This window comes from Pseudomonas sp. PSPC2-3, from assembly GCF_049898265.1.
Taxonomy (GTDB): Bacteria; Pseudomonadota; Gammaproteobacteria; order Pseudomonadales; family Pseudomonadaceae; genus Aquipseudomonas; species Aquipseudomonas veronii.
This window is the reverse complement of sequence record NZ_JAFCXJ010000001.1, coordinates 323,703-434,737: the sequence shown is the minus strand read 5'-3', so window position 1 is coordinate 434,737 and position 111,035 is coordinate 323,703. Positions and strand designations below refer to the sequence as shown.

Below are 111,035 nucleotides of genomic sequence, written 5' to 3'. Positions count from 1 at the left end.
CTGCATATGGCGGTCAACCTGTCGTTTCGCCAGTTCCAGGACAGCCAACTGCTCTCGACCCTCAGCCGGCTGATTGTCGAGCGCGGGGTGGATGCGCAGTGGCTGGAATTCGAGCTGACCGAAACCGCCGTGATGCGCCGCAGTGACCTGGTCAAGCAGACCATGGACGCCCTCGGTCGCCTCGGTGTGCGCTTTTCCCTCGACGACTTCGGCACCGGCTTCTCATCGTTCGTCCACCTCAACAGCCTGCCGATTGCCTTGTTGAAGATCGACAAGAGTTTCGTCGGCGGCATGGAAGAGCGTGAAGAAAACCGCAAGCTGGTCCACGCCATGATCAACCTGGCCCACAACCTCAACCTGGAAGTGGTGGCCGAAGGCGTGGAAACCGCGGAACAACTGGCGCTGTTACGTTTGTTCGGTTGCGACCAGGCCCAGGGTTACCTGATCAGCAAACCGCTGCCATTGCCGGAGTTGGTGGACTACCTGACGTTCGGCAAGGACCAGCAGGCTTTGTTGGGCTAGCTCATCCTTTTCTTGCCAACCCGCCCCCACATTTCAACCGCGCAAGACTTCTAGTCGGTCTGCGCGGCATGGAATGAGCGTTGAGCGTCTGGCTCCTGCCGAATCATGCGCTTCATCTTCGCCTCGAACGCACAGGTCAGGCTGATCGCCGCACAGGCCAGGCCCAGCGCCAGGCCCCACCACACGCCGGTCGGCCCCCAGCCCAGGGTGAAGGCCATCCACCAGGCCGCTGGCGCACCGATCAGCCAATAGCAACCCAGGCCCACCAGGAAGGTGGTCTTGGCGTCCTTGAGCCCACGGATGCAGCCCATGGCGATGGTCTGCACGCCGTCGAACAGCTCGAACCAGGCCGCCACGGCCAGCAGGCTGACGGCGAGCACGATCACCTCGTGGAATGCTGGGTCGTTATGGTCGAGGAACAGCCCGACCAGCGGATCGGAATACAGCCACAGCACCGCGGCAAATCCCAACATCACCGCCGCGCCAAAGCCGATGCCGACACGCCCCGCCATGCGCGCCTGCAGCAGTTGCCCGGCGCCATAGTGCTGGCCGATACGCATGGTCACCGCGTAGGACATTCCCGCCGGCACCATGAACGCCACCGAGACGATTTGCAGCGCGATCTGATGCGCCGCCAATTGCGTACTGCCCATGGTGCCCATGCACAGCGCGGCGAAGGCAAACAACCCGACTTCCACCGCGTAGGTGCCGCCAATCGGCAGGCCCAGCCGCCACAGCTCGCGCAAGTAGTGGGTGTTCAGACGCAACAGGCCTGCGCTCAGCGGGTAGGCCGAGTACGCGCGGTTACTGCGGATGTACGCCATCAGCGCCAGCGCCATGCCATTGGCGACGATGGCCGTGACCAGGCCGATGCCCATCAAGCCGAGTTTCGGCAGGCCGAACATGCCCTCGATCAACGCGTGGTTGAGCAGGTAGTTGACCACTGTGCCGCCGAGACTGATCACCATCACCGGTGTGGCCTTGCCGATCGCGCTGGTGAAGCCGCGCAGGGCCATGAAACTCAGGTAGCCGGGCAGGGCGAACGGCAGGATCGTAAGGAATTGCCCCGCCGCGTCCACGTTGGTCTCGGTCTGGCCAAACATCAGCAGCACCGGCTTGAGGTTCCACAGCAGCAGCGCCGCCGCCAAGGCCATCAGCCAGGCGAGCCACAGCCCGGCCTGGGTCAGGCGGGTGGCGCCGTCGATATCGCCCGCGCCGTGGCGGATGGCGACAAGGGTGCCCACGGCAGCAATCACGCCGATGCAGAAAATCGCCACGAACGAGTAGCTCGCCGCGCCCAGGCCACCGCCGGCCAGGGCCTCGGGGCTCAGGCGGGCCATCATCAGGGTGTCGGTCAGCACCATCAGCATGTGCGCCAACTGTGAGGCAATCAACGGCCCTGACAGCCGCAGAATGGCCCAGAGTTCGGTACGTGCCGGATGTTGCATGATCATCACGCTCAAATTTTCGGAGGAGGGGGAGAACGTCGATTCTCGGCGCTCTCAGCTCATTGCACAAAGGGATAAAAGCGATTGGTCGCATGATTAAAACTCATGCCTGATTGATTCTGGTAGGGTTTCAGCATCGTGCTGTCGGAGCTTTCCTTATGTCTCGTCGTCTTCCTCCGCTTTATGCGCTACGGGCTTTTGAGGCCGCTTCCCGACACAACTCGTTCACCCGTGCGGCGCAGGAGCTGTCCATCACCCAAAGTGCGGTGAGCCGGCATATCCGCACCCTCGAAGAGCATTTCGCCTGCCGCCTGTTCCTGCGCAGCGGGCGCAACCTGCAGCTCACCGAGGCCGCACGCTTGTTGCTGCCCGGGGTGCGCGAGGGCTTTGCCGCGCTGGAACGGGCCTGTCATACCTTGAACGCCGAAGATGACATCTTGCGCATGAAGGCACCCTCGACCCTGACCATGCGCTGGCTGTTGGCGCGGCTCAGCCGTTTCCGGCATTTGCAGCCGGGCAACGAAGTGCAGCTCACCAGCGCGTGGATGAGCGTGGATGAAGTCGACTTCAACCAGGAGCCTTTTGACTGCGCGGTGTTGTTGAGCGACGGGCACTTTCCGGCGGATTGGGAAGCCAGTTACCTGTTCCCGGAACTGTTGATTCCAGTCGGCGCACCCAATTTGTTGAGCGACGGCCCATGGGACGTCAATCGCCTGGCCAGCGCCGAGTTGCTGCACCCCACCCCCGACCGCCGCGACTGGCGTAACTGGTTGGAGCGTATGGGGCTGTCCGCCCAGGTGTCGCTCAAGGGCGGGCAGGTGTTCGATACCCTGGAGCTGGGCATGATCGCCGCCGCCCGGGGTTACGGCGTGTCCATGGGCGATCTGCTGATGGTCGCCGAAGACGTGGCCCAGGGGCGCTTGAGCCTGCCGTGGCCGACCGCCGTCGCCAGTGGGGAAAATTATTACCTGGTGTGGCCGAAAACCCGCCCGGGCGGCGAGCGTCTGCGCCGGCTGGCGGAGTTTCTGCAGGGCGAAGTGCAGGCCATGGTGTTGCCTGTCGTCGAGCGTCTCGATTGAATCGCTTCAGCGTGAGAGAGCAATCGTTTGCGTGATACCCCTGCACTTCGCTCAAGTATTGCCCGGCGCCGCCGAAGTAGGGGTGTTGGAACTATCGTGCACCAACGAATCTCACTAGATAATTTGCCGAGCAACGCTATGAGATCAGGATGATCCAGGCCTCGGCCAGGAGCTGTCATGTCTCAACCTCGTGCTCGGATCGCCTCCCAGCTAGGCCTCGCGTTAGCCGTGATTCTGGCTGTCGTCATCAGCGGCAGTACGGTTTTTGCCTTGCGTTCCCTCGACTCCGCCAACCTCGATACCCGGGAAGAACATCTGGCCAGCGAGGCGCGGCTGCTTGCCGATCAACTCAGTACCTTCCACGGCACCTTGCGCGAGAGCACCCAGCGCTTGAGCGGGCTGTTTGAAAAACGCTTCGGCGCCGGCTTGAGCGTGCAGGCGGATCAGCCGGTCGCCGTGGCCGGCGTGCAGACCCCGAGCCTGTACCTGGGCAAGGCGCTGCTGAACAACAACTTCGGTGACGTCGACGAGTTCAAGCAGATATCCGGCGGCGTGGCCACGGTGTTCGTGCGCAGCGGCGACGACTTTATCCGCATCAGCACGTCCTTGACCAAGCAGGACGGCAGCCGTGCCATCGGCACAGTGCTGGATCGCCAGGGGCCGGCCTACTCGCGGGTGGTCGGTGGGCAGACGTACATCGGCCGCGCCGTGCTGTTCGATCGCTCCTACATGACCCAGTACAGCCCGGTGCGCGACGCCAGCGGCAAAGTCATCGCGGTGCTGTTCATCGGCTTCGACTACACCGATGAGCAGAATGCCCAGTTCGACAACCTCAAGCGCTTCCGCATCGGCCAGACCGGTTCGCTGGCGCTGCTGGATGAACAGAAACACTGGCTGGTACCGCCGGCCGGGGTGCAGGCGCCGGACCAGGCTGTGCCGGTGATGCTGGACCTGGCCAAGGCGCCCGGCAAGGGCCGCTTCTGGAGCGACAAGCAGGAAGATTTCTACAGCGTCTCGGTGCCGTTTGCCGGGGGCCCCTGGTCGGTGGTGGCGAGCATGCCGAAAGCCGAGATCCGCGCGGTCACGTGGTCGGTGGGCATTCGCCTGGTGATCGGCAGCATGCTGGCGATGCTGCTGGCGGTGGGCGCAACGGTGTGGTTGTTGCGCAGCAAACTGGCGCCGTTGAGCGACTTGGTACGCCAGGCCGAAGCCTTGGGCGGCGGTGATTTGAGCGCGCGCCTGAACGTGTCCAGCCATGACGAGATCGGCCAACTGGCGCGCAGCTTCAACCAGATGGGGGAAGCGCTGTCGACCATGGTGTCGCACATCCGCAGGGCCGCCGAAGAGGTCAACGGCCGGGCGCAGGCGTTGTCCGGTTTGTCCGGCGGTGCCTATGAAGGCATGGAGCAGCAGTCCGGCGAAATCACCAGCATGGCCGGCGCGGTGGAGGAATTCAGCGCCACTTCGCTGAACATCGCCGACAACATGGGCAACACCGAACGCCTGGCCCAGGAAAACGCCCAGCAGACCCGCATCGGCCGCAACTCGATGCAGGAGGCGTCGTCGTCCCTGGAACACATCGCCACCGCCCTGAACAGCACGGCCACGGTAATCAACACCTTGGGCCAGCGTTCCCAGGAAATCGGTGGCATCGTTGGCGTGATCACTTCGATCGCCGAACAGACCAACCTGCTGGCGCTCAATGCCGCCATCGAAGCCGCCCGCGCCGGCGAGCAGGGCCGTGGGTTTGCGGTGGTCGCCGACGAAGTGCGCAACCTGGCCTCGCGCACTCGCCAGGCCACCGATGAGATTTCCGGGATGATCCTAAGCATCCAGCAGGAAACCGGTAACGCCATCAGCACCATGGAACAGGGCAATACGCTGATGCAGGAAGGCCTGTCACGCAACGCCGACGTGGCGTCGGCCCTGGCACGCATCGACGAGCAAAGCCGCTCGGCCGGGCAGCAATTCGCCGCGATCACCACCGCCACCCAGGAGCAGAGCAGCACGGCGACGTTGCTGAGCAGCAACCTGCAGAGCATTGCGCTGGCCAACAGCGAGCAACGCGAAGTGGTGTCGAACCTGGCGATTACCGCCAAGGAGCTGGAGACGCTGGCGGCAGGCTTGCGCCAAGAGGTCGATCGGTTTCGTTGAAGGCGCGCCTGGAGCGGCTAGCGCGTCTTGAGCGCGTTAGCCAGGCGCTGCATGGCGGTTTCGATTTCATGGGCGGTCAAGGACGAGTAGCCCAATAACCATCCCTGTTGCGTGGCCGCACCGGCATACAACCGGCTGAGGCCGGACAGTTGCACACCCGCGCTGGCGGCCTGGCGGATGGTTTTTTCTTCCGACCACCCCTCATGCAGCACGCAAGGGATTTGCAGCCCGCCCTGGGGCCGGCATGCCGTGACCACATCGCCGAGGTACTTGCCGATGGCGTCGAGCATGATGGCTTGGCGCCCGGCGTAGAGTTTGCGCATCGCCCGGACATGGGCGTTGTAATGCCCGTCCTCCATGAAGCGCGCCAGCGTCAGTTGCAGGATTTGCGGGGTGTGGCCGTCCATCATGCTGCGCGCATAGGTGAAGGCCTTGACCAGTTCCGGGGGCAGCACCATGTAGCCCATGCGCAGGCCGGGGAACAGGGTCTTGCTGAAGGTGCCGAGGTACAGCGTGCGCTGGTATTTGTCCAGGCCCTGCACGCAGGCCGTGGGTTTGCCTTCGTAGTGGAACTCGCTGTCGTAGTCATCTTCGATGACCCATTTGCCTTTTTCCGCGGCCCAGTTGATCAACTCCAGACGCCGCTCCAGGGTCAGCGTGGCGCCGGTCGGGTATTGATGAGACGGCGTGACATACACGCAATGGGCGCCGCTGCGGTCGGCGTGCAGCAGGTCGGTGCGGATGCCCGCCGCATCGACATCGATGGGCACGACCTTGGCCTCGGCGGTTTCGAAGGCCTTCCTGGCGCCGTAGTAGCCCGGGTTTTCCAGCAGGATCGGTTTGCCGACGTCCACCAGCAGTTGCGCACACAGAAACAGCGCTTGGCGCGTACTGCTCAGCACCAGGACCTGGTCGGGCGAGCACTTCGCCCCACGCTCAAGGTTCAAGTACGTCGCGATGGCTTTGCGTAACGACTCGGCTCCTTGCGGGTCACCGTGCAACAGCACGCTGCTGCGATAGTCCTTCATCACCTGGCGCTGCAGGCGCTCCCACACATCGGTCGGGAACGAGCGGGTTTCGGGCAGGCCCGTGGCGAATGCCTTGATCACCTGTTGATCGTTCACGCCGCCGCTGTCGAGGATCATCCGCCCACGCAGGCTCAAGCCGGCGCCCGGTGCGGCCTGGCTGGTTTTGACGGCCTGTGCCTTGATGCGGCGGCGCGAGGCACCGCGCAATTCGGTGCCGATGGCCTCGCACACGTAACTGCCGGAGCCCTCGCGCCGCACGATAAAACCATCGCGGTGCAACTGCACGTAGGCGTTCTCCACCGTGTCGCGCGCGACCCCCAACGACGTGGCCAACACCCGCGTCGCCGGCAGCTTCAGGCCCGGCGAGAGTGCGCCGTCGAGGATCAAGGCGCGCAGCGCGCGTTGAATGCGCTGGTGCAGGCCCAACCGCTGGAATTGCGCGTCGTTGAGGCGCATCTGCAGGGTTTCCAGCGCGAAGGATTTCGCCATGCGGTCTGCCTCGTCCTGAAGAATTGGCCGGTAATAGCAGGCCAGTCTATCCGTAGACTTTCACCTGTGCCACTGCCTTCACGCCGGCCAATGACCCATCACGCGAGGCTCAACCCCTCGTCTGGCAAGGAGCAAAGTCCCTATGTCTTCGTCAATATCGCCGTCGCCGCTGCGCCCGCGCGACCTGTTGCACCCCATCGTGGCCGGGCTGATTTCAGTCATCGTCAATTATGGCGGTACATTCATTCTGGTGTTCCAGGCGGCCAAGGTGGCCGGGCTCAGCCCCGAGCTGACGGCTTCGTGGGTCTGGTCGGTATCGATCGGCGTGGGGGTGACCGGGCTGTTTCTCAGTTGGGTGAGCCGTGAGCCGATCATCACCGCCTGGTCGACCCCCGCTGCGGCGTTTCTGGTGGTCGCGCTGTCTGCCACGCCTTACGCCGAGGCGGTCGGCGCGTATATGGTTTCAGCCGTGGCGTTTGTGCTGCTGGGGCTGTCCGGCTGTTTCGAAAAAGTCATCCGGCTGATTCCGCCGGGCATCGCGGCGGCCATGCTGGCGGGGATTCTGCTGCAGTTCGGCATCGGCGCGTTTGGTGGCATGAGCCTCGACCCGGTGTTGGTCGGCGTGTTGATCGCCGCTTACGTCGGGCTCAAGCGCTTTACTGCGCGCTACGCGGTCGTCGGCATTCTGCTGCTGGGCTTGGGATTCCTGCTGGTGCAGGGGCGGGTGGACTTGTCGGGCCTGTCCCTGCAACTGGCGGCGCCGGTATTCACCCGGCCCGAGTTTTCACTCAATGCATTGCTCAGTGTGGCGCTGCCGCTGTTTCTGATCACCCTCACGGGCCAGTACATGCCGGGCATGCTGGTGTTGCGCAACGATGGTTTCAAGACCAGCGCCAACCCGATCCTGACGGTGACCGGGTTGGGGTCGCTGCTGATGGCGCCGTTCGGCTCGCACGCGTTCAACGTCGCGGCCATCACGGCGGCCATCTGCACGGGCAAGGAAGCCTCGGAGGACGCGTCCAAGCGCTGGGTCGCCGGGGTTGCCGCTGGGGTGTTCTACATCCTCGTCGGGGTGTTCGGGGTAACGCTGGCCGCCGTATTCATGGCGTTCCCGCCGGCATTCATCACCACGCTGGCCGGCTTGGCCCTGCTGGGCACCATCGGCGCCAGCCTGGCCAACGCGATGGCGGACGTCAGGTCGCGTGAAGCCGCGCTGATCACCTTTCTGGCGTGCGCCGCCAACATCAACCTGCTCGGGATCGGCGGCGCGTTTTGGGGGTTGTTGATCGGGTTGGCTGCGTATGCGTTGCTCAACGGCCGCTTGCCACGTCGCCGTGCGCCGGCTTCCGAGGCGGTGGCGGCGGCCAAGGGAGCGGCCCAATGATGCGCGCCGAACCGCCAGCCAGCGCCACCCTGCATGCGCGTCACGGGCGTTACCCGCAGGCCACCAGCGTGGAGGACTTCCGGCGCAATCTGGCGGCCGTACAGCAACGTATCGCCAGTGCCTGTGGGCGGGTCGGACGCGACCCGGCGGGCGTGCGCTTGTTGCCGGTCAGCAAAACCTTTGACGAGGCGCACCTGCGCCTGGCGTATGCGGCGGGCTGTCGGCTGCTGGGTGAGAACAAGGTGCAGGAAGCCCAGCGCAAATGGCAGGCCATGAGCGATCTGGCCGATCTGCAGTGGTCGGTGATTGGCCACCTGCAAACCAACAAAGCCAAGCAGGTCGCGCGCTTTGCCAGTGAGTTCCAGGCGCTGGACAGCCTGCGAGTGGCCGAGGCGCTGGATCGTCGCCTGCAGATCGAAGGGCGCCAACTGGATGTGTTCGTGCAGGTGAATACCTCCGGGGAAGCCAGCAAATACGGCCTGGAGCCGCACGCCGTCGCGGGTTTTCTGCAGGCCCTGCCAGCGTTCCCGGCCTTGCGCGTTCGCGGGCTGATGACGCTGGCGCTGTTTTCGGCCGATGTGGCCCGCGTGCGCCCGTGCTTTGTGCGGCTGCGCGAACTGCGCGAGCGCCTGCGCGATCACGCCCCGGCGGGCGTCAGCCTGGAGGAATTGTCGATGGGCATGTCCGGGGATTTCGAGATCGCCATCGAGGAAGGCGCGACCGTTGTCCGCGTCGGCCAGGCCATCTTCGGCGCCCGCGCCATGCCGGATGACTACTACTGGCCGAGCGCCGATCAACCGTCAACGACCTGACTTTTTCAGCAAGGACCTGTTCATCATGTACGACTCAACATTGACACTTGAAAGCTTCGACCCGCAGCTGTGTGAGGCGATTCATAACGAGGAGCGCCGTCAGGAAGACCATGTCGAGCTGATCGCTTCCGAAAACTACGCCAGCCCGCTGGTCATGAGCCTCCAGAGCACGGTACTGACCAACAAATACGCCGAGGGCTACCCCGGCAAGCGCTACTACAGCGGCTGCGAATACGTCGATGTGGCCGAGCGCCTGGCCATCGAACGGGTCAAGGCTCTGTTCGACTGCGATTACGCCAACGTGCAGCCCCATGCGGGCGCCCAGGCAAACGCCGCGGTGTTCCTGGCCTTGATCAACCCCGGCGATACGGTGATGGGCATGAACCTGGCCCAGGGTGGGCACCTGACCCACGGCAATCCCTCCAACTTCTCGGGCCGGCATTACCACATCGTGCCTTACGGGCTCGACCCGCAGACGGGCTTGCTCGACTACGACGAGATGGAGCGCATCGCTGTGGAAACGCGGCCGAAGATGCTGATCGGCGGGTTTTCGGCCTACTCGCGGTACAAAGACTGGGCGCGCATGCGGGCGATTGCCGACAAGGTCGGTGCGATTTTCTGGGTCGACATGGCTCACGTCGCCGGCTTGGTCGCCGCTGGCGAGTACCCGGACCCGTTGCCGCACGCTCACGTGGTCACCAGCACCACGCACAAGACCTTGCGTGGCCCGCGAGGCGGGTTGATTTTGTCCAAGGGCCAGGACGCAGCGTTTTACAAAAAACTCGATTCGGCGGTGTTCCCGGGTGTTCAGGGTGGGCCGTTGATGCATCAGATTGCCGCCAAGGCGGTGGCCTTCAAGGAAGCCTTGAGGCCCGAGTTCAAAACCTACCAGGCCCAGGTCGTGGTCAATGCCCGGGCCATGGCGGCCGTGTTGCAGCGGCGCGGTTACAGGATTGTCTCGGGTGGCACCGATAACCACATGATGTTGATCGACCTGTCCGACCGGCCTTACACCGGCAAAGACGCCGATGCGGCCTTGAGCAACGCCGGCATCACCGCCAACAAGAATTCGGTGCCCAACGATCCGCGCTCCCCCTTTGTCACCTCGGGGCTGCGCATCGGCACGCCGGCCGTCACCACCCGCGGTATCGGCGTGTTCGAGTGCGAGCAACTGGCCGCTTGGCTGTGCGATGTCCTGGACGCCCTGCAACGTGGGGAAAGCGATAGCGTTGCGCTGCAGGTGCGTGAACAGGTGATTGCGCTGTGCCGCCGACACCCGGTTTATCGCTGACTTTTCCCTTCTAAACGTTGGCGCTGTCGACCTGACTGGAGGCTGAGGGGCGGTATTGCAGGGCTTCGGCGATGTGGCTGCGGCGGATGCTGTCTGTGTGTTCCAGATCCGCCAGCGTACGGGCGACCTTGAGCAGGCGGTGGGCCGCGCGAAGGGACAGGGTCAGGCGCTCGCAGGCGCTTTCCAGCCAGGCTTCATCCGGCCTCGACAGCGCGCAATGCTGGCGCAACCCCGGTAGGTCGAGGAACGCATTGGCGCAGCCCTGGCGCTGTTGCTGGCGGTCCCGGGCCTGGGCTACCAGTGCCGAGGCGGTGGACGTGTTGTCGCCGGGCTGCGGGGCCGGGTTCAGCGCGGTGATTTCGCGAGCGACGGTCAGGTGCAGGTCGATCCGGTCCAGCAACGGCCCGGAGAGTTTGTTGCGATAGCGCTGGACCTGCTCCGGCGTACAGCGACAGCGCGCGCTGGGGTCGCCCATGTAACCGCAAGGGCAGGGGTTCATTGCGGCGACCAGTTGAAAGCGCGCCGGGAAACTCACGCGGTCGCGGGCGCGGGAGATCACGATATGCCCCGACTCCAGTGGCTCGCGCAAAACCTCGAGCACCTTGCGATCAAACTCCGGCAGCTCATCCAGGAACAGCACCCCATGGTGGGCCAAGGTGATTTCCCCCGGTTGCGGCTTTGACCCTCCACCCACCAGCGCCGGGCCGGAGGCCGAATGGTGCGGCTGGCGAAACGGCCGATGGGGCCAATGACTCAGGGGCGCCAGGCTGACCACTGATTGAATCGCTGCCACTTCCAGCGCTTCGTGCTCACTCAGCGGCGGCAGCAAACCCGGCAGGCGGCTGGCGAGCAAGGTCTTGCCGGTGCCGGGCGGGCCGCTGAACAACAAGTTATGGTAAAATACACCCAATTCAGTATCAACGTATTGGCCAATGACCAGCAGACCGAAAGCCTACAGCTATGTGCGTTTCTCAACCCCAGAACAGGCAAAGGGAGACAGTCGTAGGCGCCAGTACAAGGCTGCTATTGAATATGCAGACAGACACGATTTGGAGCTCGTAAAGGATAGCAACTATGCTTTCTTGGATGCAGGTGTAAGTGCGTATAGGGGAACTAATGTTAATCGGGTTACAAGTAGTCTTGGTCGGTTTTACGACTATGTAAAACAAGGCAAGATTGTTCCTGGCTCTTACTTGCTGGTGGAATCACTTGATCGTCTCAGTCGAGAACAGGTAACGGAAGCGTTACCGCGATTTTTGGACCTTTTAAACAGTGGGATCATTGTTGTTACTTTCGGCGATGGTACTGTTTACCGCAAGTCTGCCGAACCGATGCAATTGGTCATGTCCATATTCCATATGTCTCGTGCTCATTCTGAGTCTTCGGTAAAGGGGAAGAGGGTTTCGGATGCGTGGCAGCAGAAACAGTCGCTGGCGCGATCTGAGGGTCTACCCCTTGGGGCTGCATGCCCCCAATGGTTATCGTTTGATGGTGAGGCTTACAGGGTTGTTCCTGACCGTGCCAGTGTTGTGAAAAGGGTGTTTGACCTGACGGTTCAGGGTTATGGGCAACGGGCGATTGTGAAGTTGTTTAATGGTGAAGGTGTGCCGGTTTTTGGTTCTGAAAATAGGAACAAATCTGGGTTGTGGGGGAATAGCTCAATTGCCAAGATACTGGCAAATAGGTCAGTGCTTGGAGAGTATCAACCAAATATTTGGACGGAAGGCCAACGTCGAACTTCCGGTGAGCCTATTAAGGATTTCTACCCTTCAGTAATCGAAGAAGAATTGTATTACGCCGCTTTGGAGGGACGCAGATCGCGAAATGTATCGAAGGCAACGAAGACGTCTGCTAACTTCAATGTTTGGGCGAAAGTTGCTGTATGTGCATACTGCAAGTCACCAATGCATTTGGTGAACAAAGGGAAGCCGCCGAAGGGACGAAAATATCTTCGTTGTTCTAAGTCAGCAAAGGGGGCGTGCGTTAATCGGTCAGTTCGATTAGATGAAAGTGAAGTCGTTTTCAAAGAAATGCTTGCCAAACTGAATATGGCATCATTAATCAAAGATAACGCACAATCGCTACGTAAGCGTATTAACGAACTTGATGGGCGGCTGGAGTCCGCTAAGATGAGGCTGGCAGAGGTTTCTGTATTATTGCGTGATTACCCTTCAAAAACGCTTGCGGAAACCGCAGCAGATATTGAGAAAGAGGTATCTCGACTGGAACTTGAGCGTGATGGGTGTAAAGCCACTCTTTCAGCTGAACATATCACAGACAAATCCGATTTTTTCAGAAAGCTTGACTTAGAGTCGTATGAGGGACGATTTCTGGCGAACCAACAGGTTCAACGGTTAAAGGTGAAAGTTCGGGTTAAACACGATGATATTCGAGTTCAATACAGTGTAATGATTGGGGAGTTTCCTAAATTTCTATACATGTGGGATCATGGAAGTGATCTGCTATTTGTTCCTTTTTCTGTTGAGCTGTTGCGTGCCGGTATTCGTCAAAATGACATGGGGTCGACAAAGTTCATAGCTAGCCCAGATAATATGCTAAAAGAAGTGTTGTCTGATGAGTTGATGGCGGCATTCAAAGATAATGTGCCTGCTGACATTGGCGTACATAAGTTTAGGTTTAGTGCAGCGGATAATGAAATGGCCAACAAAAAGTTATTACAGGTTTTCGAAAAGAAATTCTGGAACGGAAACAAGGATGAAAGTTAGAAGGTACTTAATGCCTGAATTGATCTTCGCTGCATGGAACCGGGGATGGTACCTTAATTTTAACCCCCTCACCGGGAGCTATGCCCCCCGTTTGATACGGTAGACTGTTGCAATACCCACTTCTGCAAGTTTGGCAATATCTGCCGCAGACATCGTTGGGTGTTTGGTCATCAGCATTTGTACTTTTTCCCACTTTTCCACGTTCTTACTCTTTCCCTTTGGTGTCCAAGCTGGGTCTGCAATACGCTTGTTTTCCAAGCCTTGTCTAATTCGCTCAACACGTTTTTCTTGGTCCAGGCGAGCCATCGTCGCCATAAGGTCCAATAACATGCTGTTGATCACTTCCATTATCTGACCAGTCATGCCCTTGTCTTCAATCAACATGTGAGTTGTGGGTAAGTCTGCAATCACAAGGCGTAAATCCTTTGCTTTGATCTTGCCTTTCAAGATGTCCCAATCTGACTGAGAAAGCCGACTAAGGCGGTCGACACTTTCACATACGATGCATTCGCCTGGTTGGGCTGCATCCAGCAATCGCATCAGTTCTGGTCGATCTAGCTTTGTACCACTGATGTTTTCCGAATAAACGCCTGCAATGGCAAGACCTTTTGCCGCTACGAATGCATCTAAGCTGGCTTTGGCCCTAAGGGCGTCCTGGTCTTTGGTGCTGGCCCGGAGATACAGATGTGCTTTCATTTCTTATCCTTTATGGTTTTATTTGATAGACCTATGATAATTCGATCATATGTCTATCTGCAATAGGTTAATGATATTTAAAGAGCGACAGCTATCCGACTACCAGAGAAGTAGAGTCTTGCGATAGTTGGAATGGGGGCTAGTTGCGTAGAAGCCTTATAGCCGAGGCAATGCCTTCAGCGTTTGTATCCAGCACCTCCAGCGCCCCCACAGCGTTACGGGCCGTATCTGTAGACCCGCGCTCATCCACCCACTTCGCCAGTTCTTCAATGGCCGCACCTATACCATTTTGGTTGATCAGCAGCAGCTCCAATGCATTCGCTATCGATTCATTCTGGTCTGACACGATAATTGTCCTTCGTGGTTATGCTGAAAGTGAAAGGCGCAGGTCGATACTCACTTGGTGGAGCGGGAAGTTAAATGTTTCGCTTCTACTTGTTTATCAAAATCCTGAATCAGCTCGACAAAATCGCAGCGTAAAACAACGCACAGGTCACGGATTTGGATAATGTCGAGTCGTCTAATACCACGCTCAACGTCGCTCATGAACGATTGTGGGCGTCCTAATGCCTTGGAACATTCCCCTTGCGTCAGGCCTGCGAGAGATCGTCGTTGCTTGAGTAACGATAGGAATACGTCGTATTCAGGCCGGTAAATGGCTTTCGGCATAAGGCTGTCCAAAAATGAGCAGCCCACAATCTATAACTGGTTTTCAGATATCTGATTTTCAGATAAAATTACGCTTGTCATGACGTCCACATCAAGTGGGCCGACATAACAAAGGAAGCGGTATGAAGCTCTATATCTCCATATTCATTGCAGTGTTTTCCATGCCACTAGCCAGCATCGTTGGAATCTGCTCACTTGAGTTCGGGTACGTTTCCAGCTTTCGGCAAGCATTGGGCGTTGGCGTTCTAGTGGGCACTGTGATGCTGGTGGTGGCGTTGATCTTGTTTTTGGCAGGGATTCCCTCGACCTTGCGGCGATTACGTGCACAGACCAGCCCTTACTGACTTTCAAGGATGAATGCCAATGAAAAAACCAGAGCTTGATCAGTACCACGCAATCAGCAGACCGAAATCAAAAAGCAGGACTGCCGCAGTGGCGTTGAATGTGCTGCTTCCCGGTGCCGGCTACCTGTACATGGGGCGATGGTTCGCGGGTATTTTCGGCGGGGCGCTAATACTGGCAATTCTAGTGCGCAGCCCTCAAGAACATTTGTTTCTGGTTTGGATAGTTACAAATCTAATTATGGCCATTGACATGTGCCTGTTGAATTCAAATCGCCAGTCCAAAAAAAAGGATTTCCAATGAAGTTTCCATTGATAGTGCTGCTATCCACAATGGCATCTGTTACCCATGCCGCTGGAGTTGATTCCGCTGCATGGGATCAATTCAACACGCGCATGCATGAATTGTTTGACACAACTGGGTGGGAATTTCGGCAGGCTATTGACACCAAGCAGATTACAAAGGACTTACAATCCAATCAGGCAAGGGCACAAATTAAATTTAGCAAGCCTGGAATCTATCACGGACGTATCAGTAACATCATGATGGATGATCAGGGCGCGTTCTTCATTATTGATCAAGGTAAAAATACTGCTGTCACAGTATTCATGTCCGGATATCAGGCTTGGCCATGGAATACATCTGGTGTTAAGCCGAAAATTACAGCCATCCAACCCATCAATGAATTTGCTGCTAATTTCGATGCAGGGCAGGAGCTATACTTTCAATGCCGAAGGGTAGAGTTTGGGCTTGGCATATATCTAAGAAACTGTTTGGTGTTTCCACCTAGCGTTGCGACTTCTAGTTCTGCGCCCGAACTAATCAATGAAATTGATATGGCAGCGAACTTTGACGAACTGATCAAAGCTCGTTCCGCTGAAGGCTGGATACGCCCACCATCAGCAAGAAAGGGAATGGTAGTTGAACTGGAAATCGGCATGACACCAGACGGGACCGTTAGATCAGTAAGTATAGCCAAATCCAGTGGCGATGAACCATTTGATAAGTCTGCAGTAGCAGCAGTCAAAAATATTGGTCGATTGACTGAAATGCAACAAATGAAATCATCGGACGTCAACAGATATCAAGCATTCAGGATGAAGTTTACCCCAGAGGATTTGGCGTTTTAGTTTGGGTTTACTAACGCGGCCAGCCAGGCCCTCTACAAGCCCGTACAAGGCTGGCATCTCGCTTGGCGCTACCCGTCTATCGGCTTTTGATTTGTCGTGCTCTATTCTAGCTACAGGAGCTTTTAGGGGCAAATAAAACATCAGGCGACCATTAGGCTTTCCAGAACTGTTAGTTCTTTGGTCTTTGGTAGGAGCTTTGAAAAACCAAATCTTCGATATGATTCGCCCGTACCGAAATGTTTGTCCCTGATTTTCGCTAGGTAGCTCAAATGGTAGAAGCTAGCTTCAAAAATTTGTTTATCATCGCGTTTCAGAAAGTGCGGTTTGATGAGATGAACAGAACCGCCCGTAAGCCTTACCCAGTGATGTTCAAATAATTTCCACATGCCAGTATGGCCATCGCCTGAAATCGCCCCTAAATTGCGATGCAGTGTTTGGAATCCGAAAAATAAGTGATAGTGTGACTTTTCACTTGTTCCAATTTCTTTTACCCATCCATGTACAATTCGTTTGTGTTCATTCCAAATGCTCGAACCAAGATCGATTTTGACTTTTTTGATGTATTGACTGAGAAGTTTATTTTCTAGCTTATGACCAAAATCAAAACTGTCTGGAAAATGAAGGTCAATTCTTACAATTGTGATTCTAGAGTAATAGCTTTGAAGGTTAAGAACTTGGGCGTAGATTCGATCTAAGATCGCTGAATATAAGCCCTGTCCGTACTTGCTCTTGCAGTTGACTTTCATTCCTTTGTATGTCGGTTTAAAGGTTTTGTTCATCATCATTATTTTGTTTGCCTTCATTCTTGATGGATTGGTGATTAATGTAATGCATGTAAAATATTCCTTTTGGGTGATGTGATGGTCGACTTTGTAGGGTGTCTACAAGATATTAAAAGAGTGCAGGTGTGTGAGTATGCCGTGAGGCCCGGTTTTTGCGCATTGCACGAGGTTTAGCTTTGGACAAAAGAGGTGTAGAGCACAGTGACGGGGTGGCCCGTTTTGATCTAGTATACGGCATGTCAACGCCATGCTAAACATTGAACAGGGATTTTTCTTCCGAGTGATACCTCTTGCTGGCAGGCTGAATTTTTTGCCGGGTTTGGACAATTGGTTTTTTGATTCGCATCATTCGAAGGCCGGCCGATGCTGGGAGTTTTGAGTGATATTTGGTTCATTAAATATCACTGCTAAGCGTTCTTTTATTTTGTTGGCCGGGTCCAATATCCTAGAACGGTATTTCGTCATCGAAACGATCATTGAAGTATTGAATGTTTACATCATATAGCTGGATGTCTTTCTCATTCTCTGCTACTGCTGTGGCTTTTGTGAGGAATATTAGTGTGCCTGCATCAATTTCTGATATTAGTTGGGTTTCAAATGGCTCAATACTAACGGAGATTAATCGACGTTGTTTTCCTAGAAGGCCCAAAAGGTTAATGGAGTTTCCAGATTTGTGTCTGGCAGCGCACGACTCCAACAACTTTACGAAGTCTTGATAGTTTTCAGCAACTGTTTCAAGTGTGGACGCTTTATGTTCCAGTATGAACAACGTATTGAGCAAGTGCTCCACAATTTCCAACGCGATACGAATTTCCATGAATTGAGGTTGCTTTATTTTATGTGCTGCGTCGTTGCCCAAAAAACGTATTGCGTGCAATCTTTTCTTGTCGCCATTAGAGACGTGACCAGCTTTGAAAAGTTGATCAATCCTTTTCTGTAGGTTTGTACCTGAAATTTCAAGATGATTGCAAACAGCCTCAATGCAGGCCCTCAATCCTATGCTGGCTAGTACATTGGCGTTTTGACTAAGGGCTTTTAATGTTTGCTGATAGATTGTGCTTATAAGCTGTGGTAAATGGTATGTTTGTGTAAGCCCATGATGATTTTTGATAACGCTTGGATAGACCACTACAGTAACTGAGTGAATTAGGTTTCCATCGCTGTCTTCTTCAATCTCGTCATAGTCATCTAGCCGATGCTGAAACGAATACGTGTGGCAGCCTAGACAGCGTACAACTCGCCAAGTTTCGACTTCGTTTAACCAGTCATGTCTATTCTTGTCTTCGACTGAAGTAATGACTTCATGCCTTGTATTCTTGCTGCAAGACCTACAGTCATTCCTTACTACTTGAACTTCGTCTTCTTTCACAGCTTATTGGTCCGAGTTGGTGGTGGGATGCACAGATGCTTCCCAAATAGATTAGTGGCCAGACGCTACTATTTTAATGCTTGTTTTGTCCAGCCCTATATTTGCATCATTTGAGCGTCCGATTATTTTTTCAGGTATGCCTTCACGAGAGTGATATCCCCTCAGCATTTTGGTGCGCGGGGTGGAAACCAGGGGGGATGGCATTTACACGCGCACCAGTTATGATGGGGGCATGCGGGCTGGAACCAACAGTGAGAGCTTGCTCCCTACAGCACTTATTGAAGGCGCCAGCATGCTTCCACCGAATCAGATTCATAAAGATTTGACCGTTCGCGGCGAGGCAGTTGAGCGCGTGTACGGAAATTACCAGTCTCGACGCTTCATTGTTAACAGGCGTTATCAGCGGAAGCTTGTGTGGACTTCAGATGAAAAAGTAAAATTCATTGACTCAATTATAAGCGGGTACCCGGTACCGATAATATTGTTGGCTGAACGCACGGGGCCAACCGGAAACCTTTATGAAATTATCGATGGCATGCAACGGTTGAATGCCATTATGGGATTCCTCGAGAATGAGTTTTCAGTTGATGGTGCCTATTTCGACTTGGCTTCAATGGCCACGACAAAACAATTAGTCGACAATCATATAATTGAGCAAAAACTACCTTTGATGCCGCGTGATCTTTGCGTCCAGGTCGCATCTTATACTTTACCACTCTCTATATATGAATTTTCTAATCCTGAAGAAGTGGATGAGGTGTTTCGCCGAATTAACTCTGGTGGCCGAAAGCTCTCAAGACAGGAATTAAGAATAGCTGGTTCTACCGGACACTTCGCCAACGCGGTAAGGGTCGTTGCTTCAAAGGTACGTGGTGACGTGTCAAGTTCGGATGAGCTACCACTTAATGAAATGGCTAAAATAAGTATCACTAACAAGGCCCTTACCTACGGGATCAATGTTGATTCGATATTTTGGATCGGGCAAGGGGTTTTTACGCGTGAGCAAGTTAGGGAGTCACGCGACGAAGAAATTATTGCTGACCTTCTGGCATATATGCTGCTGGACCCCAAGCCATCCTCAAGAACTGAGTTTCTCGATGATTTTTTCGGATTTCGTGATGGTGATAACTCTGTTCAACGATTCAATCAGGTGGAGATTGCAACTCAACAATATACGCCAGAGTCTTTAATTATTGACTTCTCACGTGTTCTTGATCAGATGAAATTGATCTTCATGGCGGGCAACACCAACTTTGGTCAGTTGATGTTTAAGTCGCAGCCGTCAAGGGCGCCTAGGTACTTCCAGATTTTATTTCTGGCTCTGCACGAACTTGTTGTCTGTTCTGGCCAGGAAATCAGTGACATGCAAGGTCTGTTGAAATTATTGCGGCATAGTGGGGACCAGATCACAATTCCGGAAGGTGGCCGCTGGAGTGGGGAAAACCGTCGTGGGTTAGTGAACTCGTTTGTCGGAAAGATAAAAGAAGCATTTTCGCCGTCGGGTACTTACGACCCGGCGTTGGTTCGCTGGATTACTCAACTGCAAAATATACTTCAGCAATCCTATACTGAACAAGTCGCCTACGATTTCAAACAGGGTTTTTTGCGTCTTGACGGTACTAATGCGTTTGATGAGGGGTCTTTTGAAAAAATCCTGAAAACCTTAGTTGCAATCGCAAATATCAAGAAGGGTACCAAAGGTTACGTGATTGTTGGTGTGGCAGACACTGTGAAGGACGCGTCTCGAGTTAAAGAACTCTTTAGCGTGGAGCCATTGTTGTATGAAAGATTTTACATTACTGGAGTCGAACACGAGGCCAATGTAATAGGGAAGTCTCTTGATGATTTTTTCAATCTGCTAGTCGCGAAGATTGCGCAGTCCCCAATGTCCGATGACTTGAAGTCGTATGTCCTTCGGCATATCAAGCCAGTGCGATATTTTGACAAGACAGTAATAGTTCTTGAGGCCACATCTCAAACTGATCCTTCTAGTTACGACAACAAATTCTACGTCCGCAAAGGCACGGATGTTCATGAAATCAAGTCTCCTGGCTATGCCGAGCTCTTCCGACGCTGGATTGCCGGACTCTGATACCACCATCCGCCCCAAACGGAGACACTAGTTTTCTCAAGCCCTCTCTGCTCTGACGTTGGTTTGGTACCACAACGAGCAGGTGAGGGAATGGAATTGAGATTCCCTTTATCTGATCCTGCAACCGCGATAACAAATAGTGAACTGTTTGTGAGCGATCTGGGTGTTTTGTCACACATAATTAACAGGTTATGCGCGCCTGCCGCAGCGATCAGCAATGCGCGTTTGGCGGCGAGTTGGCCCTGGACTTCGCTGAGGTCCGGGTAAGGTTTGTTCAAGTACAGCAAACCGTCAGACTTGAAGGGCTCGATCGGCACATGCCCATTCAGGTGCGCCACCACCTGTAGCAGGTGGTCCACCGCAATCACCTTCAACCCCGATGCCAGGCAGGCCTCTTCGGCATTCGCCCGGGGCACGATCACGCTGCGCCCGGCCTTGCGCGCCGCGAGCGCTGCCGGCAACACACCTTTCACTGCGCGTACCTCGCCCGATAGCGCCAATTCCCCCAGGCATTCCACGTCGTCGAGCATCTGCGTCGGCACCTGCACGCTCGCCGCGAGAATCCCGAGGGCTATCGCCAGGTCAAAACGCCCGCCGTCCTTGGGCAGGTCGGCGGGCGCGAGGTTGAGGGTGATGCGGCGGGACGGGTATTGCAGCGCGGAGTTGAGGATGGCACTGCGCACGCGGTCCTTGCTTTCCTTGACGGCGGTTTCCGGCAAGCCCACCAGGGTGAGCGATGGCAGACCATTGGCCATGTGTACTTCGACGCTGACGGCAGGGGCTTCGACGCCGATCTGGGCGCGACTGTGGACGATGGCGAGGGACATGCTCATTCCTTGAAAGGGCGGACCGCTTCCTGCGGTTTTTCAAGGGTAGACGAGGTGGGGTAGAGCGGGACGCGGGAGGTTTTTACAGAACGTATCCGCAGAGTGACGCAGAACAGGTGGGAGCGCTGGCTTGCGTGCGATAGGGGCGGTCAGGCGTATCAGAGGGACCGAGGTGATTCCATCGCAGGCAAGCCAGCTCCTACATTGGTCGGGGGTTATTCAGAGGCTGCCGGGGTCAACCGTGCTTCCAGCTCCGCCACTTTCGCCTCCAGGCTTTCCAGGCGTGCTCGGGTGCGGGCCAGCACCACCATTTGGCTGTCGAATTCTTCCCGGCTGACCAGGTCGAGCTTGCTGAAGCCGCTTTGCAGCAAGGCCTTGAACTGGCTTTCGATTTCATTGCGGGGCAGCGGGGTCTCGCCACTGAACAGGCGGGAGGCATGGCCGCTCAGGGCGTCGAGGAGGTCTTTGGGCGCGAGCATGGGAAATATTCCGGAAAACTGTTGGCGGGCAGTGTATCACGCAGCGTCTATAGTCATTTCCACGACCTCGGGCGCACGCTTTTCGCGCAGGGTGTCGGGCGGTAGCGCACCGTTTTCGTGCGCAATCACCCCGCCAAAAAGCCCCGCAGGTGGGCATAAGTGAGCAAGGGACTGATTTCAGTGGTTTTTACGGAGCTGGCAAGGTTTCTGCTTAGACGAACATGACCCATGCACTGATGCAGTCGCTGTGACGAATGCAGTGCGCCGACGGATCAGGGGTACAGGTTTCGTCACCAGTGGTTCGCTGGCGTCGCAATGGCAACTGCTCTTGCGACGACGCGTTACAAAGCCAGGCGCTGCGCTTAGACTTGAGACGGGTTTGTTTTCCTGGGGCAAGTCCACCAATTCGGGAGAGAGTTTTCATGAAGCTAGTCACTGCCATCATCAAGCCGTTCAAGTTGGACGATGTACGCGAGTCGTTGTCCGAAATCGGCGTGCAGGGCATTACCGTTACTGAGGTCAAAGGCTTCGGGCGGCAGAAGGGTCACACCGAGCTGTATCGCGGCGCGGAATACGTGGTTGATTTCCTGCCGAAGGTGAAGATTGATGTCGCCATTGACGACAAGGATCTTGATCGGGTTATCGAGGCGATAACCAAGGCCGCCAACACCGGCAAGATCGGTGACGGCAAGATCTTTGTGGTCAATCTGGAACAGGCTATTCGCATCCGTACCGGCGAAACCGATACCGACGCAATCTAAGCCGCCAAACCCAACGCCCCAGGAGAAAACAATATGACTCTGCGTAAATTCGCAGGGCTCGGAGCCCTGTTGTCCATCGTAATGCCAAGCCTGGCCATGGCGGCAGACGAAGTGGCTGCTCCAGTCCTCAATTCCGGCGACACCGCGTGGATGCTTACATCCACCGCGCTGGTGCTGTTTATGACCATTCCCGGCCTGGCGCTGTTCTACGGCGGTATGGTTCGCTCCAAAAACATTCTGTCGGTGATGATGCAGTGCTTCGCCATCACCGGCTTGATCACCATCCTGTGGTTCGTCTACGGCTACAGCATGGCGTTCGATACCACCGGCATGGAAGCGGGTGTGGTCAACTTCAACTCCTTCGTGGGCGGCTTGTCCAAGCTGTTCCTGTCGGGTGTGACCCCGGCCAGCATTACCGGCCCTGCGGCGCTGTTCCCTGAGGCGGTGTTCGTCACCTACCAGATGACCTTCGCCATCATCACCCCGGCGCTGATTGTCGGTGCTTTCGCCGAGCGTATGAAATTCTCCGCGATGCTGATCTTCATGGGCGTCTGGTTCACCCTGGTCTACGCGCCGATTGCCCACATGGTGTGGGGCGGTCCGGGTTCGTTGCTGGGTGACTGGGGCGTGCTGGACTTCGCCGGCGGTACCGTGGTGCATATCAACGCCGGTGTGGCTGGCCTGGTAGCGTGCCTGGTCCTCGGCAAGCGTAAAGGCTTCCCGACCACGCCAATGGCGCCTCACAACCTGGGTTACACCCTGGTGGGTGCAGCCATGCTGTGGGTCGGCTGGTTCGGCTTCAACGCCGGTTCCGCTGCCGCGGCCAACGGCACTGCCGGTATGGCGATGCTGGTGACCCAGGTCGCTACCGCCGCTGCCGCCCTGGGCTGGATGTTCGCCGAGTGGCTCACCCACGGCAAGCCAAGTGCCCTGGGCATCGCCTCGGGTGTGGTAGCGGGCCTTGTGGCCATTACGCCGGCTGCCGGTACCGTGGGCCCGATGGGCGCGCTGATCATCGGCCTGGCGGCGGGTGTGGTGTGCTTCTTCTGCGCCACGACCCTGAAACGCAAACTGGGCTATGACGACTCCCTGGACGCCTTCGGTGTCCACGGTATCGGCGGTATCCTCGGCGCAATCCTGACCGGTGTGTTTGCAGCACCGGCCCTGGGTGGCTTCGGCACCGTGACTGACGTGGCGGCCCAAGTCTGGATTCAGTGCAAAGGCGTCGGCTTCACTGTGATCTACACCGCCATTGTGACCTTCATCATCCTCAAGGTGCTGGATATGGTCATGGGCCTGCGGGTTACCGACGAAGAAGAGGCTGTCGGCCTCGACCTGGCACAACACAACGAACGCGGCTACAACTTGTAAGTAGGCGAAAAAAACATGCCCGGCTTGCCGGGCATTTTTTTGTCTGGTGTTTGTCCGTCATGACACGGGGGGCCGGTTTTTTGCGTCGCGTGTGTGATGGCGCGCGCACGGCGCTTTTCCGGGTGCGAATGTCTTACAGGCATGTAGGCGTATTCGGCACTTTGTTTTTTCCCTGAGCGCGCTAGAATGCGCGCCGATGGGCGGAGAACTGTATGTGGCAACAGACCCTGATTACCCTGCGGGCCAAGCCCCGGGGCTTTCACCTGGTAACCGACGAGTTGCTTGCCGGCTTGCCTGAATTGAAGGCGTGTCGCGTGGGCCTGTTGCATCTGTGGTTGCAGCATACCTCGGCCTCGTTGACCATCAACGAGAATGCCGATCCGGCGGTTCGTCGTGACTTCGAGCGTTTTTTCAACTCGCTGGTGCCGCAAGGCCGAGCCGGGTTCGAACACAACGACGAAGGCCCGGACGATCTGCCGGCGCACTTCAAGGCCAGTCTCCTGGGTTGCCAGCTGAGTTTGCCGGTCAAGGCCGGCCGCTTGGCGATGGGGACCTGGCAAGGTGTTTATCTGGGCGAGCACCGTGATCATGGCGGTGCTCGTAAAGTCCTCGCCACTTTGCACGGTGATGGGGCATAAGCCACTGGTTATCCGGTGGATGTTGATTTTTTTCCGGCGACCTTCGACAGATGGTGAAGCTGGGCTATAACTAATCTGCTTTTCGCAAGTCATGAGGTAGAACATGAGCGACGATGATCTGGAAAACGACGAACTGGAAGTAGGCGACGAAGACGACACCGAAGAAGGTCTTGAGGCGGCAGCGGAAGACGTTGCTGACGACGACGGTGGCGATGACGTTCCTGTTCCGGCTGCCAAAGGCAAAGCCAAGGCCGCTGTTTCGGTCGATGAGCTGCCAAGTGTTGAAGCCAAGAACAAAGAGCGCGACGCGCTGGCCCGTGCGATGGAGGAATTCCTCGCTAAAGGCGGCAAAGTGCAGGAAGTCGAGGCCAACGTGGTGGCAGATCCACCCAAGAAGCCGGATAACAAGTACGGCAGCCGACCTATCTGAGGTCTGCTTCTGGCTTGCTGGAAAAGCCCGCCGTCGCTGCGGGCTTTTTCATGCCTGAAACAAATTCCTACGGCTCACCGCCTGCCAATATAGGGGAAGCAAGCCCCCTCCCACTTACTGCCAGCTTTTGAGCAGCGGAGGCAGTTCCGTCAGGCTGCGAATCTGCGCATCCGGGAGTTTATCCCCTTCCCAGACCTTGCCTGCCGGGTTGAACCACACGGCACGCAGCCCCGCCTGTTGCGCTCCGGCGATGTCGTCACCGGGATGATCGCCGATATGCACCGCCGCGCTGGCGTCCACCCCGCCCCGTTGCAGCGCTTCCTGAAACAACCGTGCATCCGGCTTGGCGATGCCGATGTCTTCGGCGCGCAACGCGAAGTGGAAGTAGTCCGCCAACCCGACGCGCTGTACGTCAGCGTTACCGTTGGTGATCACGCCCAGCAGGAAGTGTTTGCGCAGCGCTTGCAGCATCGGCTCGGCTTCGGGGAATACGGTGAGCTGGTGGCGCGCATGAATGAACGCTTCAAAGCACACATCGGCCATTTCCGTCGCTTCAGGTTGTGGATAACCGGCCTCTTCAAACGCGTGCATCAGTACGCGGTGGCGCAGCATGCTGATGCGGTGCTTGAGTTCGGGATGGCGTTCCAGCACCTGCTGGCGAAGGCTGGCGAAATGTTCCAGGGGCAGTTCGCCGACCTTGGCGGCATGGGTGGCCAGCCATTCGCGCATCGACGCTTCGGCGCTGATGATGACGGGGACGTTGTCCCAGAGGGTGTCGTCGAGGTCGAAGGTGATCAGCTTGATACTCATGAGTCGCCGCCCTTGATGCGTTTGGCCCGTGGATGGGCGCTGTCGTACACCGTTGCCAGGTGTTGGAAGTCCAGGTGGGTGTAGATCTGTGTCGTCTTGATATCAGAGTGGCCGAGCAGTTCCTGCACCGCGCGCAGGTCTTGGGACGACTCCAGCAAATGGCTGGCAAACGAGTGCCGCAGCATGTGCGGATGCAGGTTCTGCCCCAGCTCGCGCTCGCCGGCCGCCTTGACCCGCAGTTGAATCGCCCGCGGCCCCAGGCGCCGGCCCTGCTGGCTGACGAATACGGCGTCGTCCGCCGGGTTGGTCAGTGCGCGCAGGGGCAGCCACAGTTGCAGCGCTTCCCGGGCCTTCCTGCCCACCGGCAGCACGCGGGTCTTGCTGCCTTTGCCGAGCACTTGCACCAGGCCGTCGGCGAGGTCGAGCTGATCGAGGTTCAGCCCGGTCAGTTCCGACAGGCGCAGGCCCGAAGAATAGAACAGCTCCAGGATCGCCTGGTCGCGATGGGCCAGGAAGTCGTCCTCGACGGCGCCATCGAGCAATTGCAGGGCGCGGTCGGTGTCGAGGGTCTTGGGCAGCCGCCGCTCGCCCTTGGGCGGGGCCAGCCCATTGGCCGGGTCGTGGTCGCACAGGCCTTCGCGGTTGAGGTAGTGATACAGGCCGCGCACCGCCGACAGCAGGCGCGCCAGGCTGCGCGAGGATTGGCCCTGCTGGTGCAGGCGCGCGATCAGGCTGCGCAGGCCCTGGATGTCCAAGGCCTTCCAACTGGGGATCTGCTGCTTTTCGCAGTAGGCCAGGACCTTGTTCAAGTCCCGTCGGTAGGCTTCCAGGGTGTGGGGCGACACCTGGCGCTCGCTGCGCAGGTGTGCGCAGTAAGCGTCCAGTTGCCGTTCCATGGTCAGCGCACCGCGCGCAGGGCGGTGGTGAAGCGCGGTAATACGCGGCCCAGCACTTCGGCGATGTAGGTCAGGAACAACGTGCCCACCGAACTTTTGTAGTGCGCAGGATCACGGCTGGCGATGGCCAGTACCCCATGCAGGCCTTGATGGCTGAGGGCGACCACGGCGGTCGAACCGATCTGCTTGCGCTGCTCGGCGCCAAACAAAAAGTCCAGTTCATGCTCGCGCAAGGTGCCGCTGATGGTCTTGCCTTCGGAAAGCAGGCCGCCGATCGCCGTTTGCGCTTCGCCGCCGCTGACCCAGCGCCCGACCGGCATCGGGTTGTCGCTGAACAGGATCAGGCTGACGAAGGGCACCTGGAAGTCCTGGCGCAGGCTGTCTTCCACGGCGATCACCGTTTCTTCCAGGCTGGTGGCGTCCATCAGCGTCAGAATCAGGCGACGGGTCTTGTCGAACAGGCGGTCGTTATCGCGGGCGACGTCCATCAAGTGCGAGAGCCGATGGCGCATTTCGATGTTGCGCTCGCGCAGGATCTTCATCTGCCGCTCCACCAGCGACACGGTGTCGCCACGCTGGTGGGGGATGCGCAGGGCCGGCAGCAGTTCTTCGTGTTCGACGAAGAAGTCCGGGTTAGCCTCAAGGTACGCCGCGACGGCAGCGGCCTCCAGACTTTCGCTCGGGGATGCTTGTGCGGGTACTTGAGGCTTATCGGTCATTTGCTTGGCTCACTCATAGACGGACCTGTCCTTCGTATACGCGCGTGGCCGGCCCGGTCATCATCACCGGGTGGCCGGGGCCTGCCCATTCGATGGACAAACGTCCGCCGGGCAGGTCGATCAGCAGCGGCGAATCCATCCACCCCTGGCTGATCGCGGCCACGGCAGCGGCGCAAGCACCGGTGCCGCAGGCCTGGGTTTCGCCGGCGCCGCGTTCCCATACGCGCAATTGCGCGCGGGAGCGGTCGATCACCTGCAGGAAGCCCACATTGACCCGTGCCGGAAAGCGCGGGTGATGTTCGATCTTCGGCCCCAGCTCGTGCACCGGCGCATTATTGATGTCGTCGACCCGCAGCACCGCATGGGGGTTGCCCATGGACACCGCCGCCAGTTCGACAGCCTGGCCGTCCACATCGACGGTATAACTGGGGGCCTGCTCGGCAGCCTGGAACGGAATATCCGCCGGCACCAGGCGTGGCGCGCCCATGTTGACGCTGATCTGGCCGTCGCTGCGGACATCCAGCTCGATCACGCCGCTCTTGGTCTCGACACGAATCTGCCGCTTGGCGGTCAGGCGCTTGTCCAGCACAAAGCGGGCGAAGCAGCGCGCACCGTTGCCGCACTGTTCCACTTCGGAACCGTCGGAGTTGAAGATCCGGTAACGGAAATCCACCTCCGGGTTGCTCGGCGCCTCAACGATCAGCAACTGGTCGAAGCCGATGCCGGTATGACGGTCGCCCCACTGTTTGGCGTGCTTGGGCAGGATGTGCGCGTGCTGGCTGACCAGGTCAAGGACCATGAAGTCATTGCCCAGCCCGTGCATCTTGGTAAAACGCAGCAGCATGGCTTACTCCGGCAGCAGGCTTTCGCCAGCATACAACTCGGCTACCGTCTCGCGGCGACGCACTTCAAACGCTTGATCACCGTCCACCAGCACCTCGGCGGCACGCCCGCGGGTGTTGTAGTTGGAACTCATGACAAACCCGTAGGCACCGGCCGAATGAATGGCCAGCAGGTCGCCTTCTTCCAGGGCCAACTGACGATCCTTGGCCAGGAAGTCGCCGGTTTCGCAGATCGGGCCGACGACGTCATAGGCGCGCGCTGCGCTGTCGCGAGGCGTTACGGCGGTGACATTCATCCAGGCCTGGTACAGCGCCGGGCGGATCAGGTCGTTCATCGCCGCATCGACGATGGCGAAATCCTTGTATTCGGTGTGCTTGAGGTACTCGACCTGGGTCAGCAGCACGCCGGCATTGGCGACGATGTAGCGGCCCGGCTCGAACATCAGCGTCAGGTCGCGGCCTTCCAGGCGTTCGCGCACGGCCTTGATGTAGTCGCCGATCAGCGGTGGCTCTTCATCGCGGTACTGCACGCCCACGCCGCCACCGAGGTCGATGTGCTGCAGGTAGATGCCGCACTCGCCGAGGCGGTCGGTCAGCGCCAGCAGACGGTCGAGGGCATCCAGGAACGGCGGCAGGGTGGTCAGTTGCGAGCCGATATGGCAGTCGACACCCAGCACTTCCAGGTTCGGCAATTGGGCGGCGCGGATGTACACGTCCTCGGCGTCGGCGATGGCGATGCCGAACTTGTTCTCTTTCAGACCGGTGGAAATGTACGGGTGGGTGCCAGCGTCGACGTCCGGGTTGACGCGCAGGGAAATCGGCGCGCGAACGCCCATCTCGGCGGCGACCACTTGCAGGCGCTCCAGCTCGTCGGTGGATTCGACGTTGAAGCAATGCACGCCGACTTCCAGGGCACGGCGCATGTCTTCGCGGCTCTTGCCGACGCCGGAGAAGACGATTTTGTCAGCCTGGCCGCCAGCCGCCAGGACACGTTCCAGCTCGCCGCGGGAGACGATGTCGAAACCGGCGCCCAGACGCGCCAGGACATTGAGCACGCCCAGGTTGGAGTTGGCCTTGACCGCGTAGCACACCAGGTGCGGCACGCCGTTCAACGGGTCGGTGAAAGAGCGATATTGGGCTTCGATATGCGCGCGCGAGTACACATAGGTCGGGGTGCCAAAGCGCTCGGCAATTGCGGACAGCGCCACGCCTTCCGCGAACAGCTCGCCGTTCCGGTAGTTAAAAGCGTCCATGGGGTTCCCTTAGTAAGTGTCGTGCTTATGCGCTTTGGCAGGCTTTTGCGACGATTGCGCCTGTTCATTCGGGTCTTTGCTGTCATCGGGCAGATACAGCGGGCCTTTTTGACCACAGGCACTAACGAGGCAAGCGACCGCGACGAGCGCAGCAAGGGAAGAGATCAGGCGCTTCATGGCGAAATCCTTGAATATGCATTAATTGCGCCCGAGTATACCGACCACCCGCCAGCTTGCCTATGCGCCGGAATACCCGTCCGGCGGGGGTTTGCCGACATAACTGCGAAGCTGGCTACGCTAGTCAGGGATATTTCTTACCGCCATCGGTAATGAACTCGGTATCCTTTGCAATCGGCGGAGCGCGTCCGTATCGTGCGGCGCTTGAGCAAAACCAGACACTTTTGAGGTTGCCGCAATGAGTTTGACCGAAGCCCGTTTTCACGACCTGGTGGATTCGACCCAGAACGCGCTGGAAGATATTTTCGACGACAGCGGCCTGGATGTGGACCTGGAAAGCTCGGCCGGGGTGCTGACCGTCAAGTTCGAGAACGGCACTCAACTGATCTTCAGTCGCCAGGAACCGCTGCGCCAACTGTGGCTGGCGGCACGTTCCGGTGGTTTTCACTTCGATTACAACGAAGAAGACCGCAATTGGCAGTGCGATACCAGCGATGAGCTGCTCAGCGAAATGCTCGCGCGGCTGGTTCAGGAACAAGCCGGTGTCGAGCTCGGCTTCGATGAGCTGAACCCCGACGAGAATTGATGGTGAGCCAGCCTGCAATCGTGCGTCCGCCCAAGCCGTTGTTCAGTAATGTCAGCCCGGCGGTGCCATCACCTTGTATCAGTTTGTGTCGGCTGGACGAGGCAAAAGTCTGCCTTGGCTGCTTTCGCCATGTGGAAGACATCCGTGAATGGCGCTCCGCCGATGATCAGCGGCGACGCGTGATCGTGGCCCAGGCCGAGCGGCGCAAAGTCGGGCCTTGAGCCCGTCTTGTTTATTTGCGGTGCTGTGGTAGTGTCCGGGTACACCTCAACTCATCGAGGTCCGTGAGAACCCCGCCTTTTCCTGGCGGGGTTTTGCTTTTTTGTGCAGAAAAAAGGAGTCTGCCTGAATCATGACCGCACCTTCCATCATTCTTACCCGTCTCGACGTGCAGCGTCTTGAGCAACTGATCGACCGTGTCGGCGAGAATTCGCCAGGTGTAGAAGCCCTGCAGCACGAACTCGACCGCGCCGAAGAAGTGGTTGGCCACGATGAAGTGCCTGCAAGCGTCGTGACCATGAACTCCAGCGTGCATTGCCGCGAGCAAGGCAGCGGCAAGGACTATCACCTGACCCTGGTCTACCCCAAGGATGCGAATGCCGACGCGGGCAAGATTTCGATCCTGGCGCCGGTGGGCAGCGCGTTGCTCGGCCTGAAAGTGGGCCAGCACATCGACTGGCCGGCACCCGGCGGCAAGACCCTCAAGCTCGAACTGCTCAGTGTTGAAGGCCAGCCCAAAGACGGCGGCGCCTTTTCGCTTTAAATCTGCTTCAGCGCGTCATTGAGCGCCTGTTCCAGCTCGGCTTTGTAACGCAGGTACAGATTGCTCGGGCTTTGTACGTCGCCGAGCAGGCCCGAGAGATCCAGATCAGTGATATAGCAGCGGTAGCGCTCGGTTTCGCGGCGCTGCCCGACGATCTCCCGGGCGACCACTGCAAACAGCTGGTCGCCAAACTCCAGTTCGGAAAACTCCCGCTGATTGCAGTACAGGGTGATCCCCACCTGGCCCGGCGCCGCCTTGCCGATAATCGCCTGCACGTCATAAAACGGCTTGTTGGCCGGGTTTTGCGGGGCCGGCCGAGGCTCGATACCGCGTGCGCGATTGCTGCCCGATGGCAACAGTTGGTAATACAAGGTTTGCACCGCGCCCAGCGGTTCTTGCGGGTCCAGGGGCGACAGCGCGTCCCGGCGATAGATGATCGACTGCAGAAAACGCTGCAACGGCGCCAGCAGGCTCTGTTCATCATGGAACGGCAAGCGTTGCTGCCAGAGCGCGTTGAACTCATCCAGCACATACAGCTCGGCGAAGCCTTCGTTGACCCGGTAAAACACCTGCACGCATTCGGCCATGCCCATCGGCAGCAGCAGCGCCAGGTCGTGGTCTTCCAGGGCCATGGCGTCCAAGTGCAACGGGCTGTAGCTGGCCAGTTCTTCGCTGAGGTAGGCGATCAGCGCGTCCTGGGTCGCCAGTGAGACGTGGGTGGCCTGGCCGGGCATCAGCTCCATCACGTGATAGTGCTGCTGCACCTGCAGCAAGTAGCGATGGTTGCCCTGGCCCAGCAGCAGGTTCTGCGCGGTGTCGAAGATTTCTTCCACGCGCTGGGCAATGAACTGTGCGCGGTTGTGGCAGAAGCAGCGCACCCGCAGGCGTGGCAGGTGGTCCGACGGCAACTGGTTGAGGTAGTCGCGCAGGCAGTCGAGCAGGGCATGGGGACCGTCGTAGCGGCTGACCATCACCTCGTTCCAGCTGTTGAGCGTGACCTGGTCGAGGGTCAGCACCAGGTTTTCGCGCACGCCGGCGTAACTCAGGGAGTCGGTGCGCTCGGTGGTCATCAGGATGTTCAGGTCGCGATGGTGCTTGAGCGGGTCGACGCCGACGTTGATCAGCAACAGCACTTCTTCCGGCACCGCCGAGCGCAGCAGGCGCTCTTCATCGACGCTGGCCAGGGGCAGGGCGATGGTCTGTTGCAGGCTGCCCAGCAGGTTGAACAGTTCGAATTCGGTCATGTCGCTGACGCCTGGGTGCAGCGCCAGGCGCGTGCTGCTGTCGATCACGCCGTTGCGGTGGCACCAGGTGAGCATTTCCAGCAGGTCGCGGCTGCGCTTGATCGGCGCGAAGTGCTCCGATTCCAGGGCGGTGAGGTTGCCGTTGTACAGGCCCCAATGATGCTGGCCCGGTTCCTTGCGGTTGGCCGATTGCACCAGGGTCAGGGTGTCTTCGGCCAGGTCCGGGGCGATGCCGGGGTTGATGAATTCGACCTTGCCGGCCTTGCGTTCAAACGCCGCGTACAAGCGACGGCCAAGCACATTGAGGTCGCGCTTGTTGATCAGGCTGACGGTTTGTTCGGTGCGGGCGAACTGGGTCAGAAAGCGATAGCTGTAGTTCAGCTCATTGACCAGGGCGCGGCGCTCGGAGGCGACCTGGCGTACTTTCCATTGGCTGCGGCTGTCGAGCAGCGCCAGTTGACGCTGGTCCCAACCCCATTCATGGGCCAGGCGTTCCAGCAACAGGCGCTGCCAACCGACGGTGCGCTGGCCGGCGCTGAGCTTGCGGTTGACCTTCAAGTACAGCGCGCGCCGTACCAGTTCCAGGCGTTCCGGCTCGTTGCGCGCGTTGAGGTATTCCTCGATGCGCCGGTAGACCACGACGTAAGGGTCCAGCTCGTCCAGGTCCATCCGGTTGGCGAACACCGCCCGTTTGAAGCGCAGGCTCAGGCACTGCACGTTCGGGTGCTCGCTGGCGTAGACCTCGGTCAGCAGCAGCTTGAGCAGCGACTTGTAGGGCGATTCGATGCCCTTGAACAATTGCCACAGCCCGGCGCCAATGAATTCGCCGGGCGGGATGCGCGCCAGGTGGCCGAGGTCGAGGGTTTCATCGGCGCGGATAAAGCGTTTGGAAATCAGCGTGTGGGTGAACTCGGCGTAGCGCACTTCTTCATACACCGGCACCAGCCACCAGATCGGTGTGCGGCCGGCGAGCCAGATGGCGGTGCGATAGAACTCATCCAGCAACAGATAATGCTGGGTGGTGCCGCAGTCGTCGGAGCTCAGTTGCGTGTCGCGTTCGCCCAAGACAAACCGGCTCGGCTCGATCAGGAAGAAGTGCGCCTCGGCGCCCATGCTCTGGGCCCAGGCTTCCAGTAACTGGCATTTCTTGCGCAGCTCGACCAGTTCGTTGTCGCTCAGGTCGGGGGCGTGGCATACCCACACGTCCATGTCGCTCTGGTCGGCTTGGGCCAGTGTGCCGAGGCTGCCCATCAGGAACAGGCCATGGATCGGCTGCGGCGGGTTGCCGTGGCGCGGTTTGTAGGAGAACGAACGGGTCAGGCGCTGGGCTTCGTTCAGGGCCTGCGCGTCGGGTTCGAAATTCGACAGCCCGGCCGGGGTGCTGCCCGACACGTAACCGGGCAACAGCGGGTGATTGACGTGGAAAAACAGCGGCAGCAGGGTCAATACGCTTTGCTGGCGTGGCGTCAGCCCTTCGAGGGCCCGGGCCATGCGCCCTGCGTTAAGCGCCATGAACCGCGCGCGCAGTTGGGCCAGCACCTTGCGGTCGATGCCTTCGTCCAGGTCGGGGCGGATCTCATGGGTGCGGGTCATGTCGAACTCGGCGGCGCGCAAGGCCCGACATGGGCGGCCGTGTAGGAGTTTACATTCAGAAGCGTAGGAGGTTTAGAGGGGAAACGGTTTTTGGCGTCAGAATTTTATCCGGTTCACGGCAATGCCCTCGGAATCCGCCGCGGCGGACTCCATGGGCAGTATCCGGAATCAGGCAGCTTCTTTGGTTGCGGCGGTGGTCAGGATGGTCAGCAGGGTTTGGGCTTGTTCTGCAGCGTCCCGGCCAAGGCTGGTCAGGTAACCGCCGTCCGGTTGGTCGATCAGTTTTTTCTCGAACAGGCGTTTGGCGGCGGCGATAGCAGTCGGTGCGGCAGTCTGATGGACTTTCAGACCTTCCTGGGAGCTGTCCAGGTTGAAGAGTGCAAGGATTTCCAGTTCGGCAACCAACTCAGGGGTATACGACATAGGGACTCCAGACTTTCTAAGAATTTGTTAGAGGCTAGCAGGCCCTAAGGTGAACGTACTTTGGCGGGCTGTCCAGTGGGAAACTCGCGGCTGTTGATATGGCGCAGTGTTGTGGCGAGGAAGCAGGCTTCCCGGCCACACGGGCGCTCGCTTCAGGCGTTTTCAGGCGGCAACTCGGGCAGTGCGCGCAAGGCGGATTCATACCATTGGGTATCGAAGGCGCGGTCTTCGTCGAGCATCTTGTCGATTTCCACCGCCAGCACATGGGCCATCATGTTCAAAATCACTTCGCGCTCGTAACCCACCAGCGTCAGCTTGTTGAACGTGGCCTTGGCGGCGGGCGGATTGTCGCTTTCGATCTGGTTTTCGATGGCCTGGGTCAGCGTGCTTTCGGTGAACGCTTCTTCGTCGTTGTCGATATCGGTCGGCTCGCTCATGGCAGGCTCCTCAAGAAAAGGGCGCCAGTCTACCCCCATTCAGGCAGGTGATGCTGCTAGCCAGGTTGGTCGGGCGGATCTATAACTCATGCAGCCAACCCCGCACATGGCCTGGAGGCTTTGCGATGCTCAAACTCTACGGATTTTCGGTCAGCAATTACTACAACATGGTCAAGCTGGCGCTCTTGGAGAAAGGCCTGGCATTCGAAGAGGTGCCTTTTTTTGCCGGGCAAACACCCGCCGCCCTGGCGATCAGTCCGCGGGGCAAGGTGCCGGTGCTGGGTGTCAAACAGGGCTTTATCAACGAAACCAGCGTGATCCTCGAATACATCGAGCAAACCCAGGAGGGCCCCTCGCTGCTGCCGGCCGAACCGTTTCAGCGCGCTCAGGTGCTGACATTGTGCCGGGAAATCGAGCTGTACATCGAGCTGCCCGCCCGTGCGTGTTTCGCCGAAGCGTATTTCGGCATGCCGGTGCCGGAGGCGATCAAGGACAAAGCCCGGGCCGAGTTGCTGCTGGGGGTGGGGACGTTAGGTCGGCACGGCAAGTTCGCGCCTTACGTAGCGGGGGAGAGCTTTACGATTGCCGATCTGTATTTCATGTACAGCCTGAACCTCGCCTGCGGCGTGGCCGAGAAGCTGTTCGGCCTGGACCTGTTGGCTGAATTGCCGACGGCCAAGGCATTGCTGGAGCGTTTGCACGCCATGCCTAACGCCCTGAAGGTGGCGGCGGACAGGGAAGCGGCGATGCCGGCGTTCATGGCGATGGTGGCGGCGAAGAAGTGATCAATGTGGGAGGGAGCAAGCCCCCTCCCACATTTTCGACCTAGCGGCTGGCGAGCAGGACCTGACCGCGCACGACGGCGGCCTTGACCTGGGCCGGCGCGGTACCGCCCACGTGGTTGCGCGCATTCACCGAACCTTCCAGGGTCAGCACGGCAAACACGTCCTGCTCGATCTGGTCGCTGAACTGGCGCAGTTCTTCCAGGCTCATTTCCGCCAGGTCCTTGCCGCTTTCCACGCCGTACTTCACGGCATGGCCGACGATTTCGTGGCAGTCGCGGAACGGCAGGCCACGGCGCACAAGGTAGTCCGCCAGGTCGGTCGCGGTGGAGAACCCACGTAGCGCCGCTTCACGCATGATCGCGTGCTTGGGCTTGATCGCCGGGATCATGTCGGCAAAGGCACGCAGCGAATCGCGCAGGGTGTCGGCGGCGTCGAACAGCGGTTCCTTGTCTTCCTGGTTGTCCTTGTTGTAGGCCAGGGGTTGGCCTTTCATCAGGGTCAGCAGGCCCATCAGCGCGCCGAATACGCGGCCGCTCTTGCCACGTACCAGCTCCGGCACGTCGGGGTTTTTCTTTTGCGGCATGATCGAGCTGCCGGTGCAGAAGCGGTCGGGCAGGTCGATGAACTGGAATTGCGCGCTGGTCCACAGCACCAGTTCTTCGGAGAAGCGCGACAGGTGCATCATCGCGATACTGGCGGCGGCGCAGAATTCGATGGCGAAGTCGCGGTCCGACACGCCGTCCAGGGAGTTGCCGCCCACGGCGTCAAAACCCAGCAGTTGTGCGGTGTACTCGCGGTCGATTGGGTAGGTGGTGCCCGCCAGCGCGGCGCTGCCCAACGGCATGCGGTTGGCGCGCTTGCGGCAGTCCACCAGGCGCTCGTAGTCGCGGCTGAGCATTTCGAACCAGGCCAGCAGGTGGTGGCCGAAGGTTACCGGTTGTGCGGTCTGCAGATGGGTGAAGCCGGGCATGATGGTGTCCGATTCACGCTCGGCCTGTTCCAGCAAACCTTTTTGCAGGCGGGTGATTTCGGCCAGGATCAGGTCGATTTCGTCACGCAGCCACAGGCGGATATCGGTGGCCACCTGGTCGTTACGGCTGCGCCCGGTGTGCAGTTTCTTGCCGGTCACGCCGATGCGATCGGTGAGGCGGGCTTCGATGTTCATGTGCACGTCTTCCAGGTCGACGCGCCAGTCGAACGTGCCGGCTTCGATCTCGCCACGGATGGTGGTCAGGCCGTCGATGATGCTGTCGCGCTCGGCGTCGGTCAGCACGCCGACCTTGGCCAGCATCGTGGCGTGGGCGATCGAGCCCATGATGTCGTGGCGGTACAGGCGCTGGTCGAAGGTGACGGAGGCGGTGAAGCGGGCGACGAAGGCGTCGACGGGTTCACTGAAGCGGCCGCCCCAGGACTGGTTGGTCTTGTCGGTGCTCATGGATTCGCTCGTGATCTGCTTAAAAGAGGCGTGAAGGTGTGCCGACGATAATAACAGGGTTGCCCGTGGAGGCGGTGCTACGGGTGGTCGGCATTTTATTTGTGCCAAGCATGGCTAAGTGCCTTGCCGCCGACCGCGTCCGGGAAGAGACTGGGCAGAGGTGCTTATTGAAACGATATTTGACGAATGAGCAATGTCGTCTCGGCGAGCGTCTACAGTTGGACTGAGTAGTGTGTGAATGCACCAAAGTCAGGTGATGCGGTCATAACCCTGACTACCATTAAACAAGGGGGGTATTCGGATTGTGTATCAGCAAACCCTACGACGATGCCCAAGGGCGGCAGGTTTTGGGCGCTATTGAACAGGTCCGGATAAATATGAGTGCCACTCTCAGGGCACTTTTTGCCGCTCGCGCTAGTCTTAGCGTGGATCGCTGTGACGCAAGTCACCGCACCTGTCTACGCTATCCTTGTGCGAGACTCACGCAGGAATCCAGCGCAATATGAATGTCCTGATCGTTGATGACGAACCCCAAGCCCGCGAGCGACTGAGCCGTCTGCTCAGCGAACTCGAGGGTTATACAGTCCTTGAACCGAGCGCCAGCACGGGTGAGGAGGCGTTGACGTTGATCGACAGCCTCAAGCCGGATGTGGTGCTGCTCGACATCCGCATGCCGGGCCTGGATGGCCTGCAAGTCGCCGCCCGCCTGAGCGAGCGCGAATCGCCGCCGGCCGTGGTGTTGTGTGCCGCCGAGGAAGAATTCCCTGCCGAAACCCTGGAAGCCAGCGGTGTCAGCTTCCTGGCCAAGCCGGTGACTGCCGAGGTGTTGCTCAAGGCGTTGAAAAAAGCCGAGCGCCCCAATCGCGTCCAGCTCGCCGCCCTGACCCAGCCCGCCGCCCAGAGCGGTAACGGGCCGCGCAGCCATATCAGCGCGCGCACCCGTAAGGGTATCGAACTGATCCCGCTGAGCCAGGTGATCTACTTCATCGCCGATCACAAGTACGTGACCCTGCGTCACGAGTCTGGCGAAGTGCTGCTCGATGAGCCGCTCAAGGCCCTTGAGGATGAATTCGGCGACCGTTTCGTGCGTATCCACCGCAACGCGCTGGTGGCCCGCGAGCGCATCGAGCGCCTGCAACGCACGCCCCTGGGGCACTTTCAGTTGTTCCTGAAAGGGCTTAACGGCGATGCTTTGATCGTCAGCCGCCGCCATGTCGCCGGCGTGCGCAAGATGATGCAGCAGCTTTAGTCCAAGGGCTGCAGCGCGCTCTATCGTCGTGATCCCGGTGCGCTGTGGCCAGGGAGGCCTCGCACTTGCTGATTCAAATCAAAGCGAATTTGCCTGAGCTGTTATTATCTGCCGTATCTATTCAGTACGGATTGATCCATGTCCTCTCGCGAAATCCGCATCGCCACCCGTAAAAGCGCCCTGGCCTTGTGGCAGGCCGAATACGTCAAAGCACGTCTCGAGCAGGCCCACCCTGGGCTCCAGGTATCCCTGGTGCCCATGGTCAGTCGCGGCGACAAGCTGCTCGACTCGCCGCTGTCGAAGATCGGCGGCAAGGGTCTGTTCGTCAAGGAACTGGAAACCGCGCTGCTGGAAAACGAAGCCGACATCGCCGTGCATTCGATGAAAGACGTGCCCATGGACTTCCCCGAAGGCCTGGGCCTGTTTTGCATCTGCGAGCGCGAAGACCCGCGCGATGCCTTTGTGTCCAATACCTACGCGTCCCTGGATGAGCTGCCGTTGGGCAGCATCGTCGGCACTTCCAGCCTGCGTCGTCAGGCCCAGTTGCTGACGCGTCGCCCGGATTTGCAGATCCGCTTCCTGCGCGGCAACGTCAACACGCGTCTGGCCAAGCTCGATGCCGGTGAATATGACGCGATCATCCTCGCGGCGGCCGGTTTGATCCGGCTCGGCTTCGAAGACCGCATCACCTCGGTCATCAGCGTCGAAGACAGCTTGCCTGCCGGCGGGCAGGGCGCAGTGGGCATCGAATGTCGCACCGCCGACAGTGAAATCCACGCCTTGCTCAAACCGCTCGACCACCACGACACCGACGTCCGTGTCACCGCCGAACGCGCCCTGAACAAACACCTCAATGGTGGCTGCCAGGTGCCGATCGCCTGCTACGCCGTGCTCGAAGGCGAAAACCTGTGGCTGCGTGGCCTGGTGGGCGACCCGGAAGGCGGCAACTTGATCACCGCGCAAGTGCGCGGGCCGCAGCGTGATGCGACGGCGCTGGGGATCCAGGTCGCCGAAGAGCTGCTGGACCAGGGCGCCGGTGCCATCCTGCAAAAAGTCTACGGCGAGGCCGGCCCGCAGTGACCGATTGGCGTGTGCTGCTGACGCGGCCTGCCGAGGAGTCTGCGCTGTTGGCGGCGTCGTTGTCGGATGTCGGGATTTTCAGCAGCAGCCTGCCGTTGCTAGAGATCGAAGCCTTGCCGGTCACGCCTGAGCAGCAGGCGGTCTGGGCTGACCTGGGCCGCTATTGCGCGGTAATTGTGGTCAGCAAGCCGGCGGCGCGCCTTGGCGTGCAACGCCTGGAGCGACACTGGCCGCGGTTGCCGTGGTTCAGCGTGGGTGCCGCCACCGCCCAGGTACTGGCCGATCACGGCCTGGACGTTCATTATCCGCCCAGCGGCGACGACAGCGAGGCCTTGCTGGCCTTGCCCGCCTTGCGCGAGGCCATTGCGCGCACCGATGCGCGGGTGCTGATCCTGCGCGGCGAGGGCGGGCGAGAGCTGCTGGCGGAGCGTTTGCGCGAGCAAGGTGCTAGTGTCGACTATCTGGAGTTGTATCGCCGTTTCCTTCCGGCCTACGACCCGGGTGTACTGATGCAGCGCATCCAGTTGGAACGCTTGAACGGCCTGGTGGTCAGCAGTGGGCAGGGTTTTTTGCACCTGCAGGCCCTGGCCGGTTCGGATTGGCCACAGGTGGCCCGGCTGCCGTTGTTCGTGCCCAGCCCGCGAGTCTATGAGATGGCGCGGGCGGCTGGCGCAGAAAAAGTTGTGGATTGTCGCGGCGCGAGTGCCGCGGCTTTGTTAGTGGCGTTACGGAGCCATTCCGTTCCCACTCTCTGATACGCAAAGGATGGATACGTGAGCGAAACAGCCTTGCCTAAAGATGAAGCTCAGCCCGCGCTCGATGCGCCGGGCCAGACACCGGTCACCGCGCCGCGCCGTGGCAATGGCCTGGCAATCGTCGCCTTGCTGCTGGGTGCTGCGGGCGTTGCCGCCGGCGGGTGGGGGATCTGGCAGGTCCGCACCCTGCAAGCCAGCAACCAGCAACAGCTGAGCCAGGTAAAGAGCCTCGACGACCAGTCCCAGACCCTCAAGCAAAGCCAGCAACAGTTGGCTGCACGCCTGGCGCAACTGCCGGGCGCGGACGAGCTGGAGGAGCGCCGCCGCTTGCTGGCCCAGTTGCAGGGCGACCAGCAGCGTTTGGGCCAGCGCCTGGAAACCGTGCTCGGGGCCAGCCGCAAGGACTGGCGCCTGGCAGAAGCCGAACACTTGATTCGTCTGGCGAGCCTGCGCTTGTCTGCCCTGCAGGACATCAACAGTGCGCAGTCGCTGGTCCAGGGCGCCGACGAGATTCTTCGCGAGCAGAGCGATCCGGGTTCCTACGCCGCGCGCGAGCAATTGGCCAAGAGCCTTGCCGCGTTGCGCAGTACCGAACAACCGGACCGTACCGGGCTCTACCTGCAATTGGCGGCCTTGCGCGATCAAGTCGTGCAACTGGCGGCGATTGCGCCGGAGTACCAGCTTCAGGAGCCGACATCCCATGGGCGTCCGACCACCGATACGGAAAACCGCTTGAGCCAATGGTGGGAGCAGCTCTCGCGTTACTTCCGCATCGACTTCAACCCCGATGACAACATTCGCCCACTGCTCGCCGGCCAAGGCCTGAACCAGGTGCGCCTGGCCCTGAGCCTGGCCCTCGAGCAGGCGCAATGGGCTGCGCTCAATGGCGAGGCGGCGGTGTACAGCCGTTCGCTGGGTGAAGCGCGCAGCGTGTTGCAGGACAACTTCAACCAGGACAACCCGCAGAGCAAAGCGATGCTCGCGCGTATCGCCGAGCTTGAGCCCAAGGCCGTCTCGGTCGTGACTCCGGACCTGGCCGCCAGCCTGGCCGCCGTGCAGGCATACCTTGAACGTCGTCACTTGCCTGCCGAAGAAGCCAAAGCTTCGGCCGGCACGCCGGCGAGCCAGGAGTAGAGCCGATGAAGCGTTTCTATGTGATCCTGGTGCTGGCGATTGCGGTCGCCCTGGCGCTGGCCGTGGGCATTTCGAAACACACCGGCTACGTGTTGATTACCTATCCCCATCTGCTGCATTACGAGTCGAGCCTGTGGGCTACCCTGGTGGCGGTATTTGTCATCGGCCTGGCGATCTACCTGATTCGTGTGCTGTTGAGCCTGTTGAGCACCTCGGGCGGCGTGGTCAACCCATGGTCGCGGCGTAACCGCAGCCGTCGCGTGCAGATCGCGATCGAGCACGGCCAGATGGACCTCGCCGAAGGCCGCTGGGCCAGTGCCGAACGCCACCTGCATCGTGCCGCCGAAGCCGAACGCCAGCCGCTGCTGTATTACCTTGGCGCGGCCCGGGCGGCAAACGAGCAAGGGCGATATGAAGAGTGCGACGGACTGCTGGAGCGCGCCCTCGAGCGACAGCCCCAGGCCGAACTGGCGATTGCCTTGAGCCATGCGCAATTGCAGACGGACCGTGGCGACACCGACGGCGCGCTGACCACCTTGCAGGCCATGCACGAGCGTCATCCGCATAACGCCCAGGTGCTGCGCCAGTTGCAACGCTTGCATCAGCAGCGGGGCGATTGGTCGTCGGTGATTCGTCTGTTGCCTGAGCTGCGCAAGGACAAAGTATTGCCGGCCGGCGAATTGGCCGAGCTGGAGCGCCGCGCCTGGGGTGAAAACCTGAGCCTGGCCGCCCAGCGTGAAGAGCAGGGCGAAGCGGGGTTGCAGGCGCTTGAGCGCGCCTGGCAGCAACTGACGTCCGCCCAGCGCCAGGAGCCGCCGTTGGTGCTGGCCTACGCCGAGCAACTGCGCCAGCTGGGCGCCGATGCCAAGGCCGAAGAGGTGCTGCGCGGCGCGCTCAAGCGTGCGTATGACAGCCACCTGATCCGCCTGTATGGCCTGTTGCGCGGCAGTGACCCGGCCCGTCAGTTGAAGTTTGCCGAAGGCTGGCTCAAGGATCATCCCGGTGATGCCAGCTTGCTGTTGACCCTCGGGCGCCTGTGCCTGCAAAACAGTCTGTGGGGCAAGGCGCGGGACTATCTGGAAAGCAGCCTGCAGGTGCAGCGTAACCCCGAGGCGTGTGCCGAACTGGCACGCCTGCTGGCCCAGTTGGGTGACACCGAGCGCAGCAACCAGCTGTTCCAGGAAGGCCTGGGCCTGCTGGACAACCGTCTGCTCGCCTCACCGTTGCCCGCGCCGGTGCGGGGTTGAAGCAGGAACAGGTACGAGGGTTGGCTCGGATGCATCCGACAGCCAACCCTTGGGTTCTGTGTAAAGACTCGATTTAACTGGGTTCGTAATACATTCCTACGTTGCGTCAGGTTATGTCCTCCAAGCTCTGGCGGGATGTCCCTACGTTTTAACGGAATCGTCTGCTCTAACGCGTATTGAAAGGGGTCAGGCCTTTCCTCTACCGTAACGGCCTATCTCTCGCGGTACGGATAAACAATGTCTTTGGCCCCCTCACGCTCCTTGTTTTTCCTGGCGTTCATGGCCGGTGCGCTGACGTTGGGTGCGTCTTTCTACCTGGAATATGGCGCGCTGCTGCGGCCCTGCTTTCTGTGCCAGGTTCAGCGGCTATTCCTCGCCACCTTTACGTTGATCAACCTGGTCGCGGCTGTTCATAACCCCAAGCGCTACGGCATCTATGGGTACGGGTTGGTGAGCATGGGCTGTGCCGCGCTAGGCGCAATTACCGCAGTGCGCCAGGTGTTGCTGCAGAACACTGCGTCTGATCAGGCTGGCGATTGTTGGCCCAGTTTGCAGTACATGCTCGAAAACCTGTCGTTCTCGCAGGCGCTGCGCTCGATCTTCAACGGTACCGTCGACTGCGTGGAAATCACCTGGACCCTGTTCGATTTGAGCCTCCCGGAGTGGAGTCTGTTGTTTTTCGTGGCGATGTTGATCCTGGGTTTCATGCAGTTTTCACGGCTGATATTCAGCCAACGCTTGCGCCTGTCGACACGCTGAAAAGTGGTCGCAAGTTGTAGGACGGGATTAAACACTTGTATGAACTTTCTCTCCTGCGTACCTTGAAGCCATAGTCATGCGGGCATAATCTGGCCCGCATGCGTTATTGAAACCGTTGTCAGATGCGGCTTTGTCCGGCTGCCGCTTTATCTTTGAAGTATTGCGCGGGCACACAGCGGCAGCGCCCCCTATAGGGAAGAGAGATCATCATGCTGGAAAGTTGTCAGAATGCTCAGGAACGCTGGGGTGGGGTGCACAAGCTGATCGACAGCTGGTTGAAGGCACGCCACGAACTGGTTCGGGCGTTTGATGCTCTCGGCGAGAAGCCCGAAGCATTAGCGATGAATCGCAAGCCGCTGCAGGCGTTTTGCGGTGTCTTGGTGGACTACGTGTCTGCCGGTCATTTCGGCGTCTACGAACAGTTGACCAAGGAGGCGGAAGCCTTCGACGATCAGCGTGGTCTTGAATTGGCCGAGACCCTCTACCCACGCATCGATGTGATCACCGAGAAGCTGCTGGCGTTCAATGACCTGTGTGATGCCGGCAAGTGTGTTGCCGAGAAATTCAAAGAGCTGGGCGGCCTGCTCCATGAGCGTTTCGAGTTGGAGGATTGCCTGATCGAAGTGCTGCACAATGCTCACCGGGATGTGGCTGTCGCCCCGGCCTGACCGTTGCTGATGAGATAAAAAAACGGTGCGTATGACGCGCCGTTTTTTATTGGATCAATGCCGGGTGCCGAGCAATTCGATCTCGAATACCAGAGGCGTGTAAGGCGGGATCAACGTGCCAGCACCGTCGGCGCCATAGGCCTGTGCCGATGGAATCACCAGGCGCCACTTCGCGCCCACCGGCATCTGTTGCAGCGCACTGCTCCAGCCGCTGATCACACTGTCCAGACGAAACCATTGCGCCTGGGTGCTTTGATCGAACACCGTCCCATCGGGCAATCGCCCCACGTATTTCACCTGAACCTCATCACTGGCCAACGGCTTGTTGCCGCTGCCGGGCGTGAGTTCCGTGAGCAGAACGCCATCGGCCAATTCGCGCACGCCGCTCGCGGCTTTTTCCTGGGTCAAAAACTGCTGTTCGGCCGTCAGTGCTTTTTCACTTTGCGGTACCTGAGCATCGGCTTCGTCCTGCGCTTCATGCTGCGCCAGGAGTTGTTCGATGCGCGCGTTATCCAGTGCCAGCGGTTTACCTTGATAGGCTTGCTTGAGACCCTCGATCAACGCCTGGATCTGCAGGTCGGGGACTTCCTGGCGCAGCCGCTCACCGAGGCTGGCGCCCAGGCTGTACGCGAGGTCGTGCGCGTCCGGGGCAGTGGTTTTGGATGACGCTGGCTCGCTTGCATTGGCCACGGAAATCGCCAAACCAAGCGCAAGAAAAAGGTAACGCGACATGGGTCTTCTCCAGCCGAAAGTGCGACGGATTATGCCAGTGTGAGAGGGTAAAAAGTGGCGTGGTTTTTCGTTATATCGATAAGATTTTTCGCACGGTGCAACGCAAGGCAAACGATACTGTCAACATGCCCTAGCGGCGGTAAGAGCAGAGGGCTAGTATGAGCCGCACCCACGTCAGCCAGGAGGTAAACCATGTCGGCCAAACAGAAGCCTGTAAATACCCCGTTGCACTTACTCCAACAACTCTCGGGCAGTCTGCTCGAACATTTGGAAAGCGCGTGTTCCCAAGCCTTGGCTGATGCAGAAAAACTGCTCGCCAAGTTGGAAAAACAACGCGGTAAAGCGCAAGAAAAACTGCATAAGTCCCGCACCAAATTGCAAGACGCCGCCACTGCCGGCAAAGCCAAGGCTCAAGCCAAAGCCAAAGACGCAGTCAAAGAACTTGAGGACCTGCTGGACGCCCTCAAGGATCGCCAAGCCGAAACCCGCACCTACATTTCCCAACTCAAAAAAGATGCTCAAGAAAGCCTGAAACTGGCCCAGGGCGTTGGTCGTGTGAAGGAAGCTGTATCGAAAGTGCTGGGCGCTCGTACACCGGCAAAAGCCGTTGCCGCCAAAGCGCCGGCTAAGGCCGCCGCCAAGCCAGCTGCCAAGACTGTTGCTGCAAAACCAGCTGCCAAGCCAGTTGCCAAGACCGCTGCTGCAAAACCGGCCGCCAAGCCAGCTGCCAAAACGGCTGCTGCAAAACCAGCCGCCAAGCCAGTGGCTAAAGCCGTTGCTGCCAAACCAGCCGCCAAGCCAGCCGCTAAAGCCGCTGCTGTAAAACCGGCTGCCAAGCCAGCTGCCAAAACGGCCGCTGCCAAACCAGCCGCCAAGCCAGTGGCTAAAGCCGCTGCTGCAAAACCCGCTGCCAAACCAGTGGCTAAAGCCGCTGCTGCAAAACCGGCCGCCAAGCCAGTGGCTAAAGCCGCTGCTGCCAAACCAGCTGCCAAGCCAGTGGTTAAAGCCGCTGCTGCCAAACCAGCTGCCAAGCCAGTGGTTAAAGCCGCTGCTGCCAAACCAGCCGCCAAGCCAGTGGTTAAAGCCGCTGCCGCGAAACCAGCGGCCAAGCCAGTGGCTAAAGCTGCTGCTGCAAAACCAGCACCGGCCAAGCCAGCCACCCCGGCAGCATCGGTTGCTACCCCAGCAGCGCCAAGCGCATCGACCAGCACCCCTGCGTCGGTCGCGCCAAGCAACAGCACTCCAACCAGCGCTTCCTAAGTGCCGGTGACTGCGACGCGCAGCTGCTGCAGCGCGTCGTGGTCAAGGTTGGCGGCTCCCTCAGCCGCCAGGCCTTCCAACCATCGTTGACCCATCGCCTCGCCTGTCAGCCATGTCGTTGCCAGCGTTTCCAGGCGCGCCAGCAACTCGCGTTCCGCGTCCAGCTCCAGGGCTTTGACCCGCTCCCGTAACGCCGCCAAGGCCGCATCCTGCTGCGCCACGGCCCGCCATTGCCGGCGTACCTGTCGCAACGGTTCAACCACCTGCGATTGCCAGGGCTCGGCGATATGCCTCAGCGCCAGCGCGCGTTCACGCGTCAGCGCCACGCCCCGCTGTTCCAGCCACGCCCCGCAGAGCAACAGGCACACATTCGCGCCTTGTTCCTGCACACGCAGGCATGCAGCCTCGACGCCCGGGCGGGCGTAAGTCGAGAGGGCAAAGCTCCACAGGTCAGCGCACATATTCACACCCAAGCCAGCGGCCAACGAAGCTGGTAGACTCCGCCGCCATTATGATCCGACTTCAAAGCCTAACATTACAGCGTGGCCCGCAACGTCTTCTCGAAGACGCCGAGCTGACCCTGCACGCCGGTCACAAAGCCGGCCTGATCGGTGCCAACGGCGCCGGCAAATCCACGTTGTTCGCCCTGTTGCTGGGTGAGCTGACCCCGGACTCCGGGGACTGCTTGCTGCCGGCCGACTGGCGCATCGCCCATATGCGCCAGGAGATCGACACCCTGGACCGCATCGCGATCGACTACGTGCTCGATGGCGACCTGCGTCTGCGCCAGGTGCAACACGACCTGGCCGCGGCCGAGAAAGCCCAGGACGGCGCCGCTCAAGCCCGCCTGCACGCGGAACTGGACAGCGCTGACGGCTACACCGCCGACGCCCGTGCGCGCAAGATGCTCGCCGGCCTTGGCTTTACCAACGAACAGATGGACCGCCCGGTCGCCGACTTCTCCGGCGGCTGGCGCATGCGCCTGAACCTGGCCCAGGCACTGATGTGCCCCTCGGACCTGTTGCTGCTCGACGAACCGACCAACCACTTGGACCTCGATGCGATCCTGTGGCTGGAGGATTTCCTCAAGAGCTACCAGGGCACCTTGCTGCTGATTTCCCACGACCGGGATTTCCTCGACGCCGTGGTCGACAACATCGCTCACGTCGAGCAGAAGAAAATCACCCTCTACCGTGGCGGCTACACCGCGTTCGAACGCGCCCGCGCCGAACGCCTGGCCCAGCAACAGCAGGCGTTCGAGAAGCAGCAGGCGCAGCGCGCGCACATGGAAAGCTACATCGCCCGGTTCAAGGCCCAGGCCACCAAGGCCCGCCAGGCCCAGAGCCGGATCAAGGCGCTGGAGCGCATGGAAGAACTGTCGGCGGCCCACGTCGATTCGCCTTTCGATTTCGTGTTCCGCGAGTCGGTGAAGATCTCCAGCCCGTTGCTCGACCTGTCCGATGCCCGCCTGGGCTATGGCGAGAAAACCATCCTCGAGAAGGTCAAGCTGCAACTCACGCCGGGTGCGCGCATTGGCCTGCTCGGGCCGAACGGCGCGGGCAAGTCGACGCTGATCAAGAACCTGTCGGGCGAGCTGCAACCCCTGGCCGGGCGCCTGACCCGTGGCGAGAACCTGGTGGTCGGCTACTTCGCCCAGCATCAGTTGGACTCCCTGGACGCCAAGGCCAGCCCGTTGCTGCACCTGCAGCGCCTGGCGCCGACCGAACGCGAGCAGCCATTGCGCGACTTCCTCGGCGGCTTCGACTTCCGTGGCGCGCGCATCGATGAGCCGGTGCTGAATTTCTCCGGCGGCGAAAAAGCCCGCCTGGCCCTGGCGTTGATCGCCTGGGACCGGCCGAACCTGTTGCTGCTCGACGAGCCGACCAACCACCTCGACCTGGAAATGCGCCTGGCGCTGACCATGGCCTTGCAGGAGTTCAGCGGTGCGGTACTGGTGGTGTCTCACGATCGCCACTTGCTCAAGAGCACCACCGACAACTTCCTGCTGGTGGCCGACGGCAAAGTCGAAGAGTTCGACGGCGACCTCGACGACTACGCGCGCTGGCTGACGGAATACCGCCTGCGCAACGCGCCGACCAGCAACACCCCGGTCAACCCGGACAAAACCGACAAGAAGGCCCAGCGCCAGGCCGCCGCCGCCCTGCGCCAGCAGTTGGCGCCGCACAAGCGCGAAGCCGACAAGCTGGAAGCCGAGTTGGGCAAGGTCCACGAGCGCCTGGCCAAGATCGAAACCAGCCTGGGCGACAGTGCTGTGTACGAAGCCGCGCGCAAGGATGAACTGCGCGATCTGCTGGCCGAGCAGGCCAAGCTCAAGGTCCGTGAAGGGCAGTTGGAGGAAAGCTGGATGGAAGCCCTCGAACTGCTCGAAAGCCTGCAAGCGGAGCTGGAGGCGCTGTCCTGATGGACGCGCTGCAACTGCCGCTGCCGGCGCAATGGGTCGCCCCCGTGTGGATCGGCGTGCAAATCCTGCTGATCCTGCTGACCGGCTACCTGACCCAGCGGTTTGTCGCCAAAGGCCTGACCCGCCTCGGCGAGCACTACCCCTTCCCGCCGCAGCTGTTGATGCCGCTGCGTGGCGGCTTGCGCTGGCTGATCATGGGCAGTGCGCTGATCTTCGTGCTGGAGCGCCTGGGCGTGTCCGCCACGGTGTTGTGGACCGCGTTGTCGGGGTTTGTCGCGGTGGCGGCGGTGGCGTTTTTCGCCATGTGGTCGGTGTTGTCCAACCTGTTGTGCGCGATCCTGATCTTCACCGTCGGGCCGTTCCGCCTCGGTGATGTGGTCGAGCTGGTGGACACCGTCGACAAGCCCGGCGTCAAAGGCCGGGTAGTGGCGATCAACCTGCTTTACACCACGCTGATCGAAGTGGAAGAGGCGGGGACCGGCGGCGTGACGGTGCAGGTGCCCAATAGCCTGTTCTTCCAACGCTCGGTGCGCCGCTGGCGCGACAGTGCTGTCCTCCCGGGCCAGCGCTAGCGTTCACATCTTGCAAAAAACTATAGCCAGCCTTCGGTCGGCAGCGTTAGCTTAAGGCACAACCGCAAACTCGCTGCTGAGGTGTGCAATGGCACTCGACACATGGCTGGCTTTTTTCCTCGCTAGTTGGATCATTTCCCTTTCTCCTGGCGCAGGCGCCATCGCCTCGATGTCCAGTGGCCTGCAATACGGTTTCCTGCGCGGCTACTGGAACGCCATCGGCCTGCAAATCGGCCTGGCGATGCAGATCGCCGTGGTCGCGGGCGGCTTGGGAGCCATTCTGGCGGCGTCGTCCACCGCGTTCTATGCGATCAAATGGTTTGGCGTGGCGTACCTGGTGTACCTGGCCGTCAAGCAATGGCGCGCGTTGCCCATGGACATGACCGATGACGCCGCAGTACGGCCGATCGGCAAGCCGATGGCGATGATGTTCCGTGGCTTTCTGGTCAACGCCAGCAACCCCAAAGCGTTGGTGTTCATGCTCGCGGTGCTGCCGCAGTTCGTGAACCCGCAGGCGCCGCTGCTGATCCAATACCTGATCCTCGGCGCGACGATGATCAGCGTCGATATGATCGTGATGGCGGGCTATACCGGCCTGGCGTCGAAAGTCTTGCGCCTGTTGCGCACGCCCAAGCAGCAAAAACGCATGAACCGCACGTTTGCCGGGTTGTTCGTGGGGGCTGCGGGCTTCCTCGCCAGCTTGCATCGCGCGACGGCTTGAACCCGGACCGGGCTGAATAAACCGGATCGACAATGTGGGAGCGGGCTTGCTCGCGATAGTGGAGTGTCAGTCACCGAGTCAGTCGGCTGACCCACTGCTATCGCGAGCAAGCCCGCTCCCACATTGGTTTTGCGTTTTCTGTGCGCGTTGGGGGCAGCGCAGAATCGTCGGGCGTGGCGTCATTGCTACAGCTCAATCTGCTCTGTTACTCAAAATACAAATCACTTACACCTTGAGTCAAATCTCATAAAGCTCAACAATGTGTTACTTCGTATTTCCCTTTGAGATTCGTTCATGACTGCCCCCTTCCGTTTTCTCGCCTGGCTGCTATTGCCGGCGTTGATGTCGTGCAGCTTCAATCTGTTGGCCGCGCCTGCCGAGGGCGCCACGAAAGCCCTGCATTTGCTGGACTACATCGGCGCGGACTATCCGCCGACGGTAGCGGCGGGCAAGGTCGTCGATGAATCGGAATACCGTGAGCAGGTGGAATTTCTGGGGGTATTGCAGGGCCTGGTGGCTGAGCTGCCGTCCAAGCCCGAGCGCGCGGAATTGGTCAAAGGGGTCGATGAATTGGTCGCGGCCGTGACCGCTCGTCAGGATGGTGCCAGCGTGGCCCGCCAGTCCCGGCAGTTGGGCGCCAAGCTGGCGGCGGCGTATGAAGTCAGCCAGGCCCCGGCGATTACGCCCGACCCGACCCGCGGCGCACCACTGTATGCCCAGCACTGCTCGGTCTGCCACGGCACGGCCGGCGCCGGTGATGGCCCGGCGGGCGTCGGCATGACGCCGCCGCCAGCGAACCTGCAGAACGCGGAGCGCCTGGACCGCCTGAGCCTCTATGCGATCTACAACACGCTGGGCCTGGGTGTCGAAGGCACGGACATGCCGTCCTTCGCCGACCAACTGGACGACCGCCAGCGCTGGGACCTGGCCACCTACATCGCCGGCTTCACGGCCGACCCGGCTGCCGCGAAAAGCGCGCAACCGTTCAACCTCGCCGACCTGGCCCGCCAGACCCCCAATGAAGTGTTGGCCGCCAACGGCCCGGCCGCTGCTGCGACGTTCCGCGCCCAGCGTGCTCAGCCGCCGCAGGTCAAGCGCGGCCCGGCGCAGTTGCTCGACTACACCGCCGCGACCCTCGACAAGAGCCTTGCGGCGTTCCGCAGCGGTGACCATGAGCAAGCCTACGACCTGTCGGTAGCGGCGTATCTGGAAGGGTTCGAGCTGGTGGAAAGTTCCCTGGACAACGTCAACGCCAACGTGCGCAAAGACACCGAGAAGGCCCTGATGGCCTATCGGCAGTCGTTGCAGGACGGCTTGCCGCTCGAACAGGTGCAGCAGCGTCTGGATGCCGCCAAGGGCAAGCTCACCGAATCTGCCGGCTTGTTGGGCGGCGATGGCCTGAGCTGGTCGTTGAGCTTTATCTCAGGCTTGCTGATCCTGCTGCGCGAAGGTCTGGAAGCGATCCTGGTGCTGGCGGCGGTCCTCGCCTTCCTGCGTAACACCGGCCAGGAATCGGCGGTGCGCGGCGTCCACGTCGGCTGGGGCCTGGCCTTGTTGGCCGGCTTGGCCACCTGGGCGTTGGCGGCCTATGTGATTGATGTGAGCGGCGCCCAGCGCGAATTGCTCGAAGGTTGCACGGCGTTGTTTGCCAGTGTGATGGTGCTGTGGCTCGGCGTGTGGATGCATGACCGGCGCCACGCAGCGGCCTGGCAGGACTACATCAAGAGCAGCCTGGTGGGCGGCGGTGGCCGTTTCGGCTTCGCGCTGCTGGCGTTCTTCTCGGTGTACCGCGAGCTGTTCGAAGTGATCCTGTTCTACGAAACCCTGTGGTTGCAAGCCGGCCCGGCCGGGCACAACGCCGTGCTGGGGGGTGGCGCCACGGCGCTGGTGCTGTTGGTGGGCCTGGCGTGGGTGATCCTGCGCGGTTCGGCGAAGCTGCCATTGGCGCTGTTCTTCGGGATCAACGCGGCGCTGCTGTGTGCGTTGTCGGTGGTGTTCGCCGGGCACGGCGTGAAGGCATTGCAGGAAGCCGGCATCTTCGGCACGCGGCCGGTGGCGTTCTTTGACTTCGACTGGCTGGGTATCCACGCCGATGCCTACTCGCTGAGTGCGCAGGTGGTGGCGATCCTGGCGATTATGGTGATGTATGGCCGCAGTCGGATCGCCGACAAGCGCCGGCTGGCGGCATAAGCATGCGCGTGTGGATCGACGCCGATGCTTGCCCGCGCGCGGCCAAGGACCAGGTGGTGAAGTTCGCCCTCAAGCGTCAGTTCGAGGTGGTGCTGGTGGCCGGGCAGAGCCAGATCAAGCCGGCCTTCGCCTGCGTTAAGCTGATCGTGGTGCCCAGCGGCCCGGACGCGGCGGATGACTACCTGGTGGAGCACGCGGTGCCCGGTGAACTGGTGATCTGCAGCGACGTGCCCCTGGCTGACCGCCTGGTGAAGAACGGCGTGACGGCTCTCGACCCGCGCGGCAAGGAATTCAGCCCGCAGAACATGAGTGAGCGGCTGGCGGTGCGTAACCTGTTCACCGATCTGCGCGAGCAAGGCCAGATGGGCGGTGGTCCACCGCCCCATGGGGAAAAGGACAAGCAAGCGTTCGCCAACGCACTCGACCGCCTGCTCACACGCTTGATGCGGGCCGGTTAGTCGTTTTCGTGGGTCAGCTCCAGCACCCGATCCACCAGCTTGTTGATGCCTGACGCGACTTCGCTGATGTTCTTGCCGAGCATATAGGCGGGAGTGCTGACCAGCTTGCGCGCGGTGTCTTCCACGATATCGTCCACCGCGCATGCCTGGTGGTGGGCGCCCATCTTGTCCAGCGCGGCGGCGGTGTCGGCATCGTTGCCGATGGTGCAGGTTACCCCCGGGCCATAGATCTTCGCGGCCAGGGCCGGCGAGATGCAGATCAGTCCCAGCGGCTTGCCCGCTTCGACAAAGGCTTCGGCCAGCGCCAATACCTGCGGGTTGAGGCTGCAACCGGCGCCTGCGCTGGCAAAGTTCGACAGGTTCTTCGCCGCGCCAAACCCGCCAGGCACGATCAGCGCGTCGAAATCCTCGGCGTTGGCTTCACGAATGTCTTTCACGTCGCCCCGGGCAATGCGGGCGGACTCCACCAGCACATTGCGCGACTCGGGCATTTCTTCGCCCGTGAGGTGGTTGATCACGTGCAACTGTGCGATGTCGGGTGCAAAGCATTGGACCTGAGCGCCGCGCTGATCCAGGCGCAGCAGGGTGATCACGCTTTCGTGGATTTCTGCACCGTCGTACACGCCACAGCCGGAAAGGATCACTGCAATCTTTTTGCTCATGGGCATTTCTCCTGATTCATGGCGTTAAATGTCTACTAATTTGTCATCTGTTGCCAATGGGAACTCTCGCCGCAGCCCCTAATCTTGATGCAATAAAAACAGACCGGACTAGCCCATGGACTTCGTGCCTTACGCGGTACCGTTTTTCATCGCCTTGATCGTGGTTGAACTGCTCGTAGACCGTTGGCGCGGCGCGCGCAATTATCGGGTGGCGGATGCCATCAACAGCCTCAGCACTGGCGTGCTGTCCACCACCACCGGGCTGCTGACCAAGGGCGTGGGATTGCTGACCTACGCATTCGCCCTCAAGCACCTGGCGCTGATCGAGCTGTCGGCCGAGAGCGTCTGGACCTGGGTGTTCGCCTTTGTGTTCTACGACTTCTGCTATTACTGGCTGCATCGCTGCGGTCACGAGCGCAATATCCTGTGGGCCGCGCATTCGGTGCATCACCAGAGCGAGGACTACAACCTCACCACCGCCTTGCGCCAGACCAGCACCGGCTTTCTGCTGAGCTGGATCTTCTATCTGCCTCTGGCCGTGCTCGGCGTGCCGCTGGTGGTGTTCATCAGCGTAGCTTCGCTCAACCTGCTGTATCAATTCTGGGTCCACACCCGCCATGTGCCCAAGCTCGGCTGGTTCGAGTGGTTCTTCGTCACCCCGTCCAATCATCGGGCCCACCATGCACAGAACGCTCTCTACATGGATCGCAACTACGGCGGGGTGTTCATTATTTGGGACCGGCTGTTTGGCTCGTTTCAGGAAGAAGACGAAAACGAGCCGGTGATCTTTGGCGTCACCACCCCCTTGGCCAGTTGGAACCCGCTGTGGGCCAACCTGCAGTTCTATGCGCAGTTGTGGAGTGACGCGCGGCGCACGCAAAGCCGTTGGGACAAGCTGCGCATCTGGTTCATGCGTACCGGCTGGCGGCCGGCCGACGTGAAGGCCAACTACCCGTTGACCAAGCCGGACTTGAGCCAGTTCCGCAAATTCGAGGTGCCGCTGGATACGCGGCAACAGGTGTACGTCGCCCTGCAATTCGCGGTGTATGTGGGGTTTGGCAGTTATCTGATGAACGTCGGCGAAGGGCTGCCCACGGCGGCGTTGGTGCTGGGCTGGAGTGCAATGGCGTTGGGTCTGTTCAGCCTGGGCGTCGCCCTGGAGAACCGCCCGTGGGCGTTGAAGGCGGAACTGGTGCGCCTGGGCCTGAATGTGCCGCTGGTATGGCTGGCGCCGCTGGTCGGGCTTTGGCCGGCCAGCCACCTGGGCTGGCCGGGCCTGTTGAGCTACAGCTTGTTGAGCCTGATTGGCCTCTACTGCTGCCGAGGTCGGCTTACTCGACTGGCGTCTTAGGCGGCTCGGCCGGGCTGGTCTCACTCAGTTGTGCGGCCGCCAGTCGGGCCTTGGCGTCGGCACAGGCTTGACGGGCGATGCGCGCGTTCTTGAACCGCCGCCGCAGCCAGAGAACCAGGCCCAGCAGTAACAACGCACCCAGCACCCACAGCTCGTACTTCTTGATGCTGCCCAGCATGCCTTCCAGCACCGCGCCGAAATGGTACGCCGCCGCGCCGAGCGCCGCCGCCCAGACCGCCGCGCCAATGCCGTTGAGTAACAGGTAGCGCAAGGGCGGATAGCCGGACAGGCCAATCGCCACGGGCATCACCGTGCGCAATCCGTAGACAAAGCGGAAGCTCAACACCCAGATATCCGGGTGCTTGCGGATATGTTCCAGGGCTTTGTCGCCCATCAATTGCCAGCGCGGTTTACGTGCCAACAGTTTGCGGCCGTGCTTGCGCCCCATGTAATACCAAAGCTGGTCGCCGGCGTAGCTGCCAAAAAAAGCAACGACCACCACCAGGTTGATATCCATGTACCCACGGAACGCCAGGAAGCCTGCGAGAACGAGTATGGTCTCGCCTTCGAAGAACGTCCCGAGGAAGAGGGCAAAGTAGCCGAAGTCATGCAGAAATTGTTGAAGCATGGTCTGGGTGCTGGCGAAATGAACGCGCAGCCTACGCCTTCGCGATCATTCATGAAAGTATCGAGATGTGTCACGAAGTGAACAATTCCTACAGAAACGCCGAATGCGACTACAGGTCGCATCGTTAAGCACAACTGTCATACCTTCGTCATAATGGCCGCTTATAACTGCAACACTCGCCCGTAAACGCGGGCTCAGGAGTCTGTCGTGAGCTTTACCCCTGCCAATCGCCTGTTTCCCGCGACCCGTCTGCGTCGCAACCGTCGTGATGATTTTTCTCGCCGTCTGGTCCGTGAAAACGTACTGACCACGAATGATCTGATCCTGCCGGTCTTTGTGCTGGACGGGGAAAACCGTCGGGAAGCCGTGGCGTCGATGCCGGGTGTCGAGCGCTTGACCATTGATTTGCTGCTGGAAGAGGCGGCGAACTGGGTCGAGTTGGGGATTCCGGCGCTGGCGCTGTTCCCCGTTACGCCTGCTGAACTCAAGTCCCTCGATGCCGCCGAAGCCTGGAACCCGCAAGGGATCGCCCAGCGCGCCACCCGTGCGTTGCGTGAGCGCTTCCCGGAATTGGGGGTGATCACCGATGTGGCCCTGGACCCGTTCACCACCCACGGGCAGGATGGCATCCTGGATGAAGACGGCTACGTGCAGAACGACATCACCGTCGACGCGCTGGTCAAGCAAGCCTTGTCTCATGCCGCCGCCGGGGCCCAGGTGGTCGCGCCGTCGGACATGATGGACGGCCGCATCCAGGCGATCCGCGAAGCCCTGGAGCTGGCCGGCCACGTCAATGTGCGGATCATGGCCTACTCGGCCAAATACGCCAGTGCCTACTATGGTCCGTTCCGCGATGCGGTGGGCTCGGCCCTGAACCTGGGCAAGGCCAACAAAGCCTCGTACCAGATGGACCCGGCCAACAGCCATGAAGCCCTGCACGAAGTGGCCGCCGACCTGGCCGAAGGCGCCGACATGGTGATGGTCAAGCCCGGGATGCCTTACCTGGACATCCTTTATCGGGTCAAAGAGGAATTCAAGGTGCCGACCTTTGTCTATCAGGTCAGCGGTGAATACGCCATGCACATGGCCGCGATCCAGAATGGTTGGTTGAGTGAAGGGGTGATCCTCGAATCCCTGACAGCCTTTAAACGTGCTGGCGCTGATGGCATTCTGACCTACTTCGCCGCCCGCGCTGCCCAATTGCTTAGAGAGCAACAATAGCCCTCACAGGAACACTCGATGAATACCGAAGGACTCTCAGAAGTTGCCGTAAAAGACGCCCACCCGGTGGTCGAATCCGTCGCCGAGACCCCGCCGGTGCCGGAGCCGGCGCCGCCGGTGGTGGTCGCCGAAGCGCCGGCCCCGGCGCCAGCGCCTGCCGTGGTGACCAACCTGGATGACAGCAGCCTGTACATCCACCGTGAGTTGTCACAACTGCAATTCAACATCCGCGTGCTGGAACAGGCGCTGGATGAGTCCTACCCGTTGCTGGAACGCCTGAAATTCCTGCTGATTTTCTCCAGCAACCTGGACGAGTTCTTCGAGATCCGCGTCGCCGGCCTCAAGAAGCAGATCACCTTCGCCCGTGAACAAGCCGGCGCCGATGGCCTGCAACCGCATCAAGCCCTGGCGCGCATCAGCGAGCTGGTACACGGGCATGTGGATCGCCAATACGCGATCCTCAACGACATCCTGCTGCCGGAACTGGAAAAACATCAGGTCCGCTTCATCCGTCGCCGTCACTGGACCACCAAGATCAAGACCTGGGTGCGTCGCTACTTCCGCGACGAGATCGCGCCGATCATCACGCCGATCGGTCTCGACCCGACTCACCCGTTCCCGTTGCTGGTCAACAAGAGCCTGAACTTCATCGTTGAGCTTGAAGGTATCGACGCCTTCGGTCGCGATTCCGGCCTGGCGATCATCCCGGCACCGCGTCTGCTGCCACGGATCATCAAGGTACCGGAAGAGGTGGGGGGCGCTGGCGATAACTATGTATTCCTGTCGTCGATGATCCACGCGCACGCCGATGACCTGTTCCAGGGCATGAAGGTCAAGGGCTGCTACCAGTTCCGCCTGACCCGTAACGCCGACCTGGCGCTGGACTCCGAAGACGTCGAAGACTTGGCCCGCGCCCTGCGTGGCGAGCTGTTCTCGCGGCGCTACGGCGATGCGGTGCGTCTGGAAGTGGCCGACACCTGCCCGAAACATCTGTCGGACTACCTGCTCAAGCAGTTCAACCTCGGCGAGAGCGAGCTGTACCAGGTCAACGGCCCGGTCAACTTGACGCGTCTGTTCAGCATCACCGGCCTGGACAGCCACCCGGAGCTGCAATACACGCCGTTCACGCCGCAGATCCCGAAACTGCTGCAAAACAGCGAAAACATTTTCAGCGTGGTCAGCAAGCAGGACATCCTGTTGCTGCACCCGTTCGAGTCCTTCACCCCGGTGGTCGACCTGTTGCGCCAGGCCGCCAAGGACCCGCATGTACTCGCCGTGCGCCAGACCCTGTACCGCAGCGGCGCCAACTCGGAGATCGTCGACGCCCTGGTGGACGCTGCGCGTAACGGCAAGGAAGTCACCGCGGTGATCGAACTGCGCGCGCGCTTCGACGAAGAGTCCAACCTGCAACTGGCCAGCCGCCTGCAAGCGGCCGGCGCGGTGGTGATCTACGGTGTGGTCGGGTTCAAGACCCACGCCAAGATGATGCTGATCCTGCGCCGCGAAGCCGGTGAGATCGTGCGTTACGCGCACTTGGGCACCGGCAACTATCACGCCGGTAACGCCAAGCTCTACACCGACTACAGCCTGCTGACCTCCGACGACGCCTTGTGTGAAGACGTCGGCAAGTTGTTCAGCCAGTTGATCGGCATGGGTAAGACGTTGCGCATGAAGAAGCTGCTGCATGCGCCGTTCACCCTGAAGAAGGGCATGCTCGACATGATCGCCCGCGAGACCCAGTTCGCGCTCGACGGCAAACCGGCGCACATCATCGCCAAGTTCAACTCGCTGACCGATCCGAAGATCATCCGCGCGCTGTACAAGGCCAGCCAGTCCGGCGTGCGTATCGACCTGGTGGTACGCGGCATGTGCTGCCTGCGGCCGGGCATCGCCGGGGTCTCGCACAACATCCATGTGCGCTCGATCATCGGGCGCTTCCTGGAGCACACGCGGGTGTTCTACTTCCTCAACGGCGGGGAGGAGCAGATGTACCTCTCCAGCGCCGACTGGATGGAGCGCAACCTCGACAAGCGCGTGGAGACGTGCTTCCCGGTGGAAGGCAAGAAGCTGATCATGCGGGTCAAGAAAGAGCTGGAAAGTTATCTCACCGATAACACCCACAGCTGGAGCCTGCAGTCGGACGGCCGCTACGTGCGCAACACGCCGACCGGCAACCAGAACCCGCGCAGCGCCCAGGCCACCTTGCTGGAGAGGCTGGGTAGCCCGATTCTCGCGGTGAATTAACCGACCTAATGTGGGAGGGGGCTTGCCCCCGATGGCGGCAGTTCAGTCAAAGTACCAAGTGACTGACACACCGCCATCGGGGGCAAGTCGAATCGTCGCACCGCCCCTCCCACATGTATTTTCGGTGTTCTTTAGCGCACGTTCAGGCTGAAGCCCACCCGCGTCAGCCACTCCGCTTCCTGGGCGAAGTCCGCCTGGGTCAGCTGGTTTTCCTCCAGCCAGCCTTCCGGGAACACCACGTCGAGGCTGTCGCCGCTGGCGCGCAGGGTCACCTGGGGCATTTCCTGGGTGCCACGGATGTGGTGGAACAGGATCGCAAAGCGCAGCAGCACGCACAGGCGGATCAGCTTGATGCCTTCGTCACCGAATTCGGCGAACTTGTCCTTGGGGATATTGCGGCGATGGCCGCGTACCAGCAGCGCGAGCATCTGCTGGTCTTCCCGGGAGAAACCGGCCAGGTCGGAGTGCTCGATCAGGTAGGCGCCGTGCTTGTGGTAATGGTAGTGGGCGATATCCAGGCCCACTTCATGCACCTTGGCCGCCCAGCCCAGCAGTTCGCGCCATACACCGTCTTCCAGGTCCCAGTCCGCGGCCACCTGGTCGAAGGCATGCAGGGCTTTGCGTTCCACGCGGGCCGCTTGTTCCAGATCGGCGTGATAGCGCTCCATCAACGAGCTGAGGGTGCGCTCACGCACGTCCTCATGGTGATGACGGCCGAGCAGGTCGTAAAGCACACCTTCGCGCAGGGCGCCGTCGCAGTGGTCCATGCGTTGCAGTTCGAGGGCGTCGAAGATCGCTTCGAGAATCGCCAGGCCCGCCGGGAAAATCGTGCGGCGGTCGGGCTTGATGCCATCGAAGTCGATTTTTTCGGCATCTCCCAGCTTGAACAGCTTGCGCTTGAGCCACGCCAGGCCTTCGGCGTTGACCTCGCCGGTGCCATGGCCGCCGGCTTTCAAGGCCAGGCCGATGGCACGGATGGTGCCGGACGAGCCGATCGCTTCATCCCACGACAGGCGATGCAGGGCGTGCTCGATGCTCATGATCTCCAGCCGCGCCGCCGTGTAGGCCTGGGCATAACGCGCCGGGGTGATCTTGCCGTCCTTGAAATAACGCTGGGTATAGCTGACGCAGCCCATCTGCAGGCTTTCGCGCAGCAGCGGCTCGAAGCGCTGGCCGATGATGAATTCGGTACTGCCGCCGCCGATGTCCGCCACCAGGCGCTTGCCGGGGGTGTCGGCCAGGGTGTGGGACACGCCGAGGTAGATCAGGCGCGCTTCTTCGCGTCCGGAGATGACTTCCACCGGGTGCCCGAGGATCTCCTCGGCGCGGCGGATGAATTCGCCCCGGTTACGGGCTTCGCGCAACGCGTTGGTGCCGACGATTCGCACAGCACCCGGGGGCATGCCGTTGATCAACTGGGCAAACCGCTTGAGGCAATCGAGCCCGCGCTGCATGGATTCTTCATTGAGCTGGCGCGCGTCGTCGATTCCGGCAGCCAGTTGGACTTTTTCGCCTAGCCGCTCAAGGATGCGGATTTCGCCGTTCTGGGCCTTGGCCACGACCATATGAAAGCTGTTGGAGCCCAGGTCGATGGCGGCGATCAGGGACAGATTCTTGGCTTGGGATTGCGGCATGGTTAGAGGGTCTCGGTCGATAACCTGACCATCGTGCCACGATCGACCGCTGGAGCCAACGCGTAGCGCTCCGGTAATTTTCCTAAGGGTGTCTGCGAGGAATTCTTGTGGGAAATGTAGGGTGGGTTTCTAAATATCCAATGAATGGGGTTTTAGTTTTGTAGGAGTTTTTAACTAGTTGTTGTTGTAAAGCTTTTTATGATTTTCCCTACAGAGTGCTTGTTGATGTTCCTTTGGTTTTTTTGTTTAGGACTACCTCGCGGTCGGGTAAAGGCGACTCTTTGTTTTTACGGCTCCCACACTAACTGATGTGTTATCTGATTCTTTAATGAAGTGCCAAAGCGACAGACTGTCATCCGGCAATATTGCCTGGGTGTTATTTATTTATAGTCGTGCAGGTCCGGAGAAATAAGCCGTTTGGCGCTGGACTTGCCGAGAGATAAATAAAGAACGCCTGATAACTTTCAGTGACAGGTCGAATATGAAAAAAATTGTTGGATTGACTCTCGGTCTCGCTTGCCTGGCTGCGGCCATCAGTGCTAACGCATCCACCAGTGCCGAACTGGTCGTCAGGGGCACGATCAAACCCGCTGCCTGCAACCTCAGCATGACTGGCGGCGGCATTATCAATTACGGCGATATTCCTTCGGGCCAACTCTCCCAGACGGCGTTCAACCCGCTTCGGGAAATGACCACGCCCCTGTCCGTCAATTGCGGCACCGGCAGCGCTCCGTTCGGGCTGACATTCACCGACCTGCAGGCCGGCAGCAGGGTAACGGGCATCCTCAGTGCCCTTGGCGCAGGCTATACCGAGGTGCATAACTTCGGCTTGGGTTCGGTCGCTGGCAAAAATACCGGTGGCTATGCGGTTACGCTCAGGGACCTCAGGTCGCCGAGCAAAACGCTGACGGCTATTACACGTGTCGGCGAAGGCGCGGCCTGGCAGAGCAGTGATGGCAAAGTCGCGAAATCGCCTAACCAATCTTCGTGGCGCAGTGGCACTTCGCTCATTCCGGCCGAACTCTCTCAACTGACCGGGACTATTGCAGTACGGGCCGTGATCAACAAAGGCCAAGACTTGAACCTGGCTCGCGACGTTACTCTTGATGGTCGCGCAACGCTTACTTTGGTTTACCTCTAAGCGGCTGAAATACAGCCGATCAAAGAACGCACGCGTTCTGATCGGCTGTTTTCATGTGGGTGCTTGGCTATCAATTGCCAACTTCATGGTCTGCGGGGAACACTGAGTGCGTAGTCTTTCAGTAATAAATAATCTGCTGTTGTTGTGTGCAAGTGTGTGCCTGTGTTTTACCGGCATGGTATTGGCGGACGGAATGTTGCCGGAAACCTCGGTTGTGGTTCTTTATGAGGAACAAGGCGAGGCCACGATAAATATCAAGAACACCGATTCGGGGCCGGCGCTGCTTCATTCAGTCGTACTGAACGTGCCCGAAGACGTAGAGCCCCTATTGATTGTCACGCCGCCTATTGCGCGTGTGGAACCCGGTGAAACCCAGTTGGTGCGTTTCATCAGCACCTTGGAAGCACCGCTGAAGACCCAGCGCTTGAAGCGTGTGTCCTTCGAGGGTATTCCGCAGGCGCGTGCCGCAGGGGGTGCGACCATCGGTATCACCCTTCGGCAGAATCTGCCGCTGATCCTGCACCCCAAAGGCTTGCCTCAACATCACACGCCCTGGGAGCTGCTGAAGTGGCGGCGGGCAGGAGAGAGGCTCGCTGTTCACAACGACAGTGCTTATGTGGTGCGCCTGGCGCCGGAGGTGCAGTTGCTGCCCCAACGGGTTCTGGCGACGTTGCCGCGTGCTTACATTTTGCCGGGGGAGGCGTTGACGGCGAAGGTTGACGGAACATTGGACGGCTTGGCCGAAGTCGAGATCCAGCCCGCCACGGTCTATGGGTTTTCGGTGGACAGCTACCGCGCCCCGATCAGTACCGATGGGGGTTGAGCGGCTTATGAAAAACCTGTCGAGTAATACGCCTGCGGTTTCCATCCGGTCTCGCCGCCCCACGCTGCTCATCGGGTTTGCGACCCTGTGGAGCTTGCCCGGCCTGGCTCCAGCTCTGGAGTTGGGCGAGGGTTTCGACCTCGCGGCACTGACCACCCACGGTATTGACCCGAAGGTCTCCGACTACTTCCGCAGTGCGGCGCGTTTTCGCGAAGGCGTCCAGGTGGTGGGGCTGCGGGTCAACGGGAACCCGCTCGGGTCAGTCGATGCGCGGTTCGACGCACAGGGGCAATTGTGTTTCACCCCGGGCTTGCTCGAGAAAGCCGGGTTGGTGCAGCCCCGCGCCGTTGTCCGCAAAGGCGTGTCACCGGACCAGGCCTGCCATGACTTTCTGGGCGCCTTCCCGACGACGATGGTTCGGCTCCGGCCCGGCATCGATGAGGTGGCACTGGTGGTGCCGACCCAGTCATTGCGTGAACCCCAGTGGGAGGCCGGGGACTTTGCCCAGGGTGGCGCAGCGGCGATGTTCAACTATGACGTGCTGGGTTTCGACAACCGTTCGCGCAGTGAGTCCAGCCGGTTCGTGTCGGCCTACACCGAAGCAGGCTTCAACCTGGGCGACTGGATTGTCCGCAGCCGCCAATTCTATGTGTCCGACAATGGCGACGCGCGCACCGAACACCTGTACGCCTTCGCCCAGCGGGATCTGGCCGCGCTGCGATCGACGTTCCAGGTGGGCCAGCTCTCCAGCAACAATCCGCTGTTTGGCGGCATCCAGTTGTCCGGTGTGCAGTTTTCCCCCGATGGCCAGTCGCGGGTGCCGGCGGGCGGCAATAATGCGGTGGTCGAGGGGCTGGCCCAGAGTCAGTCGCGGATTGAAGTGCGCCAGTCTGGCGTGCTGATCCATAGCACGCTGGTGCCCGAAGGCCCCTTCCGGCTGACCGGGTTGCCTTTGCTCAATGGCACCAGCGACCTCGAAGTCAGCGTGATCGATGTACGCGGCGCCAAGCGCAGTTTCGTGGTGCCGGCGGCTTCGTTCGCGGGGGCAGCCCCGGCGGTGCCTGGCTATTATTTTTCGCTCGGCAAGGTGCGCGAAAACAACGACGCGCAGGCGCCGTCGCCGGTGGTCGCCATGGGCAGCGGCACCTGGGGCCTGGGGCGTGATTCGTCGGCGGGGTTTGGCTTATTGAGCACCGATGAATACTGGTCGGCAGGCGGCACCCTGAGCAGCGTCTTTTTCCAACGGGTTGCGGTTGGCGCTCGCCACAATGTGTCCCGAGACGGCCGTAACGCGGTGTCGGGTTCGCGTAGCAGCGTGTCCGCGAGCAGCCCGGTCTACGCCAATATAGACGTCAACTTCAGCGCCACCACCCAGACCCGGGGGTATCGCGAGGTGCTTGAAGCGGGCCGCTCGTTCAAGGCCGACGAGTTGGGTTCGCGCTTCAAGAACCAGTACACGGCGGGCATGAGCTGGGCCGATCCAACCTTGGGCGTGTTCTCCCTGGGTTATTCGCGCAGCGCGCAATTTGACCGGCAAACGGCCGAGCACGTATTTGCTTCGTGGAACAAGTCGTTCAGTCACGTCGATGTCGCTTTGATCGCCGACTCGCAGGTGGGCGGCACGCGGCCACGGCGTGACGCCAGCGTTGCCGCCGGCCGGCGCGATAGCACGGTGGACAATGATCTGTCGGTACGGTTGCAGATCAGCGTGCCGCTGGGCGGTGATCGTCGTGTGAACAGCTACGTCAGCCGGCGTGGTCACCAGTCCCGCGCTGGCACGGCACTCAGCGAACGGGTCAATGACTATGTGAATTACGAGGTGGGTGTCGAGCGCGACCTCAGCGCCCGCGAACAAGCGGTTCGCGGCCATGTGGACCTGCTGCCGCGCTACACCCGCGTCGGCCTGGGCGTCAGCCGAGATGCCCAGGGCACCGGTTATACGGGGCAACTGCAAGGCGGCATCGTCGCGCACGAAAACGGCCTGACCTTCTCGCCCTATCCCGTGCAGGACACGTTCGGCATCGTCTCCGTGGGGGATATCGGCTCCGCGAAAGTCGAAACCCCCCAGGGGCCGGTGTGGACCGACTTCACCGGGCAGGCCGTGATTGCCGGCTTGCCCGCGTATGCCAACAGCCGCGTCGAAGTGCAGACGCAGTCGTTGCCCAGGCGGGTTGACCTGAAGAACGGCACCCAGGTGCTCGCCGCCGGTCGCGGGTCCTTCAATACCGTCGCGTTCGATGTGGTGACAGTGCGCCGCGTGTTGCTCACCGCCAGCGATCAGCACGGTCAGCCGTTGCCCCAGGGCGCGTCGGTGTTCGGCCAGGATGGCCGCTTCCTCACCAGCGTGGTGGGCGAAGGCATGATTTTCCTGAATGACGTCAATGAGTCGCAAAGCCTGCGGGTTTCGTTGCCGGACTCTTCCACCTGCCAACTGAGCCTTGACCCCGGAACCCAGCCTGACCATGACAAGTTCTATGAGACCACGACGGCGGTGTGCCATGGCCGCTAAGTGGAGAAGCGCGGGCGTCGTCCTGTTCTGCGCGCTGTTGATGGCCCAGGGCGTGCGCGCTGAAAACTGCCGGTTGTCCGTGAGCCAGCCGCGCCTCGACTATGGCGTCATTCGCAGGGAGGCCGTTGTCCAAAGTACCTCCGTGGTCCTCGGCACCCGCACGCTGCACCTGAACGTCGTGTGTACGCAGCCTTCGATGATAGCGTTGCGCTTCATCGGTGCGGTGGATGGGCAAGGTTTCCGGTTTGACCGCCAGGGGCGTATGCGCCTGAGTCTCAAGCATGCCCAGGTCGATGGGCGCGCCGTCGAGTGGGGGGTGGCGCACTTGCCCGGTGAAACCGTCAGCGGGGCGTTGTTGCCGGGCCAGGTCCTGGTGGCACGCGCAGCAGGTCAAGCGCTGGTCGGCCAGCGCCTGACGGCCCAGGTCGATGTCGATATCGACCTGCCTTCCGATGCCCTGCAGGTCCGCGATGAAACGCGGCTGGAGGGGCGGGGCACCTTCGAGCTGGTCAGCCCGGCTGCCCCACCGAGCCGATGAAGTTGGCCAGTTCGGGGGTGCGGGGGTTGGCGAACAGCGCCTGGGGCGGGCCCACTTCATGCACCTTGCCCTGGTGCATGAACACCAGTTTGTCCCCGACTTCGCGGGCGAAACGCATTTCGTGGGTCACCATGATCAGGGTCATGCCGTCCTTGGCCAGTTGGCGCACCACGCTAAGCACTTCATTGACCAGTTCCGGGTCCAGCGCCGAGGTGATCTCGTCGCACAGCAGTACTTTGGGCGACATGGCCAGGGCGCGGGCTATCGCGACGCGTTGTTGCTGGCCACCGGACAGGCGATCAGGGAAGGCGTCGAACTTCTCGCCCAGGCCGACCCGTTCCAGCATCTGCCGCGCCAACTGGGCGGCCTTGGCCTTGGGCACTTTCTGTACCACCTGCGGCGCGAGCATGACGTTTTCGCCCACCGTCAGGTGCGGGAACAGGTTGAACTGCTGGAACACCATGCCGACTTTCTGCCGCAGGCTGCGCAGGTCGGCGCGGGCGGCGTCGAGGTATTCGCCGTCGACTTCGATCACGCCGTCGTTGATCGACTCCAGGCCATTGAGGGTGCGCAGCAAGGTCGATTTGCCCGAGCCGCTGCGGCCGATGATCGCGACGACCTGGCCTTCTTCAACGGTCAAGTCGATGCCCTTGAGCACATGGTGATCGCCGTAATACTTATGCAGGGCGGAAATTCTAAGCAGAGGCATGCAGTCTCCTTTCCAGGTAGCGCGCACTGAGGGACAAGGGGTAGCAGAGCAGGAAGTAACCGAGGGCCACCAGGCCGTAGACCATAAAGGGCTCGAACGTGGCGTTGGCGAGCATGCCGCCGGTCTTGGTCAGTTCGGTGAAGCCGATGATCGAGGTCACCGCGGTGCCTTTGACCACTTGCACCGAGAACCCCACGGTAGGCGCCACGGCAATCCGCAGGGCCTGGGGCAGGATCACGTAGCGCAGCTGTTCCAGCGGGCTCAGGGCCAGGCTGGCCGAGGCTTCCCACTGCCCGTGGGCGATGGAGTCGACGCAGCCGCGCCAGATCTCGGCGAGGTAGGCGCTGGTAAACAAGGTCAAGGCAATCGCCGCCGCCAGCCAGGGCGAGATATCCACCCCGAGCAGGGCGACGCCGAAAAACACCAGGAACAGCTGCATCAACAGCGGCGTGCCCTGGAACAGTTCGATATAGGTGCGGGCGACATTGCGCGGGAAGGCTTTGCGGCTGATACGCATCGTCATCACCAGCAGGCCGATCAGGCCACCGCCCACAAACGCCACCAGCGACAGCAACAGTGTCCATTGCAGGCCGACGAGCAGGTTGCGCACGATGTCCCAGAAGGAAAAATCACTCATCGGCTGTTCCTCATCACAAACCGGCGGCCGATCCAGTTGAGCAACTGGCGAATCATCAACGCCATGCACAGGTACACCAGGGTGGTCAGGGCATAGGTCTCAAAGGCGCGGAAGTTGCGCGACTGGATGAAGTTGGCGGCAAAACTCAGCTCTTCGGTGGCGATCTGCGAACACACCGCCGAGCCGAGCATCACAATGATGATCTGGCTGCTCAGGGCCGGCCACACCTTGCCCAGCGCCGGCAGCAGCACCACGTGGCGGAACGCCTCGAAGCGCGTCATCGCCAGGGCGGCGGCAGCCTCCAGCTGACCACTGGGAATCGCCTGGATGCCGGCGCGGATGATCTCGGTGGAATAGGCGCCCAGGTTGATCACCATCGCCAATACCGCCGCTTGCCACTCGGTGATTTTCAGCCCCAGGGAGGGCAGGCCGAAGAAGATGAAAAACAACTGCACCAGAAATGGCGTGTTGCGGATCAACTCGACATACACCCCGAAGAACCAGGCGAACGGCTGGATTTTCCACGCCCGCACCACTGCGCCGACGGTGCCCAGGGCCACCCCCAGGATTGCGCCGATCGCCGTCAGTTCAAGGGTGAACAGGGCGCCGCGCAACAGCAGGTCGGTATTGGCCAGCACCGGCACAAAGTCGAATTGATAGGCCATGAATCAGCTCCGTCGCGGGCTTCAGAGATCAGCAGGCAGAGGTTCTTTCAGCCACTGCATTGCATTCTTTTCCAGGCTGCCGTCAGCCTTGGCCGCCACCAGGATCTGGTTGACCTTCTCCAGCAGCGCCGGCTCGTTCTTGTTCACGCCCACGTACACCGGCGAATCCTTGAGCTTCACTTTCAGCGCTGGCACGCGTTTCGGGCTGCGCTCGCTGATCGCAACCATCACCACGTTGCCGCTGGCGATCAGGTCGACCTGGCCGGCCAGGTAGGCGGCGATGGTCGAATTGTTGTCTTCGAAGCGCTTGATCGTGGCTTCCTTGGGCGCGACGGCCGTCAGCTCGATGTCTTCGATGGCGCCGCGGGTCACGCTGATGGTCTTGCCCTTGAGGTCGTCGGTGCTGCTGATGGCGGCGTCAGGCGGGCCGAACACGGCCAGGTAGAACGGCGCGTAGGCCTTGGAGAAGTCGATGACCTTTTCCCGCTCGGGGTTCTTGCCCAGGCTGGAAATCACCAGGTCGACCTTGCCGGTCGTGAGGAACGGGATGCGGTTGGTGCTGTTGACCGGGGTCAGCTCCAGTTTGACCTTGAGCTGGTCGGCCAGCAGCTTGGCGGTGTCGATGTCCAGGCCGCGTGGTTTCATGTCGGGGCCGACCGAGCCGAACGGCGGGAAGTCCTGGGGCACGGCGACCTTCAAGGTGCCGCGGGCAACGATATCGTCCAGACCGTTGGCCTGGGCGGGTGCCTGGCTCAGCATCAGGCTGGCAAACAGGGCGGTGAGCAGGGCGCTGTAGCGCTTGGTCATGGGAACTCTCCGAGAAGGGCGAAGGGGCATTCTGTTTTTGCCCAGTGCACAGCCCATGCCATCCCGGCTCGGTTCGTCTGCAAGGCCGGGATTTGTTGAGCTTCGGTGGTCTTACTGGTCTGAACAGTGAGCGTGGCTTTCGCACCTTTTTCGAGCGCCGCCCAAAGCGCGCGAGCCCCTTTGGGGCGTGGCTTGCCGCCGGGCACGAATAGCTTTACAACTAGCCGCTCAGTTGTCTGGAACCTTGAGTTTTTTATGAATTCCATCGCCCAAGCGGTACCGGAAGCGGCCTTGCAGGCCATCCGCAAACTGATCAAGGAGCAAGGCTTCGGGCCGGGCGACGCACTGCCGTCCCAGCGCGACCTGGCGCTGCAGTTGGGCGTGAGCCGGGCGTCATTGCGCGAAGCGTTGTCGTCCCTGAGTGCCTTGGGGGTGGTCAGCGTGCAGCCGGGCAAAGGCGTGTTCGTGCAAGAGGCACAGGAGCCGCCGGGGTTTGCGTGGCCCTTCGCGGCCCAGGCGACGCCGCTGGATATCTTCCAGTTGCGCTATGCCCTGGAAGGGTTTGCGGCAGGGTTGGCGGCCGTCACGCTGAGCATTGATGAACTGGATAGCCTGGAAGAGAATGTCGAAGCCATGCGCAAGGTGCTCAAGGCCGGCGACTTCGAAGCGGCCGCGCGGCTGGACTTCGAATTCCACCAGCGCATCCTCCTCGCCAGCGGCAACCAGGCGATGGTCAGCATCCTGAGTGCCAGCGCCGAGGTGTTCCTGGAGAGCCAGAAGTTACCGTTCATCCGGCCGGAGCGGGCCATGGAAACCTGGCAGGAGCACCGCAGAGTCTTGCGCGCCCTGGCCCGGCGCGCGAGCGCGGCGGCGCAGAAAACCATGCAGGAACATGTACGTAATGCGGCGTTGCGCACCGGGATTGCTTTCGTGACTCCCGTAGCGCCGTGAGCGAGGCGATACCCAAACTCATGCGCCACCATAGCAAGACTCAATCAGAGGCGGCTTCCTGAACGAGGGAAGGGCAGCTATGATGGGCCACGTTTTTTTTGCTTACAATCCGGAGACATCCATGAGCAACGATCTTATCAAGCACGTCACCGACGCGACCTTTGAGGCCGAAGTACTCAAGGCTGCTGGCCCGGTGCTGGTTGACTACTGGGCTGAATGGTGTGGCCCTTGCAAAATGATCGCTCCGGTTCTGGACGACATTGCAACCGAGTACGACGGCAGATTGACCATTGCCAAGCTGAACATCGACGAAAACCAGGAAACCCCGGCCAAGCATGGCGTGCGTGGTATTCCGACCCTGATGCTGTTCAAGGACGGCGAAGTCGCAGCGACCAAAGTGGGCGCGCTGTCGAAGTCCCAACTGGCTGCATTCATCGACGTGAACCTCTAAGCGTCGTCAAAAAGGCCCCGCAAATTGCGGGGCTTTTTCGTGAAACAGGGCTAGACGCTCCGAAACTCAGGTGGTACATTCGGCCCCGCACTGGTTTCTCCACTGCCCCCTGCAAGCCGTCGCCGACGCATTCCTTTTCGATTAGTACGCGATCCTGTCGCCTTCTCTGCGGCGCGGCCTCATTAAGCCAAAAGCTTAATTTCCCCCCTCCATAAATGATTACGTCATTCCTATATGAATCTGACTGAACTCAAGCAAAAGCCGATTACCGAACTGCTCGAATTGGCCGAACAGATGGGCATAGAAAATATGGCCCGTTCGCGCAAGCAGGACGTGATTTTCTCCTTGCTCAAAAAGCACGCGAAAAGCGGCGAGGAAATCTCCGGTGATGGCGTGCTGGAGATTCTCCAGGACGGCTTCGGCTTCCTCCGCTCTGCAGACGCTTCCTATCTCGCCGGCCCAGACGATATCTACGTCTCGCCGAGCCAGATCCGCCGCTTCAACTTGCGCACCGGTGACACCATCGTTGGCAAGATCCGTCCTCCGAAGGAAGGCGAGCGTTATTTCGCCCTGCTCAAGGTCGACACGATCAACTTCGATCGTCCAGAGAACGCGAAAAACAAGATTCTCTTCGAGAACCTGACCCCGCTGTTCCCGACCGTGCGAATGAAGATGGAAGCCGGCAACGGTTCCACCGAAGACTTGACCGGTCGTGTGATCGACCTGTGCGCCCCGATCGGCAAGGGCCAGCGCGGCCTGATCGTCGCACCGCCGAAAGCCGGTAAGACCATCATGCTGCAGAACATTGCAGCGAACATCGCACGTAACAACCCTGAAGTTCACCTGATCGTGCTGCTGATCGATGAACGTCCGGAAGAAGTGACCGAAATGCAGCGCACCGTGCGCGGCGAAGTGGTTGCCTCGACGTTCGATGAGCCGCCAACCCGCCACGTGCAGGTTGCCGAAATGGTGATCGAGAAGGCCAAGCGCCTGGTCGAACACAAGAAAGACGTGGTGATCCTGCTCGACTCCATCACCCGTCTGGCCCGTGCCTACAACACCGTGATCCCGAGCTCCGGCAAGGTATTGACCGGTGGTGTCGATGCCCACGCCCTGGAGAAACCGAAACGTTTCTTCGGCGCCGCGCGGAATATCGAAGAAGGCGGCTCGCTGACCATCATCGCCACCGCGCTGGTTGAAACCGGCTCGAAGATGGATGAAGTGATCTACGAAGAGTTCAAGGGTACCGGCAACATGGAACTGCCCCTGGACCGTCGTATCGCTGAAAAGCGTGTGTTCCCGGCGATCAACATCAACCGCTCCGGCACCCGCCGTGAAGAGTTGCTGACAGCCGACGACGAACTGCAGCGCATGTGGATTCTGCGCAAGCTGCTGCACCCGATGGATGAAGTCGCGGCCATCGAGTTCCTGATCGACAAGCTGAAAACCACCAAGACCAACGACGAGTTCTTCCTGTCGATGAAGCGTAAGTAATACGACGTTTCAGGTCCCAAAAAATGGCGTCCTTCGGGGCGCCATTTTTTTTGTATCTAGAAAGGGAGGTTTGAGCGCTTAAAGTGTCAGTTAAGAAACAAAAAGGATGAGCGAGGCTACGCTCGTTCCCATTCGTTTCTGGCTGACTCTGGATTTATGACCATTCTTGCTTACCGAAGAGACATTGATGGCTTGCGTGCTGTCGCTGTCCTCGCAGTCGTGCTGTTCCACTTTGGCGTTCCGGGTGTTACTGGCGGCTTTGTGGGGGTCGATGTTTTTTTTGTGATTTCCGGCTTCCTGATTACCTCGATCATCTGGCGCGAACGCCAGGCCGGGCGTTTCAGTTTCGTGGACTTCTGGGCGCGCCGTGCCCGGCGTATCTTGCCGGCGTTGTTCGTGATGATGGCCGCGACACTGGCCGTGGGCTGGTTTTTGCTGGCGCCCAAGGACTATGAAGAGCTGGGGCGGTCGGCGCACTACCAGGTGATCTTCACCTCTAACCTGCTGTTTTCACGCCAGCACGGTTATTTCGATGCCGCCTCCGACATCAAGCCCTTGCTGCACACCTGGTCGCTGGCAGTGGAGGAGCAGTTCTACATCCTGTTCCCGCTGCTGCTGGCCCTGCTTTCAAGCCGTTTGAAACACTGGCGCCTGGCGTTGTTCGCGGTGCTGCTGGTGTCGTTTGGCATGAGTGTCTGGGCGGTTTCCCATCAGCCGCAGAAAGCCTTCTACCTGCTGCATATGCGTGCCTGGGAATTGCTGGCCGGCGCCATGCTGGCGGTCATGCCGAAGGTTGAGTGGCGCGCCTCGCCGCCCCTGGCGCAAGCGGTCAGCCTGGCTTCCCTGGCATTGATCCTGGCCGCCATATTCGGTTTCGACCGGCATACACCGTTCCCTGGCGCGGCCGCTTTGCTGCCGGTGCTGGGCGTGGTCGGGTTGATCTGGGCCAATGGGCAGCAAGCCACCTGGGTCGGGCGGCTACTGAGTTCGCGGCTGATGGTGGGCCTGGGGCTTATTTCTTATTCCTGGTACCTGTGGCATTGGCCGGTGTTCGTGTACGCCAACTACGCAGCGGTTGATGGCTTGAGCGTGGCTGAATTGGCCGGGTTGATGCTGCTGAGCCTGGTGCTGGGTTATTTGTCCTGGCGCTTCGTGGAGACGCCGTTCCGGGAAAAGCGCCTGCTGGCCGGGCGCAAGGCGATCCTGGCTGGCGCCGCGGCCGGCATTTTGTGCCTCGGCCTTACTGGCCTGGCATTGCGGGAAGCCGATGGCGTGCCGTGGCGCCTGTCCGAACAGGCATTGCGTTATGCCCAGGCGAAGAAGTGGAGCCCGGAGCTGACGGCCTGCCTGGCGGACAAGAACACCCCGGATGAGCGGCTGTTCTGCCATTTCGGCCCACAAAGCCACTCGGTGTCCGCGCTGGTCTGGGGCGACAGCCACGCCACCGCATTGATTCCGGCGCTGAAGGATGCGGCCAAACGGCACGATATCAGTCTGGTCCAGGCCAGTTTCGCCGGTTGCGTACCGTTGGACGGTCTGGAGAACATCACCCAGTGCGCGCATTTCAACCAGCGCGTCGAGCAGGCCCTGGCCGAACAGTCGTTCAGCGATGTGGTGCTGGCGGCGCGCTGGAGCCTGTACCTCTATGGGCAGATATCGGGCGACAAGGAACATGCGCTCAAAGACCCGGGCACCGGCAAGTACGTGCGTGCCGTGGCCGAGCAGCGTTTCGAACAGGGCCTGCGTGAACGCATCCTGGGGCTGCGTGCCGCCGGGCACCATGTGTGGCTGATCAAGGAAGCACCGCTGCAGGAAATCATCGTGCCGTACCGCCTCAGTCGCCTGGCCATGATGCACCGGCCGGTGGACGGCGAAGGGCTCCCCGTGGCGGAGCACGAGAAGCGCCAGGCCTTTATCACTCGACTGTTTGACGAGCTGGCCGCCGCCGACAGTGGTGTCTCCGTGCTGGACCCCGCGCCCCTGCTGTGCGGCGCCGACGGCCTGTGCCGGGTCGAGCTCGACGGCCGCGCGCTGTACACCGACGATAACCACCTCTCCGACGTCGGCGCGCGACATGTCCAGGCGTTCCTGGAACCGCTGTTCCGTTCGCTGCAATCACGGGGGCTGACGGCCAATTAAGCTGCCAGCCGTCCTCAGAGCAGGTAGGATGTACGCCTATTTTACGGGTGGCATGGTTAATGAAATTCAAGGATCTTCGGGATTTCGTGCAGCAACTTGAGCAGCGCGGAGAGTTGAAACGCATCCACGTGCCGGTTTCGCCGGTGCTGGAAATGACTGAGATTTGCGACCGTACCCTGCGCAACAAGGGCCCGGCGCTGCTGTTCGAGAACCCGACCGGTTTTGATATCCCGGTGCTCGGCAACCTGTTCGGCACCCCCGATCGCGTGGCCTTTGGCATGGGCGCCGAGTCGGTCAGCGAATTGCGCGAGATCGGCAAGTTGCTGGCGTTCCTCAAGGAGCCCGAGCCACCCAAGGGCTTGAAGGACGCCTGGTCGAAGCTGCCGATCTTCCGCAAGATCATTGCCATGGCGCCCAAGGTGGTCAAGGACGCGGTGTGCCAGGAAGTGGTCATCGAAGGCGATGACGTCGACCTGGGCATGCTGCCGGTGCAGACCTGCTGGCCCGGCGATGTCGGCCCGCTGATCACCTGGGGCCTGACCGTCACCAAGGGCCCGAACAAGGATCGCCAGAACCTCGGCATCTACCGTCAGCAAGTGATCGGCCGCAACAAGGTGATCATGCGTTGGCTGAGCCACCGCGGCGGCGCGCTGGACTTCCGTGAATGGTGCGAAAAGCACCCCGGCAAGCCGTTCCCGGTCTCCGTGGCCCTGGGCGCCGACCCGGCCACCATCCTCGGCGCCGTGACCCCGGTGCCGGACAGCCTGTCCGAATACGCCTTCGCCGGCCTGCTGCGCGGCAACCGCACCGAGCTGGTGAAGTGCCGTGGCAACGACCTGCAAGTGCCGGCCACCGCGGAAATCATCCTCGAAGGCGTGATCCACCCCGGCGAAATGGCCGACGAAGGCCCCTACGGCGACCACACCGGCTACTACAACGAAGTCGACAGCTTCCCGGTGTTCACCGTCGAGCGCATCACTCATCGGATCAAGCCGATCTACCACAGTACCTACACCGGCCGTCCGCCGGATGAGCCGGCGATTCTCGGTGTGGCGCTGAACGAAGTGTTCGTGCCGATCCTGCAGAAGCAGTTCCCGGAAATCACCGACTTCTACCTGCCGCCGGAAGGCTGTTCGTACCGCATGGCCATCGTGACCATGAAGAAGTCGTACCCAGGCCATGCCAAGCGGGTCATGCTCGGCGTGTGGTCGTTTTTGCGACAGTTCATGTACACCAAGTTCGTTATCGTCACCGACGACGACATCAACGCCCGCGACTGGAACGACGTGATCTGGGCCATCACCACGCGCATGGACCCCAAGCGCGACACGGTGATGATCGACAACACGCCGATCGACTACCTCGACTTCGCCTCGCCGGTCTCGGGCCTGGGCTCGAAGATGGGCCTGGATGCCACGCACAAATGGCCGGGTGAGACCACCCGCGAGTGGGGCAGGGTGATCGTCAAGGACGAAGCCGTGACGGCGCGTGTCGATGCGATCTGGAAAGAGTTGGGAATAGATTGATGCGTGTGACCCTGCAACCTTCCGGCGCCGTATTGGAGCTGGTCCCCGGTGAGCGAATCCTCGAAGGTGCGCGCCGCCTGGGCTACGAATGCCCGCAAGCCTGTCGCAATGGCGTGTGCCACGTGTGCGCGGCGCTGTTGGTGGACGGCCGGGTGCGGCAGTCCGGTGAAATACGCGACCACGGGGAGTTCTACACCTGCATCGCCGAGCCGCTGGAGGATTGTGTGGTGTTGTGGGATGGCGTGCTGGCGCCGGGAGAGTTGCCGTTGCGCAAGTTGTCGTGCCAAGTGAGTGAATGCGTGCAAGTCGGTGGCGATGTATGGCGCGTGCGCTTGCTCGCCCCGGCCGGCAAGGCCGTGCGTTACCACGCCGGGCAATACCTGATGATTGAACGGGATAACGGCGAGAAGTCGGCGTTTTCCCTGGCTTCGGCGCCCCACGCCGGACGCGAACTGGAACTGCACGTGCTGGCCCGCGAGGACAGCGCGCGCAATCTGATCGAGCAATTGCAGCGCAACCGGATGGCCCGCATTGAGCTGCCGTTTGGCGATACCCACCTGGCCGAGCTGCCCGATGGGCCGTTGGTGCTGATCGCTGCGGGCACCGGCATGGCGCAGATGCACAGCCTGATCGAGCACTGCCGCGCCACCGGCTTCAAACACCCGGTGCATCTGTATTGGGGCGTGCGGCGTCCGGAAGATTTCTACGAGATCGAGCATTGGGATCAATGGCTGCAGCTGCCCAACCTGTTCTTGCACAAAGTGGTCAGTGACCTGTGCGGCTGGGAAGGACGCTGTGGGCTGTTGCATGAAGCGGTGTGCGAAGACATCCACGACCTCAAAGGCGTGCATGTCTACGCCAGCGGTTCACCGGCGATGATCTACGGCACATTGGATGCGCTGGTGGCTGCGGGCATGGATGCACACCAGATGCGCGCCGACGTATTCGCCTACGCCCCGCGGCCCTGAAACCTGCGCCGGCTCTGGTGGAGGAGCTGGCGTCGCTGTCAGAAACGCACGCCGGTCGTGATCATCGCCGCATTGAACCCCAGCAGCACCAACTCCGCCGCCACCGGCCCGTAATGGGTGCCCACGGACGGTATGATCACCGGCGCCACGCCGAAACGGTTCAACGGGATTTTGTCGCGGTACTTGCCGCGATAGCCCTGGATTGCCCCGCCGGTCAGTTTCAGATACACCGGATAGTCGGTCATGTCATAGCGTTTGCCCGCGTAGACGTAGTACGAGCGTTGGCTGAACGAGTTGCGGAACGTCGCCGCCCCATACACCAAACCTGACGCTTCATTGCGCTCCAGGCCAAGTAAATCCTGGTTGTTGTTGTGGTCCGGGTCGGGGGAGAAGTGCCGGGTGTAGACGCTGGTCTGCGCATACCAGAAGCCCTTGTCATGGTCGACGGGCGGGGTTTCGACAGCGAGAGCGGTGGTGGCCTGGGCCAGGAGCAGCAGGCCCGGCAATCGTAATTTTTTCATAGGTGCGACCTCGAGTAATCGGTGTGAGGGGTGACCGACTGAGTCGTGCCAGCTGCGCTATTTTGACGGTCAAGCGCTTTGCCGGGCTGAACCGGAGCTGAAAATACTGGGATTGCTTCTGGAGAATGCGGTGGTCGTTCAGCCTATTGTACTTTTTTGCCGTATGGTCACAGCAGCGCGTTTTATTACGGTAGAGTTGCTAACAATTGGTAACACATAGGAGGCGAGCCACTTTTCGCCATGACCGCCATCGAATCCGATCTTTTGCAATTGGCTTACCCTCCGCGGCTCGATCTGGGACCGCAACTCACGCACGAACAGTTGATGAACTCGATGCAGGCCACCATGGCCCGGCATAAGGGCGGGCCGGTCTGGCTATTCGCTTACGGTTCGCTGATCTGGCGGCCGGAATGTTCATCGACCGAGCGGGTTCGGGCGCGGGTCCATGGCTATCACCGTGGTTTGTACCTGTGGTCCCACGAGCATCGGGGTACGCCGGAGTTGCCCGGGTTGGTGTTCGGCCTGGATCGTGGCGGCTCGTGCAGCGGGTTTGCCTACCGCCTGCCGGAAGATCAGTTAGAAGCCTCGCTGTACGCCTTGTGGCAGCGCGAAATGCCTTACCCCTCCTATCGGCCGCACTGGCTCAGTTGCCGTCTGGAAGATGGCAGTCGGGTGCAGGCATTGGGGTTTGTATTGGAGCGGCACCTGCCGAGCTACGCTGGCAATCTGCCCGACATCGTGCTCAGCCACGTGCTGCAAAGCGCTTGCGGGCGTTACGGCACGACGCGCGATTATGTCGAGCAGACCGTCAACGCCCTGCGCAGCCACGCCATGCCAGACAAAAACCTGGAGGCGCGGCTCAAGCGTTGTGCCAAGGATTGCTCAGGCGATTAACGCGCCAAACGCAGGAAATATGAGCAAATGCATGTTCTCTACGAACATGTCGCGAATAGACAGGTGATGGTCGAGGACACCGCCCCTCCCACATTCAAGCGCATTTCACCTCGGCAGGCGGGTTTGCACGACCACCTTACCCACCGCCTTGCGCTGCCCCAGGTCATTGATCGCCTGGGCCGCCTGTTCCAGCGGATACACCTGCGACACCAGCGGTTTCAACTTGCCCTCGGCATACCAACCAAACAGCTGCTGGAAGTTCGCCGCATTGTCCTGCGGCTGGCGCTGGGCGAACGCGCCCCAGAACACTCCGACCACGGCCGCGCCCTTGAGTAGCGCCAGGTTCACCGGCAGCTCCGGAATGCGCCCGCTGGCAAAACCCACCACCAACAGGCGGCCGTTCCAGGCGATGGCGCGGATGGCCTGGTCAAACAAGTCGCCGCCCACCGGGTCGTAGATCACGTCGGCGCCGTTCCCGTCGGTCAGACGCTTGACCTCATCTTTCAGGCTGGCTTCGCTGTAGTTGATCAGCTCATCGGCGCCGGCAGCCTTGGCCACCGCCAGTTTGTCGGCGCTGCTGGCGGCGGCGATGACCCGGGCGCCCATGGCCTTGCCGATTTCCACGGCAGCCAGGCCCACGCCGCCGGAGGCGCCGAGGACCAGCAAGGTTTCGCCGGGTTGCAGGTTGGCCCGTTGCTTCAGCGCATGCATCGAGGTGCCGTAGGTCATGCTGAACGCGGCGGCGGTGTTGAAGCCCATGCTGGGCGGGATCGGCAGCACGTTATAGCCGGGCACCGCGACCTGCTCGGCAAAACTGCCCCAGCCGGTCAGGGCCATCACGCGGTCTCCAACCTTCAGGTGGCTGACCTTTTCCCCCACTTCACTGACCACGCCCGCCGCTTCGCCACCCGGCGAGAACGGGAACGGCGGCTTGAATTGGTACTTGCCCTCGATGATCAGCGTGTCCGGGAAGTTGACCCCGGCGGCATGCACGTCCAACAGGATTTCGTTCTTCTTGATCGCCGGGCTGGCGATGTCTTCCAGCACCAGGGTTTCGGCGGGGCCGAAGGCTTTGCACAGCACAGCTTTCATCGGACTATTCCTTTTGGTGTCGTGGCCGATAAGTGTAGGAGGGTATGCCCGTGGGTCAACGAGCATGCCCGGGCCTGATAAGTCGCCATAAGCTTGTGCTCTGCCTTGCTAGCGTTATGCTACTGGGCTACCGAATGTGAGGAATGAACTGTGAAAGCGTGGATTCTGTTGATGCTGGCCCTGACCTTGCCAATGGCAGCCCAGGCGCAAGAGGCGAAAGAAGGCGAGGCGCCGAAGGTCAGCTATATCAGCCTGGCCCCGCCGTTCGTGGGCAACTATGGCTTGGACGGTACGTCCAAGCTCAAGGTGTACAAGGCCGATATCGCTCTGCGTGTGACCGGCACCGACGCGGCCGCCGCCATCAAAGCCAACGATGCGTTGATTCGTAATCAACTGGTGGCGCTGTTCACCCAGCAAACCAACGAGACCATGAGCACGGTTGAGGGCAAGGAAAAACTGCGTCAGGAAGCCCTGAAGCAGACCCAGCAAGTGATGAACGACGAAACCGGCAAGCCGGTGGTGGAAGACCTGTTGTTCAACAACCTGATCATCCAATAGTCACGGCGCGACGATCGCGAGCAAGCCCGCTCCCACAAGGGAATGCGTTCCACCTGTGAGAGCAGGCTTGCCTGCGATAGCGGCCGGGCAGGCACCTCAAGACGCCAGGCTCTTGCGGAACCGCGCCAGCGCCACCAAAAAGAACAGCAAGCCAATTCCCGCCAGCGCCAGCATGTCCGGCCACACCACGCTCATGCCCGCATCGCGGAACAGGATCGCCGCGCTCAGGCTCACAAAGTGCGTCGACGGCGAGGCCTGCATCACCCACTGCAACCATTCGGGCATGCTGTCCAGCGGCGTGCTGCCGCCGGAGAGCAACAGCATCGGGATGATCACTGGGATTGCCAGCAAGCCGAACTGCGGCGTCGAGCGGGCGAGGGTGGCGAGGAAGATCCCCAGGGCGGTGCTGGCAAACAGGTACAGCGCGGTCACGAACAGAAACAGGCTCAGCGACCCGGCCAGCGGCACGCCGAGCATGCCCTTGACCACCACTTCCAGTGACACCCAGGTACACAGCACCACCACCAGCAGGTTGCTCCAGATTTTCGCCAGCATGATTTCCAGCGCCGTCAGCGGCAGCACCAGCAAATGGTCGAGGGTGCCATGTTCGCGCTCGCGCAGCAGCGCGGTGCCGGTGAGCACAATGGCGAGGATGGTGATGTTGTTGACGATCTGGATGACTGCGAGGAACCAGCCGCCCTCCAGGTTGGTATTGAACAGCGCCCGCGTTGTCAGCAGCGCCGGCGCTTTGCTGGCGGAGTCGGCCTGGCCGCTGTAGGTCAGCAGCTCGCGTTGGAAAATCCGTGAGATGTAGCCGGCGCCCATGAACGCCTGGCTCATCGCCGTGGCATCGACGTTCACCTGCACATCGGGCTCGCGACCGGCCAGCAGGTCGGCCTGGAAATTCGCCGGTACGTTGATCACGAACGTGTACTGGCCGCTGTCCATGACCTTATCCAACTGGTCATACGCCAACGGCACGGGTGACTGGAACTCGGGCGGCTGCAACGCCTCGGCCATCTGCCGCGAGATCGCGCTGTGGTCCTCGTCGACAAACGCCACGCTGGCGTTGTGTACGCCAATCACCGAGCCGGCCGCGGGCATGTAGATCGCGACCGTGAAGGCGTAGAACAGAAACAGCAGCAGCACGCTGTCGTGGCGCAGGCTGGTCAGTTCCTTGATCCCCAGGCGCAGGATGTGCGCGAACTTATGCATCAAGCCTCCTGCTTCTTCAGCATGATCAGGCTAAGCCCGGTAAACCCGAGGAAAAACCCGAACAGCGCCAGGCACTGCGGCCACAGTTGCCGCAGGTCGAGGGCCTTGGTGAACGTGCCCACCGCAATATCGAGAAAGTGCCCCGCCGGAAACAGCGTGCCCATCACCGCCGCCGCGCCTTCCAGGGACGAGCGCGGCACGATCAGCCCGGAGAACTGAATGGTCGGCAGGCTGGTGATGATCATGGTGCCGAGGATCGCGGCGATCTGGGTGCGGGTGAACGCGGAAATCAGCAGGCCCATGCTGGTGGTGGCGAGCACGTACAGCAGGCCGCCGAACGCCAGGGTCAGGCCGCTGCCCTTGAACGGCACGCCGAACAGCCAGCGGTTCATCGCGACCAGCACCGCCAGGTTGATCAGGCTCACGGCCAGGTACGGCGTCTGTTTGCCCAGCAGGAATTCCAGGCGGGTCAGGGGCGTGGCGTAGAAGTTGGTGATCGAACCCAGCTCCTTTTCGCGCACGATGCCCAGGGCGGTAAGCATCGCCGGGATGAAGGCGAGGATCAGTGCCATCACGCCTGGGCCGATGGCGTTCACACTGACCACATCCTGATTGTAGCGAAAGCGGGTTTCGAGCTTGGCCGCGCCTTGGCTGTTCTGCGGCTGGCTGCTCAGCTCGGCCAGTTGCTGCAGGTTGGCCTGGTGGACCGCTTCTACATAGTTCCGGCTGGTTTCCGCGCGAAACGGCATGCCGCCGTCGAGCCAGGCCGCCACGCTGGGTTGGCGGCCGGCGTAGAGGTCACGACCAAAACCGGGCGGGATTTCCAGGGCCAGTTTGATTTCCGAACGTTGCAGGCGCCGGTGCAGTTCGTTGGCATCCTGGATCGGCGTTTGTTCGGCGAAATAGCGTGAGCCGCGAAATGCCTCCAGGTAGGCGCGGCTTTGCGGGGTCTGGTCCTGGTCGTAGACGGCGAAGGCGAGGTTTTCCACGTCCAGGGAAATGCCGTAGCCGAAGATCACCATCATGAACATCGCCCCGAGCAGGGCGAAGGCCATACGCACCTTGTCGCGCAGCAGTTCCTTGCCTTCACGGCTGGCCACGGCCAGCAGGCGCGACAGGCTGAAGCCGCGCTTGCTCACCGGCGGCGTGCTGGTTTCGCTGACGGTGGCGGTGGGCGCGGTAGGTTCGGCCTCGCCCTGGGCTTGCTCCAGGCACGTGACGAACGCGGCTTCGAGGGTGTCGCCGTGGAATTGCTGCTGCAGCGCGTCGGGCGTGTCGCAGGCGAGCACCTTGCCGGCGTGCATCAGGGAGATGCGGTCGCAACGCTGGGCTTCGTTCATGAAGTGGGTGGACAGAAAGATCGTCACCCCTTGTTCGCGCGACAGTTCGATCAGCAGCCGCCAGAAGTCATCCCGCGCCGCCGGGTCGACGCCCGAGGTCGGCTCATCGAGGATCAGCACTTCAGGACGATGCAGCACCGCCACGGCCAACGACAAGCGCTGACGCAAGCCGAGGGGCAGTTCGCCCGACGGCTGCTCGGCCACCTCGCTGAGGTCGAAACGCTGGATCAGCTCGTCGATCCGCTTGCCGCTGTCGACCTTGGGCAAATCGAACAACTGCGCGTGCAGCACCAGGTTCTGAAGCACGCTGAGTTCGCCATACAGCGAAAAGCTCTGCGACATGAAACCCACACGCTTGCGGGTGGCCAGGTCCTTGGCGTTCACCGGGTTGCCCAGCAACGTGGCACTGCCCTCGGTGGCCGGCATCAGGCCGGTGAGGACTTTCATGGTGGTGGTCTTGCCGCAGCCGTTGGAGCCGAGAAAACCGAAGATCTCGCCCCGGCCGATGGCGAAGCTGACTTTATCGACGGCGGTGAAGTCGCCAAAGCGCAGGGTCAGGTCGTGGGCTTCGATGGCGATATCGGTGTTGTTGCCTGCGCGCGGCGGGATGACCAGCGGCTGGTTGTCATGGGCGCTGTCGCCCTGGAAGTGGGTGAAGGCTTCGTCCAGTTTGCCGCTGGGGGTCACTGCCGCCAGCTCACTGCTCAAACCGTCGGCGATCAGTTTGCCGCGGTCGAGCATCAGGCAATGTTCAAACTGCTCGGCCTCTTCCATGTAGGCCGTGGCCACCAGCAGCGTCAGTTGCGGGCGCTCGCTGCGCACGGTTTCGACCAGCTCCCAGAAGCGCCGACGGGACAGCGGGTCGACCCCGGTGGTGGGCTCGTCGAGGATCAGCAGGTCCGGGTCGTGGATCAGCGCGCAGCACAGGCCGAGTTTCTGCTTCATCCCGCCGGAGAGTTTGCCGGCCGGCCGTTCGGCGAAGCGCTCGAGGTCGGTGGCCAGCAGCAGGTTGTGCATGCGCTGGTCGCAATCGGCTTTGGACAGGCCGAACAGCGTCGCAAAGAAGCGGATGTTTTCGCGGATGGACAGTTCGGGGTACAGGTTGCCGCCCAGGCCTTGAGGCATGAAGGCGATGCGCGGGTACAGGCTGTTGCGGTGGCGGCGGTTGGCGATGGAGCCGCCGAGCACCTCCAGTTGGCCGTCCTGGAGTTTTTTAACCCCGGCGATCAAGCCCAGCAGGCTCGACTTGCCGGCGCCATCCGGGCCGATCAGCCCGCAGCGCGTGCCGGCGGGCAAGCTGAAGGCGATATCGACCAGCGCCTGTTGTTTGCCGTAGCGGTGCTGGATGCCGGTGGCGTGCAGCGCCAGATCGGTCATTGCAGGTTGGCCGGCCATGGGATGTCAGCCGTGCGAATGTAGCCGGCGCCGGGCATGCCCGGTTTGGCCTGCGGCACGGCGCTGGGTTGGGTCAGGCGCAATTTGACGCGGAATACCAGTTTCTGGCGTTCATCGCGGGTCTCCACCTCTTTGGGGGTGAACTGCGATTTGGCCGCGACGAAGCTGATTTTGGCCGGCAGCGATTGGCCGGGGAGCGCGTCGAGGAGGATGCGCGCATCGCTGCCGACGGTCAGGGCGCCGGTCACCGAGGCGGGCAGGTAGAGGTTCATGTACTGATCCTCGGGGTCGATCAGCAGCAATACGCGCCCGCCGGCGCCGAGCACTTCGCCCGGCTCGGCCAGGCGCAGTTGGATAATGCCGTCGATGGGCGCGCGCAGGCTGCTGTCGTCGATTTCGCTGGTGAGCTGCGCCACCTGGGCCTGGGCGGCGCCGATGGCGGCCTTGGCCGAATTGACCTGGGCCTGGGCGGCGACCACGGCCGCATTCCCGGTGTTCTGGCGGGCCTGCTGTTGGTCGATCAGTTGGCCACTGGCGAAGCCGCGTTTGTACAGCTCCTGGGTCCGCTGGAGTTCCTGGTGGGCGAGCAGTTGTTCGCTCTGACGCAATTGCACATTGGCCTCGGCGGCGGCGAGGTTTTCCCTGGCCCGCAGCACTTCAGCTTCGGCCTGGGCGCGCTGGGCTTCCAGGGTGCGGGTGTCCATGCGCGCGAGCAGTTGGCCCTTGAGTACCTTGTCGCCTTCATCCACCCGCACTTCTTCCAGACGCCCGGGGATCTTGGCGGCGATCTGCACTTCGGTGGATTCCAGGCGGCCATTACCCATGCTCAAGCCTTCGGGCAGGCGGTCCTGGGTGGATTTCCAGTAACCGAAACCGCCAGCGGCGAGCAGCAACACAATCAGGAGGGTGGCAAACAGCTGGGAGGTGCGGTGGTTCGTGGACATAGATGCTTCCTGCGGTGTTAGCGTCCTAGTCTGACGGGTTCGGCCCGAGGGCGCTTGATGCGGGTCAAATGAAGCGCAAGCCTAACCCGGTTGCGCTGCAGATGCATGCGTCGGGCGCGTGACTGCAAGGTTCTGCGGTTCAGCCCAGCGCGAGGACCGCCGACCATTGCTCGGCGGTCACCGGCATCACTGACAGACGGCTGCCTTTTTGCACCAGGGGCAGTTCGGCCAGGGCGATTTGCTGCTTCAGATAGCCCAGGCCGAGCACCTTGGGAAACGTCTGGACGTGGGCCACGTCGATCGCGCTCCACGGGTTTTTGTCCGGGCTGGCCTTGGCGTCGAAATAGTGGCTGGAAGGTTCCAGCGCGGTGGGGTCGGGATACGCCGCCACGACGATTTTGCCGATGCCGGCAATGCCAGGCTCGGGGCAGCTGGAGTGGTAGAAGAAAAACTCATCGCCCACCGCCATCGCACGCAGAAAGTTGCGCGCCTGATAGTTGCGAACCCCGTCCCATCGCGCTTCGCCGAGGTGTTCCAGGCCGGTGATGGAGAGTTCGTCGGGCTCGGATTTCATCAGCCAGTAGGCCATTGGGGGGCTCCTGAAAAAGGCGTTGGACAGGTTGTGGGGCAATTGCATGACAAACCGACGGTCGGTTGGCGTCAAGGTTTGCGTGTTGGTTCACGTTAACGCAGAATGCCGGGATTTTAAGCTTGACGCAGCTGCAACGGACTACTTTGGAACGTTGTTGTCATCGTGTACGAGGTGCCTGAAGGGGGGCAATCGATGCAACGCAAACCGGATTTACTATGGATACTGGTTATTTTGTTTGGTCTGGGCGTCGTGACCACCGGGTATGCACAAAGCTTATGGTCGAACAAGACCGATGCGCCCGTTGAACTGACCCAGCAGCCGCTACAACCGTTCAAGCGTTAACCCTTCTTCAGGGCGTCGCGGGTTCCAGCGACGCCTGTGCGATATACCACTGCTTATCGGTGACGGTGCCCGCCAACGGCACATCCCAACTCGCCTGCACCAGCCGTTCGACTTTCTGGCATTCATGGGCCAGGCCCAGCAGTGTCGGCTTGCGCCAGTGCTGGCGGCGCGCCAGGTAAGCCAGGCTGCGGTCATAAAAACCGCCACCCATGCCCAGCCGTCCCCCCGCGTCATCGAACCCCACCAACGGCAATAGCACCAGGTCCAGCGCCAAGACCTTGCGCTGGTGGCGGACATTCACCCGTGGTTCAAGAATGCGAAAGCGATTGGGCTGCAACGTCTCCCCGGGGCGAACGCGCTGGAACACCATCTTGGTCCGTGGCCAGGCGCTGAGCACCGGCAGGTAAGTGGCCTTGCCCCGCCGCTGAGCCGCACGCAGCAGCAAGCGCGGATCGATTTCACCGTCCGTCGGCAGATACAGGGAAATATGCTTGGCCCGGCGAAACAGCGGGTGCTGTGCCAGTTGCCGATACACGCCTTGGGCGGCTTTTCGCTGCTCGCTTGGCGTGAGTGCGCGGCGGGCGTTGCGCAACATGCGTCGAAGTTGCGGACGGGAAAGCGGCGCAGGTTCGGTCATGGTTTTTCGGCTCATAAAACAATGCCAGTCCTGGGACTGGCATTGAGTTTGGGATTCAGGCTCCCCGACAGAACCGCTGTCGACTAAGCCCTTGAACCCGAAAGTTCAAGGTGGAAGAAGCAGTAGGCTTTAAGGCTTTCCGTCTAGCGGACATGCACACCAGCCAAACGTGCAACTTCCAGGGTAGTGCGAATCGGCTCCGGGACATCGCCGACTGGCAAGCACGCCAGGGAGTGGGGCGAGTATACCTTAAACAGATGCGGCAATCAGCCCTTGGATGTGTCGGAATCGTTGGACAGTGCCAGGTCCACACGCTCCAGCAGGTCACGTACCTGCTCGCGCGTCGAGCCGCTGGCCTGCACGTCCGGGCGCTCCTGCTTATGCAGCAGATCGTGGGTGATATTCAACGCGGCCATCACGGCGATGCGGTCGGCGCCGATCACTTTGCCGCTGCTGCGGATTTCACGCATCTTGCCGTCCAGGTAGCGGGCGGCGCTCACCAGGTTGCTGCGCTCTTCCTGGGGGCAGATGATCGAATATTCTTTGTCGAGAATCTGCACGGTGACGCTATTGCTTGAACTCATGAGTCTTGCTCCAGGGCCTTCAGGCGCGAAATCATCGACTCGACCTTACGCCGGGCGATTTCGTTTTTTTCAATGAGGTGAGCGCGTTCCTCGCGCCAGGTCTTTTCCTGAGCTAATAGGAGTCCGTTTTGCCTCTTTAGTTGCTCGACCCGATCAATTAGCAATTCGAGTCTGGCCATCAGCGCTTGCAGGTCGGTGTCTTCCATTGGGTTCCACTGGATTTGTCTGATGAATGGCAACTGCAGGATAAACGATCTGACGCCCTTGATAGTCTGGTGCGTCTGCCGGTGCTAGGATACAGCGCTTCATTCTAGACATTGCGCCGTCTGGCGCCTAGCTCACCATGCCCATTCAGAACTCCCCGTACGACGCTTTTACCAAACTGCTGAGCTCCAGCGGTCATCCTTGCTCGCCCGCCGAACTGCACGGCGTGTTGCTGGGCCGCAGTTGCACCGGTGTTGGCTTTGACGCCGACAACTGGCTGGCCGATGTGGCTGAACTGCTGGAAACCGAGCCCTCCGAGAACGTGCGTAACGCGCTGATCGGCTTGCAGGAAATGGTCAAGGGCGAGCTGACCGGTGATGACGTCACCGTGGTCCTGCTGCTGCCGACCGACGATGCACCGCTCACCGAACGTGCTGCCGCGCTGGGCCAATGGTGCCAGGGCTTCCTCCATGGCTTTGGCGTGAATGCCGGCGGCCTGGAGCTGAGCACCGACGCCAAGGAAGTGCTGCAGGACCTGGCGGCCATCTCCCAGGTGCAAGATGCCCTGGAAGAATCCGAAGACGGCGAAGGCGACTACATGGAAGTCATGGAATACCTGCGCGTCGCGCCGCTGCTGCTGTTCACCGAGACCAAGAAGTCCGCTGAACCGGCCACCCCCAAGCCGTCGCTGCACTGAGAAAGGAAGCCCGTCTGCCCATGATCCATATCCCGAAAGCGGAATACACCCGTCGCCGCAAGGCGCTCATGGCGCAGATGGAACCCAACAGTATCGCGATCCTGCCGGCCGCCGCGGTGGCCATCCGCAATCGCGATGTCGAACATGTCTACCGCCAGGACAGCGATTTCCAGTACCTGAGCGGCTTCCCCGAGCCCGAAGCGGTGATCGTGCTGATGCCCGGTCGCCCGCACGGCGAGTACGTGCTGTTCTGTCGCGAACGCAATGCCGAGCGCGAACTGTGGGACGGCTTGCGTGCCGGTACCGAAGGCGCGATCCGTGATTTCGGCGCCGACGATGCCTTCCCCATCACCGATATCCACGACATCCTGCCCGGCCTGATCGAAGGCCGCGACCGGGTGTATTCGGCGATGGGCAGCAATGCCGAGTTCGACCGGCACCTGATGGAGTGGATCAACATCATCCGCTCCAAAGCGCACCTGGGCGCCCAGCCGCCGAACGAATTCGTTGCCCTGGATCATCTGCTCCACGATATGCGTCTGTATAAATCGGCGGCGGAAGTGAAGGTGATGCGCGAAGCTGCGCGGATTTCCTGCGCCGCCCACGTGCGGGCCATGCAGGCCAGCCGCGCCGGCTTGCGCGAGTTCAGCCTCGAAGCCGAGCTGGATTACGAGTTCCGCAAAGGCGGCGCGAAGATGCCGGCCTATGGCTCCATCGTCGCCGCCGGGCGCAACAGTTGCATCCTGCATTACCAGCAGAATGACGCGCTGCTCAAGGACGGCGACCTGGTGCTGATCGACGCCGGTTGCGAGATCGACTGCTACGCCAGCGACATCACCCGCACCTGGCCGGTCAACGGCAAGTTTTCGCCCGAGCAACAGGCGATCTATGAAGTCGTGCTGGCCGCCCAGGAAGCCGCCTTCGCCGAGATTGCACCGAACAAGCATTGGAACCAGGCCCATGAGGCCACCGTGCAGGTCATCACTGCCGGGCTGGTGAGGCTGGGGTTGCTGCAAGGGGACGTTGACGAACTGATCGCCGGCGAAGCCTACAAACCGTTCTACATGCACCGCGCCGGCCATTGGCTGGGGATGGATGTGCATGATGTCGGCGAGTACAAAGTGGGTGGTGAATGGCGTGTGCTGGAGGTCGGCATGACGTTGACCGTGGAGCCGGGGATCTATATTTCGCCGGACAACCAGAGCGTGGCAAAGAAATGGCGTGGCATCGGCGTACGCATCGAGGACGACGTGGTAGTGACCAAGCAAGGCTGTGACATTCTGACCGGCGGCGTGCCCAAGACCGTCGCCGACATCGAAGCGTTGATGGCGGCCGCCCGATGAGCCGGGTCAACCTGGCCATTATCGGCGGCGGCCTGGTGGGCGCGAGCCTGGCGTTGGCGCTGCAGGACGGGGCCAAGGCGCGGGGCTGGAAGATCCTGCTGATCGAACCCTTCGCACCGGGCGACAGCTACCAGCCGAGCTACGACGCACGTTCTTCGGCGCTGTCCTATGGCGCGCGGCAGATCTATCAGCGTCTGGGTCTGTGGCAGGCCATCTCCCGCCGCGCCGAGCCGATCAAGCAGATCCATGTGTCGGACCGCGGGCGCTTCTCCACCGCGCGCTTATCCGCCATGGAAGAGGGCGTGCCGGCCCTCGGCTACGTGGTGGAAAACGCCTGGCTCGGCCAATGCCTGTGGCAAGGCCTGGATAAGGACGTGGTCAGCTGGCGTTGCCCGGCCGAAGTCACGCGCATGGAGCCGCTGCCCGATGGCTATCGCCTGACCCTCAACGACGAAACCGTGCTGGAGTGCGACCTGGCGGTGCTGGCCGACGGCGGTCGCTCCGGCCTGCGCGAGCAACTGGGGATCGGCGTGAAATCCCGCCCGTACAACCAGAGCGCGCTGATCGCCAATATCACCCCGAGCGAAGCCCACAACGGCGAAGCCTTCGAGCGCTTCACCGATGAAGGCCCGATGGCCCTGCTGCCGCTGCCGGACAACCGCTGCGCGCTGGTCTGGACCCGTGCCGGCATGGACGCCCAGCGCCTGGCCAACCTGGATGAGCGCAGTTTCCTCAGTGAATTGCAGGGCGTGTTCGGCTACCGCCTGGGCACCTTGAAGCAGGTCGGTGCGCGGCATCTGTACCCGCTGACCCTGGTGGAAGCCGAAGAACAAGTGCGCTCGCACCTGGCGATCCTCGGCAATGCCGCCCACAGCCTGCACCCGATTGCCGGGCAGGGCTTCAACCTGTCCCTGCGCGATGCGAATGCCTTGGCCGAGGCCTTGCTGGCCGGGCCGGCGGTGCCGGGTGACCTGGCGACCTTGCAGGCATATCGCGAGCGGCAGCGCATGGATCAAACGCTGACCGTGGGTTTCTCCGATCAGGTCACGCGCCTGTTCGGCAGCGCCCAGCCGCTGGTCGCACTGGGGCGCAACATGGGCCTGCTGGGCCTGGACCTGCTGCCGCCGGCGAAACGCTGGTTCGCCCGTCAAGCCATGGGCCTGGGCACGCGTCCCGATGCGTAGCCGCGACTACATCGTTCGGGACGGGATGAGATTAACCCTTTACGTGCGGCGCAAGCCGCCAGCGAGACAGGCTTAAAGCATGGATATGCGCGCAGATGTGCTGATTGTCGGGGCCGGAATGGTCGGGAGCGCCCTGGCGCTGGCGTTGCAGGGCAGTGGCCTGCAGGTGCTGCTGCTCGACGGCAGCCCGCTGAGCGTCAAGCCGTTCGAGCCTGACGCGGCTTTCGAGCCGCGGGTGAGCGCCTTGTCGGCCGCCAGCCAGCGCATCCTTGAGCGCCTTGGCGTGTGGGATGGCATCCTCGCACGGCGCGCCAGCCCGTATGGCGAGATGCAGGTGTGGGACGGCAGCGGCACCGGGCAGATCCATTTTTCGGCGGCCAGCGTGCATGCCGAAGTGCTCGGGCATATCGTCGAAAACCGCGTGGTCCAGGATGCCTTGCTCGATCGCCTGCACGACTGCGACTTGGGCCTGCTGGCCAACGCGCGCCTGGAACAGATGCGCCGCTCCGGCGATGACTGGCTGCTGACCCTGGCCGACGGCCGCACGCTGCGCGCGCCGCTGGTGGTCGCCGCCGATGGCGCCAACTCCGCGGTGCGCCGTCTGACCGGCACCGCGACCCGCGAGTGGGATTACTTGCACAACGCTATCGTCACCAGCGTGCGCAGCAGCCAACCGCATCGGCGCACCGCCTGGCAACGCTTTACCGACACCGGCCCGCTGGCGTTTTTGCCGCTGGTGCGGGATGGGCAGGAGGACTGGTGTTCGATCGTCTGGTCGACCACGCCGGCTGAGTCCGCGCGCCTGATGGCGTTGGATGAGGAAAACTTCTGCCGTGAGCTGGAGCGTGCCTTCGAAGGGCGCCTGGGCACGGTGCTCAGCGCCGACCCGCGTGTGTGTGTGCCCCTGCGCCAGCGCCACGCCAAACGTTATGTGGCCGAAGGCCTGGCGTTGATCGGCGATGCGGCCCACGTGATCCATCCGTTGGCGGGGCAGGGGGTGAACCTCGGTTTTCTCGATGCGGCGGTGCTGGCCGAGGTGCTGCTATCGGCGAGCGAACGCGGCGAGCGCCTGGCGGATGTGAAAGTGCTGAGCCGTTACGAGCGTCGGCGCATGCCGCACAACCTGGCGCTGATGGCGGCGATGGAAGGTTTCGAGCGCTTGTTCCAGGCCGACCAACTGCCGTTGCGTTGGCTGCGCAATGCCGGCTTGAAGGTGGTCGACCAGATGCCGGAAGCCAAGGCGATCTTCGTGCGCCAGGCCCTTGGCTTGAGCGGGGATCTGCCGGAACTGGCCAGGCCCTGACACACCCTGCAGCCCGGGCCTGCCCGCGATGAGGCGATACGTCGCACTGCCGAACGCGGCTTTGCAACATCTCGTAACGCCTCACTCGAGTGAGTGATTGAGATGCTAAATGTGAGTCCTTATCATTTGTACTCTTTTGTTCACGAGAGACCGCACCCATGTCGGCACCCAAGCGCCTCCTGACTGCCCTGGCACTCACCCTCATCGGCAGCACCACCGTGCAGGCGGCCGACGAAGTCGTGGTCTACTCCTCGCGCATCGACGAACTGATCAAGCCGGTGTTCGACGCCTACACCCAGAAAACCGGGGTGCAGGTGAAGTTCATCACCGACAAGGAAGCCCCGCTGATGCAGCGCATCAAGGCCGAGGGCGAGAACGCCACCGCCGACCTGCTGCTCACCGTCGACGCCGGCAACCTCTGGCAGGCCGAGCAGATGGGCATCCTGCAACCGTTCACCTCCAAGGTGATCGACGCCAATATTCCGCTGCAATACCGCTCGTCCGCCCACGCCTGGACCGGTTTGAGCCTGCGTGCGCGGACCCTCGCCTATTCCACCGACCGGGTGAAGCCGGGCGAGCTGACCACCTACGAAGCCCTGGCCGACAAACAATGGGAAGGCCGCCTGTGCCTGCGCACGGCGAAAAAGGTCTACAACCAGTCGCTGACCGCCACCCTGATCGAAACCCATGGCGCGGCCAAGACCGAAGAAATCGTCAAGGGCTGGGTGAATAACCTGTCCACCGATGTGTTCTCCGACGACATCGCCGTGCTCGAAGCGATCAACGCCGGGCAGTGCGACGTGGGCATCGTCAACACCTACTACTACGGCCGCCTGCACAAGCAGAAGCCGAACCTGGCGGTGAAGCTGTTCTGGCCGAACCAGGGCGACCGTGGCGTGCATGTGAACCTGTCCGGCATCGGCCTGACCAAATACGCGCCGCACCCGGAAGCAGCCAAGGCGCTGGTGGAGTGGATGACCACGCCTGAGGCGCAGAAGATCTTTGCCGACGTGAATCAGGAGTTCCCAGCCAACCCGACGGTGGCGCCGTCGGCTGAAGTGGCCAGTTGGGGCAAGTTCGTGGCGGACACCTTGCCGGTGGAAGTGGCGGGCAAGCGCCAGGCCGAGGCGATTCGCCTGATGGATCGGGCCGGCTGGAACTGAATGTGTAGGTGGGAGGGGGCTTGCTCCCTCCCACACTGTTTTGTGTCTGTCTGTAGATCATCCATTCCCAGGGAATTTGCTCTTGGCCCACCCCGCCCAACGCCGCTGGTACCTGCCGGTCTTCAGCGTCGCCGCCCTGGTGTTGCTGCCGCTGAGCGTGCTGTTGCTGTCCTGGCAAAGCATCGACGCGCAGATCTGGTCCCATCTGTGGGAAACCCAGATGCCGCGCCTGCTGGGCAATACCTTGACCCTGGTGCTCGGCGTCGGCGTCGGCGTGACCTTGCTGGGTGTGAGCCTGGCATGGCTGACCAGCCTCTGCGAATTTCCCGGGCGGCGCTGGCTCGACTGGGCGCTGATGCTGCCGTTCGCGATCCCGGCGTATGTGCTGGCGTTTGTGTTTGTCGGCCTGCTGGACTTCTCGGGGCCGGTGCAAACCCTGCTGCGTGACGCGTTCGGCAGCGACGTGCGCCTGCCCCGCGTGCGTTCCACCGGTGGGGTGGTCATTGTGTTGGTGCTGGTGTTCTATCCCTACGTCTACCTGCTGGCGCGCACGGCGTTCCTGGCCCAGGGCAAGGGCTTGATGGAAGCGGCGCGCGTGCTGGGGCAATCGCCCTGGCAAGCCTTCTGGCGCGTGGCCCTGCCCATGGCGCGGCCGGCGATTGGCGCCGGCGTGGCCCTGGCGCTGATGGAGACCCTGGCGGATTTCGGTGCGGTCTCGGTGTTCAACTTCGATACCTTCACCACCGCGATCTACAAGACCTGGTACGGCTTTTTCAGCCTGTCCAGCGCGGCCCAGCTGGCCAGCCTGTTGCTGCTGGTGGTGATGCTGGTGCTCTACGGCGAGCGTCGTGCCCGCGGTGCCAGTCGGCCGAGCAATGAGCGGCCGCGCGGCAAGGCGCTGTATCACCTGCGCGGCTGGAAGGCGGCGGCGGCCAGTGGTTGGTGCGGCCTGGTGTTTGCCTGTGCCTTTGTCATTCCGATGCTGCAACTGCTCGCCTGGTTCTGGCAGCGCGGCCGTTTCGATCTGGACGAGCGCTATACCGGCCTGATCGTCCACACCCTGTACCTGGGCGGTATCGCGGCGCTGGTCACGGTCAGCGTGGCCCTGATACTGGCCTTCGCCAACCGCCTGGCGCCGACCCGGGCAATTCGTTCCGGCATCAGCCTGGCCAGTGTCGGGTATGCGTTGCCGGGCTCGGTACTGGCGGTGTCGATCATGTTGGCGTTCAGCTACCTGGACCGTGAGCTGGTGGTGCCGTTGTCGGGCTGGCTCGGTGGCGCGGGCAAGCCCTTGTTGCTGGGCAGCTTGGCGGCATTGGTGCTGGCGTATCTGGTGCGTTTCCTGGCGGTGGCTTACGGGCCGCTGGAAAACAGCCTGGCGCGTATCCGTCCATCGTTGCCCGAAGCGGCGCGCAGTCTTGGGGTGAGCGGTCCACGACTGTTTTGCAAAGTGTATCTTCCGCTGTTGCTGCCGGGCACCCTGAGCGCAGCGTTGCTGGTGTTCGTCGATGTACTCAAGGAAATGCCGGCGACCCTGCTGATGCGCCCGTTTGGCTGGGACACCCTGGCGGTGCGGATCTTTGAGATGACCAGTGAAGGGGAGTGGGCGCGGGCGTCATTGCCGGCCTTGACCTTGGTGCTGGTGGGCCTGTTGCCGGTGGTCGGGCTGATACGACGTTCCGCTCGGCAAATCGGTTAGGTGCCAGTCCTACGGCTTGAGGCTACAATGCGCGGCATTCGGTACGCTCCGTGTTTCGGACCGGCTCGTCGGATGTGGCTGCAGGCCCTTTGATTCAAGGGGTTAAGCCCATCCTGCAGCCCTGCGTACCTTCGCCAAGCCCGGAAGGAGAAACCCATGGGACAGCGCACGCCTTTGTATGACCTGCATCTCGCCCTCGGCGCGAAAATGGTCGATTTTGGCGGTTGGGATATGCCTCTGCACTATGGCTCGCAAGTTGAAGAACACCATCAGGTGCGACGCGACTGCGGGGTGTTCGATGTATCTCATATGACCGTGATCGATGTCACCGGCCCCCAGGCCAAGGAATGGCTCCAGTACCTGCTGGCCAATGACGTCGACCGTTTGCACGGCTGCGGCCGTGCGTTGTACAGCGCCATGCTCAACGAGCACGGCGGGGTGGTGGACGACATGATCGTCTACCGTACCGAAGCCGGTTATCGGCTGGTGGTCAACGCCGCCACCCGTGACCAGGACATGGCCTGGATGCAGGCGCAGTTGGGCTCTTACCCGGTGCAACTGCACGAGCGCTCCGAACTGGCCATGCTCGCTATCCAAGGCCCCCACGCCCGGCAGAAAATCGCCGAACTGGTGACCCAGTCGCGTGGCACCCTGATCCACCAGCTCAAGCCCTTCGAAGGTCAGGCCGATGGCGACTGGTTTATCGCCCGCACCGGCTACACCGGCGAAGACGGCCTGGAAATTGTCCTGCCGGCCGATCAGGCCCCGGGTTTTTTCAACGACCTGGTGGGCGCGGGGATTTCCCCCATCGGCCTCGGCGCCCGCGACACCCTGCGCCTGGAAGCCGGCATGAACCTGTATGGCCAGGATATCCACCAGGACGTTTCGCCCCTGGCGGCCAACATGGCCTGGAGCATTGCCTGGGAACCGGCCGCGCGCCGTTTCATCGGCCGCGCCGCGCTGGAAGCCGAACTGGCGGCCGGGGTGCAGACCAAATTGGTCGGTTTGGTACTGGAAGAACGTGGGGTTTTACGCGCTCACCAGGTGGTTCGTATCGCCAATGTTGGCGAAGGGGAGATCACCAGTGGTAGTTTCTCTCCTACGCTGAGTAAATCCATTGCTTTGGCGCGTGTACCGACGGCGACTGCCGATCGGGCCGAAGTGGAGATCCGCGGCAAGTGGTATCCGGTTCGAGTGGTCAAACCGACCTTCGTGCGCCATGGTAAAACCTTGATCTAACTATTCCGGCAGGCCAGTGGCCGCTGACATTTCTTCTTGAGGACATAGACTATGAGCGATATCCCTGCCGGCCTGCGTTATGCCGAAAGTCACGAATGGGCCCGTTTGGAAGCTGACGGCACTGTGACCGTCGGCATCTCCGACCATGCCCAGGAAGCCTTGGGTGATGTGGTGTTTGTTGAGTTGGCCGAAATCGGCAAAGCGTTTGCGGTGGGGGACGCGGCGGGTGTCGTGGAGTCGGTTAAAGCGGCTTCGGACATCTACTCGCCAGTTGCTGGCGAAGTGATTGCTGTTAACGAGGAACTGAGCGGCAGCCCTGAGTTGTTGAACAGCGACCCTTACGGCGCCTGGATCTTCAAGCTCAAGCCCAGCAACCCGGCCGACCTGGAAAAACTGCTCGATGCCGCCGGCTACAAAGCCGCCATCGGCGAGTGATCCCGCTGCAGGAGCCGGTCATCCGGCTCCTGCAACAGCCTTTCAGCGCTTCAGCACGGCCTTCACCGCCGCTACCGAGCGTTCCACATCTGCCTCTGTCATTGCTGTGAACATCGGCAACGACACGATCAAACGCCCAACACGTTCTGCTACAGGGAACATGCCTTCCTTGAACCCGCGTGCCCGATACAGGCTCAACAGGTGGATTGGCGGGTAGTGATAGCCAATGCCGACGCCGTGGGCCTGCATCTGCTCCATGAATGTGGCGCGGGCCGGCAGCCCGTCCTGGCGCTCCGGCAGGACCAGTTGGAACAGGTGCCAGTTGCTGTTTTCGAAATCCGCCGGTGGCAGTTGCGCACCGTATTGCTCTTCAAAATCACTGCCGAAGCACTTGAAGTAGTGCCGCGCCAGGTTCTGGCGATGGGCGGTGATCTCCTGGATATGGGCAAATTGCCCCAGGCCGATGGCGGCGGCGATGTCGGTCATGTTGAACTTGCCGCCCAGCACATCCACGTCCAGGCCGTCGAAGCCGGTGCGGGTCACGCCCTGCAAGCGGTACTTCTCTGCCAGGCGTGCTTCGTCGGCGTTGTTCAGCACCAGGCAGCCGCCCTCGGAAGAGGTGATGTTCTTGTTTGCCTGGAAGCTGAACGACACGAAGTCGCCGGTGGCGCCGATCCGTTCACCGTCCCAGCTCGAACCCAGGGCCTGGGCGGCATCTTCAACGATACGCAGGTTGTACTTGTTGGCCAGTGCGTAAAGCATCGGCATATCCAGCGGCAGGCCGGCCAGGTACACCGGGATGATCGCCTTGGTGCGCGGGGTGATGGCTGCTTCGACCTGGGCCAGGTCGATATTGCGGGTTACCGGGTCGATATCGGCAAACACCGGCGTGGCGCCGACTTCCAGAATCACGTTGGCCGTGGCAACCCAGGAGATCGGCGTGGTGATGACTTCATCGCCCGGCCCGATACCGGCGATGCGCAAGGCAATCTCCATGGTGCAGGTGCCCGAGTTGAAGGTGCGTACCGGTCGCCCGCCAAAGTATTCCGACAGTTGCGCTTCGAATGCCTGCACTTTCGGCCCGCTGGTGATCCAGCCTGAACGCAGTACATCACCGACCGCCGAGATGGTGGCTTCATCAATGGTAGGTTTGGAAAATGGCAGAAAGGGCTGTTGGCTCATGACGACGAAGGCATCCGTTTCAGATAGACGATGAGAGAAGGCATATCAGTACCGGCATGGTTGCACGGCGTGACTGAATATAGCCTGTCTTCTGTGAACGAAACGTCACCCAAACGGTGAAAAATGCCGCGTCGAGCGCGGCATTTTTTGCTGCGAGTCAGAAGGAAACGCGCGCTTCCAGAAACATATTCTGCTCTTTGAGCTTGCCTTTGAGCTGCTCATCCCGTGCGTTCACGCGGTTGGCGAAGGTGTTGTAGCCGGTTTCCACATCGCCCATGGCGGTGTAACGGTAACCCGCGCCGAGGGTGAGTTGTTCGCTGACCTTGGCCTCCAGCCCCATGCCGACGCTGTAGGCGAAATTGTGCTGGCGGTGGCTGGCAAAGCGCCGGGTCTCGTTGGTCTGGTAGCCCTCGGCGTCGATCCGCGCCACCCCCACGCCGGCCATACCGTAAAACGACAGCCAATCATTGAGTGGGATGTCCTTGTAGCCATTGAGCATCAAGCGCTGGCTGTGGACCTGTTGGCTGTTGACGTTGGCATTGAAGGGCGCCCAGTAGGATTTGAAGGTCGAATGCTTCGGCATGGTGTATTCCCCTTCCAGGCGCCAGCCATCGGCAAACGCATAACCTACGGCGAAAGAGGCGACGATTGACTTGCTGCTGTCGGGCGCCTCCACCCGTTCGGTGACGCGTGGGCTGGTCAGCAGGGCGCTGGAGAGGTTCTGACGGGCGTGGTTGAGCTTCAACGATCCGTACCCGTTTTCTGCATGGGCATGGGGGGTAAAGAACACAGAGAACAGCAGCGCGTAGGCGAGTTTTTGCATGGAAGGGATTCGCTCGATGGAAAAGGAATCCTTAGCTTGTTGCCTGGCTCTTGAGGGCTCGACAGGACTTCTCTGCCCGCGGCTGGAAAAAATAGACTATCTGCGTAGTGCCCGGGGGCGATGACTGTAGGAAATGATCAAAAAAAATGCCGCTGGGAAGCGGCATTCTTTATGGGGCGAGGATTACTCGGTGACAGCGTTTTTCGCGAGGATGGCGTTGGCCAATTCCATGTCCGTGGCCTGGAGGCCAGGGTTATCGGCGCGGACTTTCTGCATGGCGGCTTCCAGGTACGGGCCGCGGATGCCGCCGTCGCTGGCAACGAAGCTGCCTGCGTCGTCTTGGGCGGCAACCACCAGCTTGTGGTCCTTGAAGGTCAGGTACGTCGAGCCGGTCGTGGCGCCCGATGAGATGACATTACGCCAGAAGCTATCGGCCATGGCTGAGCCGACAGGTAGGGAAAGCACAGCGAGGGTGGCGACAGCATATTTGAGACGCATGGCGGGTGACTCCGGGTGGGTTATCTGTACTCTATGATTGTAGTTAGCCCAATCGAGTTCCATCACTGACTAAACAGTTTCAACCTGCAAAACCGTCCCCTCCTGTGCAACCACGCATACATGAGCGCCTACGGGGGTGTCCGGGCCGGTCACGATCCACACGCCATCACCGACTTTTATCTTGCCGCGACCATCCACAATTGCCTGATGCACGACAAACGTATGGCCGATCAATTCTGAACCGCGCTCGTTGAGCCCCGGTTGGTCGCTGGCCTTGGCGCTGCTGCGCTGGCGTTTCCACCAGTACACCGCCGTCAATATCGACAACACGGCGAACAGCAGTAGTTGCCATTCCAACCCGAGCGGCGGTACCAGGAACTTGATCACGCCCACGGCGGCCGCGGCGATCCCCATCCACAACAGGTAGCCGCCGGCGCCGAACACTTCAAGAATCAGCAGCACCGTGCCCAGTGCCAGCCAATCCCAAAACGAAAGATGCTGCAGGAAATCCCACATGGCGATGGCCTCAGCCTTTCTTGTTGTCGAAAGTCGCTTTGACGATTTCGCCGATACCGCCGACAGCGCCGATCACCTGGCTGGCTTCCAGCGGCATGAGGATCACCTTGCTGTTGTTGGCCGAAGCCAGTTTGCCCAGCGCGTCGATGTATTTCTGGGCGACGAAGTAGTTGATGGCCTGCACGTTACCGGTGGCGATCGCTTCGGACACTACCTGGGTGGCGCGGGCCTCTGCCTCGGCTTGACGTTCGCGGGCTTCGGACTCCAGGAACGCGGCTTGGCGTCCGCCTTCGGCTTCGAGGATCTGCGCCTGCTTCTTGCCTTCGGCGGTCAGGATCGCCGATGCCCGCAGGCCCTCGGCTTCGAGGATCTGTGCGCGCTTGATCCGCTCGGCTTTCATCTGGCCCGACATGGCGGCCATCAGGTCGGCGGGTGGGCTGATGTCCTTGATCTCGATCCGGGTGATCTTGATGCCCCACGGCGCCGTGGCCTCGTCGACGGTGCGCAGCAGTTTTTCGTTGATGCCGTCACGTTGGCTGAGCATCGCATCCAGTTCCATAGAACCGAGTACGGTACGGATGTTGGTCTGCAACAGGTTGCGGATGGCGTGTTCGAGGTTGTTCACCTCATAGGCGGCCTGGGCGGTGTTGACCACCTGGAAGAAGCACACGGCGTCGATCTGCACGGTGGCGTTGTCGGCGGTGATCACTTCCTGGGGCGGGATATCCAGCACGCTTTCCATCACGTTGATCTTGCGACCGATGCGGTCCATGACTGGGATGATGATGTTGAGGCCGGGCTTGAGCGTATTGGTGTAGCGGCCGAAGCGCTCGACCGTCCACTGATAGCCCTGGGGCACCACTTTGAAGCCCATGAACAGGATGGCGATGGCCAATCCCACGAAAAGAAGCAGTACGGTTCCGATCTGCATAGCGATTCCCTATCTGAAGATGTCAGTGAAACGACGTTCGGCCGATTGTAACGGGGTTGTCTGCGATAAGAAGGGTTTCACCGCCCGACAGCCAACGGATTTGTTTCTGAATCCCCAGGCGTGGTGCGCAGGATTTCCGCCAGGCTGGTCAACCCGGCTTCGACCTTGTGCATGCCGGCCATTCGCAGGCTGCACATCCCTTGCTGGAGCGCCGCCCGGCGCAAGGCCTGCACGTCGGTGCCGGGGGTGATCAGCGACTTGAGCGCGTCGTCCAGCACCATGATTTCGTAGACCCCGGCGCGCCCGCGATAACCGCTGTCACGGCACTCCGCGCACCCGATGGCTTCAGTGTCGTTGCTGCTGGTTGTGCGTTTGCAGCGTGGGCACAAGAGCCGCACCAAGCGCTGCGCCATCACTCCCAGTAGTGTGGCCTTGATCAAATAATAAGCAATGCCCAGTTCCTGCAATCGGCTGATCGCACTCGGCGCATCGTTGGTGTGCAGGGTCGACAGCACCAGATGCCCGGTCAGCGCGGCCTGGATCGCCATCTCGGCGGTTTCCTGGTCGCGGATCTCGCCGATCATGATGATGTCCGGGTCCTGGCGCAGCAGTGCGCGAATGCCGCTGGCGAAGCTCAGGTCGATATTGTGCTGCACCTGCATCTGGTTGAATGCCGGCTCGACCATCTCGATCGGGTCTTCCACCGTACACAGGTTGACCTCGCGGCTCGCCAGGCGCTTGAGGGTGGTGTAGAGGGTGCTGGTCTTGCCGGAGCCGGTAGGGCCGGTGACCAGGATGATGCCGTGGCTCTGGCGGGTCAGGCTGTGCCAGCGTTGCTGGTCCTGGGCCGACAGGCCAAGCTGGTCGAAGTCCTTGAGCAGGACCTGGGGGTCGAAAATCCGCATCACCAGTTTCTCGCCGAACGCCGTGGGCAAGGTTGAAAGGCGCAATTCCACTTCCGCGCCCGCCGGGCTTTTGGTCTTGACCCGCCCGTCCTGCGGTTTGCGTTTTTCTGCCACGTTCATCCGGCCCAGGCTTTTCAGGCGGCTGACCACCGCCATCGTGACCTGGGGCGGAAACTGGTAGACGTCATGCAGCAGCCCGTCGATGCGAAAACGCACGCGGCCCTGCTCGCGACACGGCTCGATATGGATATCGCTGGCCCGCTGGCCGAACGCGTACTGCAACAGCCAGTCGACGATATTGACGATATGCGCGTCGTTGGCGTCCGGCGCCTGGTCGCCGGCGCCGAGGTTGAGCAACTCGAAATGTGCCGGCGCGGGCGTTGTTTGATCGGCGCCGCTGACGGACTTCGCCAGGCGATAAAACTCGCCGATGCAGCGCTGGATGGCCTGTGGGTTGGCGACCACGCGTTTGATCGAACGCTTGAGCACCTGCGCCAGCCCGGCTTCCCAGGCAGTGACGTAAGGCTCGGCACTGGCGACCGTGACGCTCTGCGCATCCACGGCCACCGCAAGAATGCCGTGGCGCTGGGCGAAGGCGTGGGACATCAGCGGCACCACCGTCGCCACATCGATCTTCAGCGGGTCGATACGCAGGTAAGGCTGCCCGCTGTGCCGCGCCAGCCATTGCGTCAGGGTTTCCAGGCAAGGCCCCTGGGCCGCGATGCATTCCAGGGGATGCTGAGTGTGGCTGGCCGGCAGCGTCGACAAGCGCCGAGCCACATCGAGGGTGATCACGCCCTGCTCGACCAGGGCCGGTAACAACGGGGGCAATTCCAATCGCTGATCAACAGGCATTGAGGTTTTCCTGGGGCGCCGGGTGTATACCCAGGCTAGTCAGCCCCTGACCCGCTGCCTTGCGCGTGTATTGCAGGCTTTTACTGGGCGCCGGCCGCCAGCGCCTGAGGCCGCACGGAATCAGCCGACCACATCTCCAGCGAGCACACGCTGATCAGGTTTCGAATCTTTTCACCGATCACCTGGGCTCGGTGCCAGCTCACGCCATCCATCACGATATCCACGGTCAGCACATCGTCCTGGCGATTCACACTGACCTGGCGCGGCGTCAGGAACTGCAGCGCGAAATAGTTGAGCACCCGGCACAGCACATCGGGTTCGGCCTCGGCGACGATCTGGTAATGGGCCTGGCAATGGGCACTGTCGACGGCCCACGCATCGACGCGGGTAACAGGGCAGGTGGTTTCGACGGCGTGCATGCGGACTCTCCAGATTCGATTGGAGAAATTCTTACATTCGCGAAAGGAGATTTCTTATCTAAGATGAGCATGATTCGTCGATAGATGCACAAATCAATTCAAGACAACCCGTATTAAAGGTATTTCTATGCGCAGCGAGCTGGACGTCTACGACCGCCGTATCCTGGCCCTGCTGCAGGAGGATGCCTCGCTCTCCAGCGCGCAGATCGCCGAGCAGGTCGGCCTGTCTCAATCGCCATGCTGGCGGCGTATCCAACGGCTGAAGGACGAGGGCGTGATCCGCAGCCAGGTCACGCTGCTGGACCGCAAGAAGATCGGCCTCAATACGCAGATTTTTGCCGAGGTCAAACTCAATGCCCACGGGCGTTCCAACTTCACCGAGTTCACCGAGGCGATCCGCGGTTTTCCGGAAGTGTTGGAGTGTTATGTGTTGATGGGGGCGGTGGATTTTCTGCTGCGCATTGTCACGTCGGACATCGAGGCTTACGAGCGGTTTTTCTTCGAGAAGTTGTCGATGGTGCCGGGGATTCAGGAGGTCAATTCGATCGTGGCGTTGTCGGAGATCAAGTCCACCACTAGCCTGCCAGTATTGGGCTGACAGGGCTGGCCTCATCGGGGGCAAGCCCCCTCCCACATTGGAGTGGGAAGTGGCTTACTCCCGATGGCGATATTACAGACGCAGCAGGGTCTTCCAGGCACGGTTCTGATACACCGCGATCGCCTGATGCATGCGCGCATCCAGCGATTCATCGGTGATCGGCTGGTTGGCCAGTTGCGCCAGCTTGTTCAGCTCACCGTACAGGCGGTCGAGTTCCGCAATGTCCACCACCTGGCGTGCGTGGTGCAGCCAGGCCTGGATGCGCTCGATGCGCGGCAGTTGCTCGGCGAGGTCTTCCGGTTGCTGCTGATAGCGCGGCAGTTGCAGGGCGACGGCGTCTTCGGCCAGCAGGCGTGGCAACCAGTTGGTGATTTGCGCGGCGCCCTGACGGTTACCGCGCACGTTGCGGTCGGCGGTCCAGGTGCGGTTCAGCAGCCAGCGGGAGGTGTTCAGCGAGAACAGGCCCCAGCGCACGTCGGTCAATTCTTCGGCGAATTGCTCCGGCGCGGCTTTGCGAATGTCTTCATCGTCGTCACCGGCCTGGACCAGCGGGCGCCAGTCTTCCAGCAGGGCATCGAGTGCGCTGCGCAGTTCGCTGGTGGATTGACGCGGCGCGGCCTGGCCGAGGCTGCCGAGCAGGGCGCGCAGTTCGCCGAGGTTGTCGACCCAGTCCTGCAACAGGCGCCAGTGGCCATTGAAACGGTATTGCTCGGCCAGGCGCTGGCTGCTGCCCAGCAGGTGCCACATGATCGCGGCGAAGGCGTCGTCCAGTGGCATTTCGGCGTGCAGTTGCGGCGCCGGCAGGCTCAGGGAGTAGCTGCTGGCGTCATACAGGCGATAGCCGCGTTCGGCCTTGCTGATGTCGCATGGCATCAGTGCCAGGGTGGCGGCCAGTTCGGCGGCCAGTTCCAGCAGGGCGGCCGGTTCGCCTTCGCGCAGTTCCAGTTCCAGTTCGCAGATTTCTTCTTTCTGCTTGCCGGCCACTACATGGCCCAGGTCCAGTGCGGCTTCGATCACCACTTTGGCTTTGCCCCGGCCCCAGGCGATTTCGGCGCGTTCGCGCACGAAGTCGGTGGTGAAGATCGGCTTGAGGGTCTTTTTGTCCAGCTCGGCGAGTTCCTCGGGCCAGCATTCGCCGTCGAGTTTCTTCACGTCGAGCTTGGCTTTGGGCAATTCCCAGTTGTATTCGTTACGTTCCGACAAGCCGGCGACGCTTTGGCCACGGGTCTTGAGGGTCTGGATAATGTCGTCACCGTCCTTGCGCAAACGCAGGGCGACTTTGGCCTTGGCCAGGTCGCGCTCGGGGGTGTCGAAGTACTGGTTCATCAACTCACGGCGTTCCCAGCCACTTTTGTTGCGTTTTTTCAGTAGCGGGTGCTCACGCAGCGCGGCGAGTGTTTCGCGGCTGACGCGGAGCTTGATTTCGGTTTCTTTCTGCATGGCCGGAAAATCCAGGATCGGGAGCGCAGCCGGGAAAAAGAGTGGCTGCCAAGGTCGTGCAGTGTACAGGACTGAGCCCGGCAACGCGCCGCAACGGTTTATTGTGTCGTGCAGATGCCTCTATAGTGAGGTTCATCCGGGAAGTAGGGAGACCGCGCATGCCGTTACCGTCCATGAAAGAGCAATTCGCCGCCTTGATTGCCACACCGTCGGTCAGTTGCACCCAAACGTCTCTCGACCAGAGCAACCGCCCGGTGATCGACCTGCTCGCCAGCTGGCTGGGCGATCTGGGCTTCGCCATCGACATCCAGCCCGTCAGCCCCGGCAAGTTCAACCTGCTCGCCAGTTTCGGCACGGGCCCCGGCGGCCTGGTGTTGGCCGGCCATAGCGATACCGTGCCGTATGACGCCGCGCTGTGGAAGACCGACCCGCTCAAGCTGACGGAAGTCGACGGTCGCTGGGTAGGATTGGGCAGCTGCGACATGAAGGGTTTTTTCGCGCTGGCCATCGAAGCGGTGTTGCCGCTGCTCGACCAACCGTTCAAGCAGCCGTTGCTGATCCTTGCCACCTGCGATGAAGAAAGCTCGATGTCCGGCGCCCGTGCATTGGCGGCGGCCGGGCGTCCGTTGGGGCGTGCGGCGGTGATCGGCGAGCCGACCGGCCTCAAGCCGATCCGCCTGCACAAAGGTGTGATGATGGAGCGCATCGACATCCTCGGCCGCAGCGGTCATTCGTCGGACCCGCGCCTGGGCCACAGCGCGCTGGAAGCCATGCACGACGCCATCGGCGAACTGCGCGGCCTGCGCCTGGCCTGGCAGCGCGAGTACCGCAACCCGCAGTTCAGCGTGCCGCAACCGACCCTGAATTTCGGTTGCATCCACGGCGGCGATAACCCCAACCGCATCTGCGGCCAGTGTTCCCTGGAGTTCGACCTGCGGCCCTTGCCCGGCATGGACCCGCAGGTGCTGCGCGCGGCGATCCGGCAGAAACTCGAACCAGTGGCCGAGCGCCATAAGGTGAAGATCGACTATGCGCCGCTGTTCGCCGAAGTGCCGCCGTTCGAGCAGGCCGAAGACGCAGAGCTGGTGCGGGTCGCCGAACAATTGACCGGTCATCGCGCCGAAGCAGTAGCGTTCGGCACCGAAGCGCCTTATCTTCAGCGCCTTGGTTGTGAAACCCTGGTGCTTGGCCCTGGCGATATTGCCTGCGCCCACCAGCCGGGCGAGTACCTCGAAATGTCACGCTTGACGCCTACAGTGCGTCTATTGCGGGAACTGATCGAACATTACTGCCTGACACCTGCATAAATTAATCCCTGCCCATGCGTACATAAGGAGAGCGAGCGTGTTGCCAAGCCTGTTCCGACGATAACCATCAGCCTGCTGTGCGTTTTCACGACTCATCCTTTTTCGGCTGCTTTTTATTACAGGCCCAGGTTCCATGCCCGACTACGTCAATTGGCTTCGTCACGCTTCGCCCTACATCAACGCCCACCGCGACTGCACCTTTGTGGTCATGCTGCCCGGCGACGGTGTGGATCATCCGAACTTCGGCAATATCGTCCACGACCTGGTGCTGCTCCACAGCCTGGGAGTGCGACTGGTGCTGGTCCACGGTTCGCGCCCACAGATTGAAGCGCGCCTTGAAGCGCGCGGGCTCAACCCGGTTTACCACAACGGCCTGCGCATCACCGATGCCGCCACGCTGGAGTGTGTGATCGATGCGGTCGGCCATCTGCGCATCGCCATTGAAGCGCGCCTGTCGATGGACATGGCCTCGTCGCCGATGCAGGGCTCGCGCTTGCGCGTGGCCAGCGGCAACCTGGTGACGGCGCGCCCGATCGGCGTGCTCGAAGGCGTGGACTTCCACCACACCGGCGAAGTGCGTCGGGTCGACCGCAAAGGCATCAATCGCCTGCTGGACGAGCGCTCCATCGTGCTGCTGTCGCCCCTGGGGTATTCGCCCACCGGCGAGATCTTCAACCTGGCCTGCGAAGACGTCGCCACCCGCGCCGCCATCGACCTGGCCGCCGATAAGTTGCTGCTGTTCGGTGCCGATCCTGGCCTGATCGATGAAAATGGCCGCCTGGTGCGTGAACTGCGCCCGCAACAAGTGCCGGCGCACCTGCAACGCCTGGGCAGCAACTACCAGGCTGAATTGCTCGATGCGGCTGCCGAAGCTTGCCGGGGCGGGGTAGGCCGCAGCCATATCGTCAGCTATGTCGAAGACGGTGCGCTGCTCACCGAACTGTTCACCCGTGATGGCGGCGGTACGCTGGTGGCCCAGGAACAATTCGAGCTGGTGCGCGAGGCGGCGATCGAAGACGTCGGCGGCTTGCTCGACCTGATCAGCCCGCTGGAAGAGCAGGGCATCCTGGTACGCCGTTCGCGGGAAGTGCTGGAGCGCGAGATCGAGCAGTTCAGCGTGGTCGAACGCGAAGGCATGATCATCGCCTGCGCGGCGCTGTATCAGATCGCCGATTCGGACGCGGGGGAGCTTGCGTGCCTGGCAGTCAACCCGGAGTACCGCCACGGCAGGCGCGGCGATGAACTGCTCGAGCGCATCGAGGCTCGCGCCCGGGCGCAGGGGTTGAAGACCCTGTTCGTGCTCACCACGCGCACGGCGCACTGGTTCCGCGAGCGCGGCTTTGTGCCCAGCAGCGTGGATCGCCTGCCTTCGGCGCGGGCATCGCTGTACAACTATCAGCGTAACTCGAAGATTTTCGAGAAGGCCCTGTAATACCCCGCCCTCCCAGCCTCTGAGCTGGTTTGCCTGCGATGCAGGCCTCGGTCGTTGCGTTAACCCGAGGTGATGCGTTCGCCGCCAAACCAGCTCGTCACTTCGAAAATCGGTACGTCCCACGGGCGAAGGGCGTAGCGATGACGTGGTCGATCAAACCCCGGGGTGCGTCATCGTGCCACCCGTGCCCCCTACTAAAGTTTAAGGATTCTTGATTTTGAGCCGATACGATCAAGGCGTAGAGGGATAAATTGCGCGAAGCTTTCGCTGCCAGACGGCTCGATCGGCGGCTCTCAGGCCGGCATGAAATATTAGTGATACAAAAACTGTAACAAATTGACGGGAAGATGGGCGTTTGGCCATGATGGCGTCGCCTTTTTGATCCTGGGTGACGTATATGACGGTGCGTTCAGCTAAAAAGATCTAAAAAGCGATCAAGAAATGCCTTTTAGGAATTAGCTTGTGCAAAGGTTCGTCTATGCTGACGCGTCTTGCTTTATGCAGAGACTTATTCCAAAAGCATATGAAAAAGAATGAAATAATTCTTTTTGGGTGTATGAAAAATTCATTACCCTGCAGGGACCAAACAAACTGCGATTAGACGAAGGTAGTAGACACACAAGGTTACGATTGACTTGGTAGTCACTATCTGGCGCTAATCGCGCATCTGTGGATCTCGGGCGTTAGACCCAGGACCAAAGAAATACAAAAATTAGAAATGAGAGGAGCGGTACATGAAGAAGTCCACATTGGCGTTGGCTATAGCGTTGGCGGCAATCGCCCAGCAAGCTGCAGCAGCCGGTTTCATTGAAGACAGTAAGGCCAGTGTCAGCTCGCGTACCTTGTATTTCGATAACGATCAGCGTGATGGCGGTGCTGATCAACGCGAAACAGCCACCGGCCTGAAGTTCGATTACAAGTCCGGCTTCACTCAAGGTGTCGTTGGTTTTGGTATCGACGCCCAGGCATTGGTAGGTATTCACCTGGATGGTGGTCGGGGCCATCACCCAAACAACAACTCCTTCGTTCCAAGTGACTCCGATGGGTCTGCCGTAAGCAACTGGAGCAGTGCGAGTGCTAACGCCAAGGCCCGCTTCTCCAAGACTGAAGCACACCTGGGTGGTGCGCTGTCGCCGAACCTTCCAATCCTGATCGCCAGCGACGGCCGTTTGTTGCCGCAAACCTTTGAAGGCGGCACTGTCACTTCCAAAGAAATCGACAATGTGACCTTCAACGCCGGTCAACTCGAACATGCCACTGGTCGTGCTTCAAGCAACAGCACTGGCCTGGCCGTCAACGGCGGTACCGAGGAAAGCAATAAGTTCCGTTTTGGTGGCGCTGATTGGAAGGTCACCAAAGACTTGACCCTGCAGTACTACTACGCAAACCTCGAAGACTACTATAAGCAGCACTTCCTGGGCCTGTTGCACGTATACCCGATCAGCGAAGGTCAGTCCTTCAAGACCGACCTGCGCTACTTCGACAGCAGTTCTGATGGCAAGAACGGTCAGGCCGGCTATCGCTTCAACAACAACGGTGGTTACGCGAAGAACGCAGGCGAGGTTGATAACAAGACCTGGAGCGCCATGTTCACCTACACCCTGGGTGGCAGCGCCGTTATGCTCGGTCACCAGCGTGTCAACGATGACGGTGGTTTCGTCTGGCTGAACCAGGGTAGCGTTGTGGATGGTAATGGTCGTAACGAAGGTGCCGGCGGGTCGAGCTTCTACCTGTTCACCGACAGCATGATCAACTCCTTCGTCCGCGCGGGTGAAAACACCACCTTCGGTCAGTACTCTTACGACTTCGCTGCACTGGGTGTTCCAGGTCTGCGAACCTCGATTGCCTACTTGCACGGCGACAACATCAAAGCCGTGGGCGGTGGCAGTGATCAGTCCGAGTGGGAACGCGATATGCGTATCGACTACACCATTCAGGCCGGCGCGCTCAAAGGTTTTGGCACCACTCTGCGGCACGGTGCGTACCGTGGCAGCGGCACTGGTATCCAGGACCAGGATCAGACACGCCTGATCTTCAACTACACCTACAGCTTCTTGTAAGGCTGGATAAGGAAAACCTCGCGTTACCGCGAGGTTTTTCTCACGTTCAATCAAGTCGGGCTCAACCCCCGCAAGCCCTTCCTGACCCCCTCTTTTTTACAGCGTCTCAAGGCCTTCTCGAACCTTGAAACGAATGTTGACTCTCGCCTGTTCCAAGGTCCAGTGAACACATTTTTAATATTCCTATATCGTCTAGATAAATCGATATTTATTCTTTTTAAATAATCCGTAATCCATGCACAGTGGGCTCCATAAGCACTCATCAGGAGCCACACCATGAGCCTAAGACTGGGCGACATCGCCCCCGACTTCGAACAGGATTCCAGCGCCGGCAAGATTCGTTTCCACGAGTGGCTGGGCGACAGCTGGGGTGTGCTGTTTTCCCACCCGGCGGACTTCACGCCGGTATGCACCACCGAGCTGGGCTTCACCGCCAAGCTCAAGGACGAATTCGCCAAGCGTGGCGTCAAGGCCATCGCCCTGTCGGTAGACCCGGTGGACTCGCACCTCAAGTGGATCGAAGACATCAACGAAACCCAGAACACGCTCGTCAACTTCCCGATCTTGGCCGACGCCGACCGCAAGGTCTCGGACCTCTACGACCTGATCCATCCGAACGCCAGTGACACCCTCACCGTGCGTTCCTTGTTCGTGATCGACCCGCACAAGAAAATCCGCCTGACGATCACCTACCCAGCCAGCACCGGGCGCAACTTCCACGAAATCCTGCGGGTCATCGACTCGTTGCAACTGACCGACAACTACAAAGTCGCCACGCCCGCCAACTGGCAGGACGGCGATGAAGTGGTGATCGTGCCGTCGCTCAAGGACGAGGAAGAAATCAAGAAACGCTTTCCCAAAGGGTATCGGGCGGTGAAGCCGTATCTGCGGCTGACACCGCAACCCAATCGCTGAATTACCTGTAGGAGCGAGCTTGCTCGCGAAGCATGCGCGGTTACTGCGGACATCCAGAAAGCCTGCGTCATCGTTGACGGTTTTCGCGAGCAGGCTCGCTCCTACAGATAGACGCTGTGTACTCACATGGCAGGGGTTTTGAGGCCGTTTCGACGGCCTTTTTTTTCGCCTGGCGATTGATGGATGGTTTATTCTTTTAAGGAATAAACAAATGAAAAAATAAGATTTATGGATATATAAATCTGCTGATATGGTCTGTTCCATCTTGGCGCCATCGCCACACAGCGAACCGCCGACACTTGCTAAAGGAATTTCCTACATGCTGGTCGTAACACTTGGAGGCAGTCCCAGTCAGCGTTCCCGCTCCGGGGTCTTGCTGGATAAAACCCGTCAGTGGCTGCAACAGCAGGGCGTGGAAGTGGTGAGTTATCAGATACGGGACTTCCCGGCCGAAGACTTGCTGCATGCGCGCTTCGACAGCCCCAAAGTCATCGACTTGTTGCAACAAGTGGCCAATGCCGACGGCCTGGTGATCGCCACGCCGGTGTACAAGGCCTCGTTCTCGGGCGCGCTGAAAACCGTGCTCGACCTGCTGCCCGAACGCGCCCTGGCCCACAAGGTGGTATTGCCCATCGCCACCGGCGGCAGCATCGCCCACATGCTGGCGGTGGACTACGCATTGAAGCCGGTGCTGTCGGCGCTCAAAGCCCAGGAATTGCTCCACGGGATCTTTGCCGAAGACAGCCAGATCGCTTACGGCGAGGGCAGTGCCCTGGCGCAACTGGTGCCGGTCCTCGAACAACGCTTGAGCGAGGCTCTGGAAACTTTCTACGCCGCCATGGCCCGTCGCCCGAAACCGCTGGACCCGCATGTGTTGAATGAACGTTTGTTGAGTGCTCGCTGGAGCATTTAAGCCTTACCGATTCACGAAGTACTCACCTTACTCAGCCGCCAACGGCCAAGCAGGTGCAGCCAACCCCCCAATCGCATTTTTGGAGAGAGCGCCATGCTCACTGTCATCTTGCGTCGTGGTCTGGTCGCACTGTTTGCTGCGGCTGTGTCCTTCGGCGCCATTGTTCAAGCCCACGCTGCCGAAACTCTGCGGATCGGCTATCAGAAATACGGCACCCTGGTGCTGCTCAAGGCCAAGGGCACCCTGGAAAAGCGCCTGGCCGCCGACGGTGTGCAGGTGCAGTGGACCGAGTTCCCGGGCGGCCCGCAATTGCTCGAAGGCCTGAATGTCGGCTCGATCGACTTCGGCGTCACTGGCGAAACCCCGCCGGTATTCGCCCAGGCCGCCGGTGCCGATCTGCTCTACGTGGCCTACGAACCGCCGGCGCCGACCAGTGAAGCGATCCTGGTGCCGAAAGACTCGCCGATCAAATCGGTGGCCGAGCTCAAGGGCAAGAAAGTCGTGCTCAACAAGGGCTCCAACGTTCACTACCTGCTGGTGCGGGCCCTGGAAGATGCCGGCCTGAAATACACCGATGTGCAGACCGTGTTCCTGCCGCCCGCCGATGCGCGTGCCGCGTTCGAGCGTGGCAGCGTAGACGCCTGGGTCATCTGGGACCCGTACCAGGCCGCCGCCGAGAAACAACTGCAAGCCCGCACCTTGCGTGACGGCAGCGGGATTGCCGACAACCACCAGTTCTACCTGGCCACCAGGCCCTACGCCGAAAAACACCCCGAAGTGATCAAGGCGCTGGTGGAAGAAGTGCGCGCGGTGGGCGAGTGGTCCAAGGCCAACCCGCAGCAAGTCACCGAACAGGTCGCGCCGCTGCTCGGCCTGCCGGCTGACATCACCCTGACCTCGGTGAAACGCCAGGGCTATGGCGCGTTGTTCCTGACCCCGGCGGTGGTCGCCGCGCAGCAGAAGATTGCCGACAGCTTCTACCAACTCAAATTGATCCCCAAACCCTTGAGCATCAAGGACGTGATCTGGACGCCACCTGCCGCCGTGGCCAACGCGCCGTAATCCGACTTCTTCAGGAGACAACTCCATGAGCCTCACTATTTTCTGGTTCCTGCCTACCCACGGCGACGGTCATTACCTTGGCACCGCCGAAGGCGCTCGCGCCGTCGACCACGGTTATCTGCAGCAAGTGGCCCAGGCGGCCGACCGCCTTGGCTTCGGCGGGGTGCTGATCCCCACCGGGCGTTCCTGCGAAGACTCGTGGCTGGTGGCCGCTTCGCTGATCCCGGTGACCCAGCGTCTGAAGTTCCTGGTCGCGCTGCGCCCCGGGATCATTTCGCCGACGGTGGCCGCGCGTCAGGCCGCGACCCTCGATCGCCTGTCCGGCGGCCGTGCGCTGTTCAACCTGGTGACCGGCGGTGACCCGGAAGAATTGGCCGGCGACGGTCTGTTCCTCAGCCACGAAGAACGCTACCAGGCCTCGGTGGAGTTCACCCGCATCTGGCGTCGTGTGCTGGAAGGCGAAACCGTGGATTACGACGGCGAACACATCAGCGTCAAAGGCGCCAAACTGCTTTACCCGCCGATCCAGCAACCGCGTCCGCCGCTGTACTTCGGCGGCTCTTCCGAAGCCGCGCAGGACCTGGCGGCCGAACAGGTGGACATGGTGCTGACCTGGGGCGAGCCACCGGCCGCGGTTGCGGAAAAAATCGAACAGGTGCGGGCCAAGGCCGCGAAACTCGGGCGCACGGTGCGCTTCGGTATTCGTCTGCATGTGATCGTGCGCGAAACCAACGATGAAGCCTGGAAAGCCGCCGACAAACTGATCTCGCACCTGGACGACGACACCATCGCCCGCGCCCAGGCCTCGCTGGCGCGCTTTGATTCGGTCGGCCAGCAGCGCATGGCGGCCTTGCATGGCGGCAGCCGCGACAACCTCGAAGTCAGCCCCAACCTGTGGGCCGGCGTCGGCCTGGTGCGCGGCGGGGCCGGCACCGCGCTGGTGGGCGATGGCCCGACGGTTGCGGCGCGGG

Annotated in this window: 107 protein-coding genes, 1 other RNA gene and 4 pseudogenes (2 of these 112 cut by a window edge); 65 read left to right on the top strand and 47 right to left on the bottom strand. The window is 60.9% G+C overall.

Going from position 1 to position 111,035, the window contains the following annotated elements:
• Positions 1–522 carry the 3' portion of a putative bifunctional diguanylate cyclase/phosphodiesterase gene (locus ACP7E3_RS02065; protein ID WP_017846030.1) on the top strand. Its footprint begins 1,143 nt before the window's first position, so 522 of the gene's 1,665 nt are visible here — the last part of the coding sequence; its start codon lies beyond the left edge, outside the window; it ends in the stop codon at positions 520–522.
• Between the two features lie 50 nt (positions 523–572).
• Here the strand turns inward: ACP7E3_RS02065 and ACP7E3_RS02060 are convergent, their stop codons facing one another.
• Positions 573–1,976: a NorM family multidrug efflux MATE transporter gene (locus ACP7E3_RS02060; RefSeq protein WP_017846029.1), complete on the bottom strand. Its 1,404-nt coding sequence runs from the start codon at positions 1,974–1,976 to the stop codon at positions 573–575.
• A 152-nt stretch (positions 1,977–2,128) separates the two neighbouring features.
• Between ACP7E3_RS02060 and ACP7E3_RS02055 the strand changes: the two genes are divergently transcribed.
• The 3 genes and pseudogenes from ACP7E3_RS02055 to ACP7E3_RS02045 all read left to right on the top strand — a co-directional run bounded on the left by ACP7E3_RS02055 (position 2,129) and on the right by ACP7E3_RS02045 (position 5,203).
• Positions 2,129–3,049, top strand: a complete 921-nt coding sequence (locus ACP7E3_RS02055; protein ID WP_026139908.1) for a LysR substrate-binding domain-containing protein — start codon at positions 2,129–2,131, stop codon at positions 3,047–3,049.
• A 177-nt stretch (positions 3,050–3,226) separates the two neighbouring features.
• Positions 3,227–4,300 (top strand): annotated as a pseudogene (locus ACP7E3_RS02050) (Cache 3/Cache 2 fusion domain-containing protein); the annotation flags it as partial.
• Between the two features lie 42 nt (positions 4,301–4,342).
• Positions 4,343–5,203 carry a methyl-accepting chemotaxis protein gene (locus tag ACP7E3_RS02045; protein WP_370737543.1) on the top strand — a complete coding sequence of 287 codons (861 nt, stop codon included), beginning with the start codon at positions 4,343–4,345 and terminating at the stop codon, positions 5,201–5,203.
• Between the two features lie 17 nt (positions 5,204–5,220).
• Here the strand turns inward: ACP7E3_RS02045 and ACP7E3_RS02040 are convergent, their stop codons facing one another.
• Entirely contained in the window at positions 5,221–6,720 is a 1,500-nt protein-coding gene (locus ACP7E3_RS02040; RefSeq protein ID WP_426122139.1) for a PLP-dependent aminotransferase family protein, read from the bottom strand.
• 142 nt (positions 6,721–6,862) lie between these two features.
• Between ACP7E3_RS02040 and ACP7E3_RS02035 the strand changes: the two genes are divergently transcribed.
• From ACP7E3_RS02035 to glyA, 3 genes are read left to right on the top strand one after another with little or no spacing between them, the layout of a single operon-like run.
• On the top strand, positions 6,863–8,104 hold the full coding sequence (locus ACP7E3_RS02035; protein ID WP_046381659.1) for a benzoate/H(+) symporter BenE family transporter: 1,242 nt from the start codon (positions 6,863–6,865) through the stop codon (positions 8,102–8,104).
• Complete coding sequence (locus tag ACP7E3_RS02030) at positions 8,101–8,916, top strand: YggS family pyridoxal phosphate-dependent enzyme (protein WP_426122138.1); 816 nt, start codon at positions 8,101–8,103, stop codon at positions 8,914–8,916. Before ACP7E3_RS02035 ends, ACP7E3_RS02030 begins: the two co-directional genes overlap by 4 nt.
• 25 nt (positions 8,917–8,941) lie before the next feature.
• Positions 8,942–10,207, top strand: a complete 1,266-nt coding sequence (gene glyA, locus ACP7E3_RS02025; RefSeq protein WP_426122137.1) for a serine hydroxymethyltransferase — start codon at positions 8,942–8,944, stop codon at positions 10,205–10,207.
• Between the two features lie 10 nt (positions 10,208–10,217).
• Here the strand turns inward: glyA and ACP7E3_RS02020 are convergent.
• A pseudogene (locus tag ACP7E3_RS02020) lies at positions 10,218–11,102 on the bottom strand (YifB family Mg chelatase-like AAA ATPase); the annotation flags it as partial.
• Between the two features lie 37 nt (positions 11,103–11,139).
• Here ACP7E3_RS02020 and ACP7E3_RS02015 point away from each other — a divergent pair.
• Positions 11,140–12,933, top strand: a complete 1,794-nt coding sequence (locus ACP7E3_RS02015) for a recombinase family protein (RefSeq protein ID WP_426122136.1) — start codon at positions 11,140–11,142, stop codon at positions 12,931–12,933.
• 78 nt (positions 12,934–13,011) lie between these two features.
• Here ACP7E3_RS02015 and ACP7E3_RS02010 read toward each other — a convergent pair whose 3' ends face one another.
• The 3 genes from ACP7E3_RS02010 to ACP7E3_RS02000 all read right to left on the bottom strand — a co-directional run bounded on the left by ACP7E3_RS02010 (position 13,012) and on the right by ACP7E3_RS02000 (position 14,298).
• Positions 13,012–13,629, bottom strand: coding sequence for a recombinase family protein (locus tag ACP7E3_RS02010; RefSeq protein WP_426122135.1), 618 nt, complete (start codon positions 13,627–13,629; stop codon positions 13,012–13,014).
• Positions 13,630–13,768: 139 nt separating this feature from the next.
• Entirely contained in the window at positions 13,769–13,975 is a 207-nt protein-coding gene (locus ACP7E3_RS02005; protein WP_078834453.1) for a hypothetical protein, read from the bottom strand.
• Between the two features lie 50 nt (positions 13,976–14,025).
• Positions 14,026–14,298, bottom strand: a complete 273-nt coding sequence (locus ACP7E3_RS02000) for a helix-turn-helix domain-containing protein (protein WP_426122134.1) — start codon at positions 14,296–14,298, stop codon at positions 14,026–14,028.
• 122 nt (positions 14,299–14,420) lie between these two features.
• Between ACP7E3_RS02000 and ACP7E3_RS01995 the strand changes: the two genes are divergently transcribed.
• From ACP7E3_RS01995 to ACP7E3_RS01985, 3 genes and pseudogenes are all read left to right on the top strand, one after another.
• Positions 14,421–14,642 (top strand): hypothetical protein, encoded by a 222-nt coding sequence (locus tag ACP7E3_RS01995; protein WP_078834455.1) that lies wholly within the window; start codon positions 14,421–14,423, stop codon positions 14,640–14,642.
• Between the two features lie 19 nt (positions 14,643–14,661).
• Positions 14,662–14,943, top strand: a complete 282-nt coding sequence (locus ACP7E3_RS01990) for a hypothetical protein (protein WP_078834456.1) — start codon at positions 14,662–14,664, stop codon at positions 14,941–14,943.
• 530 nt (positions 14,944–15,473) lie between these two features.
• Positions 15,474–15,770: pseudogene (locus tag ACP7E3_RS01985) on the top strand (energy transducer TonB); the annotation flags it as partial.
• A gap of 140 nt (positions 15,771–15,910) precedes the next feature.
• Here ACP7E3_RS01985 and ACP7E3_RS01980 read toward each other — a convergent pair.
• Together ACP7E3_RS01980 and ACP7E3_RS01975 are read right to left on the bottom strand one after the other, a co-directional pair.
• A complete protein-coding gene (locus tag ACP7E3_RS01980) occupies positions 15,911–16,555 on the bottom strand; it encodes a YagK/YfjJ domain-containing protein (RefSeq protein ID WP_426122133.1) in 645 nt (214 codons plus the stop codon).
• Positions 16,556–16,997: 442 nt separating this feature from the next.
• On the bottom strand, positions 16,998–17,921 hold the full coding sequence (locus ACP7E3_RS01975; RefSeq protein ID WP_426122132.1) for a DUF4145 domain-containing protein: 924 nt from the start codon (positions 17,919–17,921) through the stop codon (positions 16,998–17,000).
• Positions 17,922–18,153: 232 nt separating this feature from the next.
• Between ACP7E3_RS01975 and ACP7E3_RS01970 the strand changes: the two genes are divergently transcribed.
• Positions 18,154–20,013, top strand: a complete 1,860-nt coding sequence (locus ACP7E3_RS01970) for a GmrSD restriction endonuclease domain-containing protein (protein WP_426122131.1) — start codon at positions 18,154–18,156, stop codon at positions 20,011–20,013.
• A 179-nt stretch (positions 20,014–20,192) separates the two neighbouring features.
• On the opposite strand, the pseudogene ACP7E3_RS01965 reads toward ACP7E3_RS01970, so the two are convergent.
• Together ACP7E3_RS01965 and ACP7E3_RS01960 are read right to left on the bottom strand one after the other, a co-directional pair.
• Positions 20,193–20,840, bottom strand: a pseudogene (locus ACP7E3_RS01965) (magnesium chelatase domain-containing protein); the annotation flags it as partial.
• A gap of 215 nt (positions 20,841–21,055) precedes the next feature.
• Positions 21,056–21,319 carry an accessory factor UbiK family protein gene (locus tag ACP7E3_RS01960; RefSeq protein ID WP_017845178.1) on the bottom strand — a complete coding sequence of 88 codons (264 nt, stop codon included), beginning with the start codon at positions 21,317–21,319 and terminating at the stop codon, positions 21,056–21,058.
• Between the two features lie 422 nt (positions 21,320–21,741).
• Between ACP7E3_RS01960 and glnK the strand changes: the two genes are divergently transcribed.
• The 4 genes from glnK (at position 21,742) to sutA (ending at position 24,519) form a co-directional block, all read left to right on the top strand.
• The gene (gene glnK / locus ACP7E3_RS01955) at positions 21,742–22,080 is read left to right on the top strand and encodes a P-II family nitrogen regulator (protein WP_002555808.1); all 339 of its coding nucleotides are present in this window, start codon (positions 21,742–21,744) and stop codon (positions 22,078–22,080) included.
• Positions 22,081–22,113: 33 nt separating this feature from the next.
• Entirely contained in the window at positions 22,114–23,451 is a 1,338-nt protein-coding gene (locus tag ACP7E3_RS01950) for an ammonium transporter (RefSeq protein ID WP_057004005.1), read from the top strand.
• Between the two features lie 212 nt (positions 23,452–23,663).
• The gene (locus ACP7E3_RS01945; protein ID WP_017845176.1) at positions 23,664–24,089 is read left to right on the top strand and encodes a secondary thiamine-phosphate synthase enzyme YjbQ; all 426 of its coding nucleotides are present in this window, start codon (positions 23,664–23,666) and stop codon (positions 24,087–24,089) included.
• Between the two features lie 103 nt (positions 24,090–24,192).
• Positions 24,193–24,519 carry a transcriptional regulator SutA gene (gene sutA, locus ACP7E3_RS01940; RefSeq protein WP_017845175.1) on the top strand — a complete coding sequence of 109 codons (327 nt, stop codon included), beginning with the start codon at positions 24,193–24,195 and terminating at the stop codon, positions 24,517–24,519.
• A 114-nt stretch (positions 24,520–24,633) separates the two neighbouring features.
• Here the strand turns inward: sutA and ACP7E3_RS01935 are convergent, their stop codons facing one another.
• The 6 genes from ACP7E3_RS01935 to lptM are packed head-to-tail and all read right to left on the bottom strand — an operon-like array spanning position 24,634 to position 29,216.
• The gene (locus ACP7E3_RS01935) at positions 24,634–25,329 is read right to left on the bottom strand and encodes an HAD family hydrolase (protein ID WP_102617843.1); all 696 of its coding nucleotides are present in this window, start codon (positions 25,327–25,329) and stop codon (positions 24,634–24,636) included.
• A complete protein-coding gene (xerC, locus tag ACP7E3_RS01930) occupies positions 25,326–26,225 on the bottom strand; it encodes a tyrosine recombinase XerC (RefSeq protein ID WP_046381665.1) in 900 nt (299 codons plus the stop codon). The genes ACP7E3_RS01935 and xerC overlap by 4 nt, the downstream gene beginning before the upstream one ends.
• Before the next feature lie 2 nt (positions 26,226–26,227).
• Entirely contained in the window at positions 26,228–26,944 is a 717-nt protein-coding gene (locus ACP7E3_RS01925) for a DUF484 family protein (protein WP_017845172.1), read from the bottom strand.
• A 13-nt stretch (positions 26,945–26,957) separates the two neighbouring features.
• A complete protein-coding gene (gene dapF, locus ACP7E3_RS01920; protein WP_108524818.1) occupies positions 26,958–27,788 on the bottom strand; it encodes a diaminopimelate epimerase in 831 nt (276 codons plus the stop codon).
• 3 nt (positions 27,789–27,791) lie between these two features.
• Positions 27,792–29,039, bottom strand: a complete 1,248-nt coding sequence (gene lysA / locus ACP7E3_RS01915) for a diaminopimelate decarboxylase (protein ID WP_017845170.1) — start codon at positions 29,037–29,039, stop codon at positions 27,792–27,794.
• A 9-nt stretch (positions 29,040–29,048) separates the two neighbouring features.
• Entirely contained in the window at positions 29,049–29,216 is a 168-nt protein-coding gene (gene lptM, locus ACP7E3_RS01910; protein ID WP_017845169.1) for an LPS translocon maturation chaperone LptM, read from the bottom strand.
• A 238-nt stretch (positions 29,217–29,454) separates the two neighbouring features.
• On the opposite strand from lptM, the gene cyaY reads away from it, so the two are divergent.
• The 3 genes from cyaY (at position 29,455) to rnk (ending at position 30,565) form a co-directional block, all read left to right on the top strand.
• A complete protein-coding gene (gene cyaY / locus ACP7E3_RS01905; RefSeq protein ID WP_017845168.1) occupies positions 29,455–29,802 on the top strand; it encodes an iron donor protein CyaY in 348 nt (115 codons plus the stop codon).
• Positions 29,803–29,804: 2 nt separating this feature from the next.
• Entirely contained in the window at positions 29,805–30,023 is a 219-nt protein-coding gene (locus ACP7E3_RS01900) for a DUF1289 domain-containing protein (RefSeq protein WP_026139803.1), read from the top strand.
• Positions 30,024–30,154: 131 nt separating this feature from the next.
• Positions 30,155–30,565 carry a nucleoside diphosphate kinase regulator gene (rnk, locus tag ACP7E3_RS01895; RefSeq protein WP_017845167.1) on the top strand — a complete coding sequence of 137 codons (411 nt, stop codon included), beginning with the start codon at positions 30,155–30,157 and terminating at the stop codon, positions 30,563–30,565.
• Here rnk and ACP7E3_RS01890 read toward each other — a convergent pair.
• The 3 genes from ACP7E3_RS01890 to ACP7E3_RS01880 all read right to left on the bottom strand — a co-directional run bounded on the left by ACP7E3_RS01890 (position 30,562) and on the right by ACP7E3_RS01880 (position 34,262).
• Positions 30,562–33,402: a class I adenylate cyclase gene (locus ACP7E3_RS01890; protein ID WP_079445051.1), complete on the bottom strand. Its 2,841-nt coding sequence runs from the start codon at positions 33,400–33,402 to the stop codon at positions 30,562–30,564. The two genes, rnk and ACP7E3_RS01890, sit on opposite strands and share 4 nt — an antisense overlap.
• A 168-nt stretch (positions 33,403–33,570) precedes the next feature.
• On the bottom strand, positions 33,571–33,825 hold the full coding sequence (locus tag ACP7E3_RS01885) for a TIGR02647 family protein (protein WP_017845165.1): 255 nt from the start codon (positions 33,823–33,825) through the stop codon (positions 33,571–33,573).
• Between the two features lie 152 nt (positions 33,826–33,977).
• Positions 33,978–34,262, bottom strand: coding sequence for a hypothetical protein (locus ACP7E3_RS01880; RefSeq protein WP_108524820.1), 285 nt, complete (start codon positions 34,260–34,262; stop codon positions 33,978–33,980).
• A 125-nt stretch (positions 34,263–34,387) separates the two neighbouring features.
• On the opposite strand from ACP7E3_RS01880, the gene ACP7E3_RS01875 reads away from it, so the two are divergent.
• The gene (locus tag ACP7E3_RS01875) at positions 34,388–35,047 is read left to right on the top strand and encodes a glutathione S-transferase family protein (protein ID WP_046381668.1); all 660 of its coding nucleotides are present in this window, start codon (positions 34,388–34,390) and stop codon (positions 35,045–35,047) included.
• A 40-nt stretch (positions 35,048–35,087) separates the two neighbouring features.
• Here the strand turns inward: ACP7E3_RS01875 and argH are convergent, their stop codons facing one another.
• Positions 35,088–36,482 carry an argininosuccinate lyase gene (argH, locus tag ACP7E3_RS01870; RefSeq protein WP_046381669.1) on the bottom strand — a complete coding sequence of 465 codons (1,395 nt, stop codon included), beginning with the start codon at positions 36,480–36,482 and terminating at the stop codon, positions 35,088–35,090.
• Between the two features lie 502 nt (positions 36,483–36,984).
• On the opposite strand from argH, the gene ACP7E3_RS01865 reads away from it, so the two are divergent.
• From ACP7E3_RS01865 to ACP7E3_RS01835, 7 genes are all read left to right on the top strand, one after another.
• Positions 36,985–37,731, top strand: a complete 747-nt coding sequence (locus tag ACP7E3_RS01865) for a LytR/AlgR family response regulator transcription factor (RefSeq protein WP_046381670.1) — start codon at positions 36,985–36,987, stop codon at positions 37,729–37,731.
• 138 nt (positions 37,732–37,869) lie between these two features.
• Positions 37,870–38,811 (top strand): hydroxymethylbilane synthase, encoded by a 942-nt coding sequence (gene hemC / locus ACP7E3_RS01860; protein ID WP_017845160.1) that lies wholly within the window; start codon positions 37,870–37,872, stop codon positions 38,809–38,811.
• The gene (locus tag ACP7E3_RS01855; protein ID WP_046488891.1) at positions 38,808–39,566 is read left to right on the top strand and encodes a uroporphyrinogen-III synthase; all 759 of its coding nucleotides are present in this window, start codon (positions 38,808–38,810) and stop codon (positions 39,564–39,566) included. The genes hemC and ACP7E3_RS01855 overlap by 4 nt, the downstream gene beginning before the upstream one ends.
• Positions 39,567–39,584: 18 nt before the next feature.
• On the top strand, positions 39,585–40,700 hold the full coding sequence (locus tag ACP7E3_RS01850; RefSeq protein WP_046381672.1) for a uroporphyrinogen-III C-methyltransferase: 1,116 nt from the start codon (positions 39,585–39,587) through the stop codon (positions 40,698–40,700).
• A gap of 5 nt (positions 40,701–40,705) precedes the next feature.
• Positions 40,706–41,947 (top strand): heme biosynthesis protein HemY, encoded by a 1,242-nt coding sequence (locus ACP7E3_RS01845; protein WP_017845157.1) that lies wholly within the window; start codon positions 40,706–40,708, stop codon positions 41,945–41,947.
• 237 nt (positions 41,948–42,184) lie between these two features.
• Positions 42,185–42,706 (top strand): disulfide bond formation protein B, encoded by a 522-nt coding sequence (locus tag ACP7E3_RS01840; RefSeq protein WP_046381673.1) that lies wholly within the window; start codon positions 42,185–42,187, stop codon positions 42,704–42,706.
• A gap of 209 nt (positions 42,707–42,915) precedes the next feature.
• Positions 42,916–43,374, top strand: a complete 459-nt coding sequence (locus ACP7E3_RS01835; protein ID WP_017845155.1) for an Rsd/AlgQ family anti-sigma factor — start codon at positions 42,916–42,918, stop codon at positions 43,372–43,374.
• A gap of 54 nt (positions 43,375–43,428) precedes the next feature.
• Here the strand turns inward: ACP7E3_RS01835 and ACP7E3_RS01830 are convergent, their stop codons facing one another.
• Positions 43,429–44,106 (bottom strand): FKBP-type peptidyl-prolyl cis-trans isomerase, encoded by a 678-nt coding sequence (locus tag ACP7E3_RS01830; protein WP_046381674.1) that lies wholly within the window; start codon positions 44,104–44,106, stop codon positions 43,429–43,431.
• A 192-nt stretch (positions 44,107–44,298) separates the two neighbouring features.
• Between ACP7E3_RS01830 and ACP7E3_RS01825 the strand changes: the two genes are divergently transcribed.
• Entirely contained in the window at positions 44,299–45,366 is a 1,068-nt protein-coding gene (locus tag ACP7E3_RS01825) for an AlgP family protein (protein WP_169863658.1), read from the top strand.
• Here the strand turns inward: ACP7E3_RS01825 and ACP7E3_RS01820 are convergent.
• Positions 45,363–45,827, bottom strand: a complete 465-nt coding sequence (locus ACP7E3_RS01820; protein WP_108524824.1) for a TIGR02444 family protein — start codon at positions 45,825–45,827, stop codon at positions 45,363–45,365. The genes ACP7E3_RS01825 and ACP7E3_RS01820 overlap by 4 nt on opposite strands.
• A gap of 50 nt (positions 45,828–45,877) precedes the next feature.
• On the opposite strand from ACP7E3_RS01820, the gene ACP7E3_RS01815 reads away from it, so the two are divergent.
• The 5 genes from ACP7E3_RS01815 to ACP7E3_RS01795 all read left to right on the top strand — a co-directional run bounded on the left by ACP7E3_RS01815 (position 45,878) and on the right by ACP7E3_RS01795 (position 51,729).
• Positions 45,878–47,788, top strand: coding sequence for an ATP-binding cassette domain-containing protein (locus ACP7E3_RS01815; protein ID WP_017845151.1), 1,911 nt, complete (start codon positions 45,878–45,880; stop codon positions 47,786–47,788).
• On the top strand, positions 47,788–48,360 hold the full coding sequence (locus ACP7E3_RS01810) for a mechanosensitive ion channel family protein (protein WP_108524826.1): 573 nt from the start codon (positions 47,788–47,790) through the stop codon (positions 48,358–48,360). Before ACP7E3_RS01815 ends, ACP7E3_RS01810 begins: the two co-directional genes overlap by 1 nt.
• Before the next feature lie 88 nt (positions 48,361–48,448).
• Positions 48,449–49,081 (top strand): LysE family transporter, encoded by a 633-nt coding sequence (locus ACP7E3_RS01805; protein ID WP_026139801.1) that lies wholly within the window; start codon positions 48,449–48,451, stop codon positions 49,079–49,081.
• Positions 49,082–49,375: 294 nt separating this feature from the next.
• Complete coding sequence (locus tag ACP7E3_RS01800; protein WP_046381677.1) at positions 49,376–51,271, top strand: FTR1 family protein; 1,896 nt, start codon at positions 49,376–49,378, stop codon at positions 51,269–51,271.
• Between the two features lie 2 nt (positions 51,272–51,273).
• Positions 51,274–51,729 (top strand): YaiI/YqxD family protein, encoded by a 456-nt coding sequence (locus ACP7E3_RS01795; RefSeq protein ID WP_017845147.1) that lies wholly within the window; start codon positions 51,274–51,276, stop codon positions 51,727–51,729.
• Here the strand turns inward: ACP7E3_RS01795 and elbB are convergent.
• A complete protein-coding gene (elbB, locus tag ACP7E3_RS01790) occupies positions 51,726–52,391 on the bottom strand; it encodes an isoprenoid biosynthesis glyoxalase ElbB (protein WP_079444912.1) in 666 nt (221 codons plus the stop codon). The two genes, ACP7E3_RS01795 and elbB, sit on opposite strands and share 4 nt — an antisense overlap.
• 115 nt (positions 52,392–52,506) lie before the next feature.
• On the opposite strand from elbB, the gene ACP7E3_RS01785 reads away from it, so the two are divergent.
• Positions 52,507–53,742 (top strand): sterol desaturase family protein, encoded by a 1,236-nt coding sequence (locus ACP7E3_RS01785; RefSeq protein WP_046381679.1) that lies wholly within the window; start codon positions 52,507–52,509, stop codon positions 53,740–53,742.
• Here ACP7E3_RS01785 and ACP7E3_RS01780 read toward each other — a convergent pair.
• Positions 53,723–54,370, bottom strand: a complete 648-nt coding sequence (locus ACP7E3_RS01780; protein ID WP_017845144.1) for a DedA family protein — start codon at positions 54,368–54,370, stop codon at positions 53,723–53,725. The two genes, ACP7E3_RS01785 and ACP7E3_RS01780, sit on opposite strands and share 20 nt — an antisense overlap.
• A gap of 207 nt (positions 54,371–54,577) precedes the next feature.
• On the opposite strand from ACP7E3_RS01780, the gene hemB reads away from it, so the two are divergent.
• Both hemB and ppk1 read left to right on the top strand, forming a co-directional pair.
• Positions 54,578–55,591: a porphobilinogen synthase gene (gene hemB, locus ACP7E3_RS01775; protein WP_057003998.1), complete on the top strand. Its 1,014-nt coding sequence runs from the start codon at positions 54,578–54,580 to the stop codon at positions 55,589–55,591.
• Positions 55,592–55,609: 18 nt separating this feature from the next.
• The gene (ppk1, locus tag ACP7E3_RS01770; protein WP_046381681.1) at positions 55,610–57,835 is read left to right on the top strand and encodes a polyphosphate kinase 1; all 2,226 of its coding nucleotides are present in this window, start codon (positions 55,610–55,612) and stop codon (positions 57,833–57,835) included.
• A gap of 131 nt (positions 57,836–57,966) precedes the next feature.
• Here ppk1 and ppx read toward each other — a convergent pair whose 3' ends face one another.
• Entirely contained in the window at positions 57,967–59,469 is a 1,503-nt protein-coding gene (ppx, locus tag ACP7E3_RS01765; RefSeq protein WP_017845141.1) for an exopolyphosphatase, read from the bottom strand.
• Positions 59,470–59,950: 481 nt separating this feature from the next.
• On the opposite strand from ppx, the gene ACP7E3_RS01760 reads away from it, so the two are divergent.
• From ACP7E3_RS01760 to ACP7E3_RS01745, 4 genes are all read left to right on the top strand, one after another.
• A complete protein-coding gene (locus ACP7E3_RS01760; RefSeq protein WP_046381682.1) occupies positions 59,951–60,610 on the top strand; it encodes a DUF1120 domain-containing protein in 660 nt (219 codons plus the stop codon).
• 106 nt (positions 60,611–60,716) lie between these two features.
• Positions 60,717–61,433 (top strand): fimbria/pilus chaperone family protein, encoded by a 717-nt coding sequence (locus ACP7E3_RS01755; protein ID WP_206614658.1) that lies wholly within the window; start codon positions 60,717–60,719, stop codon positions 61,431–61,433.
• Positions 61,434–61,440: 7 nt separating this feature from the next.
• On the top strand, positions 61,441–63,942 hold the full coding sequence (locus ACP7E3_RS01750; protein ID WP_206614657.1) for a fimbria/pilus outer membrane usher protein: 2,502 nt from the start codon (positions 61,441–61,443) through the stop codon (positions 63,940–63,942).
• On the top strand, positions 63,932–64,480 hold the full coding sequence (locus ACP7E3_RS01745) for a hypothetical protein (RefSeq protein ID WP_128192380.1): 549 nt from the start codon (positions 63,932–63,934) through the stop codon (positions 64,478–64,480). Before ACP7E3_RS01750 ends, ACP7E3_RS01745 begins: the two co-directional genes overlap by 11 nt.
• Here ACP7E3_RS01745 and ACP7E3_RS01740 read toward each other — a convergent pair.
• Genes ACP7E3_RS01740 through ACP7E3_RS01725 form a run of 4 tightly spaced genes read right to left on the bottom strand, consistent with a single transcriptional unit; the run spans position 64,452 to position 67,298 of the window.
• Positions 64,452–65,189 (bottom strand): amino acid ABC transporter ATP-binding protein, encoded by a 738-nt coding sequence (locus ACP7E3_RS01740; protein ID WP_017845136.1) that lies wholly within the window; start codon positions 65,187–65,189, stop codon positions 64,452–64,454. The genes ACP7E3_RS01745 and ACP7E3_RS01740 overlap by 29 nt on opposite strands.
• Entirely contained in the window at positions 65,176–65,826 is a 651-nt protein-coding gene (locus ACP7E3_RS01735; protein WP_046381686.1) for an amino acid ABC transporter permease, read from the bottom strand. Before ACP7E3_RS01735 ends, ACP7E3_RS01740 begins: the two co-directional genes overlap by 14 nt.
• Complete coding sequence (locus ACP7E3_RS01730; protein WP_046381687.1) at positions 65,823–66,491, bottom strand: amino acid ABC transporter permease; 669 nt, start codon at positions 66,489–66,491, stop codon at positions 65,823–65,825. Before ACP7E3_RS01730 ends, ACP7E3_RS01735 begins: the two co-directional genes overlap by 4 nt.
• A 21-nt stretch (positions 66,492–66,512) precedes the next feature.
• Complete coding sequence (locus tag ACP7E3_RS01725; protein ID WP_046381688.1) at positions 66,513–67,298, bottom strand: transporter substrate-binding domain-containing protein; 786 nt, start codon at positions 67,296–67,298, stop codon at positions 66,513–66,515.
• A gap of 255 nt (positions 67,299–67,553) precedes the next feature.
• On the opposite strand from ACP7E3_RS01725, the gene ACP7E3_RS01720 reads away from it, so the two are divergent.
• The 6 genes from ACP7E3_RS01720 to ACP7E3_RS01695 all read left to right on the top strand — a co-directional run bounded on the left by ACP7E3_RS01720 (position 67,554) and on the right by ACP7E3_RS01695 (position 74,827).
• On the top strand, positions 67,554–68,249 hold the full coding sequence (locus ACP7E3_RS01720) for a FadR/GntR family transcriptional regulator (RefSeq protein ID WP_079444908.1): 696 nt from the start codon (positions 67,554–67,556) through the stop codon (positions 68,247–68,249).
• 121 nt (positions 68,250–68,370) lie between these two features.
• The gene (gene trxA / locus ACP7E3_RS01715) at positions 68,371–68,700 is read left to right on the top strand and encodes a thioredoxin TrxA (protein ID WP_057003995.1); all 330 of its coding nucleotides are present in this window, start codon (positions 68,371–68,373) and stop codon (positions 68,698–68,700) included.
• A gap of 234 nt (positions 68,701–68,934) precedes the next feature.
• The gene (gene rho, locus ACP7E3_RS01710) at positions 68,935–70,194 is read left to right on the top strand and encodes a transcription termination factor Rho (RefSeq protein ID WP_017845130.1); all 1,260 of its coding nucleotides are present in this window, start codon (positions 68,935–68,937) and stop codon (positions 70,192–70,194) included.
• Positions 70,195–70,350: 156 nt separating this feature from the next.
• Entirely contained in the window at positions 70,351–72,333 is a 1,983-nt protein-coding gene (locus ACP7E3_RS01705; protein WP_426122130.1) for an acyltransferase family protein, read from the top strand.
• A gap of 59 nt (positions 72,334–72,392) precedes the next feature.
• Complete coding sequence (gene ubiD / locus ACP7E3_RS01700) at positions 72,393–73,859, top strand: 4-hydroxy-3-polyprenylbenzoate decarboxylase (protein WP_046381692.1); 1,467 nt, start codon at positions 72,393–72,395, stop codon at positions 73,857–73,859.
• Positions 73,859–74,827, top strand: coding sequence for a CDP-6-deoxy-delta-3,4-glucoseen reductase (locus tag ACP7E3_RS01695; protein WP_017845123.1), 969 nt, complete (start codon positions 73,859–73,861; stop codon positions 74,825–74,827). Before ubiD ends, ACP7E3_RS01695 begins: the two co-directional genes overlap by 1 nt.
• Before the next feature lie 38 nt (positions 74,828–74,865).
• Here the strand turns inward: ACP7E3_RS01695 and ACP7E3_RS01690 are convergent, their stop codons facing one another.
• Entirely contained in the window at positions 74,866–75,348 is a 483-nt protein-coding gene (locus tag ACP7E3_RS01690; RefSeq protein WP_128192378.1) for a sn-glycerol-3-phosphate transporter, read from the bottom strand.
• A 240-nt stretch (positions 75,349–75,588) separates the two neighbouring features.
• Between ACP7E3_RS01690 and ACP7E3_RS01685 the strand changes: the two genes are divergently transcribed.
• Positions 75,589–76,242 carry a gamma-glutamylcyclotransferase gene (locus ACP7E3_RS01685; protein ID WP_017845121.1) on the top strand — a complete coding sequence of 218 codons (654 nt, stop codon included), beginning with the start codon at positions 75,589–75,591 and terminating at the stop codon, positions 76,240–76,242.
• Positions 76,243–76,347: 105 nt separating this feature from the next.
• Here the strand turns inward: ACP7E3_RS01685 and ACP7E3_RS01680 are convergent, their stop codons facing one another.
• Positions 76,348–77,334, bottom strand: a complete 987-nt coding sequence (locus tag ACP7E3_RS01680) for an NADPH:quinone oxidoreductase family protein (protein ID WP_017845120.1) — start codon at positions 77,332–77,334, stop codon at positions 76,348–76,350.
• A gap of 150 nt (positions 77,335–77,484) precedes the next feature.
• Here ACP7E3_RS01680 and ACP7E3_RS01675 point away from each other — a divergent pair, with 150 nt between their 5' ends.
• Positions 77,485–77,892 (top strand): flagellar basal body-associated protein FliL, encoded by a 408-nt coding sequence (locus ACP7E3_RS01675; protein WP_017845119.1) that lies wholly within the window; start codon positions 77,485–77,487, stop codon positions 77,890–77,892.
• Positions 77,893–77,988: 96 nt separating this feature from the next.
• Here the strand turns inward: ACP7E3_RS01675 and ACP7E3_RS01670 are convergent, their stop codons facing one another.
• The 4 genes from ACP7E3_RS01670 to ACP7E3_RS01655 all read right to left on the bottom strand — a co-directional run bounded on the left by ACP7E3_RS01670 (position 77,989) and on the right by ACP7E3_RS01655 (position 83,375).
• Positions 77,989–79,107 (bottom strand): ABC transporter permease, encoded by a 1,119-nt coding sequence (locus tag ACP7E3_RS01670; protein WP_057003992.1) that lies wholly within the window; start codon positions 79,105–79,107, stop codon positions 77,989–77,991.
• Positions 79,107–81,824: a ribosome-associated ATPase/putative transporter RbbA gene (gene rbbA / locus ACP7E3_RS01665; protein ID WP_057004028.1), complete on the bottom strand. Its 2,718-nt coding sequence runs from the start codon at positions 81,822–81,824 to the stop codon at positions 79,107–79,109. Before rbbA ends, ACP7E3_RS01670 begins: the two co-directional genes overlap by 1 nt.
• Positions 81,821–82,786, bottom strand: a complete 966-nt coding sequence (locus ACP7E3_RS01660) for an HlyD family secretion protein (RefSeq protein ID WP_046381694.1) — start codon at positions 82,784–82,786, stop codon at positions 81,821–81,823. Before ACP7E3_RS01660 ends, rbbA begins: the two co-directional genes overlap by 4 nt.
• A gap of 139 nt (positions 82,787–82,925) precedes the next feature.
• Positions 82,926–83,375, bottom strand: coding sequence for an EVE domain-containing protein (locus tag ACP7E3_RS01655; protein WP_057003990.1), 450 nt, complete (start codon positions 83,373–83,375; stop codon positions 82,926–82,928).
• Between the two features lie 195 nt (positions 83,376–83,570).
• Between ACP7E3_RS01655 and ACP7E3_RS01650 the strand changes: the two genes are divergently transcribed.
• A complete protein-coding gene (locus ACP7E3_RS01650) occupies positions 83,571–83,720 on the top strand; it encodes a hypothetical protein (protein ID WP_090234720.1) in 150 nt (49 codons plus the stop codon).
• 7 nt (positions 83,721–83,727) lie between these two features.
• On the opposite strand, the gene ACP7E3_RS01645 is transcribed toward ACP7E3_RS01650, so the two are convergent.
• From ACP7E3_RS01645 to ACP7E3_RS01630, 4 genes are all read right to left on the bottom strand, one after another.
• The gene (locus tag ACP7E3_RS01645; RefSeq protein ID WP_426122332.1) at positions 83,728–84,357 is read right to left on the bottom strand and encodes a 5-formyltetrahydrofolate cyclo-ligase; all 630 of its coding nucleotides are present in this window, start codon (positions 84,355–84,357) and stop codon (positions 83,728–83,730) included.
• 57 nt (positions 84,358–84,414) lie between these two features.
• Positions 84,415–84,593, bottom strand: a non-coding RNA gene (gene ssrS / locus ACP7E3_RS01640) — 6S RNA.
• 30 nt (positions 84,594–84,623) lie between these two features.
• The gene (locus ACP7E3_RS01635; RefSeq protein WP_017845112.1) at positions 84,624–84,941 is read right to left on the bottom strand and encodes a cell division protein ZapA; all 318 of its coding nucleotides are present in this window, start codon (positions 84,939–84,941) and stop codon (positions 84,624–84,626) included.
• The gene (locus ACP7E3_RS01630; protein WP_017845111.1) at positions 84,938–85,147 is read right to left on the bottom strand and encodes a TIGR02449 family protein; all 210 of its coding nucleotides are present in this window, start codon (positions 85,145–85,147) and stop codon (positions 84,938–84,940) included. The genes ACP7E3_RS01635 and ACP7E3_RS01630 overlap by 4 nt, the downstream gene beginning before the upstream one ends.
• 137 nt (positions 85,148–85,284) lie before the next feature.
• Between ACP7E3_RS01630 and ACP7E3_RS01625 the strand changes: the two genes are divergently transcribed.
• The 8 genes from ACP7E3_RS01625 (at position 85,285) to gcvH (ending at position 94,208) form a co-directional block, all read left to right on the top strand.
• Entirely contained in the window at positions 85,285–85,842 is a 558-nt protein-coding gene (locus tag ACP7E3_RS01625; RefSeq protein ID WP_017845110.1) for a YecA family protein, read from the top strand.
• Positions 85,843–85,862: 20 nt separating this feature from the next.
• On the top strand, positions 85,863–87,185 hold the full coding sequence (gene pepP, locus ACP7E3_RS01620) for a Xaa-Pro aminopeptidase (protein WP_046381697.1): 1,323 nt from the start codon (positions 85,863–85,865) through the stop codon (positions 87,183–87,185).
• A complete protein-coding gene (ubiH, locus tag ACP7E3_RS01615; RefSeq protein WP_046381698.1) occupies positions 87,182–88,369 on the top strand; it encodes a 2-octaprenyl-6-methoxyphenyl hydroxylase in 1,188 nt (395 codons plus the stop codon). Before pepP ends, ubiH begins: the two co-directional genes overlap by 4 nt.
• Before the next feature lie 85 nt (positions 88,370–88,454).
• Positions 88,455–89,672, top strand: a complete 1,218-nt coding sequence (locus tag ACP7E3_RS01610) for a 2-octaprenyl-3-methyl-6-methoxy-1,4-benzoquinol hydroxylase (RefSeq protein WP_169881739.1) — start codon at positions 88,455–88,457, stop codon at positions 89,670–89,672.
• A gap of 158 nt (positions 89,673–89,830) precedes the next feature.
• Entirely contained in the window at positions 89,831–90,835 is a 1,005-nt protein-coding gene (locus tag ACP7E3_RS01605; RefSeq protein WP_426122129.1) for an extracellular solute-binding protein, read from the top strand.
• A gap of 82 nt (positions 90,836–90,917) precedes the next feature.
• Entirely contained in the window at positions 90,918–92,534 is a 1,617-nt protein-coding gene (locus tag ACP7E3_RS01600) for an ABC transporter permease (RefSeq protein WP_426122128.1), read from the top strand.
• 156 nt (positions 92,535–92,690) lie between these two features.
• Positions 92,691–93,773: a glycine cleavage system aminomethyltransferase GcvT gene (gcvT, locus tag ACP7E3_RS01595; RefSeq protein ID WP_079444901.1), complete on the top strand. Its 1,083-nt coding sequence runs from the start codon at positions 92,691–92,693 to the stop codon at positions 93,771–93,773.
• A 51-nt stretch (positions 93,774–93,824) separates the two neighbouring features.
• Complete coding sequence (gcvH, locus tag ACP7E3_RS01590) at positions 93,825–94,208, top strand: glycine cleavage system protein GcvH (protein WP_046381702.1); 384 nt, start codon at positions 93,825–93,827, stop codon at positions 94,206–94,208.
• Positions 94,209–94,250: 42 nt separating this feature from the next.
• Here the strand turns inward: gcvH and ACP7E3_RS01585 are convergent, their stop codons facing one another.
• From ACP7E3_RS01585 to ACP7E3_RS01555, 7 genes are all read right to left on the bottom strand, one after another.
• On the bottom strand, positions 94,251–95,390 hold the full coding sequence (locus ACP7E3_RS01585) for a DegT/DnrJ/EryC1/StrS family aminotransferase (RefSeq protein WP_017845102.1): 1,140 nt from the start codon (positions 95,388–95,390) through the stop codon (positions 94,251–94,253).
• A 157-nt stretch (positions 95,391–95,547) separates the two neighbouring features.
• Positions 95,548–96,213, bottom strand: coding sequence for an outer membrane protein (locus ACP7E3_RS01580; RefSeq protein ID WP_046381703.1), 666 nt, complete (start codon positions 96,211–96,213; stop codon positions 95,548–95,550).
• A gap of 183 nt (positions 96,214–96,396) precedes the next feature.
• Positions 96,397–96,711 (bottom strand): DUF2388 domain-containing protein, encoded by a 315-nt coding sequence (locus tag ACP7E3_RS01575; protein WP_003176799.1) that lies wholly within the window; start codon positions 96,709–96,711, stop codon positions 96,397–96,399.
• Between the two features lie 69 nt (positions 96,712–96,780).
• Positions 96,781–97,227, bottom strand: a complete 447-nt coding sequence (locus tag ACP7E3_RS01570) for an NfeD family protein (RefSeq protein WP_017845100.1) — start codon at positions 97,225–97,227, stop codon at positions 96,781–96,783.
• A gap of 10 nt (positions 97,228–97,237) precedes the next feature.
• The gene (locus ACP7E3_RS01565) at positions 97,238–98,158 is read right to left on the bottom strand and encodes an SPFH domain-containing protein (protein WP_046381704.1); all 921 of its coding nucleotides are present in this window, start codon (positions 98,156–98,158) and stop codon (positions 97,238–97,240) included.
• 77 nt (positions 98,159–98,235) lie between these two features.
• A complete protein-coding gene (locus tag ACP7E3_RS01560; RefSeq protein ID WP_201021632.1) occupies positions 98,236–99,918 on the bottom strand; it encodes a GspE/PulE family protein in 1,683 nt (560 codons plus the stop codon).
• 80 nt (positions 99,919–99,998) lie between these two features.
• Complete coding sequence (locus ACP7E3_RS01555; RefSeq protein WP_017845097.1) at positions 99,999–100,337, bottom strand: hypothetical protein; 339 nt, start codon at positions 100,335–100,337, stop codon at positions 99,999–100,001.
• Positions 100,338–100,464: 127 nt separating this feature from the next.
• Here ACP7E3_RS01555 and ACP7E3_RS01550 point away from each other — a divergent pair, with 127 nt between their 5' ends.
• Positions 100,465–100,935: an Lrp/AsnC family transcriptional regulator gene (locus ACP7E3_RS01550; RefSeq protein WP_046381706.1), complete on the top strand. Its 471-nt coding sequence runs from the start codon at positions 100,465–100,467 to the stop codon at positions 100,933–100,935.
• 72 nt (positions 100,936–101,007) lie between these two features.
• Here ACP7E3_RS01550 and ACP7E3_RS01545 read toward each other — a convergent pair whose 3' ends face one another.
• On the bottom strand, positions 101,008–102,375 hold the full coding sequence (locus ACP7E3_RS01545; protein ID WP_017845095.1) for an inorganic triphosphatase: 1,368 nt from the start codon (positions 102,373–102,375) through the stop codon (positions 101,008–101,010).
• Between the two features lie 158 nt (positions 102,376–102,533).
• On the opposite strand from ACP7E3_RS01545, the gene argE reads away from it, so the two are divergent.
• The 7 genes from argE to ssuD all read left to right on the top strand — a co-directional run.
• Complete coding sequence (argE, locus tag ACP7E3_RS01540; protein ID WP_426122127.1) at positions 102,534–103,682, top strand: acetylornithine deacetylase; 1,149 nt, start codon at positions 102,534–102,536, stop codon at positions 103,680–103,682.
• Between the two features lie 133 nt (positions 103,683–103,815).
• Positions 103,816–105,114, top strand: a complete 1,299-nt coding sequence (gene argA / locus ACP7E3_RS01535) for an amino-acid N-acetyltransferase (protein WP_017845093.1) — start codon at positions 103,816–103,818, stop codon at positions 105,112–105,114.
• Positions 105,115–105,848: 734 nt separating this feature from the next.
• Positions 105,849–107,174: an OprD family porin gene (locus ACP7E3_RS01530; protein WP_046381709.1), complete on the top strand. Its 1,326-nt coding sequence runs from the start codon at positions 105,849–105,851 to the stop codon at positions 107,172–107,174.
• A gap of 276 nt (positions 107,175–107,450) precedes the next feature.
• Positions 107,451–108,089, top strand: coding sequence for a peroxiredoxin (locus ACP7E3_RS01525; RefSeq protein WP_017845091.1), 639 nt, complete (start codon positions 107,451–107,453; stop codon positions 108,087–108,089).
• Between the two features lie 319 nt (positions 108,090–108,408).
• A complete protein-coding gene (ssuE, locus tag ACP7E3_RS01520; protein ID WP_426122126.1) occupies positions 108,409–109,002 on the top strand; it encodes an NADPH-dependent FMN reductase in 594 nt (197 codons plus the stop codon).
• A 93-nt stretch (positions 109,003–109,095) separates the two neighbouring features.
• Positions 109,096–110,064 (top strand): sulfonate ABC transporter substrate-binding protein, encoded by a 969-nt coding sequence (locus tag ACP7E3_RS01515; protein WP_046381711.1) that lies wholly within the window; start codon positions 109,096–109,098, stop codon positions 110,062–110,064.
• 25 nt (positions 110,065–110,089) lie between these two features.
• Positions 110,090–111,035: the 5' portion of an FMNH2-dependent alkanesulfonate monooxygenase gene (gene ssuD / locus ACP7E3_RS01510; RefSeq protein WP_057003983.1), read on the top strand. It continues 203 nt past the right edge of the window; 946 of the gene's 1,149 nt are visible here — the first part of the coding sequence; the start codon lies at positions 110,090–110,092; its stop codon lies off the right edge, out of view.

Excerpts from the sequence above, each read along its gene's own strand:
- ACP7E3_RS01810 (WP_108524826.1), top strand. The coding sequence starts at position 47,788 with ATGGACGCGCTGCAACTGCCGCTGCCGGCGCAATGGGTCGCCCCCGTG.
- ACP7E3_RS01840 (WP_046381673.1), top strand. The coding sequence starts at position 42,185 with ATGTCTTTGGCCCCCTCACGCTCCTTGTTTTTCCTGGCGTTCATGGCC.
- ACP7E3_RS01735 (WP_046381686.1), bottom strand. The coding sequence starts at position 65,826 with ATGAGTGATTTTTCCTTCTGGGACATCGTGCGCAACCTGCTCGTCGGC.
- ACP7E3_RS01655 (WP_057003990.1), bottom strand. The coding sequence starts at position 83,375 with ATGGCCTACTGGCTGATGAAATCCGAGCCCGACGAACTCTCCATCACC.
- argE (WP_426122127.1), top strand. The coding sequence starts at position 102,534 with ATGCCGTTACCGTCCATGAAAGAGCAATTCGCCGCCTTGATTGCCACA.
- ACP7E3_RS01670 (WP_057003992.1), bottom strand. The coding sequence starts at position 79,107 with ATGCATAAGTTCGCGCACATCCTGCGCCTGGGGATCAAGGAACTGACC.
- ACP7E3_RS02045 (WP_370737543.1), top strand. The coding sequence starts at position 4,343 with ATGGGGGAAGCGCTGTCGACCATGGTGTCGCACATCCGCAGGGCCGCC.
- rho (WP_017845130.1), top strand. The coding sequence starts at position 68,935 with ATGAATCTGACTGAACTCAAGCAAAAGCCGATTACCGAACTGCTCGAA.
- hemC (WP_017845160.1), top strand. The coding sequence starts at position 37,870 with ATGTCCTCTCGCGAAATCCGCATCGCCACCCGTAAAAGCGCCCTGGCC.
- ACP7E3_RS01685 (WP_017845121.1), top strand. The coding sequence starts at position 75,589 with ATGACCGCCATCGAATCCGATCTTTTGCAATTGGCTTACCCTCCGCGG.
- gcvT (WP_079444901.1), top strand. The coding sequence starts at position 92,691 with ATGGGACAGCGCACGCCTTTGTATGACCTGCATCTCGCCCTCGGCGCG.
- rnk (WP_017845167.1), top strand. The coding sequence starts at position 30,155 with ATGACCGCACCTTCCATCATTCTTACCCGTCTCGACGTGCAGCGTCTT.
- ACP7E3_RS02015 (WP_426122136.1), top strand. The coding sequence starts at position 11,140 with ATGACCAGCAGACCGAAAGCCTACAGCTATGTGCGTTTCTCAACCCCA.
- ACP7E3_RS01705 (WP_426122130.1), top strand. The coding sequence starts at position 70,351 with ATGACCATTCTTGCTTACCGAAGAGACATTGATGGCTTGCGTGCTGTC.
- ACP7E3_RS01835 (WP_017845155.1), top strand. The coding sequence starts at position 42,916 with ATGCTGGAAAGTTGTCAGAATGCTCAGGAACGCTGGGGTGGGGTGCAC.
- ACP7E3_RS01525 (WP_017845091.1), top strand. The coding sequence starts at position 107,451 with ATGAGCCTAAGACTGGGCGACATCGCCCCCGACTTCGAACAGGATTCC.
- ACP7E3_RS01740 (WP_017845136.1), bottom strand. The coding sequence starts at position 65,189 with ATGCCTCTGCTTAGAATTTCCGCCCTGCATAAGTATTACGGCGATCAC.
- ACP7E3_RS01550 (WP_046381706.1), top strand. The coding sequence starts at position 100,465 with ATGCGCAGCGAGCTGGACGTCTACGACCGCCGTATCCTGGCCCTGCTG.
- xerC (WP_046381665.1), bottom strand. The coding sequence starts at position 26,225 with ATGGAACGGCAACTGGACGCTTACTGCGCACACCTGCGCAGCGAGCGC.
- ACP7E3_RS01630 (WP_017845111.1), bottom strand. The coding sequence starts at position 85,147 with ATGGAAGACACCGACCTGCAAGCGCTGATGGCCAGACTCGAATTGCTA.
- ACP7E3_RS01815 (WP_017845151.1), top strand. The coding sequence starts at position 45,878 with ATGATCCGACTTCAAAGCCTAACATTACAGCGTGGCCCGCAACGTCTT.
- ACP7E3_RS01800 (WP_046381677.1), top strand. The coding sequence starts at position 49,376 with ATGACTGCCCCCTTCCGTTTTCTCGCCTGGCTGCTATTGCCGGCGTTG.
- ACP7E3_RS01805 (WP_026139801.1), top strand. The coding sequence starts at position 48,449 with ATGGCACTCGACACATGGCTGGCTTTTTTCCTCGCTAGTTGGATCATT.
- ACP7E3_RS02040 (WP_426122139.1), bottom strand. The coding sequence starts at position 6,720 with ATGGCGAAATCCTTCGCGCTGGAAACCCTGCAGATGCGCCTCAACGAC.
- pepP (WP_046381697.1), top strand. The coding sequence starts at position 85,863 with ATGATCCATATCCCGAAAGCGGAATACACCCGTCGCCGCAAGGCGCTC.
- ACP7E3_RS01970 (WP_426122131.1), top strand. The coding sequence starts at position 18,154 with ATGCGGGCTGGAACCAACAGTGAGAGCTTGCTCCCTACAGCACTTATT.
- ACP7E3_RS01720 (WP_079444908.1), top strand. The coding sequence starts at position 67,554 with ATGAATTCCATCGCCCAAGCGGTACCGGAAGCGGCCTTGCAGGCCATC.
- cyaY (WP_017845168.1), top strand. The coding sequence starts at position 29,455 with ATGAGTTTGACCGAAGCCCGTTTTCACGACCTGGTGGATTCGACCCAG.
- ACP7E3_RS02055 (WP_026139908.1), top strand. The coding sequence starts at position 2,129 with ATGTCTCGTCGTCTTCCTCCGCTTTATGCGCTACGGGCTTTTGAGGCC.
- ACP7E3_RS01890 (WP_079445051.1), bottom strand. The coding sequence starts at position 33,402 with ATGACCCGCACCCATGAGATCCGCCCCGACCTGGACGAAGGCATCGAC.
- ACP7E3_RS01575 (WP_003176799.1), bottom strand. The coding sequence starts at position 96,711 with ATGCGTCTCAAATATGCTGTCGCCACCCTCGCTGTGCTTTCCCTACCT.
- argA (WP_017845093.1), top strand. The coding sequence starts at position 103,816 with ATGCCCGACTACGTCAATTGGCTTCGTCACGCTTCGCCCTACATCAAC.
- ACP7E3_RS01570 (WP_017845100.1), bottom strand. The coding sequence starts at position 97,227 with ATGTGGGATTTCCTGCAGCATCTTTCGTTTTGGGATTGGCTGGCACTG.
- ACP7E3_RS01635 (WP_017845112.1), bottom strand. The coding sequence starts at position 84,941 with ATGAGTTCAAGCAATAGCGTCACCGTGCAGATTCTCGACAAAGAATAT.
- lptM (WP_017845169.1), bottom strand. The coding sequence starts at position 29,216 with ATGAAGCGCCTGATCTCTTCCCTTGCTGCGCTCGTCGCGGTCGCTTGC.
- ACP7E3_RS01980 (WP_426122133.1), bottom strand. The coding sequence starts at position 16,555 with ATGATGATGAACAAAACCTTTAAACCGACATACAAAGGAATGAAAGTC.
- ACP7E3_RS01990 (WP_078834456.1), top strand. The coding sequence starts at position 14,662 with ATGAAAAAACCAGAGCTTGATCAGTACCACGCAATCAGCAGACCGAAA.
- ACP7E3_RS01750 (WP_206614657.1), top strand. The coding sequence starts at position 61,441 with ATGAAAAACCTGTCGAGTAATACGCCTGCGGTTTCCATCCGGTCTCGC.
- argH (WP_046381669.1), bottom strand. The coding sequence starts at position 36,482 with ATGAGCACCGACAAGACCAACCAGTCCTGGGGCGGCCGCTTCAGTGAA.
- ACP7E3_RS01680 (WP_017845120.1), bottom strand. The coding sequence starts at position 77,334 with ATGAAAGCTGTGCTGTGCAAAGCCTTCGGCCCCGCCGAAACCCTGGTG.
- ACP7E3_RS01830 (WP_046381674.1), bottom strand. The coding sequence starts at position 44,106 with ATGTCGCGTTACCTTTTTCTTGCGCTTGGTTTGGCGATTTCCGTGGCC.
- ACP7E3_RS01950 (WP_057004005.1), top strand. The coding sequence starts at position 22,114 with ATGACTCTGCGTAAATTCGCAGGGCTCGGAGCCCTGTTGTCCATCGTA.
- ACP7E3_RS01795 (WP_017845147.1), top strand. The coding sequence starts at position 51,274 with ATGCGCGTGTGGATCGACGCCGATGCTTGCCCGCGCGCGGCCAAGGAC.
- ACP7E3_RS01530 (WP_046381709.1), top strand. The coding sequence starts at position 105,849 with ATGAAGAAGTCCACATTGGCGTTGGCTATAGCGTTGGCGGCAATCGCC.
- ACP7E3_RS02035 (WP_046381659.1), top strand. The coding sequence starts at position 6,863 with ATGTCTTCGTCAATATCGCCGTCGCCGCTGCGCCCGCGCGACCTGTTG.
- ACP7E3_RS01625 (WP_017845110.1), top strand. The coding sequence starts at position 85,285 with ATGCCCATTCAGAACTCCCCGTACGACGCTTTTACCAAACTGCTGAGC.
- lysA (WP_017845170.1), bottom strand. The coding sequence starts at position 29,039 with ATGGACGCTTTTAACTACCGGAACGGCGAGCTGTTCGCGGAAGGCGTG.
- ACP7E3_RS01925 (WP_017845172.1), bottom strand. The coding sequence starts at position 26,944 with ATGACCGATAAGCCTCAAGTACCCGCACAAGCATCCCCGAGCGAAAGT.
- ACP7E3_RS01780 (WP_017845144.1), bottom strand. The coding sequence starts at position 54,370 with ATGCTTCAACAATTTCTGCATGACTTCGGCTACTTTGCCCTCTTCCTC.
- ACP7E3_RS01610 (WP_169881739.1), top strand. The coding sequence starts at position 88,455 with ATGCGCGCAGATGTGCTGATTGTCGGGGCCGGAATGGTCGGGAGCGCC.
- dapF (WP_108524818.1), bottom strand. The coding sequence starts at position 27,788 with ATGCTGCTGCGTTTTACCAAGATGCACGGGCTGGGCAATGACTTCATG.
- ACP7E3_RS01645 (WP_426122332.1), bottom strand. The coding sequence starts at position 84,357 with ATGACCGAACCTGCGCCGCTTTCCCGTCCGCAACTTCGACGCATGTTG.
- sutA (WP_017845175.1), top strand. The coding sequence starts at position 24,193 with ATGAGCGACGATGATCTGGAAAACGACGAACTGGAAGTAGGCGACGAA.
- ACP7E3_RS01845 (WP_017845157.1), top strand. The coding sequence starts at position 40,706 with ATGAAGCGTTTCTATGTGATCCTGGTGCTGGCGATTGCGGTCGCCCTG.
- ACP7E3_RS01690 (WP_128192378.1), bottom strand. The coding sequence starts at position 75,348 with ATGAAAAAATTACGATTGCCGGGCCTGCTGCTCCTGGCCCAGGCCACC.
- ACP7E3_RS01555 (WP_017845097.1), bottom strand. The coding sequence starts at position 100,337 with ATGCACGCCGTCGAAACCACCTGCCCTGTTACCCGCGTCGATGCGTGG.
- ACP7E3_RS01730 (WP_046381687.1), bottom strand. The coding sequence starts at position 66,491 with ATGGCCTATCAATTCGACTTTGTGCCGGTGCTGGCCAATACCGACCTG.
- ACP7E3_RS02060 (WP_017846029.1), bottom strand. The coding sequence starts at position 1,976 with ATGATCATGCAACATCCGGCACGTACCGAACTCTGGGCCATTCTGCGG.
- ACP7E3_RS02000 (WP_426122134.1), bottom strand. The coding sequence starts at position 14,298 with ATGCCGAAAGCCATTTACCGGCCTGAATACGACGTATTCCTATCGTTA.
- ACP7E3_RS02010 (WP_426122135.1), bottom strand. The coding sequence starts at position 13,629 with ATGAAAGCACATCTGTATCTCCGGGCCAGCACCAAAGACCAGGACGCC.
- trxA (WP_057003995.1), top strand. The coding sequence starts at position 68,371 with ATGAGCAACGATCTTATCAAGCACGTCACCGACGCGACCTTTGAGGCC.
- ACP7E3_RS01820 (WP_108524824.1), bottom strand. The coding sequence starts at position 45,827 with ATGTGCGCTGACCTGTGGAGCTTTGCCCTCTCGACTTACGCCCGCCCG.
- ssuE (WP_426122126.1), top strand. The coding sequence starts at position 108,409 with ATGCTGGTCGTAACACTTGGAGGCAGTCCCAGTCAGCGTTCCCGCTCC.
- ACP7E3_RS01585 (WP_017845102.1), bottom strand. The coding sequence starts at position 95,390 with ATGAGCCAACAGCCCTTTCTGCCATTTTCCAAACCTACCATTGATGAA.
- ubiD (WP_046381692.1), top strand. The coding sequence starts at position 72,393 with ATGAAATTCAAGGATCTTCGGGATTTCGTGCAGCAACTTGAGCAGCGC.
- ACP7E3_RS01875 (WP_046381668.1), top strand. The coding sequence starts at position 34,388 with ATGCTCAAACTCTACGGATTTTCGGTCAGCAATTACTACAACATGGTC.
- ACP7E3_RS01565 (WP_046381704.1), bottom strand. The coding sequence starts at position 98,158 with ATGCAGATCGGAACCGTACTGCTTCTTTTCGTGGGATTGGCCATCGCC.
- ACP7E3_RS01880 (WP_108524820.1), bottom strand. The coding sequence starts at position 34,262 with ATGAGCGAGCCGACCGATATCGACAACGACGAAGAAGCGTTCACCGAA.
- ACP7E3_RS01960 (WP_017845178.1), bottom strand. The coding sequence starts at position 21,319 with ATGCTCGCGCCCAAAGACCTCCTCGACGCCCTGAGCGGCCATGCCTCC.
- ACP7E3_RS02030 (WP_426122138.1), top strand. The coding sequence starts at position 8,101 with ATGATGCGCGCCGAACCGCCAGCCAGCGCCACCCTGCATGCGCGTCAC.
- ACP7E3_RS01605 (WP_426122129.1), top strand. The coding sequence starts at position 89,831 with ATGTCGGCACCCAAGCGCCTCCTGACTGCCCTGGCACTCACCCTCATC.
- ACP7E3_RS01695 (WP_017845123.1), top strand. The coding sequence starts at position 73,859 with ATGCGTGTGACCCTGCAACCTTCCGGCGCCGTATTGGAGCTGGTCCCC.
- gcvH (WP_046381702.1), top strand. The coding sequence starts at position 93,825 with ATGAGCGATATCCCTGCCGGCCTGCGTTATGCCGAAAGTCACGAATGG.
- ubiH (WP_046381698.1), top strand. The coding sequence starts at position 87,182 with ATGAGCCGGGTCAACCTGGCCATTATCGGCGGCGGCCTGGTGGGCGCG.
- ACP7E3_RS01785 (WP_046381679.1), top strand. The coding sequence starts at position 52,507 with ATGGACTTCGTGCCTTACGCGGTACCGTTTTTCATCGCCTTGATCGTG.
- ACP7E3_RS01515 (WP_046381711.1), top strand. The coding sequence starts at position 109,096 with ATGCTCACTGTCATCTTGCGTCGTGGTCTGGTCGCACTGTTTGCTGCG.
- ACP7E3_RS01745 (WP_128192380.1), top strand. The coding sequence starts at position 63,932 with ATGGCCGCTAAGTGGAGAAGCGCGGGCGTCGTCCTGTTCTGCGCGCTG.
- ACP7E3_RS01825 (WP_169863658.1), top strand. The coding sequence starts at position 44,299 with ATGTCGGCCAAACAGAAGCCTGTAAATACCCCGTTGCACTTACTCCAA.
- glyA (WP_426122137.1), top strand. The coding sequence starts at position 8,942 with ATGTACGACTCAACATTGACACTTGAAAGCTTCGACCCGCAGCTGTGT.
- ACP7E3_RS01725 (WP_046381688.1), bottom strand. The coding sequence starts at position 67,298 with ATGACCAAGCGCTACAGCGCCCTGCTCACCGCCCTGTTTGCCAGCCTG.
- ppx (WP_017845141.1), bottom strand. The coding sequence starts at position 59,469 with ATGCCGCAATCCCAAGCCAAGAATCTGTCCCTGATCGCCGCCATCGAC.
- ACP7E3_RS01560 (WP_201021632.1), bottom strand. The coding sequence starts at position 99,918 with ATGCCTGTTGATCAGCGATTGGAATTGCCCCCGTTGTTACCGGCCCTG.
- rbbA (WP_057004028.1), bottom strand. The coding sequence starts at position 81,824 with ATGACCGATCTGGCGCTGCACGCCACCGGCATCCAGCACCGCTACGGC.
- ACP7E3_RS01945 (WP_017845176.1), top strand. The coding sequence starts at position 23,664 with ATGTGGCAACAGACCCTGATTACCCTGCGGGCCAAGCCCCGGGGCTTT.
- ACP7E3_RS01580 (WP_046381703.1), bottom strand. The coding sequence starts at position 96,213 with ATGCAAAAACTCGCCTACGCGCTGCTGTTCTCTGTGTTCTTTACCCCC.
- elbB (WP_079444912.1), bottom strand. The coding sequence starts at position 52,391 with ATGAGCAAAAAGATTGCAGTGATCCTTTCCGGCTGTGGCGTGTACGAC.
- ACP7E3_RS01865 (WP_046381670.1), top strand. The coding sequence starts at position 36,985 with ATGAATGTCCTGATCGTTGATGACGAACCCCAAGCCCGCGAGCGACTG.
- glnK (WP_002555808.1), top strand. The coding sequence starts at position 21,742 with ATGAAGCTAGTCACTGCCATCATCAAGCCGTTCAAGTTGGACGATGTA.
- ACP7E3_RS01545 (WP_017845095.1), bottom strand. The coding sequence starts at position 102,375 with ATGCAGAAAGAAACCGAAATCAAGCTCCGCGTCAGCCGCGAAACACTC.
- ACP7E3_RS01935 (WP_102617843.1), bottom strand. The coding sequence starts at position 25,329 with ATGAGTATCAAGCTGATCACCTTCGACCTCGACGACACCCTCTGGGAC.
- ACP7E3_RS01660 (WP_046381694.1), bottom strand. The coding sequence starts at position 82,786 with ATGTCCACGAACCACCGCACCTCCCAGCTGTTTGCCACCCTCCTGATT.
- ACP7E3_RS01760 (WP_046381682.1), top strand. The coding sequence starts at position 59,951 with ATGAAAAAAATTGTTGGATTGACTCTCGGTCTCGCTTGCCTGGCTGCG.
- ppk1 (WP_046381681.1), top strand. The coding sequence starts at position 55,610 with ATGAATACCGAAGGACTCTCAGAAGTTGCCGTAAAAGACGCCCACCCG.
- ACP7E3_RS01885 (WP_017845165.1), bottom strand. The coding sequence starts at position 33,825 with ATGTCGTATACCCCTGAGTTGGTTGCCGAACTGGAAATCCTTGCACTC.
- ACP7E3_RS01995 (WP_078834455.1), top strand. The coding sequence starts at position 14,421 with ATGAAGCTCTATATCTCCATATTCATTGCAGTGTTTTCCATGCCACTA.
- ACP7E3_RS01650 (WP_090234720.1), top strand. The coding sequence starts at position 83,571 with ATGCAACGCAAACCGGATTTACTATGGATACTGGTTATTTTGTTTGGT.